We start from the raw sequence: 114,502 nt of genomic DNA on the forward strand, positions 1-114,502 counted from the left end.
CGAATAGGCCGCCAGAACCGCCCCCGCCAGATAACCGGCGAAGTTACCCGCCGCCACGATCCCCGCATCCCCCGCCGAGAGCGGAACATCCGCCATCATGCCGGGCAGAATGGGGGTGAAGGAAAAGCGGCCGAACCCCATGGCGGAGGCCATCATCAAGGCCCCGGAAAATCCGAGTGCAGTCAGATGTCTGGCGGAAAGTGGCTTGTCGATGCTCATTCAAGGCTTATCGCAACGGGGCGGATAAGGGACAAGCGAGTTATTTTGATCGGCGTCATAAGCCGCCTTTATCGGTCACGCGGTGAGCGTCGGTGCGCTCCGAGGGTGCCGTGTATTCTTCTCCCCGAGGGGGAGAAGGTGGCCCGAAGGGTCGGATGAGGGGGAAACATTGCCGGACTTCGGAGAGCTTGCCCCCTCATCCCGCTGCCGCGGACTTCTCCCGTCGGGGAGAAGAAACAAGCGGCACGAGCTCGCTCCGACCTTAAAAGCGAGGGTGACGGAGGCAGGTGTAGCTGTCACTCCGCAAGCGTCAGCACCAGCGGCCCGTTCTTCGTCGCAACCACGGTGTGCTCATACTGCACCGTCGGCGCACTCGGATCGCTATAGAGCGTCCAGGGATCGTCATCGCCGTCTTCGGCCCAATAGGCGCCCGTCGAGAGAAACGGCTCGACGGTGAACACCATGCCTTCCTGCATGATGCGCCGCTCGTCCTTGTCCGGCCAGGTCGCCAGTTCCTTCGGCTCCTCGTGCAGCGAGCGGCCGATACCGTGGCTGGCGAGATTGGTGATCAGCGTATAGCGGTTCTTCTTGGCGAAAGCGCCGATGGCATTGCCGATATCGGCGAAAGGCCTGCCGGTTTTTACCTGCTGCAGGCCCGTCCACATGGCGCGCTTGCCATCGCGGCAAAGCCGCTCGATGTCCTTCTTCACCGGCGGCACGGCGAAAGACGAGCCAGTATCGCCGAAAAAGCCGTTCTTCACCGCCGAGACATCGATATTGACGAGATCGCCCGCCTTGATGATGCGTGGCCCCGGAATGCCGTGGGCCACTTCCTCATTGACGCTGATGCAGGTCGCGCCAGGAAACTTGTAGCAGAACTCCGGCGCCGATTGAGCACCGTTATCCTCCAGCACCTTGCGGCCGATGGCATCCAGCTCGGCCGTGGTGATGCCGGGTTCCAGCGCGTCCGCCATGGTCTGCATCGCGACGGCGCACAAACGGCCGATGTCCTTCAGCAGAACCAGTTCTTCTTCGGTGGAAATGACCATGTCTCTGTCCGTCGTTCTGTATGGCGGGTCTCAAAACGCCCGCCTTGGCAATCATCAGGCCGTGGCTTTCACCGGATCGGCGCTCCCCGTCAATTCTTTTCTGACGATCGGGGCGACTTTCGTACCATAAAGCTCGATGCCGCGCATGATCTGATCGTGCGGCATCAGGCCGATGGCCATCTGAAGCAGGAAGCGGTCATTCCTGAACACGCCATGCGCCTTGATGATCTTTTCCGCCACCAGCTCCGGCTCGCCGAGGAAGAGATTGCCCTCCGGCCCGCGTGCGGCGTCGAAATGCGCGCGGTTCGTCGGCCCCCAGCCGCGCTCGCGGCCGATGCGGTTCATCACCTCCGCCTGCGGGCCATAAAACTGGTCCGCCGCCTTGTCGGTGGTGTCGGCAATGAAGCCGTGCACATTGATGCTGGTGCGCAGCTTGGTCTTTTCCTGCCCGGCACGGCGCGCGGCCTCATGATAGAGATCGAACAGCGGCGCAAAGCGGCGATATTCGCCGCCGATGATGGCAAGCGCCACCGGCAGACCCATGGCGCCAGCCCGCGCCACCGATTGCGGCGTGCCGCCAACGGCGATCCACACCGGCAGACGGTCCTGCAAGGGACGCGGATAAACGCCGCGTCCGTTAATGGCGGGATGCTTGGTGCCGGACCAGGTGACGATTTCCTGCTCCCGCAGCGCCAGAAGCAGATCGAGCTTTTCGGCAAAGAGCACATCGTAATCCTCGAGATCGTAACCGAACAGCGGATAGGATTCGATGAAGGACCCGCGCCCGGCCATGATTTCGGCGCGGCCGTTCGACAGGAGATCGACGGTCGAAAACTGCTGGAACACCCGCACCGGATCGTCCGAACTCAGCACCGAAACGGCGCTCGTCAGGCGGATGTTCTTCGTCTTCACCGCCGCCGCCGCCAGCACGGTGGAGGGCGAGGAGACGACATAATCCGGACGGTGATGCTCCCCGAGGCCAAAGACATCGAGCCCGACCTGATCGGCAAGCTCGATCTCTTCGATGAGCTCCCGCAGCCGGCGCGCGCCTTCCGGCCCACGGCCATCGGCGGGGTTGGGATTGACATCCGCGAATGTGTAAAGACCGAGTTCCATAGATGATACCTCTGTTTGCTTGCCTCAGAGATAGGGACGGAAGCACCGGCAGGCAAATGCAGAATCTGGCGCAAAATCTGGATGCTTAGCTTCGAAAAAATGGATGGGCGCGGCCTGTTTCACCGCACAACCGGGCTCCCCCGAAATGGCGCCCGAAATGGCGATTGCCAGCCCGCCCCCTTTGGGCATACCTTGCTTAAACATGTGCGAAGTAATGCAAAAAGGGGAAAGCATGCATCGGACAGTTATCGTGACGGGCTCTACAAGCGGTATCGGCCTTGCGATTGCGCAGCGATTTGCGCGGGAGGGCGCCAATATCGTGCTGAACGGTTTCGGCGATGAGGACGAGATCGAAAAACTTCGCCTTTTGCTGGAAGCGGAAAGCGGCGGGCGCGTGCTTTATCACCCCGCGGACATGACGAAACCGGACGAGATCGCCGATCTCATTCAATCCTCGCACGAAAAACTCGGCTCGGTGGATGTGCTCGTCAACAATGCCGGCATCCAGCATATCGCGCCTATCGAGGAATTTCCGCCGGAAAAATGGGACTGGATCATCGCCATCAATCTGACCAGTTCCTTCCATACCATGCGGGCTGCGATACCGCTGATGAAGAAGGCCGGCAAAGGCCGTATCATCAACATCGCATCCGCCCACGGTCTCGTCGCCTCGCCGTTCAAATCAGCCTATGTGGCGGCCAAGCACGGCATCATGGGCCTGACGAAGACGGCAGCGCTCGAGCTCGCGCAGACCGGGGTTACCGTCAACGCCATCTGTCCAGGTTATGTGCTCACCCCGCTCGTCGAAAAGCAGATACCGGAAATGGCGAAGGTGCGCGGCATCAGCGAAGAGGCGGTGAAGAACGACGTGATGCTGGAACTGCAGGCGACCAAGCAGTTCGTCACCGTCGATGACGTGGCCGCCGCCGCGCTGTTTCTGGCAAGCGATGCCGCAAGCAACATCACCGGCACCCATATTTCCGTGGATGGCGGCTGGACGGCGCAATAATTGCCGAACTTTCTTTCCGTTTTGGAAACAATGAATTGCCAAAACGGAAATCGATATGCGCGCGGCGGCGTGCATATGATGCGCAGGGATAATGACAAGAAACCGGCTCGACAGCCGGTCAAAAAAGCAGGGCATTGCATGAACGACGCGATCAGCTTCATCCTCAACAGCGAAACCATCTCGCTGAAGGATTTCGGACCGACAGACACGCTTCTCGATTATCTCCGCATCAGCAAGCGGTTGACCGGGACCAAGGAAGGTTGCGCCGAAGGCGACTGCGGCGCCTGCACGGTGCTGGTCGGGCGGCTGCTGGATGGTTCCTTGCGTTATGAGAGCGTCAATGCCTGCATCCGCTTTTTAGGCTCGCTGCACGGCACCCATATCGTCACGGTGGAGCATCTGGCCGCCCGCGACGGCACGCTGCACCCCGTGCAGCAGGCGATGGTGGATTTCCACGGGTCGCAATGCGGTTTCTGCACGCCGGGCTTCATCATGTCGCTTTACGGCCTGTGGCTTGCCAGTGAAAACCCCGGCCGCGCCGACATCGAAAAGGCGCTGCAAGGCAATCTCTGTCGATGCACGGGTTATGAGCCGATAGTCCGCGCCGCCGAAAAAATCGCCGCTGCGCGCCCGAGCGCCCTGTTCGACCCGCTGCAACGCGACCGCACCGATATCATGGCAAGGCTCTGGGCGATCCGCGCCAATGAAACGATCACCGTTACCCACGGCGAGGATCGCACCATCATTCCAGCGACACTGGCCGAGCTGACCGAGATTTACGCTGCTGAACCGAAGGCGACCATCGTTGCCGGCTCCACTGATGTCGGCCTGTGGGTAACGAAGCAGATGCGGGCGCTGAACCCGGTGATCTTCATCAACAATCTCGGAGATCTGCAAACCATCGCCGTGGATGAGGACGGCGTGACACTCGGCGCTGGCGTCACCTACAGCCAGGCCTTCAAGACCATTGCAGACCATTTTCCGCCGCTTGCCCGGCTGTTCGACCGCCTCGGCGGCGAGCAGGTGCGCAATATGGGCACCATCGGCGGCAATATTGCCAACGGCTCCCCCATCGGCGACACGCCGCCAGCGCTGATCGCACTGGGGGCGACGCTGACCTTGCGCTCCTCCTCCGGCAACCGCAGCCTGCCGCTGGAAAGCTATTTCATCGATTACGGCAAACAGGACCGGCTGAGCGGCGAATTCGTCGAAAAGCTTTTCATTCCGTTCCGGAAACCGGAAAGCAGCTATGCCGTCTACAAGATTTCCAAACGCCGCGACGAGGATATTTCCGCGCTCTGCGGCGCTTTCAACCTGACGCTCGATGCCGATGGCGCGGTAGAAGACATCCGCATCGCCTTCGGCGGCATGGCCGGCACGCCCAAACGCGCCGCGCATCTGGAGGCGGCGCTTCTCGGCAAGCCCTGGCGCCAGGAAACGATCGATGCGGCACGCGACGTGCTGGACGAGGATTTTACCCCGCTGACCGACTGGCGGGCGACTGCCGAATATCGGCAACTGACGGCCAAGAACCTGCTGACGCGGTTTTTCCTCGAGACTTCGGGGGAGAAGCAGGAACTCAGCCGTTTCTCGCTGGAGGAGGCGTGATGATGGCGATGGCGAAACCCACACCCTCCCTCATTCCTGTGCTTGTCACAGGAATCCAGCCGACGCGCGTCTGCGCGGCGAAAGACTCTTTTCAGCCCAAAGACTTGGGCTGGCTGGATTCCTGTGACAAGCACAGGAATGAGGTATTATTATCGCTGTCATATGCCGTAATTCACCAAGAAGGAGCTTGAACTATGGACACCACAAGCTTCGACAAGACCAAGACCGAAATCGACGGCCCGATGCACGCCTCGCTCCGGCACGATTCCGCCCATAAGCATGTGACGGGCAGCGCCGAATATATCGACGATATTCCCGAACCCGCCGGACTGATCCACGGCGCGCTCGGCCTTTCCGACCGGGCACATGCCGAGATCCTCTCGATGGACCTCTCGGAAGTGGAAAAAACACCCGGCGTGCTCTGGGTCATGGTTGCCAAGGACGTGCCCGGCGAAAACGACATCTCGTCCGGCGGTCGTCACGACGAACCTTTGCTGGCCGAGACAAAGGTCGAATTCCACGGCCAGCCGATCTTCGCGGTCTTTGCCGAAACCCGCGATATCGCCAGAAAGGCGGCCCGCAAGGCAAAGATCACCTATAAGGACCTGCCGCATTTCACCGATGTCGATACGGCGATTGAAAATGGCGGCGCGCTCGTCATCGATCCGATGACGCTGAAACGCGGCGATGCGAAGATCGAAATGGATGTCGCACCCCGCCGCCTCACCGGCACCATGCGGATCGGCGGGCAGGAGCATTTTTATCTCGAAAGCCACATCGCCATGGCCGTGCCGGGCGAGGATGACGAGGTGACGTTGTGGAGTTCCACCCAGCATCCAAGCGAAATCCAGCACATCGTCAGCCACATCCTGCAGGTGCCGTCCAACGCCGTCACGGTGCAGGTGCGCCGCATGGGCGGCGGCTTTGGTGGCAAGGAAACGCAGGGCAACCAATTCGCCGCCCTCTGCGCCATCGCTGCCAAGAAGCTGAACCGGGCCGTGAAAATCCGCCCGGACCGCGACGAGGACATGACAGCAACCGGCAAACGCCACGATTTCCGCGTCGATTACGAGCTTGGCTTCGATGAAGAAGGCCGCATCCACGCCGTCGACGCCACCTATGCCGCCCGCTGCGGTTTTTCCTCCGATCTGTCCGGCCCGGTCACGGATCGCGCGCTGTTTCATGCGGATTCCAGCTATTTCTACCCGCATGTGCATCTCACCTCTCGGCCGCTGAAAACCCACACCGTCTCCAACACCGCCTTTCGCGGCTTCGGCGGGCCGCAGGGCATGCTGGGGGCGGAACGGTTCATCGAGGAAATCGCCTATGCCGTCGGCAAGGACCCGCTCGATATCCGCAAGCTGAATTTCTACGGCGAGACCGGCTCCGGCCGTACCACGACGCCCTATCATCAGGAAGTCGAAGACAACATCATCGCCCGTGTCGTCGAGGAGCTGGAAACCTCCAGTGACTACCGCGCACGACGTGATGCAATCATCGAGTTCAACAAAACGAGCCCGATCATCCGCAAGGGCATCGCGCTCACCCCTGTCAAATTCGGCATCTCCTTCACCATGACCGCCTTCAATCAGGCGGGCGCGCTGGTGCATATCTATAATGACGGCTCCATTCACCTGAACCATGGCGGCACCGAAATGGGCCAGGGCCTTTATACCAAGGTGGCGCAGGTGGTGGCGGATGCCTTCCAGGTGGATATCGGCCGGGTGAAGATTACAGCCACGACGACGGGCAAGGTGCCGAATACGTCGGCCACCGCCGCCTCCTCCGGCACCGACCTTAACGGCATGGCGGCCTATGACGCCGCCCGCCAGATCCGCGAGCGGCTCGTCAAATTCGCCACTGACAACTGGAACGTGCCGGAAGAGGAAGTCGTCTTCCTGCCAAACCGGGTGCGCATCGGCCTTGAGGAAATCGCCTTCAACGACTTCATCAAAAAGGCCTATTTCGCCCGCGTGCAGCTTTCCGCCGCCGGTTTTTACAAGACGCCGAAAATCCACTGGGACCGCGCCGCCGGCCGTGGCACGCCGTTTTATTATTTCGCCTATGGCGCGGCCTGCTCGGAAGTGTCGATCGATACGCTGACCGGTGAATACCTGATGGAACGCACCGATATTCTCCATGATGTCGGCAAATCGCTGAACCCGGCCATCGATATCGGCCAGATCGAGGGCGCCTTCGTGCAGGGCATGGGCTGGCTGACCACCGAGGAATTGTGGTGGGACGGCAAGGGGCGGCTGCGCACCCATGCGCCTTCTACCTACAAGATCCCGCTCGCCTCCGACCGGCCGAAGAGCTTCAACGTCAAGCTGGCGGAATGGGCGGAAAATGCCGAACCCACCATTGGCCGCTCCAAGGCCGTGGGCGAACCGCCCTTCATGCTGGCGATCTCGGTTCTCGAAGCCCTCTCCATGGCCGTCGCCTCCGTCGCCGATTACAAGGTCTGCCCGCGGCTTGATGCACCGGCAACGCCGGAGCGGGTGCTGATGGCGGTGGAACGGTTGAAGAAGGTGTGAGGGAGGACGTACCCATGCGGCCGAGCCCCCTCATCCGGCGCTGCGCGCCACCTTCTCCCCGGCGGGGAGAAGAAATAGGCCGCGCCGTCGCAAATTTCCGCAAAGTTGGTGAGGTGAGCGAAAACATCGCTCCGGGTTTCTTCTCCCCGCCGGGGAGAAGGTGGCGTGCAGCGCCGGATGAAGGGGCCAGCCCCAATGCCTGACGCCTCCCTCTCCACCTTCCTCGCCCGCCCTGCCCCCGCAATCCTCGTGGAAATCGAGGCAGTGAAAGGCTCATCCCCGCGTGAGGCCGGCACCTTCATGCTGGTCTCAGAGGCTGACTTGTGGGAAACCATCGGCGGCGGGCAGTTCGAATATATGGCGATAGACCACGCCCGCGCCATGCTGCGAACAGGTGCTGCCGAAGACCGCATGGATATTCCGCTAGGGCCGGAAATAGGCCAATGCTGCGGCGGTCGCACCCTTATCCGCTTCCGGCGGATAACGGCAGAGATCGCTGCCGGGCTTGAGGCGCGGCTGAAGGGCGAAACCGAACAGCAGCCCGCCGTCTTCATTTTTGGCGCAGGTCATGTCGGCAAGGCACTGGCAGATGCCCTGTCACTGCTGCCCCTGACCCTGACGGTGGTGGAAACCCGTGAAAGCGAGCTGCGCGATCTTCCCTCAGTGGTGGCGTCCATATTGACCCCCATGCCGGAAGCATTCGTTCCGAAAATCCCGGCAAACGGCGCGGCCATCATCGTCACCCACGATCACGCGCTCGATTTCCTCATCGCGAAGGAAGCGCTTGCCCGCGACGATCTCGCCTATGTCGGCATGATTGGTTCGAAGACCAAACGCGCCACCTTCGCCCATTGGCTGGAACGGGAAGGAGAGCCCCCTTCCCGCCTTGCAAAGCTCACCCTGCCCATCGGTGGCACAAGCGTCAGGGACAAGCGCCCCGCCGTCATAGCGGCCCTTGTGGCAGCCGAGTTGCTGCAAGCATTTTCCGCTGCCGAAATCCGTCGCAACGAAAATCGACATGCCCATCCTCAAGACCAAGATCGCGCCTGAGCCCCTCCGGCAGGCTTTCATCCGCCAGATTGTCGGGTTGAAGGCTTTCAAGAGTAAACCGTTCCGCTGTCCGCAGACCCGCATGCAGGCGGGACCACGCGCGCAAGAGTGCTGTGCGCATGTTTGTCTCCATTCAAAAATGTCAGAAGCTCAGTTGATGAATTGAGCTAAAAATGCTCTGTTTTCCGGAGAAAAACCAATGAAACCTTCGGCAATTGGCATAAAGAGAACTTATCCATGAAAATGTCCCGCCAGTTTCCCCTGAACGCCCTGCGGGTGTTCGAAGCTGCCGCAAGGCATCTGAGCTTCACCAAGGCCGGCGAAGAGCTGGGCATGACCCAGACGGCGGTGAGCTATCAGGTGAAATTGCTGGAGGAGAATATCGGCGAGCCGCTCTTCATCAGAAAGGCGCGGCAGGTCTCGCTGACCGAGGCCGGGCAGAAACTTGCGCCGAAAGTCGCGGAAGCCTTCAATAATCTGCGGGAGGCCGTCGACAATGTGCGCGACACGTCCGACGCGACCCTGACAATCCATTCCACCGCCACCTTCGCCTCACGCTGGCTTTCGCGGCATCTGGGTGCTTTCCAGCTCGAACATCCCTCGATTGCCGTGCGGCTCGACACATCAAGCGCATTGATCGATTTTTCCCAGTCGGACTGCGATGTCGCCATTCGCTGGAGCAAAGATAACGGCAAAGGGCTGATCTACCATCAATTGCTGCGCGGCGTTTACACGCCGATGCTGCATCCGGGCCTTGCCGAAAGCATCGGCGGATTGCACAAACCGGAAGACCTGCTGCGCCTGCGCATCATCGATCCCGGCGACATCTGGTGGAGCCAATGGTTTCGGGAAGTGGGTGTTGAAAATCCCGGCCTCGACCGTTATCCCCGCAGCCGCCTCAACGTGCAGGCCTTCGAAGCCGCCGCCGCAATTGCCAGCCAGGGGGTGGCCATGCTCACCCCGGAACTCTATGCCGATGAGATTGCGCTCGGCCGCCTGTATCAACCCTTCGAGCACCTCAGCAGCGAAGGAAAGAACTATTGGCTGGTCTACCCCGAAAACCGCCGGAACATCCGCAAGATCAGGCTTTTCCGCGACTGGATATTGAAGCGGATCGAGGAAAGCCGGCCGCAGCAACTGCCTCAAAACCCCATGTCCGGCGCATAAAAACAGCGCGGCGTATCCTCATCCGGAAACAGGCAGAGATGATATTCGCCATCCTCGGATCGTCTTGCCTCGCGCTGCGACCAGTTGAAGACGTGGCGTCGCGTGACCATGCGGTGATCGCCGGGTGCGAGCGAGACCTCGTAACCATCGGGGGTCACGCGGACGCTGCGCGTGGGGATCATCTGGCAGTCGCCGGTTTCGGCGTCGCCATTGCAGCAATAGCTTTCATATTTGAACCCCTTATGGGATTCATGGGCAAGCGCGGTGGCGCTGAACGCCAGAAGTAGGAAGAGGACCGTCAGAACAAGGCGCATCGGCATGGTCTCCGTTGAAACAACGGCGGCTGCCGGAAGATCATTGCGTCCCTTTATTCAAATTTCACATCAACACCCACCCGGACACAACGGCACCGGGAACTGCGATACCTGCCCCCTGATCTGCCCCCACCCAGGGTTCGCAGCGCCCGCTTTCGGAAGAACCGCCAGCGAAACATGTCATGGAAGCCCTGCGCATCGGCGTAAAACCGGAATGGATTTCCGGCAAGGCGCCCCGCAGGACTCCGCAGCCTTATATTTTAGCACATCGGCAGACTGCACAAAGGATAATAGCTGAGTCGCGTTAGCCAGCTAAGCACAAACTATGCGACAGGAATAAGCGGCTGCAACTTTACCGGGCCAATCCTTACGCAGAATGAACTCAACAGCGATTGCGGACACAAAAGGCGTCAGATTGTGAACAATCACCTCCGGCTCTCTGCTTTTCCCTTTCCTAAAGGTCAAATTTCTCGCAAGGTGCGCTGCACAAGGATCAGGGGAACCGCATGTACGAATACGCCATTGCGTGGGAATGGATGGCCTTTGCCGTCCGCTGGCTCCACGTCATCACCGCCATCGCCTGGATCGGCTCGTCCTTCTATTTCATCGCGCTCGATCTCGGGCTGGTCAAACGGGCGCATCTGCCGCCGGGGGCTTATGGCGAGGAGTGGCAGGTGCATGGCGGCGGTTTTTACCACATCCAGAAATATCTGGTCGCGCCTGCCCAGATGCCCGAACACCTGACATGGTTCAAATGGGAAAGCTACGTCACCTGGCTTTCCGGTTTCGCCATGCTCTGCATCGTTTATTATGGCGGTGCCGATCTCTTCCTGATCGATCATTCCGTGCTGGCGCTCACCCAGTTCCAGGCCATCTGTCTGTCGCTGGCATCGCTTGCCATCGGCTGGCTGTTTTATGATTTCCTCTGCAAATCGCCGCTCGGCAATAATACCTGGGGCCTGATGATCGTGCTCTATGTCGCGCTGGTGGCGATGGCATGGGGTTATACGCAGGTCTTCACCGGCCGCGCCGCCTTCCTGCATCTCGGCGCGTTTACCGCCACCATCATGTCGGCGAATGTGTTTTTCATCATCATTCCGAACCAGAAGATCGTCGTCGCAGACCTGATTGCCGGACGGACGCCGGACCCGAAATATGGCCGCATCGCCAAGCAGCGCTCGCTGCACAACAACTACCTGACGCTGCCCGTCATCTTCTTCATGCTGTCGAACCATTATCCGCTGGCCTTTGCCACGCAGTTTAACTGGATCATCGCGGCACTCGTCTTCCTAATGGGCGTCACCATCCGCCACTGGTTCAACACCACCCATGCCCGCAAGGGCAAACCGACATGGACCTGGCTTCTCACCGCCCTCATCTTCATCGTCATCATGTGGCTTTCCACCGTGCCGAAAGTGCTGACCGACGAGGAGGAGCAGAAGGCCGCCACCCTCTCCCCCATGCAGCAGCAATTCGTCAGCGACGCTCATTTCGCCAAGGCGCGCGATGTGGTTCAGGGCCGCTGTTCCATGTGCCACGCGGCCGAGCCTGTCTGGGAAGGCGTGCCCTTCACACCAAAATCGGTGAAGCTCGAAACCGACGAACAGATCGCCGCCCATGCGCGCGAAATCTATTTGCAAGCCGGCCGCAGCCATGCCATGCCTCCCGGCAACATCACCGCCATCACCCCGGATGAGCGCAAGGTGCTGACCGCATGGTATGAAAGTGCGGTTTCCGGGGCTGGAAAAGCCGAAGGAAAGACTGAATGAGCTTGGTTCTGCTGCGTGGCCGCCTGCTGAGCTTCCGCCGCGCGCCGCTCGCAATCGACGATACGCAAAGCTATCTCTATATCGAAGATGGCGGCCTGCTGCTCGAAAACGGCAGGATCGCCGCCATTGGCGAATATGCCGATATCCGTAAGGCAGCCCCCGAAGACGTCGAGGAAAAGGATCACCGGCCGCATCTCATCGTGCCCGGCCTTATCGACATGCACCTGCATTTCCCGCAGATGCAGGTCATCGGCTCATACGCTGCCAATCTGCTGGAATGGCTGAATACCTATACCTTCCCGGAAGAATGCCGCTTCGTCGAAACCGCCCATGCCCAGCGCATCGCCACACATTTTTACGACGAGCTGCTGCGCCACGGCACAACAACGGCCGCTGCCTATTGCTCCGTGCACAAGACCTCCGCCGACGCCTTTTTCACTGAGGCCATGAAGCGCAACATGCTGATGGTGGGCGGCAAGGTGATGATGGACCGCAATGCCCCGCAGGGCCTGCTGGACACGCCGGAAACCTCCTATGACGAGACGCGCCAGGTGATCGCCGACTGGCACGGCAAGGGCCGCAACCACGTCGCCATCACACCGCGCTTCGCCATAACCTCCACCCCGAAGCAGATGGAAGCCGCCCAGGCGCTGGCGCAGGAGTTTCCCGATCTCTTCATCCAGACGCATCTTTCGGAAAATCTGGACGAGATCAAATACACCTGCGAGCTTTACCCGGAAGCGACCGACTATACCGATATCTATGTGCGTTACGGCCTGATGGGCGCCAAAACCCTGCTCGGCCACGCCATCCACCTCTCGGAGCGCGAAGCGGACGTACTGTCGGAAACCGGCGCGGTGGCCGTGCATTGCCCCACCTCGAACCTCTTCATCGGCTCCGGCCTCTTCCCGATGAAAAAGCTGCAGCGGCGCGAAAAGCCGGTGCGGATCGCGGTTGCCACCGATATTGGCGGCGGATCGAGTTATTCCATGCTGCGCACCATGGACGAGGCCTACAAGATCCAGCAATTGCTGGGCGAGCGCCTGAACCCGCTGGAAAGCTGGTATCTGATGACGCGCGGCAATGCAGAGGCCCTTTCCATGGTCGACCGCATCGGCACGCTGGAGGCCGGCACGGACGCGGACATCACCGTGCTCAACGCTTCCTCGACACCCGCCATGGCGCTGAAGATGGAAGTGGTGAACAGCCTGACGGAAGAGCTGTTCCTGATGCTGACCATGGGTGATGACCGCACCGTGGTGGAAACCTATGTGGCCGGCAAGGCGATGAAAAGCGTGCTGGCATAGTTCGGCTGGGGCCGAAACAATTGGCTGCCAACTCATTTACACAGTCACATATTGGATCGAGCGAGTGCCGCGTATTTCTTCTCCCCGCCGGGGAGAAGGTGGCCCGAAGGGTCGGATGAGGGGGCAACGTTGCCGGATTTCGGAGAGCTTGCCCCCTCATCCCGCTGCCGCGGACTTCTCCCCGCCGGGGAGAAGAAGCCCGTGGCACCCGCTCGCTTCTTATGACGGGCTGACGCCATCCTAGCCGAAACGCGAATGACCTCTGGAGTGCCCGGTGCCGACCTTAGACACAACCACCATGCTCATGGTTCTCGCGACCTTCATCATCGCAGGCATCGTCAAGGGCGTAACCGGCATGGGGTTGCCCACCGTTGCCATGGGCGTGCTCGGCCTCTTCATGCCGCCGGTCATCGCCGCGGGCCTGCTCATTTTGCCCTCCTTCATCACCAATATCTGGCAATTGCTGGCCGGGCCGGATTTCCGGGCCATTGTGAAGCGGCTGTGGCCGATGATGATCGCCATTGCGCTGGGCACCCTCATCGGCATCCGGCTGATGACGTCAGGCACCGGCGTCTGGACCACCTCGGCGCTCGGCCTGTGCCTTGCGGCTTACGCGGCCTATAGCCTGTTTGCCAGACCCGTCTCGATTCCGGCCGGGCTGGAACCAAAACTCTCCCCGGTCATGGGGCTCGCAACCGGCCTGTTGACCGGCGGCACCGGAATTTTCGTCGTACCCGCCGTGCCCTATATCCAGTCACTCGGTTTCAACCGGGACGATCTCGTGCAGGCGCTCGGCCTTTCCTTCACCGTTTCGACCATTGCGCTTGCCGCCGGCCTAGCCTCCCAGAATGCCTTTCACATCGAGCATCTGTCGCTATCCGCGCTGGCCGTTCTGCCGGCCCTTGCCGGAATGTGGCTTGGCCAGAAGATCCGTTATATCGTCAGCCCCGCCACATTCCGGCGCTGGTTCCTCATCTGCCTGCTCATACTGGGAGCCGAGCTGTTTTTACGGGCTTTCTGGTGATGAACCCCGTCGATTTTGATGTTGCAGCCGTCCCATTCATGTTATGTGAAGCCATCATTCAAATGTGAAGGCTTTATCCATGGGCAAAATCCTGACCATAGCGGACCTGAAAAATCAGGCCCAGCGCCGTGTGCCAAAAATGTTTTTCGACTACGCCGATAGCGGCGCATGGACGGAAGGCACCTACCGCGCCAATGAGGATGATTTTTCCAAGATAAAGCTGCGCCAGCGCGTGCTGGTGGATATGACCGACCGGTCGCTTGCCACAGAAATGGTCGGCGAGAAGGTTTCGATGCCGGTGGCGCTCTCCCCCACCGGGCTGACGGGCATGCAACATGCCGATGGCGAAATGCTGGCCGCAAAAGCGGCGGAGGAATTCGGCGTGCCCTTCACGCTCTCCACCATGAGCATCTGCTCCATCGAGGATGTCGCCTCCGTCACCTCGAAACCCTTCTGGTTCCAGCTATACGTGATGAAGGACCGGGATTTCGTCAATAATCTCATCGACCGGGCGAAGGCCGCTGGCTGCTCCGCACTGGTGCTGACGCTCGACCTGCAAATTCTCGGCCAGCGCCACAAGGATCTGCGCAACGGCCTCTCCGCACCGCCGAAATTCACCCCGAAACATATCTGGCAGATGGCGACCCGGCCGAAATGGTGCATGGACATGGCTCGCACCAAGCGCCGCAGCTTCGGCAACATCGTCGGTCATGCGAAAAATGTCTCCGACCTGTCATCGCTCTCCTCATGGACGGCGGAACAGTTCGATCCGCGCCTGTCCTGGAAGGATGTCGAATGGATCAAGGAACGCTGGGGCGGCAAGCTGATCCTCAAGGGCATTCTTGACGAGGAAGATGCACGCGCCTCGCTCGATACCGGCGCCGACGCCATCATCGTCTCCAACCATGGCGGCCGCCAGCTCGATGGCGCTCATTCCTCCATCGCCATGCTGCCGAAAATCGTCGACGCTGTTGGCGACAGGGTTGAGGTGCACATGGATGGCGGCATTCGCTCCGGTCAGGACGTGCTGAAGGCCGTGGCGCTCGGCGCCAAAGGCACCTATATCGGCCGCCCCTTCCTTTATGGCCTCGGTGCCGGTGGCAAGCAGGGTGTGACGACGGCGCTCGAAATCATCCGCAAGGAGATGGATGTCAGCATGGCGCTTTGCGGCAAAAGGCTGATTACGGATGTGGACCGCAGCGTTCTGGCGTGATGGTGACAAGGCAGAAGGCACTCCGGAAATGCAGGAGCCGCATTCTCTGCCGTCATGCCGGACTTGATCCGGCATCCAGCCACGGCGCGTCTGCGCCGTGAAAAAGACCCTTCTGCGATCAAGGACTTGATCGCGCTGGACCCCGGATCAGGTCCGGGGTGACGGCGTGCGGATGTTGCCCTCGCGAGCGCCCTCAGCAGCCAGTCTCAATGCCCCACCGTCTTCGAAAACACATTCACGATCACCACCCCCGTCACGATAAACCCGAGACCGACAACGGCGGCGATATCCAGCGTCTGACGGAACACGAAATAACCGATGCCGGAAATCAGCACGATGCCGAGCCCGCTCCAGATCGCATAGGCCACGCCGACTGGCAGCGCCCGCAGCGTGAACGACAGCAGATAAAAGGCCGCACCGTAAAACAACGCCATCAGCACCGTCGGCAACAGCCGGGTGAACTGCTGCGACTGCTGCAGGAACGAGGTGGCGATGACCTCGCAGACAATGGCCGCGACGAGCGCCCCGTAGGTGAAGATAGCCGCGTTCATTGTTCCATTTCCTTTTTCGTCTGCGCGATCATCCGGGCTCTGAGAGCCGCCCTGTCGCCACCTGCCCTGCCGTCATCGGCCAGAAGATCGGCAAACCAGATGCCGTCAGCCGCAAGCCTGACGAGTTCCAATACCACCCCCTCATCCGTTTCCTTATGACGGATGAGACGCCCTTCGAACCAGCTGGTCCACATGCGCCTGAGCGACGGTTCACCGACCATCGACACCGATAACGCCGCCCATTGCCTGCCCGATTCCCGGTCGCGATCGGAAAAAACCGCGTTCACATAGGCCCTCGTGAAGCATCCGTAAGCTTCACAATCCTGTGAGATGAGCGCATCGATTTCCGCGTCCAGCGCCGAAAGAAGGTCCGCCATCACCGCCTCCAGCAAAGCCTGCTTGGAGGCGAAATGATGAAACAACCCGCCCTTCGTCACCCCGGCGGCATCCGCCACCGCCTGCACGGAAAGTGCTGCAACACCCTGTTCGGCAGCGAGTTTCGCCGCGCAATCGAGAAGACTGCGGCGAACGATCTCAGGCTGCTTTTTCCGTTCATGTGCATTTTTCATGCTTCTTAACATACCGGACGGTTGGTTTCTTTGCAAGGAAATTGTGAGGGCTGCCACCAGCTTGAAATTCATACTTAATTAAGCATGAAAGCGATCTCTAAAGTTTTAGCGGTTTTGTTGCCGGAAAGTATCAGTAAAACTTCGCTCATCGCGGCGGCCGAACAAAAGGGGTGGATTATGTCGGGAACGATCAAACGGGGAATGGTGGGCGCATGGGTTTTCGCACTCGCCTTCTTTTGCGCGATCCTCTCATTGCAGGCATCGCCCGCCCAGGCCGGTTACGCCCATTTCATCATGGATGCCAATACCGGCAAGGTTCTGGCCGCCCGCAATGCCGACGTGCTGAACCACCCGGCCTCGCTCACCAAGATGATGACGCTTTACATGACCTTCGAGGCGCTGCACGCCGGCCGCATTCGCTGGGACCAGAAGATAAAGATGTCCAGGAACGGCGCAGCCGTCATCCCCTCCAAGCTTTATGTGCGTCAGGGCCAGACCTTCACCGTGCGCGAGGCGGTCTACGGCATGATCGTCAAATCCGCCAACGACATGGCGGAAGGCATGGGCGATCATCTCGGCGGCTCCGAGGCAAGGTTCGCCGAGATGATGACCCGCAAGGCCCGCCAGCTCGGCATGACGAAAACGGTGTTCCGCAACGCTTCCGGCCTGCCCAGCAAATCGCAGGTGACGACGGCGCGCGACATGGCGAAACTCGGCCTGGCGCTGCAGCGCGACTTTCCCAAGGAATACGATCTCTTCGCCATGGAATCCTTCAGTTTCCGGGGAAAACGCATTCGTGGCCACAACAATCTGATGTATCGTTATCGGGGCATGGACGGCATCAAGACCGGTTATACCAATGCTTCCGGTTTCAACCTCGTCAGCGCCGTCAATCACAATGGCCGCCGCGTCGTCGGCGTCGTGCTGGGCGGCAAGACCGCGCGCAGCCGCGATGCGCAGATGGCCGCCCTTCTCGACAAGGCCGTGCCGCAGGCATCGAGAAGCCGCAACACCGAACAGCTCGTTGCCAGCGCCAATGTCAGCCGCACCTTTGCTGTGACGCCCGCAGCCGCGCCCGCCGCTTCAGTACCGCCCGCCTCCGTACCATTGCCGATGTTCGCGGAGCGCCGCCAGGATCCAGTCGCCATGCAGATCGCCACGGCGAATAACCAGATGGCCGACATGATGCAGGTTTCGGCCATCCCGCGGCCCGCTCCCGCGGCAGCCTCCGCCAGCCAGAGAAGCCGCTGGGAAGTGCAGATCGCCGCCACCGACAGCGAAGCCGCCGCCCGCTCGCTGCTCGCCAATGCCCGCTCCAACATCGCCGGAAATTATGCCGGGATAGCGCCCTACACCGAAGCCGTGCAAAGCGGATCGGCAACCCTCTACCGCGCCCGTTTCACCGGCTTCGAAGACCAGTCTTCGGCGGTTTCCGCCTGCAAGGAACTGAAGGCGCAATCTTATTCCTGCGTGGTGATGACCAGCGAGGGGTGAGGATCAGCGCTTGAGCCAACCGCTCGCAAGCGCATCGGAGAGATACGGAATCCCATTGACCTTCGCCATTTCGGCCATGGCCATATTGTCGTAACGGATATTGCGGAAATAGACCTGCCAGCCGCGCCCCGTCTCTTCCAGCACGGCATAGGTGGCAAGCGGATGACCCGCCTCGACGTGATGGTCGAAAGGCGTGTCGTCCTTCCAGCCGGGGCAGCCGACGCTGCCGGGATTGACGATCAGCCGGCCGTCGGAAAGCTGCACGGTGCGGGGAATATGTGTGTGGCCACACAGCATCAGCGGTTGCGCGATGCCTTCCGCCATGGCTTCGATTTCGGCCAACGGCCGCAATTTCAGAACGCCTTCCGGCGACAGCGTTTCCAGCCAATATTCCAGATCGTCACGCGGCGAGCCATGGCAGCAATAGGCGACATCCTTGAACACCATGCTGAACGGCAGGGTTTGCAGCCAGTCCAGATGGGCGGCGCTCAGCTGCGCATGCGCGGGTCTTTCCCAGCTTCCCATCTCTTCCGGCGCACGGTCGATCAGTTCCCGGTCATGATTGCCGCGAATGCTGGGAATCCAGTTGCTAACAAGCACATCGCCGGTAAACCCCGCTTCCAGCGGGCCGCTGAAACAATCGCCGAGATTGACGATGTCCTTGATGCCAAGCCTCGCGATATCCTCCAGCACGGCTTCAAGCGCGGCGCAGTTTCCGTGAATATCGGCAATCGCGGCAAAGATCATGGCAATCAGCTTCCTCGATAGGTGGAATAGCTATAGGGCGAAAGCAGAAGCGGCACATGGTAGTGGCCGCTCTCATCGGCAATGCCGAAACGGATCGGAATAATATCGAGAAAGGCGGGCTCCGGCAGCGCCACACCCTTGCCGCGCAGATAATCGCCGGCATGGAAAACCAGCTCATATTCACCGGCCCTGAAACTGTCGCCGGCAAGCAGAGGCCCGCCGTCGACACGGCCGTCGCTATTGGTCTGCACCGTCTTCAGCTTCTCACGCCGATCGCCGGAGAGCCGGTAGAGCTCGATCGTCAGCCCTTCGGCAGGCGTGCCATGAGCGGCATCGAGGACATGGGTGGTCAAACCGGTCATGGCTTGGGCTCCGCGATCATATAGGGCTTATCGAAAAAATACTCTTCCAGATTGTTACCCGGCCCATCGCGGTCGGCAACCAGAAAATCCGAAACCGCCTGCAACGGCATCAGCGGATAATGCCAGACATTGCGGCGGTAATTCACACCCTGATCGCCCCGCGCCAGAAACACCTGCGGCCGCCCCGGCCGGCCGCCATCGTCATTGGCGACGACCACGAGGAAAGGCCGGCCGGAAAGCGGCGAAAAACTCTGGCTGCCGAGCGGATGCCGCTCCATCATCTCGATTTGATGCGGAAAGGCGCGCGGCTGCCCGCGGAAAATATTGAGGATGACACGCGCGCCCTCACCCGCCGCCTCCGGGGCTGCGAGCGCATGGTGCCGCTCGGTCTGGCCGCCATTGATATGCCGCATGGAAGAGGGTGTCGTTTCGATCACATCACCGAAGGATGCGAAAGCCTCTCTGGTGAGAGGTTTTATGTCGAGAAAATCAGTCAAATGTCATTCACCTTGGGCATGCCAGTTTCGGAGGAGGGAGAGTTTGTCCAGAAGGTCCGGTATAGCCGTCTGTGTCGTATCCCAGACCGTTTCAAGATTGATGCTCATATAACCATGCGCGATCCTGTTTCGCATGCCGCGCATCTTGACCCACGGAATATCGGGAAAATCCGCCACGAAAGCGGGGAACTCTTCCATGATGCGCGCGGTCGTTTCGTCAATAATCAGAAGGTTCATCGCGACCGCCCGTTGGCGGACGAGATCAGCCAAAAATTCATCCTTCGTTTTCAGTCGAACAAAGTCGATGGTTTCCGAAGCAACCTGCCTGATATCCTGAAGATAAACATGCAGCCGCTCGACGCTCATACAGGCTTCGCTTCCTGCAGAACCTTCACACGGACGCGCTCGGGAAAGTCCCCCGGCGTCAACAGATGAATTTCCGTGCCGCGCATGATGGCCGATAGCTCTTCCAACAGGCCGCCCAGATCGAACAGTGTTGTGCCAGGCAGCGCATCCACCAGAATGTCGAGATCGCTGTCTGGTCGGTCCTCGCCGCGGGCGACGGAGCCGAACACGCGCGGGCTCGCCGCGTTGAAGCGTTTCGTCGCTTCGCGGATCGCTTCCCTGTTCTTTTCCAGCACCTCGGACGGTCTCATGGTCTCAATCTCCAGACCCATCATTATAACGAAACGGCCTCATTCTCTCCGGCATCATATCAAAAAATCACTCACCCTCAGCATACCAGTTTCGGAGGAGGGACAGACGCGCCTGCAAATCCGGAATGCTCTGCGTTATCGTTTTCCAGACGACCGAGAGCTCCGCCCGGAAATAATCATGCACGATCAGATTGCGCATACCCTTCATCTTGATCCAGGGGATTTCCGCGTGCTGCTGTAAAAATGCGGGGTAGTGCTTGTCCAGCTTGGCGACCGCCTCGCCAATCAGGGCAAGCCCCATCATGACCGCCATCTGCGTCCGCGTGTCGGAGGAAAAAGCGGCCTCATCCATATCCTGAATGAAATCCTGTATTCTGGAGGCGGCAACATCCATCTCCTTCAGATAGAGCAGAAGCCGATCCGTACTCATACCGCTTTGGCTTCCTTCAGAACGCGCGCCCGTATATCCGAATGCAGGCCGCCTGAGGTGACGACGTCGACCTCCACACCAAGCAGCGCCTTCAATTCCTCCAGCAAACCGCCGAGATCAAACAGTGTTGTGCCCGGCAGCGCATCCACCAGAATGTCGAGATCGCTGTCTGGCCGGTCCTCGCCACGGGCGACGGAGCCGAATACGCGCGGGTTCGCCGCGTTGAAGCGTTTCGTCGCTTCGCGGATCGCTTCCCTGTTCTTTTCCAGCACCTCGGACGGTCTCATGATCTTCATCTCCAGACGGCGCGATTCTAGCAGAACGGCCACCACTCGCCAATTCAGCCTTCCGGCAGCATCGAGGAAAGGCGCAGCCAGGCGATCTTTTCCACCTGCGCCGTCGCCGTCTCAAATTCTTCGGCTGCACCGTTGCCGATGCGCGTCTCGAATGCCGAGAGAATATCGTGCCTGTTCAGCCCCTTGACCGCGATGATGAAGGGAAAGCCGAATTTTTCGGTATAGGCGCCGTTCAATTCGGTAAAACGGGCATGTTCTTCCGGGGTAAGCCGGTCAAGCCCCGCACCGGCCTGTTCGTTGCGGCTGTCGGCCGTCAACTCGCCCACAATCGCCAGCTTGCCGGCCAGATCGGGGTGCGCCCGCAACACGCCGAGCCTTTCCGCCTCGGAAGCGCCGCGAAACTGCGCGCCAAGCGCGGCGTGAACCGCCTTCGCCGTCAGTTCCAGGCCGGCTCCGCCGGCGTCATAGGCCCGTTCGGCGATGAAAGGCGAATGTTCGAACACGCCGCCGAAACGGGTGACAAAATCCTCACGCGTCACCATCAAAGCACCTCCGGCTTATGATGTTCATGCCAGTGACGGGCGATCTCTATGCGCTGCGGGATCCACACTTTCTCATGGCCAAGCACATATTCGATGAAACGGCGAAGTGCTGCCGCGCGGCCGGGACGGCCGACAAGGCGGCAATGCAGGCCGACGCTCATCATCTTCGGCGCGCCTTCGATACCTTCCTGGTAAAGCACGTCGAAAGCATCCTTCAGATAGGTGAAGAACTGATCGCCGGAATTGAAGCCCTGGGGCGTGGCGAAACGCATATCGTTGGTTTCGAGCGTATAGGGAATGATCAGGAAAGGCTCGTCCTTCGCATCCTTCACCCAATAGGGCAGATCGTCGGCATAGGAGTCCGACGAATAGAGGAAACCGCCCTCTTCCATGACAAGGCGCAGCGTATTGTCCGACGGCTTGCCCTGATACATGCCATAGGGACGCTCGCCGGTAACCTCCGTATGCAGACGCACGGCTTCGACTATATGCTTGCGCTCCTCCTCTTCGGAGAAATCCTTATATTCCAGCCAGCGATAACCGTGGCTGGCGATTTCCCAACCCGCTTCCTTCATCGCCGCAACGGCTTCCGGGTTACGGGCCATGGCGGCGGTCACGCCATAAACGGTGGTGGTGACGCCAAGACCGGTGAACATGCGCCACAGCCGCCAGAAGCCGGCGCGCGAGCCATATTCATAGATCGATTCCATGTTCAGGTTGCGCTGGCCGGGCCAGGGCTGGGCGCCGACGATTTCCGACAGCAGCGATTCCGACGCCTTGTCATTGTCGAGAATGCAGCTCTCGCCGCCCTCCTCGTAATTGATGACGAATTGCACGGCGATGCGCGCGCCGCCCGGCCATTTCGGATCGGGAACATTGCGGCCATAGCCCACCAGATTGCGGGAGTAATTTTCGGAAATCATGCAGCCACCCAGACCATCTCTCCCAAGGCGGAAACCGATTTCGGGAGACATAAAACAGACCTCCGAAGCGCGATGACCCGGAATGGGGAGAACACACGCTTCAGATATGCGATATCCGAACGGTAGCATCCGCATCCGGAATGTCGAGATCAATCTTGCCGACATTCCGATGCTTTTTTGTATACGATTACTCCGGCGCGCTCTTCAGGCGATCTTTCGGGCGGAAACACGGCCCATGGGGTGAAGCGAGTGTACCCGGAAAGGCGCACCCGGTTCATCCTCGATGAAAAGCGCAAGGCTGGAAAACTGCAGGGATCGGGTCAGCAGCGGCTCGAAAACCTTGCGCACGGCCCGCTCAATCCTCTGGCTGCTGGAAGCTTCCACACCGCCGGTCAGCGACATCTGGAACCGGAACTCATCCATCACATGCGGGCTGCCCCAGCGATGCAGATTGGTGAGCTGCGAGGCCGAAAGCCGGTCCGGATCCGCCCGCTCGATTTCCGCGTCGGAGAGCGGCGCCCGGTAACGGTCGAATTCCTGCACCACGCGGGCGGCAAAGAAATGCAGCACTTCGCAGGGGCGCTCGGGAACGAGGCTGAAGACATTCTCCTGCCTTGCCACCACCAGTTGCGGCAGCGTGAAGGGCTCCTGCCTGCCGGAAAAATACATCAGGTCACGCAGAAGTGCCGCCTCGGAATGGCCCTCCGCAAGACGGAAGGGAGCCTTGATCGTGCCGTGGAAACCGTAACGGCGCGGCAGGGCCGTATGGTAGGAAATCTCCTGCATGCCGAGATCGATCATGCCCGGCGGCTCCACCGCCTGACCGGAATAGGCATCGCGCCCCAACCACGCGGCAGCCGCCTGCGTCAGGGGGTCATTGGGGGAAGGCGTGAAATGAATGGCGTATCGCATGCACTGTCACCTCGCCGCAAATGCGGACAAACCGGCCTCGTTGCAGGCCAGCAAATAAGTGATTTGCGTGACAGATTAACGACGTGGGCGGCCTGATCAGAACTTTCTAAAGTCCGCGGCGGCAATACTCACGTGTTGTTGAAGGTGAAAGCCCGAGGGGATGACAGGCGTGTGACCGCACACGGTCTGCAACGCCGCATCGGCGAGAAAATGCGCAAGCCCGAAGCTGACCTTGAAGCCGCCGGTCAGCGCAACGAGCTTCGGATTGCCGGGGATCGTGCCCACCATCGGGTCCCTCCCCACCGCCTTCGGGCGCAGCCCGGCCCAGCGTTCCAGCACCGGCGCGCCGGCAAGCGAGGGAACAACGGCAGACGCGTCCGCCAGCAGTTTTTCGAGCTTTTCATCGGTACTGAAGGGATCGGAAAAACAATCTTCGCTGGTACTGCCGATCGCGACGGTGCCATCCTCATGCGGTACGATATAAAGACCGTTCAGGAACACGACCGGCATCGCCGGGTCGGCCGCCGCGTCGAGAAGCGCCGCCTGCCCCTTCACCGCCTGCCCCAGCGTCACGCCGGCCTCCAGGCCGAGGGCGTCGCGGATCAGGGGGAAGGAACCATGGCCGTTGGCGACGATGACATGGCCGAAAGAAACCTCGTCGCCCGACGACAGCACCGCCCGCCCGGCATCCACGTCGAGCGAAAGAACGCGGCAACCTTCCGCCAGCCGCACATGCCGCGCCTTGCCGAGAAAAGCCGAAAGAAGGGCGATCATCGCGCGCGGCGAGACCCGCGCCGCCAGCGTATCGAACACGAAACCCGCTTCACCCGCCGCATCATCCACCCAGCCCGCAACCGAAGGACTGTCACCGACATGCCAATGGAACCGGCGCTCGCCCGAAACCCAGTTCTCCAGCGCATCCCGTTCGTGCCGTTCGGCAATGGCGCGCAGATGCGGCTTCGGCAGCGGAATGATACGACCTGCGCGGCGGTAGCCGGCGGAAAGCCCGGTTTCCGCCTCCAGCCCGGCAATCTCTTTTTCCAGCGCAACCAGGGCATCGAACTGGAACTGCTTCTTGTCCGACCAGCGGTCCGGCATATGCGGCATCAACGCACCCAGCAGCCCGCCGCTGGCGCCGCCGCCGGGGCGATCCGCCTCCACCAGCAATGTATTGATGCCGAGCCGTTCCGCCTTGACGGCGGCCCACAGCCCCATGATGCCGCCGCCGACGATGAGAAGCGGCACGGAAGCCGGCAATCTTGGAGATTGACCCTGTTCGAAAGCGGGATTATCGGCTTTAGCCATGAAACATTCCAACGAAAATATCACAGAGACCGGCGCAGCGGCCGGTTCACCGGCCGGGGAAGCCCCCACCGCGCTCGACTGGCGTGACGGGGATATGCCCTATTCACTGGCCTTTGACGACCATTTTTATTGCCAGACGGATGGCCGGCTGGAATGCGGCCATGTCTTCCTCTCCGGAAACGGCCTGCCAGAGCGTTGGCTCGAACGGGAGGGCACCTTCCGCATCGGCGAACTGGGCTTCGGCACCGGGCTTAACCTCTGCGAGACATGGCGTCAGTGGAAAGAGATGCGCAACGGCCGCTCCACGCTGCATTTCATCTCCTTCGAACTCTATCCGATGAAGGCGGAGGAAATCGACCGGGCGCTTTCCCGCTGGCCGGAAGTGGATGCCGAACGCAAGGCGCTCACCGCCCTCTGGCCTGCCGAGCCGAAAGGACGGGTCGAAATCCAGCTCGATGACGAAACGCAGCTGACAGTGGTTTGCGGCGAGGCGCTCGCCGGCATTTCCGCAAGCGAGGAAAGTTTCGACGCCTGGTTTCTCGATGGCTTCGCACCCGCGCGCAATCCGGACATGTGGTCGCTGGAAATCATGCAGGCGCTTTTCGCAAAGACGGCGCCGGGCGGCACATTCGCCACCTATGCCGCCGCCGGCTTCGTTCGCCGCAACCTCATCGCCGCCGGTTTTGAGCTGGAGCGCCGGAAAGGTTTTGCCGGAAAGCGGGAAATGCTCTGCGGGACCAAAGCATTTTCAGCAAAAGCGTGAAGCGGTTTTGCGTCTGAAAAAGCGTCATGGAAGATAGCGCTCCGGCTGAAGCAATTCGGAGACCCGCAGTCGCGGCGGATAGTCACACGCCCGGCACGTCGCGGCGCGGCATGTTTTCGCCCAGCCATTGCGCGATCTTGTCTTCGAGCGTTTCCGGGCTGATGGGCTTCGACAGATAATCATCCATGCCCGCCTCAAGGCATAGTTCCCGATCCGCCTCCTGCGTATGGGCGGTAACGCCGATGATCGGCACACGCCGGCCGTCGGCGGCGGTCCGTTCCGCGGCGCGGATGGCCTGCGTCGCCTGATGTCCGTTCATGACCGGCATCGAGACATCCATCAGGATGATGGCGGGATTGTTCTCCTGCCATGCCTGCACGGCTTTCTTGCCATTGCCGACGATAAGAAAGCGCAGACCCGCCTGCTGCAATATCTGGGTGAAGACAATCTGATTGACGTCATTGTCCTCGGCCACCAGCACATCGACAAGGCTGGGCCGATGCCGCGCCGGCACCGCCGTCGATACGGCATCGCGCTGCTTTCTTTCGGCGGAGCCTTTTTCCGGCCGGACGGCGCCATCACCGCGACCTGTTTCACGCGGGACCGGCGCTTGCCGGGCGCGTTTCAACCGTACATCCCGCACCACATCGAACAGGGTGGAGCGCAGGAGCCGCGCCCGCGCCGGCTTCATCAGATGCGCCTGCACATTGAGATCGGTGAACAGCGTCTCGTCGCCGACGACATCCATGGAGGTCAGGAAAACAATGGCGATGTCGTCAAAGCGCGCATCCGCCCGGATCCGCTCCACCACATCCAGCCCGTTCATGACAGGCATATGATAATCGAGAACGATGGCGTCGATGGAAAAACCGAGCGACGCCGCCTCCTCAAGCACGGCGATGCCGGAAGGCCCGTCTTCGACCGCGTGGCCGTCTATGCCCCAACTGCGCAACTGCTCCGTCAGGATGCGGCGATTGACGTCGTTATCGTCGATGACGAGCACGCGGATATCGTCGATCGCCACGGAAAGAAGCGGGAGGTCGCGCTGTCTCTCGGTCACCTGAAACGGAATATTGACCTCGAAGGTCGATCCCCTGCCGACATCGCTGACGACCTTGATCGCGCCGTCGAACAGGCCGACGAGACCGACCGTGATCGCCAGCCCCAGCCCCGTTCCCTCGTGCCGGCGCGTGGCGGAACCGTCGACCTGGCTGAACTTGTCGAAGATGGTTTCGAGCTTGTCGGCCGGAATGCCGATGCCGCTGTCTTCGACGCGCAGCGACAGGATAGCCTCGGAAGCTTCCGCCGAACGCGCCGAAAGCTCGACCAGCACATGCCCCATTTCGGTGAACTTGACGGCGTTTCCAACGATATTGGTAACGATCTGGCGAAAGCGACCAGCATCGCCGATGACCTTGCCGAAGACGGAAGCATCGATCCGGACGATCAGCTCTATGTCCTTTTCAAGCGCCGCCGAAGACAGCAGAGACACCACATCCTCGACCGCCTCCGCCGGATCGAAGGGCACGCTGCGCAGCCTCATCTGCCCGGCCTCGATCTTCGAGAAATCGAGAATGTCGTTGATGATCGTCAGAAGCGCATTGCCGGATTTGACGATGATATCGGTGAAGGTCTTCTGGCGCGTATCCAGATTGGACTTGGCCAGAAGCTCCGCCATGCCGAGAACGCCGTTCATCGGCGTGCGGATTTCATGGCTCATATTGGCCAGGAATTCCGATTTAGCCCGATCCGCCGCTTCCGCGCGTGAAAGCAGCCGCTGCAATTCCTCTTCACGCAGCTTCATCTCGGTCACATCGGTGACGATGATGAGCCAGTAATTGCCGGAACTGTTGGTGGCCTCCAGATTGAGCCAGCTTTTGCCGGCGACATGGATGAGCCAGGAAAACGGCCGGTTGGCGGCGATATTCTCCCTCCAGGCGCGCAGCGTCTCCGCAGCCTCCCCGGCCGTGCCGAAATCGCCGCGCCCGGCGCAATGGGCGAAGAAACCCGACCAGTTGCAGCCCTTTTCCAGAAGATGCGGCGGCACGTCGAACATGCGCGCCATCGCCTCATTGGACATGATGATCGTGCCCTGCTCGACCAGCACCAGCCCCTGCGCCATGGCGCGCGTGGCACCCTGCATATATTCGCCGACCCGCTCCAGTTCGGCCGTCGCCTTGCCGATCTCGACGTCGCGCATGCGGACATCGGTGACGTCGGCATAGGTGCTGAGGATTTTTCCGCCTTCGAGCCGGGTTTTCGAAATGACCGTAACCTTGCCGCTTTTGCTGCGCACCTCGCGGGGCGCAAAGACCTCCTCCTTCAGAAGCCGCTGCACCCGCTCGCCATAGACCTCATCGAAAGGCCTGTCGCCATAGTCATAAAGGCCGCTGTCGAAATTCATCTCCATGAATTCGCGATAAGTTTTGCCGACAAGCGACTTCTCGCCGCCGATCTCGCCCCAGACCTCATAAAAGAACGGATTGACATATTCGATGACGAGATCGGCGCTGAGCAGCAGCACGCCCACCGGCAGGGCATGGAGAACCGCTTCGAGCTGGCGGTGCAGCGTCTCAGCCTCGGCCTGCGCAGCGATCAGCGCCTTTTCCCGGTCCTGCAGCAGGCTGGCATCGGTGACCGAGCCCACCAGATAGTATTCGTCGTCCGGCGTCGCGACCCGGCCGAGCCTTGTGATGACGGGAATGGCGCCGCCATCCGCAAGCGGAACGCTTCCGGTCTTTTCAATGGCTTCCCCGGTTCGCAGAATATGCTCGTTTTCCCGCTGGAACTGCGGGCCTTCCTCCGGAAACATCTCGCATTCGGTCTTGCCGATATGATCGGCGAGGCTGCCGCCCAGAAATTTCTCATAGGCCGCATTGGCAAAGGTCAGCCGCCTGTCCTGATCCCTCAGGAACACGCCGACCGGCAATTGCTCAAGCGCGGCGCGCAGAAGCCAGGTCTCGCGGATCTGCGTGCTCAGAAGCGTCTCATGCGCCTTGAACTCGGTGACATCCACCCGCAGCCCCACCAGCATGCCGTTTTCCAGCCGCTTGTTGACCATGCGCACCCAGCGGCCATCGGCAAACTGCTCCACCCTTTCGAGATAGGGCAGTGAAAAATCCCGTAGCTGCTCCTGCATCCACCCTTCGAACGCCGGATCGCCGTCCTTCGCATCGCGATAGCCGCTCGAAAAATAAATCGCCGTCATCAACGTCTCGAGCGGGACGCCGGCCTTCAGGTCGACGCCAAGCGCGCCGTAGAATTCCCTGAAGCGGGTATTGCAGTAGACCAGCCGGTTTTCGCGGTCATAAATCACGATACCCGCATCGACGAGATCGATCACGCCGCTGCCGAACAGCAGGTCCGAAGCGCTATCGGCTTGCGGAAAAACCTCCACGGTGGCGGACGGCATGTCCTCGAACGCTTCGAACAGGAACAGATTGCCGTCGTCACCGGTGAAACGTTCGCAGCGAAGCGTGTATGGCTTGGACGCGCCCCCACCATGGCAGGCAATCATCTCATCCGTGGCGAAAACCAGCGAGCGGCGCTCCCTGTCCTCGCGCTCGGCATCGCGTATATCGGCGGAAAGGGAAAGGCTGGTGTGTCCCTTGAATGCCCCGGGCGGACGCCCCATGACCCGGGCATAGGCGGAATTGACCGCGATATAGCGAAGTTCGCTGTCCTTGATGCACGCGGGCAGGTCCAGGGCGGCCACGGCCCTGCAAGCCTTTTCCAGCAACCCGCAGCTTTCGGTCAATCGATACTCCACACCTTGCAGTCCATTCCTGTCGAATCAAATATTTCCGGACGCCGTCGCAAAAAACGTTATGTGAGAAAATCGATCTTTGCTATGTATCCAAGGGGGCCGTTACCCTTTTTTAACCATAATTCTTCGCTGGTGCCCGCGCTGTCCCGGCAATCGCCGGCTACCGGTACGCATGGCTGCCATGCACCCTCCAGCGGCGGCGTTACAAAACTATCGCTTGACTTTGACGCGCAAAACGCCCACATGGCCCTCAAGCTTTCACCTTCGGCAGCCGCGTGAGCTGCAGCGTATGACCGGAAAGACGTCCTTAAAAAGGAATCTGGCCCGCATGAAGGAAAAGCGCAAAGAATACAGAAGACGGCATGTGCCGCACTGATGCGCAGAAAGTTATTCCAACCCACAAGTTCCCAATTCACGCGGGGTTCTTGACGCCTAAACCGCCGGACAGCAGCCCTGTTCCGGACGATTGGTTTTTGGCGCCCCGAAAGGCATTATATTGACCAGTTTTAGCGAACTCGGCCTCTCCGAAAAGATCGTGGCCAGCGTTACCCAGCTTGGCTATACGACCCCTACTCCCATTCAGGCAAAGGCCATTCCGCTGCTGCTCGAAGGCCGTGACCTGATCGGGCTCGCACAGACCGGCACCGGCAAGACCGCCGCTTTCGGCCTGCCGATCATCGAAATGCTGATGAAGCAGGCGGACCGCCCGGCAAACCGCACCTGCCGCACCCTCATCCTCGCCCCCACGCGCGAGCTGGTGAACCAGATCGGCGAAAACCTGCGCTCCTTCGTGAAGAAGACGCCGCTGCGCATCAACCAGGTGGTTGGCGGCGCGTCGATCAACAAGCAGCAGCTCCAGCTGGAAAAGGGCACGGACATTCTGGTGGCGACCCCCGGCCGCCTGCTGGACCTCATCGCCCGCAACGCCATCTCGCTCTCCAAGGTCACCTATCTGGTGCTCGATGAAGCGGACCAGATGCTCGATCTCGGCTTCATCCACGATCTGCGCAAGATTTCGAAGATGGTGCCGGCCAAGCGCCAGACGCTGCTTTTCTCGGCCACCATGCCGAAGGCGATCGCCGATCTCGCCCACAGCTACCTGACCGATCCGCTCAAGGTCGAAGTGACCCCGCCCGGCAAGGCAGCCGACAAGGTGGAGCAATATGTTCACTTCGTCGCCGGCAAGAACGACAAGACCGAGCTTCTGAAGAAGTCGCTCAACGAAAACCCGGATGGCCGCGCCATCGTGTTCCTGCGCACCAAGCATGGTGCGGAGAAGCTCTACAAGCATCTCGAACATATCGGCTTCAAGGTCGCCTCCATCCACGGCAACAAGAGCCAGGGCCAGCGCGAGCGGGCACTGAAGGGCTTCAAGGATGGCGAGATCAAGGTGCTGGTGGCAACCGACGTCGCAGCCCGCGGCATTGACATTCCGGCCGTCACCCACGTCTTCAACTACGACCTGCCGGAAGTGCCCGACGCCTATGTTCACCGCATCGGCCGTACCGCCCGCGCCGGCCGCGACGGCATCGCCATTGCGTTTTGCGCACCGGACGAAACCCGCCTGCTGCACGACATCGAAAAGCTGATGAAGATCGATATTCCGGTCGCCTCCGGCGAACGTCCGGCCGGTCTTGCCAGCCCGACACGCCCCAACAACAACCGCGGCGGCCGCAACAATAATGGCGGCCATCAGCGTGGTCCCCGCGAAGGCGGCCGTCACAATGGCGAATCCCGCCCCTCGCGCCACCATGCGCCGCGCGACGCGGACAACGATCTGGAAGTCACCTCCGACTTCAAGCGCGTCAAGCAGGCTGAAGGCGAAGCAGGCCGCCCGGCCGGCCCGCGCAAGCACCGCCGCCCGGCCCGCAAGCCCGGCGGCAGCGGCGCCAACCGCCACGCCCCTGCCGGCGGCAACGGCCAGGAAAAACGCGCTTCCGGCAACGGCCATCGCGGCCGCAACCGCTAAGTTGCTCTGAGTGGATTAAGGACGCCCGGCATTGCCGGGACGTTTCTTCTCCCCGCCGGGGAGAAGGTGGCCCGAAGGGTCGGATGAGGGGGTAAGGTCTCCATGATCCGGCGAGGGCGCCCCCTCATCCCGCTGCCGCGGACTTCTCCCCCTCGGGGAGAAGAAACAAGTGGCGAGCACTCGCCAATCAAGCCCTGCAGCCACATCCGGCCAGCGGGGCTTTTCTTTCCCTTCAACTACCCTGCGCGACCGGACGACGCCGTGACGGCAGGGTCATGGCCAGCACGCCGGCGATGACGCAGACGAGCCCCACCCACATGGCAGGTGTCGGCATTTCCCCCAGAAACGCCATGCCGATGGCGACGCCGACCGGCACCCTGAGATAGGCCTGCGAGGTGGTGCCGACGGAGCCCAGCGTCTGCATCAGCCGGAAATAGATCATGAAGGCGAGCGCGGTCGAAAAGACGCTGAGGCACAGGAGCGCCGTCAGTGACGCCGCCGAAGGCGACAATATCCAGGGCCGGTCGACGATCAGGCTCACGGGCAACAGGAAAACAGCGCCGCAGATAAGCGAGCCGGCGGCCGGCATGATAGGATCGAGCCCTTTGAAATTTTTACTGAAAATGGCCGCGCAGGCATAGGAAAAAGCCGCCGTCAGCACGGCGAGCTGGCTCCATATCGCCTCGCCCGCGCCGCTCAGCGCTTCGACACCGATGATGAGGCAAACACCCGTCATGCCGGCAATGGTGCCGAACAGCTTGCGCCCGCTGACCGGCTCGTGCCGGATAACGAGTGCGGTGAGAAGAAAGGTGAAGATCGGCGTCGTTGCATTGAGAATGACGGCAAGACCGGCATCGATGCTTTGTTCCGCCCAGGCGATCAATGTGAAAGGCAGAACGCTGTTGATGCAGGCCTGAATGAAAAACAGCCGCCACGTCGCCAGATCCGTGGGCAGGCGCAGCCCGCGCAGCCGGATCACCGCAAAGAGCAGCAGACCGGCGATCAGCGTTCTCGATGCGATGAAGGTGATCGGCGGTATCGTCTCCACCCCGATCTTGATGAAGGTATAGGATGCGGCCCACAGCGTGGACAACAGGGCGAGAAGCAGCAATTCGCGGGCGATGGGGTTCTGGGAGGTCACGGATCGATTTTCCAACTGCGTTCAGGATGACCCGTTCTTAACCCGAAAACAAGCATCTATGCTTCGGCCACGGCCGAAGTTTCAATCCTCTTTTGAAAAAAAAGCTCCGCACGGCGTCACCATGCGGAGCTTCGGTAAAAGAGATCGATGACGGGTCCGGCAATCAGGCCCGGCGCTCATCCACCGAGAAGGCGCCCGGACCGGCAACGAACAGATAGAGGAAGATGAAGCAGAACAGGATGGCGGCGTCGCCACCGTTCAGGGCCGGGAAGAAATTGCTCGGCGCATGCGCCATGAAATAAGCGACCGCCATCTGGCCGGACAGGATGAAGGCGACGGGTCGTGTGAACAGGCCGATCAGCACGAGAATGCCGCCGACGAATTCCAGCAGTGCGGCTACAAGCATCAGGGTCGGCAGCGAGCCTTCCATCTGCGATGCCGGAAAGCCGAACAGTTTCTGCGTTCCATGCGCCACGAAAAGCAGCGCCGTCATGATGCGCAGCGCCCCGAGTGCCTGCGGGCGATAGCGGGAGAGAGAGTCGAAAGTTGCCATGTTCATGTGTCCCCGTTGAAGTGGTGCCGCGCTCGATACCGTGCATTTAACCCTTTATGGATACACGTCTCGAACACCGGAAATCACGTTTCCGATATAGCAGAACTCCCTTAAATACAGAAAGGGAGGCATTCTACACATGGTTGATTTTCAAGCATAAAATTGACCGTCTGCCGAAAAAATCAACTCAAGGATACAGGCATTTTCTGGCGTGGCAAAGGCGGAAAAATCCGCCTCTTCCTCACGCCTGCAAGACGACGACCTTCGAACCGACCGGCACGCGGCTGTAAAGATCGATGATGTCGTGGTTCAGCATGCGGATGCAGCCGCTTGACATGGCATGGCCGATGGATTGCGGCTGGTTGGTGCCGTGCAGACGGAACATGGTGTCGTTGCCGCCGCGATAGAGATAGAGCGCGCGTGCGCCGAGCGGATTGTTCGGGCCGCCCGCCATGCCGCCGGCAAACTTCAGATTGCGCGGATCGCGGCGCATCATGTTCGCGGTCGGTGTCCAGGACGGCCATTCCGCCTTGCGGCCAATATAGGCATCGCCCTTCAGCGCAAGACCCTGCCGGCCGACACCGACGCCGTAACGCATGGCGCGCCCATCGCCCATAACGTAATAAAGCCGCCGCGCCGGCGTATCCACCACAACCGTTCCGGCCGGGTGCCTGGTATCGTAGGTGACTTCCTGCCGGCGAAGCTCCGGCTTGACCTTGTCGAGATGCATGGCGGGAAGCGGGAATTTCTCCTCCGGCTTTGCCGCATAATTCAGCCTCTGCTGGCCGATGCCGGTATTCGCGCAGCCGGCCAGAAACAGCGGCAATCCGAACAGAACACCACGACGTGAAATAGACATGTAACCCCCGCCAAATCATGTGATTAACGAGAGGTATAATTTTATGGTTAACAAACCCCTAATATGCGGTTGTGGTAATTAGAGCATTTCCAGGAAAAGTGGAGCCCGGTTTTCCGTCCGGAAATGCAGCAAAACAAAGAGTTAGAGCGCTTTCGCTACTCGAAGAAAAGCGAAAACGCTCTAACGTGCGGCAATCGCTGCGGCAGGTCTGCGATTGGCGAGATAAACCCCCGTCACCGCCAGAACGGTGCCGGCAATCATGGCGGGTGTCAGCGTTTCGCCGAAAAGCAGTGCTGCTTCCACGGCCGCAAGCGGCGGCACGAGATAGATGAGCGAGGCGGCCCGCGAGACCTGCCCGCGGCGTATCAGATAAAGAAGCAACGCCACGGCGCCGATGGAGATCGCACCCACCGACCAGGCGAGCGTGGCGGCAAGGCCGAGGCTCCAGTCCACATGCCCATCCTCCAGCAGAAGCGCGAAGGGCACGGTGATCAGCAGCGCACCGACATATTGCAGCGTGGCCACCGCCATGATGTTTCCGCCATGGACATATTTCTTCTGGTAGAGCGTGCCATAGGTAACCGAAGTCATGCCCAGCACATTCACCGCCACGGCGTAGAGCGGCACCGACAGGCCGACAGCACCGGTGGCCATGACCTTCGGCAGCACGGCAATGGCGATGCCGGCAAAGCCGATGAGCAGGCCGGCGCGCTGCAAGGGCGAGATCCTTTCGCCGATCATGTAGCGGGCGGCCACCGCCGTCATCAGCGGCTGCAGACCGGCGATGATGCCGCCGATCGCCGCCGGCACGCCCTGCCCTATCGCCCACCAGATCATGCCGAGATAAAGACCGTGCAGGAAGACGCCGGACAGGATCGCCCGGAAGAGATCGACACGCCGCTCAGGCCACTGGATGCAGGAAAAGCGGCAGATCGCCCACAGCAGCGCCCCCGCCAGCAGATAGCGCAGACAGAGAAAGGTCAGCGGTCCGGTATAATAGACCGCATATTTGGCGGTGACCCAGCCGGTCGACCAGAGAAAGACGAAGATGGCCGGAGCCAGACGGTCGAGCGACATGGGAACATCCCCTGTGCCGCACGATGCCCCGTAACCGGACACGGCGCGGGAAAGGCGGCGAATTGATATTTCTGCGGCTTCACGCAAACCGGCGAAGGATCGAACCGGGTATTCAGCAAGGCGGTATCCGCATCCCGGCGAAAGGTCAAAGGTGTTTTCGTGATCGCATCTTTCAGATTTTCTGATGCGACGCCCGATATTCATCAACCGAAAGCGACCGACCAAAATTTATGCATTCGCCCACGGCGCACACAGCACCGTCACCCCGATACGCGCCTCATCCCCGCGCAACCAATTTGCCAATGCCGCATTTATAGGCTGAAACCGAAAAAACGCTTCTTTTTTAAAACTCTAGAGCGGTGAAAAATCTTCGCAGGGAGCTCCGCATAGTTCTTGCATTGCATTTGGCGTTGTATTCATATGGCAAAAAAGGGGACATCGAAGTTGGCATTTGACGAAATGATAAATGCGGACGACACGCCGCGAAGCCCATATGAAAACTATAACGAGTGGTACAGCCGACAGGACAGGGCGCACCTGATCCAGAAATCAAAAGACGCGGAAAACATCTTTCGAAAAACCGGTATTACTTTCGCAGTCTACGGCCATGCCGACAGTTCAGAAAAACTGATCCCCTTCGATATCATCCCGCGCATCATCTCCGGACGGGAGTGGCGCAAACTGGCCCAGGGCATCGAACAGCGCGTCCTCGCCCTCAATGCTTTCCTCGACGATATCTACCACAAGCAGGAAATCATCCGCGCCGGCCGCATTCCCCGCGAAATCATCGAGAAAAACGAAGCCTTCCTGCCGGAAATGATCGGTTTCACCCCGCCCGGCGGCGTCTACACCCACATTGTCGGCACGGATATCGTCCGCACCGGCGAAGACCAGTTTTACGTTCTGGAAGACAATGCCCGCACGCCCTCCGGTGTCAGCTACATGCTGGAAAACCGTGAAACGATGATGCAGATGTTCCCGGAACTCTTCCACGAGAACCGCGTGCGGCGGGTGGAGGATTACCCCTATCTGCTGCGCCAGTCGCTCGCCTCGCTCGCCCCGCCCGGCTGTTCCGGCAAGCCGCGCGTCGCGGTGCTGACGCCCGGCATCTACAATTCCGCCTATTACGAACATTCCTTCCTCGCCGACATGATGGGCGTGGAGCTGGTGGAAGGCTCCGACCTGCGGGTCATGGACGGCAAGGTCAAGATGCGCACCACCCGCGGTTATGAGGCCATCGACGTGCTTTACCGCCGCGTCGATGACGACTTCCTCGACCCGTTGACCTTCCGGCCGGATTCGGCGCTTGGCGTGCCCGGCATCATGGATGTCTACCGCGCCGGCAACATCACCATCGCCAATGCCCCCGGCACCGGCATTTCCGACGACAAGGCGATCTATTCCTACATGCCCGAGATCGTCGAGTTCTATACCGGCCGCAAGCCGCTTCTGGAAAACGTGCCGACCTGGCGCTGTTCGGAGCCGGACAGTCTGAAATACGTGCTGGACAACCTCGCCGACCTCGTCGTCAAGGAAGTTCACGGTTCGGGCGGTTACGGCATGCTGGTCGGTCCCACCGCATCGAAAAAGGAACGGGCGCTCTTTGCCGAAAAGCTCAAAGCCCGCCCCTCCAACTATATCGCGCAGCCGACGCTGTCGCTTTCCACCGTGCCGATCATGGTCAAGAACGGCATTGCGCCGCGCCATGTCGATCTGCGCCCTTACGTGCTGGTGTCGGACAAGGTGAAGATCATCCCCGGCGGCCTGACCCGCGTTGCGCTCAAGCAGGGCTCGCTGGTGGTCAATTCCAGCCAGGGCGGCGGCACAAAGGACACCTGGGTACTGGAGGATTAAGCCATGCTGGGCAGAACGGCAAACGGGCTCTACTGGATGTTCCGGTACATCGAGCGCGCTGAAAACATCGCCCGGCTGATCGATGCGGGTCTGCGCGTTTCACTGACGCGCTCGGGCAGCGGCGATGAAGACTGGGACGGCGTGTTGCAGAGTGCGGGCGTCCACGAGGCGTTTCTCGAAACGCATGACAAGGTAACGACGGCGGATGCGATCGATTATCTCCTTCGCGACAAGGCCAACCCGTCGAGCGTCCTCTCCTGCATCGAGGCGGGCCGCAACAATGCCCGCATGGTGCGCACCGCGCTGACGCGCGAGACGTGGGAAGCGACCAACGAGTTCTGGATCGAGCTGAAGACCAGCCTCGAGCGCAGGGTGAAGCCGGCGGACATGCCGCAAATCATCGATGGCATCAAACACCGCGCCGGCCTGGTGCGCGGCGCTTTCCACGGCTCGATGCTGCGCAACGATCTTTATAACTTCTCCCGCATCGGCACCTTCATCGAGCGCGCCGACAACACGGCCCGTATTCTCGACGTCAAATATTACGTGCTGCTGCCGGCTGTGGCGCATGTCGGCTCCTCGCTAGACAATGCGCAATGGGAGTCCATCCTGCGCTCGGTCTCGGCGCACCGTTCCTATGGCTGGGTCTACGATGCGGAATACAAGCCGGCCAATATTGCCGACTTCCTCATCCTCAATGGCCGCATGCCGCGTTCGCTTGCCTATTGTTACGAGAAGATCGCCAGCAACCTCAATTACATCGCCGAGGATTACAGCGAGAGGCACAAGGCGCATGAAACGGCCGAGAGCATTCGCGACAGCCTGCGCGCGACGACCATCGCCCGGGTGATGGACGAAGGTCTGCACGAGTTTCTGGAAAGATTCGTCCATCGCAACGGGCAACTGGGACAGGAAATCACGGAAGGCTACCGCTTTTATCAATAAGCGCGTGGACGGGGACAGCTTATGCGTCTGAAAATCACCCATACGACGGAATATGTCTATGACGAGCCGATGCCCTATGCGTTGCAGCGGCTGCGCCTGACGCCGCAGACCGGCCCCGGCCAGACGGTGGAGAACTGGGATGTCTCGGTCGATGGCGCCACCGTCGAAGTGACCTATGACGACCATTTCGGCAACCGCGTTGCGCTGGTGGAAACGGAAGGCCCGCAGCAGCGGGTGAAGGTGGTGGCGAGCGGCACCGTGAACACCGAGGACAAGGCTGGCGTGTTCGGTTACCACATCGGCAATGCGCCGCTGTGGCTTTTCCTGCGCGAGACGCCGCGCACCAAACCGGGAAAGCTCGTGCGCGAACTGGTGAAGGTGAGCGCCGGCGACAGCGAGCTGGCCCGCCTGCATGACCTCATGGAAAATATTCACCGCAAGGTGGAGTATGTGCCGGGCGCGACCGATATCGAAACCACGGCGGAAACAGCGCTGGAAGCGGGCAAGGGTGTGTGCCAGGACCACGCCCATATCCTGATTTCCGCCGCCCGGCTGATGGGCCTGCCGGCCCGTTACGTTTCCGGTTATCTGATGATGGAAGAGGTGGAGGAACAGACGGCCACCCACGCCTGGGCCGAAGTGCATCTTCAGGGGCTGGGCTGGGTGGGCTTCGACGCCGCCAACAATATCTGCCCCGACGACCGCTATGTGCGCATCGCATCGGGCCTCTGCTACCGCGATTGCGCGCCGATATCGGGCATGCGGATCGGCCCGGCGGGCGAGACGCTGAATGTGTCGGTCACCGTGCAGCAATCGCAGGGCCAGAGCCAGTCGCAGAGTTGAGACGATGACCGGCAGGGACGACGACACAATCGGCTTTTATACGGGTAACGCCGCGGCCTACACCTCGCGTGGACAGGCGGCGGATCGCCCGCATCTGGAAACATTCCTGGCGCGGCTGCAAGAGGGTGCAAGCATTCTCGAACTGGGTTGCGGCGGCGGGCAGGACAGCGAATTCATGCTGGCCGCCGGTTACGATGTCCACCCCACCGACGGAACGCCTGAAATCGCCAAAGCGGCTCAAGCCCGGCTCGGCATTCCCGTCCGGACTTTGCTGTTCGAGAATATCGATGAGAGCGCGCGATATGACGGCGTCTGGGCCAATGCTTGCCTGCTGCATGTGCCCCGCCCTGCCCTGCCGGGCATTATCGGCCGCATACACATCGCGCTGAGGAAGGGCGGCATTTTTTATGCCAGCTTCAAGGCGGGAGAAGCGGAAGGCCGCGACATGTTCGGCCGCTATTACAATTACCCTTCGAAACCCTGGCTGGAAGACGTTTACGGACAGTTTGACTGGGCGGCGGTGGAGATCGAGGCAAGGCAGGGCAGCGGTTACGACCAGCTCCCGACCGCATGGCTGCATGTGACGGCAACGAAACCCTGATCCAGCGCGACAACTTGACGGTTGCGAAACCCCGTCCCACCCGGTTTAATCCCCGCATCGATTTGAAAGCATGATCCGGCTTCAGCCTGCGGGAGGAAAGCCGGCCGGGAGACGGCCTTGTACAGCATTTCCGACTATCGCGACTGCCAGTCGCATGGCCCGGTCATCGCCGAACGGGTCTGGACGGCATGGTGGCAGGATAGCGGCCTTCAGGTGGGCGACGTCGCCGAGCACCTGAAGGACATGACCAACCCCCATACGCTGCCCACCGGCTTCGTCGCCCATGACGGCGGCGATTATATCGGTTCCGCCTTCCTCATCCATTGCGATCTGGAAGAACGGCCGCAATATCTGCCCTGGGTCGCGGCCCTGTGGGTTGAAGAAGACTACCGGCGCTCGGGCGTGGCGCGAGCCTTGATGCAGGCCGCGACGCAAAGGGCGGCCGAACTTGGCCACGAGACCAGCTATCTCTGCTGCCAGCCGGGTCTCGAAGCCTATTATGTCAACTGCGGCTGGACCGTTCTGGAACGTGGCGTCGGCAAACACGACCTGACGGTGCTGACCTACACAACAGACAAATAGGTTTCCGCCGCGATCCGCCGCCGGAAACCCCTCAAACGCCGAGAGGAACCATGCGACCGCCAGCCGCCATTATGGAAACCGCGCTCTACGCCGACGATCTCGACGCCGCCGAAGCCTTTTACCGGGATGTCTTCGGGCTGGAAGTGGTGCGCAGGCTGCCGGGGCAATTCATCTTCTTCCGATGCGGGCAGCAGATGCTGCTGATCTTCGATCCCGAGCAATCCCGCCGGGCCGACCCCGACAATCCGATCCCCCGTCACGGCGCGGTGGGGCAAGGCCATTTCTGCTTTTACGCCAGGGACAAGTCGGAGGTGGACGGCTGGAAGGCTCACTTCGAAGCGCTCGGAATTCCAATCGAGCACTATCACCGCTGGCCGAATGACAGCTATTCCGTCTATATCCGTGATCCGGCGGGTAATTCGGTGGAAGTTGGGGAAGGCAAACTGTGGGGGATTGAGTAAGGCGAGCGCCTGAAAGTTGCCTGACGCACAGAGGGGCAATGGGATGAAAGAGCTATCATCTGGCGTCATCCTCGGGCTTGTCCCACGACTGTCCGGTTTAAATTTCCGGACAGGCTGCGTCCCCTTGCCGTGAATCGTGAAGGGTGCGCATTCTCTCAACGTCATCCTCGGCCCTGTGCCGAGGATCTAATCACGTCAAACAAAATCAATACGTTGGCAGATCCTCGGGACAAGCCCGAGGATGACGTCGGCGCGATTGGCTCAACTCTTCTTCCCATCTGACGCCGCCGCTCTTCTGTAGTGTCCGGTTAAGGCGGAAATCCTAAAAGCCTATTCGAATGAGAGTCTTACGCCTTGTCCAGAAATTTAAACCGGACAGCAGTGGGCTTGTCCCGAGGATCTATCCACGTCGCGTAAAATCAATCGGTCGCAGATCCTCGGGACAAGCCCGAGGATGACGTCGAGGGAGGGATGACCCACCCCCGACCATTTTTCACGCGCAGTACGCAGATCAGATCTGCCGAACGACGATCTCTTCTTCCGCATCAACGCCCAGAGGGTTCTTCAGCGGCAGGCCAAAACCGGCGGCTTCGATCTCGAAGACGTCGCCCGCTTCCGGCTTGATGCCTTCTGCGAAGGAGAGCGTCGCGGTGCCGAACATGTGCACATGCACGTCGCCGGGCGCGCGGAACAGGCCGTATTTGAAGTGGTGATATTCGAGGTTCGCAAAGGTGTGGGACATGTTGTCCTCACCCGAAACGAACGGCTTTTCGAAGATGACCTTGTCGCCGCGGCGGATGCGCGAGGTGCCGCGAATATCGGACGGCGGAGCGCCGACGCGGATTTCCGGGCCGAAGCTTGCCGGGCGGAGCTTGGAATGGGCGAGATAGAGATAGTTGATCCGCTCGGTGACGTGATCGGAAAACTCGTTCGAGACGGCAAAGCCGATACGAACCGCTTCGCCTTTGTCGGAGATCACGTAGATGCCGGCCATTTCCGGCTCTTCGCCGCCATCGAGCGCGAAGGAGGGAGAGGTGAGAGCGACACCCGGTGCCGCCGCCACATGGCCGTTGCCCTTGTAGAACCATTCGGGCTGAACGCCCTTTTCACCGGCCTTGGGCTTGCCGTTTTCGAGACCCATGCGGAACATCTTCATGGAGTCCGTCAGGCTTTCTTCCGCCGCTTCCGTGGTCTTCTTGTGCATGCTGTCGCGGGTTGCGGCCGAACCCAGATGGGTAAGGCCCGTGCCGGTCAGATGCAGATGCGCCGGATCGGGATGAGTGATCGGCGGCAGGAAACGGCCTTCGGCATAGGCCTTTTCGAGATCGACGGCATCGCCGAGACCATGCGCGGAAATGACATCGGCAAGGCTCTTGCCGCCATTGGCGGCTTCCATGGCGAGCGCATAAACCGACGCCGCACCCTTGACGGCCTGCGCCTGCCCGCCTTCTTCGCGAACGGCTACGGTGATCTTGCCACTGGCATCCTTGATCTGTGAAATAAGCACGGGATTTCCTTCCTCCGGCGCAACGCGCCTTGTCTATTCTAAGCGGCGCATAACGCCTGCACCTTATGAAAGTGGCCGGAAACCGGCCACTTTTTTGACTTGCTATGTGGGTTGGGCAATCAGCCCTTGTTCTTGTTGTAGACGTCGAAGAACACGGCGGCGAGCAGCACGAGGCCCTTGACCATCTGCTGGAAGTCGATGCCGAGGCCGACGATCGACATGCCGTTGTTCATGACGCCCATGATGAAGGCGCCGATGACCGCGCCGGTGATCTTGCCAACGCCGCCGGATGCCGAAGCGCCGCCGATGAAGCAGGCCGCGATGACGTCAAGCTCGAAGCCCACGCCCGCCTTCGGCGTCGCCGAGTTGAGGCGTGTCGCGATGATCATGCCGGCAAGGCCGGCCAGCACGCCCATGTTGACGAAGGTGAGGAAGCTCAGGCGTTCGGTGTTGATACCGGAAAGCTTGGTCGCCTTTTCATTGCCGCCCATCGCGTAGATGCGACGGCCGATGGTGGTGCGGCGGGTCACGAAGCTATAGAGCGCAACGAGAACAAGCATCACGATCAGCACGTTCGGCAGGCCGCGATAAGTCGAAAGCTGGTAGCCGAGGAAGAGGATCGCAGCCGAAATCAGCAGGTTCTGGGCGATGAAGAAACCGAAAGGCTCGACATCGATACCGTGCTTCACGTTCACGACGCGACGGCGCCATGCGAGATAGAACAGCACGACGGTAATCAGTACCGTCAGGATCATCGAGGTGGTGTTGAGACCTTCAATGCCGCCGATATCAGGCAGGAAGCCGGTGCTGATGATCTGGAAATCGGTCGGGAACGGACCGATGTTCTTGCCGCCGAGCACGAACAGCGTCAGGCCGCGGAACACCAGCATGCCCGCCAGCGTCACGATGAACGACGGGATGCGGTGGTAAGCGATCCAGTAACCCTGTGCAGCACCGATGATGCCGCCGATGACGAGACAAATCAGCGCCGCAAGGAACGGGTTCATGCCCCATTGCACGGTCAATATGGCCGCTATCGCGCCGACAAAGGCGACGATGGAGCCGACCGACAGGTCGATATGCCCGGCCACGATGACGAGCAGCATGCCCAGCGCCATAATGACGATGAACGAGTTCTGCAGGATGAGGTTGGTCAGGTTCACAGGACGGAACAGGATGCCGCCGGTGTAGAACTGGAAGAAAACCATGATGGCGACGAGCGCGATCAGCATGCCGTATTCGCGGATATTGGCGCGAATATACGACCCGACCGAGACGACGTTACTTTCTTCGTTTGTGGTGTTTGCCGAACTCATGAGTTCTTCTCCCCTGAGCGCATGATAGCGCGCATGATGCTTTCCTGGCTCGCCTCTCCCTTCGGCAATTCAGCGACGATGCGGCCTTCGTTCATGACGTAGATGCGGTCGCAATTGCCGAGCAGTTCGGGCATTTCCGATGAGATCATCAGAACGCCTTTGCCGTCGGCAGCGAGCTGGTTGATGATGGTGTAGATTTCGTATTTCGCGCCGACATCGATACCGCGGGTCGGTTCATCGAGGATCAGCACGTCAGGATTGGAGAACAGCCACTTGGAGAGCACGACCTTCTGCTGGTTGCCGCCCGAAAGATTGACCGTTTCCTGAAAAATCCCCGACGAGCGGATGCGCAGGCGCGTGCGAAAATCGCTCGCCACCTTCATTTCCTTGATGTCGTCGATGATGCTGGCACTCGACACGCCGGCCAGATTGGCAAGCGTGGTATTGTGCAGAATGTTGTCGTTGAGCACGAGACCGAGATGCTTGCGGTCTTCCGTGACATAGGCGAGACCCGCATCGATGGCCTTGCGCACGGTGCTGACATCGACCGGCTTGCCGTCGATCAGCACTTCGCCGCTGATCTTGTGGCCATAGGACTTGCCGAACACGCTCATGGCGAATTCGGTGCGCCCGGCACCCATCAGACCGGCAATGCCGACGACTTCGCCCTTGCGCACGGTAACGTTGATATCGTGCAGAACCTGGCGGTCGCGATGCTGCTGGTGATAGGCGTTCCAGTTCTTCACTTCGAGAATGGTCTCGCCGATCGGCACGTCGCGCGGCGGATAACGATCCTCGAGATCGCGCCCCACCATGTTGCGGATGATGACATCCTCGCTGATTTCTTCCTGATGACAGTCGAGCGTCTTCACCGTCATGCCGTCGCGCAAAACGGTGATCTGGTCGGCCACCTTGCGCACTTCGTTCAGCTTGTGGGTGATGATGATCGAGGTCATGCCCTGCTTGCGGAATTCCATCAACAGGTTCAAGAGCGCCTCGGAATCGCTTTCGTTGAGCGAAGCCGTCGGCTCATCGAGGATGAGCAGCTTCACGCTCTTCGACAGCGCCTTGGCGATTTCGACCAGCTGCTGCTTGCCCACACCGATATCGGTGATCAGCGTCTCCGGTGATTCCTTCAGGCCCACCTTCTTTAAAAGTTCGCGGGTACGGTTGAAGGTCTGCTGCCAGCTGATGACGCCGCTCGAAGCGACCTCGTTGCCAAGGAAGATGTTTTCCGCAATCGACAGGAGCGGCACGAGCGCCAGCTCCTGGTGAATGATGATGATACCAATATCTTCACTGTCATTGATGGCGCGAAAATTCCGCACTGCGCCTTCATAGTGGATTTCGCCCTCATAGGTGCCGGCGGGGTAAACACCGGAAAGGACCTTCATCAAGGTCGACTTCCCCGCGCCGTTCTCACCGACGAGTGCGTGGATCTCACCCTCTTTAACCTTGAGGTTGACGTTCTCAAGCGCTTTCACGCCCGGAAACGTCTTGGTGATGTTCCGCATTTCGAGAATGGTATTGGCCATATCGCAATCCAGCGCCCGATTAATTCCGGCGTTTTTATTTTTATGGAAAAACGGGGATGACGCCAAGCCATCCCCGCATGTGTGTCGAGCTTATTTCAGCTGGTCTTCCTTGTAGTAACCGCCATCGACGAGAACCTGCTTGTAGTTCTCCTTGGTCACTGCAACCGGCTTCAGCAGGTAGGACGGAACGACCTTGACGCCATTTTCATAGGTCTTGGTGTCGTTCACTTCCGGCTCCTTGCCCTGCAGAACGGCGTTGACCATGTTCACGGTCACCTTGGCGAGTTCGCGGGTGTCCTTGAAGATGGTGGAGTACTGTTCGCCGGCAATGATCGACTTGACGGAAGGAACTTCAGCGTCCTGACCGGAAACGACCGGCAGCGGCTGGTCCTTCGTGCCATAACCAACGCCCTTCAGCGAGGAGATGATGCCGATGGAGAGACCGTCGTAAGGCGACAGAACGGCGTCAACCTTGGCGTCGGTGTAATAAGCCGACAGCAGGTTGTCCATGCGGGCCTGGGCCGTTGCCGGGTCCCAACGCAGCGTACCGACCTTGTCCATGCCGGTCTGGCCGGACTTTACGACGAGCTTGCCGCTGTCGATGTAAGGCTGGAGAACCGACATCGCGCCGTCATAGAAGAAGAAGGCGTTGTTGTCGTCCGGGGAGCCGCCGAAGAGTTCGATGTTGAACGGGCCCTTGCCATCCTTCAGGCCGAGCTTGTCGACGATCGAAGTCGCCTGCAGAACGCCAACCTGGAAGTTGTCGAAGGTGGCGTAGTAGCTGACGTCGCCGCTGTTACGGATCAGGCGGTCATAAGCGATGACCTTGATGCCCTGCTCGCCGGCCTGCTTCAGAACGTCCGACAGCGTCGTGCCGTCGATCGATGCGATCACGAGGACCTTGACGCCCTTGGTGACCATGTTTTCGATCTGGGAAAGCTGGTTCGGAATATCGTCATCGGCATATTGCAGGTCGGTCGTGTAACCGGCTTCCTGAAGCTGCTTCACGATGTTGTTGCCGTCGTCGATCCAGCGTGCGGACGACTTGGTCGGCATGGCGATACCAACGGAACCCTTGTCCTGTGCGAAAGCCGGCACTGCGAAAGAAGCAGCACCGATGGCACAAGCTGCCATCAGCGAAATAATGGACTTCATTAACTCTCTCCCTTGAGCCCTTCTCTGGAGCCCGCATGCTGCGGTGCACCATGAAATTCATGCCGTCAGAGGAAGAAGCCGCATTGCGCTCACCCCGATTTCGCAATTGCGAAATGGAACAGCTGCCGCTCCTCCCCGGCATTCCGCAAATTGTTCTGAATCCATATAACTGTCAAATAGAATAAATCAGTTTCCATATATCAATTATGATATATTAAATCGATACAAAAACCGATGAGGGGTATAAAACCACGAATGAACAACCAAAAAGTGTATGAGCAGGCGCAAACAACGGATGCCCTTTTCGTCTTTGAGGACAACCCTTTGCTGCGGGCCGGATTGAAGATGAGCCACCTGCGCATGCTGGTCATGATCGAGGAGCACGGGCAGGTCAGCGCGGCGGCCGCCGCCATGAACATGACGCAGCCCGCAGCCTCGCGCATGCTCTCGGAAATGGAGGCGATCGTCAAATCACCCCTTTGTCAGCGGGCCTCGCGCGGCGTGGTGCTGACGAAGTTCGGCGAGGCGCTGGCGCGGCGGGCACGCACCATATTGCTGGAACTGCGCGAGGCGAGCCGCGAGCTGAACCAGATGAAATCAGGCAGCGGCGGCTCGGTCTATATCGGCGCCGTCACAGCACCTGCGATCAGCCTCGTGGTTCCCGCCATAAGGCGCGCCATGGACACCTATCCCGGCATCGAAATCAACGTGCAGGTGGAAAGCAGCAACGTTCTGGCCCGCGAACTGCTGGCGGCGCGGCACGATTTCATCATCGGCCGCATTCCCGATGATTTCGATCCCGGCCTCTTTTCCATCCATGAAATCGGCATAGAGCGCGCCTGTCTTGTGGTGCGCGAAGGCCACCCGCTGCTTCGCGGCGAGCCCGTGACCCTGCAGGATCTCTCCGGTTACGACTGGGTCTTCCAGCCGCCCGGCGCGCTTTTGCGCAGAACCATGGAGGATGTGTTCCTCACCCACGGCGTCACCATGCCGCGCAACGTCATCAACACGCCATCGGTGGTGCTCACCCTTGCGCTCGTCTGCAACACGGATGCCATCGCCCCGATCGCGCAGGACATGGCCGAATTCGTTGCCGGCCAGCAGGCCGATATCGGCCGAACCCGGATATTGCCGACGGATTTCGAGCTCGTCGTAAAGCCCTACAGCATCATCACCACCAAGGGCCGTGTTTTGCCGCCCAGCGCCCGCCTGCTCTACGATCTGGTTCTGGATGAAAGCCGCAAGCTGACCGGCCCTTGACGGTGGCAAGCCAGACACCACCTTCATGATCCATAAAGGCCGGATAGTCAGACCGGCGAGGGAAAAGCCGCATGCTCTTCGGACAATCCGTTTTCCAGTCGGTCGTCGACAGGCTGAAACACGAAAAAGAAACGGAAGAGGAAGGCGCCGAGCCGCCACCGCCCGCCGGTCACCGCATTGCCGGTTTCAGCTCGGGCTTCGTTATCGATACACATATTGAAATGCCGCCCCCCGCGAACGGCAATCTCAATGCCTATCTCGCCTTCCTGGCCGACCCCGCGCCACCGCCCGAACCGGAGCCGGAGGTGGAACCGGAACCGATGCCGGCCCATCTCGAAAAGACGTCGCTTGCCGATGTTTCGGCGGAACTGGCGATCCACGACACCGACACGGCCGCAACGCTTGCGGAAAAGCGCCGCGCCTTTGCCCGCCTCAATCATCCCGACCGGGTGAAACCGCAGTTCCGGCACAATGCGACGCTGCGCATGACGGCGGCCAATCTCCTGATCGACCAGGCGATACGGATGCTGCGGGCGCGGGAGCATTTCCGGTAAAAGTGCCGGACGGCCTTAATCTCGCAAAATACATGAAACGAAAGACAGGAGGCGCTTCAGCCCGCATCGTTCTTGTCGGTGGGCGCGCTTTCGGCGACAGGTTCATCCGCGCCATTTCCGCTTTTGGGAGCATCGCCTGCGGGTTTGAACTTCAGCAGCAATTCATAGGCCGCATAGGCCCCGATGCCGGCAACGATGGTTCCCCAGAAAAACTCGCGATTGACGAATTCGATGACGGCCCACGCGGCGCAAAAGCCGACGATGAGCAACCGGACCCACAGGGGACGATAAAGCGGATGACTCGTATCGATATTCAGCATGGCGTTCCCGTCCCGGGCCTTTCCAGTCGATCGCATGATTGCGGTTCCACACCCAAAGGCGTGAAGATGCTTATGCGTCTTGGCGGTTTCACAGGAAAATTGCAACGCAATTCAGCCCCGCTGCCGATCAGGCTGGCGTGAAAGACCAGCGCAGGAAGACCGTCGCCGATGCCACAGGCAATGGGAAGACGGAACATCTGCGTCACAGGCAGCACCCTGCGGCGGCCCGCGCCCGGATAGCCCCGCTCTCGTCGAAGCTCAGTCCCGCAGGCGTCCGAGCAGCGCCAGAAGCTGATCCCGGGCCTTCTTGCCGCCGATCCTGTCGATCAGCTTTTCCTCGCGATCCCGCCAGGTGTTGGAAAGCCGGTCGAGAAGGCTGCTGCCCTCCTCCGTCATGTCGAGGAAATGAACACGCCGGTCCTCTTCCGATTTGCGGCGGACGAGCAGTCCCTTCTCTTCCATGCTGTCGACGATGGCGACGAAATTGGCGCGCTGTATGCCGAGCGCTTCCGCCACATCGCTCTGCTTGAGACCTGGATTGCCGCCGACGATGACGAGAACGGAAAAATCGGCCGGCCGCAATCCCTGCTCCGCCAGCACATCGGCAAAGCCGTTTGCCACGGCAAGTTGCGAGTGCCGCAAATGATAGCTGATCGCAGTCGTCAGCAACCCGTAGTCGATAGCCGTGATATGCGCCGCTTCCGCGCTGCCGCTTTCGGCCTTTTCCGTCCGCGGCCCGTTGCTGTGTGCCAATCGCAAAGCCATCCGATCCCCCGCCTGATTCGTTCCTTTACCTTGTCGAAATCATAACCGACAACGTCACGAAACTGTATCCCAAATAAATGTAGATGATACTAATATTGTATAATAATTTGACAGTTAATCGCCGGCAAAGCAAACCCGGACTCCGGATCGCCACCCGACGAACAAAAAAAGTATGACTATTTACCCGCCAATTTTGAGGGGATAAAATCGCCTCCCGCGCCGTATTTGAAAGGCGTTGCCCTCATCCGAGGGCCTCTTCGTGACAGCGGCAAAACAGCGGTCCGGCCCGGCAATAACATACTACTTATAAGGGAAACCCTATTCCGGCAAAAAGACAATACGTCAAACGACGCATCGCCCTGCCGCCGCACAAGGGCCCATGACCACCCCAAAACAGGCAACACGCCGGGCTCCGCCCAAAAACCGGCAACCTTTCGCAAATCTCTGATTTTTAGACATTGATGCGAAAACAAAGCTGGGGTATGAACCAACCGCTGCACGCGATTCAAGCGTGACCGCTGCACCCGTAGCTCAGCTGGATAGAGTGTTGGATTCCGATTCCAAAGGTCACAGGTTCGAATCCTGTCGGGTGCGCCATATTTCTCAAAGCTTTCAGCGTTTCACGCTATCCCTGAAACAATCACGGGAAGCATGTCGAGAATGAGCTTCAAGAGCTCCGGATGAAGCGAATCGGCGCAGGCTGCGTCAAAAAGACCCTGCCTGAGAGCATCAAATGACGTTGTTGAAGCAGCAGTTTTGCGATAGCGCTACCCCGGCAGAATGCGTTAGATAACAGACTGGAAATACTCCAATGATGGATTGGGATTGGGTAGATTTCTTCCCTATAGTCTTTCTTCCGTTCAAGATTATCGTGCTGGGTACGGGCATGTACTTCGCCATCAAGTGGCATCACGATCAGGCGAAGAAGGAAAAGGGCCCCAGCGGACCCTAAGTGCCCGCCGGTCGGGCAGCGAAAAGTTCAGATTTCATCAGATGGATGTTTTCGCGCGTGAACCGGTGCCGGGAAACCCCCATGGCGATGGTTGCCGATGGGTATGATCTAACCGTCGCGAAGATGTTGCGTTTCGCACGGTGGACATCGATTTTGCCAGAACGGCTTTCGCTTGCGCCGCATCGTCGTTGAACGCCGGCGGGGATGTCTCCCCGCCGAAACGCATGTCGGCAACCAATCGCCGCTCAGAACTCCTGCCAGTCACCCTTTGTATCGACGGCGGCATTGCCCGAAAACGCCGAGGCGATCTTGCGGCCCAGCGCGCGGACGGGAGAGGCGACATATTTGTCGCTGCCACCGGCGCTGCGGACCGGCGCAGGCTGGCTTTTCGGCTGATGGGCGCCGTCGGCGAGCCGGAACTGGGAGAGCAGCTGGTTGAGCGACCCCACTTCCTTGGCGAGGCTATGGCTTGCGGCATTGGTTTCTTCCACCATGGCCGCATTTTTCTGCGTGTCCTGATCCATCTGGTTGACCGCCGTATTGATCTGCTGCAGGCCGGAAGACTGTTCCTGCGCGGCCTCCACGATGGAGACGACGTGCCGGTTAATCTCCTGCACTTCCGAAACGATGGTCGCAAGCGCCTTGCCGGTGTCGCCCACCAGCTGAACGCCCTGCTGCACCTGATCGTTCGAGGTGTTGATCAGCGCCTTGATCTCCTTGGCGGCATGGGCGGAGCGCTGGGCAAGCTCACGCACTTCCTGTGCGACGACGGCAAAACCCTTGCCGGCCTCACCCGCACGCGCCGCTTCCACACCGGCATTGAGCGCCAGAAGGTTGGTCTGGAAAGCGATCTCGTCGATGACGCCGATGATGTTGCTGATCTCATTGGCGGATTTCGCAATCTGCTCCATGGCGACCACGGCGCGGCGCACCACGTCGCCGGATTGTTCGGCGCCCGCCCTGGCACGGCTGACGATCAGGCCCGCCTCCTGCGCACGCTTGGTGGAATCCCTGACCGTCGTGGTGATTTCTTCCAGAGCGGCGGCGGTTTCTTCGACAGCCGCGGCCTGCTGCTCGGTGCGCTTGGCCAGATCGTCGGCGGCAGACTTGATCTCATCTGCACCCGCGCCGATGCCGCTGGCGTTCTGCGCCACCTTGGTCAGGGCCGCCTGCAGCTTTTCGGCGGACATGTTGAAATCGTTGCGAACGGCGTCGAGCGCGGCGGTGAACGGCTGGCCGATGCGATAGGAAACATCGCCTTCCGAAAGCTTCGAGAGACCGGCGGCGAGATTGTCGACGGCGAACTTGACGTCGGCCGCTTCCCTTGCCTTCTGCTGTTCGCGCTCGATCCGGTCTTTCTCCGATAGGCTGCGATTGGCTTCGGTTTCCTGTTCGAGACGAATGCGCTCGATGGCGTTTTCGCGGAAGACCTGCACGGCCTTCGCCATCTGACCCACTTCGTCGCGGCGCGCCATGCCGTCGATTTCCGTGGCCGTCTCGCCGCCGGCAAGCGACACCATGCGCTCGCGCAGGCGGGCGATAGGCGTGGTGATGCCACGGGAGGCCACGAACAGCGCCAGAATGATGCCGGCCGCAAAAGCGATGCCGACAACCACCAGCGAAGTGAGGATGGTCGAATTGGTCTGGTCCGTCAGTTCGTCGCTTCCCTCGACGACGCCCTTGGCGAGCTTGTCCAGCAGCGCCGTCAGGGCAACCGAAGTCGCCTGAATGGAGGCGTCCGCCTTAAGCAGCTGGGCAGCGGATTCCTCATTACGGTTTGCCATGCCAAGTTCGACAGCCTTGTCCGTCATGGCGGTTATAGCCTGCGACTGCGCGATGAAGGCGTCCATCGCAGCGGACTCTTCGGGAAAAACAGTCTTCGCATTATTGAGGCGCTGCAGGAGCGCGCCCTTACTGTCACTGTAGGCCTGCTTGGCGGCCTTTATCTCCGGCCCGTTCACGTCATAAGCCATGATCTGATAAGCGCCATAAGCCAGGGCAACCAGATTTCGGTTGGCGCGCGCGAGCTCGACCAGCGCGGCATTGTCGTTGGCGATAAAGAGCGAGTAGGCCGTGTCCGCTTCCTTGTAGCGGGTGGACATGTAGGCGGCGGCACCAAGGCCGACGATGCAGAGCGGAAGAATGAGCGACAGGATTTTTGTGCGGATACTGGCGTTTTGAAGAAAAGACACGGAAAGCCTCACGTCATTGAAAAAGCCGCTCCTTCCCCGTGCCGGAGGTGTTCGGCAAGACTGACATTGCACGTCGAACGCCCCGATCATCGAGACTTCGCTAGCCGCATCATAGGCTCTGGCCGCATCTGCATCATGCATGCGCCGCAGAAAGCCGCCCGTCCCTTCAAATACGGGGAGGCCGCTCACCACGGTTGGCGCGGCGGCCCGCCAGCAGGCGGGAACGCCAGGCCGAATTCCCTGAAAAAACGGAAGCGAGCGAATTTTCAGCCGTCGCTCCCGGTTTATTTCACAGTAAAATGATTATAGTCAAAAACTTTACAATTCCTTCACGCCACGGCGGGCAAAGCACGGATGTTTTTTGCCCCCGGAGACCGGTCGTCAACTGCCCGGCGCAAAGGGCCGCGCCCTTCGCGTGGCCGCCCATCGCTGCAAGATGGCGGCCATGACGGCAAGTCCGGCCATGGCGGCGAATATCATCGCGATGTCGCGATAGGCGGCGGCGAAACCGAAACGGGCAATCCATGGCTGGCTTGCCAGCGGCGAGATGAAATGCCCGAGAAACATCGAAGCGGTGACGATGCCGGCGATACGCCCGCGCAGTCTGAGCGGCGCCAGCATGATGGTGGTGGACATGATGCCCGGCATCACCACGCCAAGGCCAAACCCCACCACCGCAAGCGATGACAGCATGGCGACCAGCCCTTCGGCCATGGCAAGCAGCGCAAAACCCGTCGCCATCGACACCAGCCCGGCGGCAATGATGGCGGTCACGCTGGCCCTTGCCCGCAATCGCCCGAAATTGAGCGCCGCCAGCGCCCCGGCCAGATTGAAAATGCCGATGGCGTATCCCGCAATGCTGCCGGAAAACACTCCGAGCTCCCGCAGGAAGAACGGCAATTGCGAGGGAATGGTGTAAAACAGGGCATTGACGAGGAATACCGCCAGCGCCAGCACACCCACCAGTGGCCAGTTGACCGCAAAGTCCTGTTCGCCGCCGGCTTTTATACGGCTGTCGCTCCTCACCGGTTCCGTCAGAAAGAACAGAGCCGCCGGCAGAATGAACAAGGCGACGGCATAGACCGCGAAGGGCGCGCGCCAGTGCATATCCGCCAGCAAACCGCCCGCCACCACAAAAACCACGCCGCCGATCTGGGTAAAGGCCTGTTGCAGGCCGAGATAACGCTCCCGCGCCGGGCCTTCGAAATAATCGCCCACCAGCGCCGTGCCGATCGTCATGATGGCGCCGATCGCCAGCCCCAGAAAGGCGCGCCCGACGAGCAGGCCGACAAGGCTATCGGCAAAAAGGCCGGACATGCCGGAAAGGCTGTAAAGCAGGATCGCGCCGAGCAGCAGCCGCTTGCGGCCGAAGCGATCCGCCAGCACCCCGGCAATGGGCGCGCAGAAAGCCACGAAGACCGAGGGCAATGTCAGCACCATGCGGCTCATGATATCCACATGCGGCGTCGACAGGAAAGTCTGCTCGATGGCCGGCAGCGAGGGTGCGACCGTGGTTCCGGCCATGATGGTGAGCGTGGCGACGAACAGCAGCGTCACTTTCAGGGCGAAGGATTTTTCGGCCATCTCATGCCCCCTTGTAGGGCGTTGCGGACCGCGCCTGTTTCAGCGCACGCGCCCACCAGCCAAGCTTGTTCATCATCGTCTCCAGTGCGCCCGCCGCCGGCGCTCCGGCGTCGAACTGGCCGGCAGCATCGACACGATCCCAGGGATTGGCGAAGCTGACGACATCACGGATCGTCACCGCGTGCAGTTCCGCAAAGACGGGACGAAGCTGCTCGGCAGCGCGCAGGCCACCGGAAATCCCGCCATAGGATACGAAAGCCACCGGTTTGGCGCCCCATTCGTCATAGGCGGAATCGATCAGCACCTTCAGCGCGCCGGGGTAACTGCGGTTATATTCCGGTGTGACGACGATGAAGGCATCTGCGCCATCGAGGCTTTGCCGAAGCTCCCGCACCGCGGCGCGCTCGGGCGCGTGGTCCTGCGGCAGATCGAGTTCGCGCGGGTCGATGACCGCAAGCTCCAGTCCCGGCAGGGCCTCGAGCCGCTCCAGCAGCCATTTGCCGATGACATCGCAGAAGCGCGGATTGCGGGCGCTGCCGAAGATGATGCGGATGGAAAGTGTATTGTCGCTCATGGAACGTCCTTCAACAGTGTGTTCCATGTCCTGATAATTCCTCAACTATAGTTGAGGTCAATAGCTGCGCATAAAAAAAGCGGCAGGTTCAAAACCTGCCGCATCCGTCTCTTGCAGTGGCGTGGGGTGCTTCAGGCGGCCGCGCGTCGCAGCGCTGTCGCAACCCTGTGGATATGCGCCGCACCGATGCCGCAGCAGCCGCCGATCATGGTCGCGCCCGCATCCGCCCAGGAGCAGGCAAAACGGGAATAAACATCGCCGGTCAGATCGGCGCGCGTGCCATGCAGCCCTTCATTGGCGGCGGAATCGCCCTGCTCGCCTTCAAAGGCATTGGCGTAGACGCCGATTTCCAGCGAAACAGCCTTTTCCGCGAAGACGGCGGCGGCCGTCTCGACGGCGGCCTTCATGACTTCCGGCTTGCTGCAATTGAACAGAAGGGCGGCGGCACCCGATTGCGCCGCCCATTCGGCGGCCGCCCTGACCGTTTCACCGGAGCGAAGCGCGGGCTCGCCGCCGGCCGCAACCGCATCGTCATTGAGTGTGAAGGAAATCCAGAACGGTTTGCCGGTCGCGGCAACGGCCTCGCGCACCGCCTCGCCCTCGGCGATCAGGCTGAGCGTCTCGCCGAGCCAGACATCGACATGAGGCGCGAGATTGTCGACCAGCACCTTCAGATAGGCCTGCACCCGCGTGGCATCGAAATTCTGCGGCTCATAGGAACCGAAAATCGGCGGCAGCGAACCCGCCACCAGCACCCTGCGACCGGAAGCATCCGCCGCTTCGCGCGCCAGCCTGCCGGAAAGGGCGATCAGCGATGCGCCATCCTTCTGGAAACGCTCTTCGCCGATGTGGAAGGGCACCAGCGCATAAGAATTGGTGGTGACGACATCGGCGCCGGCTTCGATGAACTCCGCATGGACCTGCCGCACGATATCGGGCGCGTCGATAAGCGCCAGCGCCGACCATTCCGGCTGTTTCAACTCGGCCCCGAGCCGCTGCAATTCGCGGCTCATGCCGCCGTCGAGGATACGGATTGTGCTCATGGTCATACTCCCTGAATGTTTATCGCCTGACCGGCACCTGCTGTTCGACAAGGCCGAAACAGCGGGCGATGATGGCGGTGAGAATGAGATAGAAGACGGTGACGACGATCAGCGGCTCATAGACCAGAAGCGTATCCTGCCGCACCTTGTAGGCGACGGCGTAGAGGTCCATCACCGTCACGGTGAAAGCAAGCGGCGTGGCTTTAAGCTGCATCACCACCTCGCCGGCAATGGTCGGCAGCGCGATGCGGATGGCGCGCGGCAGCCAGATGCGGCGAATGAGGGTGAAACGGCCCATGCCGAACGCCCTGCCCGCCTCCAGCTCGCCTTTCGGCACCGCCAGCAGCGCGCCGCGCAGAACTTCCGCCTCATAGGCCGCATAATTCAGCGTGAAGCTGACGGCCGCAAAGAAGAACCCTTCGCGCAGCACCGGCCACATGAAGCTCTGGCGCAGGCCGGGGATCATCGGCAGAAGCGAGCCGACGCCGTAATAAAGCAGCCAGAGCTGGATGAGCAGCGGCGTGCCCCGAAAGAAGGTGCAATAGGACCGCGCCAGGATTTTCGTCACCCGCCCGCCGCTCACCTGCGCAAACGCAATCCCGATGGCCAGAAGAAACCCGATGCTGACGGAGATGACAAGCAGCGCCATCGTCTGCCATGCACCCGAAAGAAGCAGCGGCCAATATTTTGCGACCCATGAAAAATCCATGCCGTCCCCTCCTCAGGCCAGGGCCGGCTGGCCGCGCCGCACGCGGCGTTCGAGCAGCGAAAAGACGAGGTTGGAAACGAGCGTGATGGCGAGGTAAAGCAGGGCGGCGGCAAGGAAGAACAGGAAATATTGCTTGGTGCTGGCCCCGGCGAGACGCGTCGCGAGCGCCAGTTCCTGATAACCGACGACCGCCACCAGGGCGCTGTCCTTGGTCACCGCAAGCCAGAGATTGCCGAGCCCCGGCAGGGCGTTCGGCAAAAGCGCCGGCAAAACCACCCGGCGGAAACGTAAGGCCGGCGACATGCCGAAGGCGCGCGCCGCCTCGATCTGCCCGCTCGGAATGGCAAGGATCGCACCGCGCAGCACCTCGGTCATATAGGCCCCCTGCACGAAACCCAGAACCGCAACGGCGGCAACGAAACCGTTCACCTCCAGCGGCGGCATGCCGGCGAGCAGCAGCAGCCGGTTGAGACCGTCAGTCCCGGCATAATAAAGCCCGACGATGAGGATCAGCTCGGGAACGGCGCGGATCGCGGTGGTATAGAGGTTGAGCAGCAGGCCAAGAGGCCTGTTGCCCGAAAGCTTGCCGAGCGCCCCGGCCATGCCGATGGCAAGGCCGATCAGATAGGCGCCGGCGGAAATGGCAAGCGTCGACGCCGCACCCTTCAACAGGGTGCCGCCCCATCCCGGAGGATAGGGAGACAGAAGTTGCAACGTGGTTTCAAGGCTTGCCATATGCGTGACCGATCAGACCGAATTACTGCCCGTAAATATTGAAGCTGAAGTACTTCCTGGTGATCTCGTCATATTTGCCGCTGGCGCGCACAGCGGCGATTGCCGTATTCAGCTTGGCCTTGAGTTCGGTGTCTTCCTTGCGTAGACCGCCGGAAACGCCGAGACCGAGGATTTCCTTGTCGTCGGCGACATCGCCCATGTCGGCGCAGCAATCCTTGCCCGCATCGCTCTTCACGAAAGCGTCGAGAACGATGGAATCGCCGAAGACGTAGTCGATGCGGCCGGCCGCGAGATCCTGAAACGCCTCGTCCAGCGTCTGGTAGGTCTTCTCATCGGCGACACCGGCGAAATATTTCTTGTAATATTCGGACTGGATGGTGGCCACCTGAATGCCGATGGTCTTGCCCTTGACGTCCTCGGCCGTCGCACCTGCCTTTTCGCCCTTGGCGCCGATCAGCTTGCTCGGCGTGTTGTAATATTTGTCGGTGAAATCGATGATCTTCTGCCGCTCTTCCGTGTTTGACATGGAGGACCAGATGACGTCGAATTTCTTCGTCTGCAGCGCCGGGATGAGGCCATCCCAGGACAGTTCCACGATCGAGCATTTTTCCTTCATTTCCGCGCAGACGGCGTCCATGAGATCGATTTCCCAGCCCTGCCACTTGCCGCTGGCATCCTTGGCGAAGAAGGGCGGGTAGGCCTCGTTCATGATGCCGAAGCGCACGTCGGCGCTGGCGGTGAAGGCGGAAAACGCAAATGCCGTTCCGGCAAGCAGCGTGGCGAAAAATTTCATTCAAGTCTCTCCTGTTAAAACGGACTGTCAGGCAAAAGGGTCAATTGGCGAGCGCGCCGGTAAATTCCCGGCAGCGGGCGCTCAAGGGGTTTCCGAACACCTGCGCCGGCGGCCCCGCCTCCTCCACCCGGCCCTGATGCAGAAACACGACCTGCGAGGATACATCGCGCGCAAAGCGCATTTCATGGGTAACGAGCAGCATGGTGCGACCTTCCTCGGCCAGATCGCGGATAACCTTCAGAACCTCGCCCACCAGTTCCGGATCGAGCGCCGAAGTGGGCTCGTCGAACAGCATCACCGCCGGCTCCATGCAGAGCGCACGCGCAATGGCGGCGCGCTGCTGCTGCCCGCCGGACAGGAATGCCGGATAGGCGTTTTTCTTGTCATAAAGCCCGACCTTGTTCAGCAGGGCTTCGGCCTTTTCAACCGCCTCCTGCCGCCTGACGCCGAGAACATGAACGGGCGCCTCGATGACGTTTTCGAGAACGGTGCGATGGGCCCAGAGATTGAAATTCTGGAACACCATGCCAAGGCCGGTGCGCAGTTTTTCCACCTGCCGCCAGCTTTTCGGCACGGCCTTGCCGTCGCGGCCGGTTTTCGTGGCGATTTCCTCACCATTGACGATGACGCGGCCACGATCCGGCGTTTCGAGAAAATTCATGCAGCGCAGAAAGGTGCTTTTGCCGGAACCGGAAGACCCGATGATCGAGATGACATCGCCCTTGTGGGCTTGCAACGAAACGCCCTTCAAAACCTCATGCGTGCCGAAGCTCTTGTGGATGTCATCCGCCTCGAGCGCGCAGGCGCCTGTATCTGCCATCGATTGACCTAGCCGATCCGTTTTTTGAGTGCCGCCGCGCCAATAGCCGGGATTTCGCGGTGCGACGTGCACAATAACAAAGACTTGAGCCGCGCATGTTTAGCGAAAATAGCCACAGACGCGCGCAACAATCGGCTCTTTTACATATTTGCAACGAAAAATCATTTCAAAATATCATCTGGAGCGAACGACAGGGGAAGCCTGTCCCCGCAGCGGTGCCGGGGCAATGCCCGCTCCACCGCCGGCTCTCTCCGGTTCCCCCTCCGCCTCGTCCTCCACGAGGCTGGCATTGGCCTGAAGATGCAGGCCCATCACGGCCACGATGAGGAAGAACCAGACGAACCCGGTGCTGAGGAAAAACAGCGTTTCCAGAAAGCCGTAGAGCAGCACATAAAGCCATACGCCGACATAAAGCCGCGTCAGCGGACTGTTGCGCGTGGCCTCGTTCATTTTGCCGAGATAGTGCAGCGGCAGGAGATAGATCCACACCATCACCAGCACCAGCCCCGGCACGCCGCCGGCCAGCAGAAGGTCGAAATAACCATTGTGCGAATCCGGCGCGGTCGTCGCCCAGGTATTGTTCTCGGTGAAACTCGACATCAGGGCGTCGCTGCGCCAGAAGGCCTGATAGCCGTATCCGAGGAGCGGGCTTTGACGGATGTAATCGATGGCGACGGTCCAGATATCCCGTCTGCCGGTAAAGCTGGCGTCGAGCCCGAGCTTTGTCAGCATCTGCGAAAAGACGGGATCGACCGTGGTGCCGACGGTCACCAGCGCAAAAACCGCCAGAAACAGGGTCACGACCGGGTAGCGCCAGCGCGGCCAGCGCAGGATGAACCAGCCTGTCGCAATGATGATCGGCATCAGCCCGAGCGCAGTCTTTCCGCCCGACTTGACCAGAAAGACCAGCGACAGCAACAGCACCGACAGCCCGCCGATGAAGGACCAGCGCTTGCAGAGATAAATGCCGACGATGATCAACACCGCCATGACCGAGGCGGCCTCGTTCTTGTGGCGGAAAACCCCGCGCCAGTCCCCCGCCAGCAGCGGCTCCAGCGCATCGCTTGCCTGATGGATCGAGCGCGAGGGCAGCACGGTGATTCCGAAATAGCACAGGAACAATATGATCAGGGCGCATGTGGCAAGCAGCGTCGTGAAATGCCGCTCGGTGCGCGGCAGTTGCAGGAAGCCGCCGGCAAGCACGCAGATAATGGCGCACATAACCAGCCGCCTCAGCGAAAACAGCGGCGCTTCGCCCGCAAGCGAGGTCAGGACAAACCAGCCGAAAATCGCCGCCATCAGCAGGCGCGGCATGAAGAGGATGGAAAACGACCTTTCCTTCGCCATGAAGGCGAGGAAACTGAAAAACAGGATGATCGCGGTCAACTGGTTGAGCAGGTTGGACCCGGCCGCCATGGCGGAGCCCTGATAGGTCGATGAGAGCGAGATATAGGGCGAAAAGCCGACCGTGAAAAACAGGAACGTCACGTAAAACAACGCGTCCCGCCAATAGCCACGCCCCTGTTCGCCATGCGCTGCATCCATAAGGGGTTTTTCTCTCCCTCTTTCCTGAAGCCACCCGCATCGAGACTCGTGCTTCGCATATTCGATAATACGAATATCCCCCGCAAATCCTATTTTTTAGTTATCCTTCATGCACGGGAAAATAGCACCGTGATTGTGCGCTTTTCCTCCGTAAATCGGAGCCGGGAGACAGGGGACAAAGCCGCCGCTTCTAGAGGCTATACTTCGAAACCCCAAAAAAACATCCACAAAAAATGCTCCATATTTCATCCATCGGTTGCTTACTTAAGTATATTTTGTTAACCTCAAATAATGCAGCGACATTAAATTAATGCATTGATATAAAACAATTTTATATCTTATTGAACATTTCACATCCCACCGGATTTCGGGTTTTATATCTATATTAAGACATTCAAATATACGCTGCCTATGGTTGATTTCGTCAATGCGTAAAAAGGTGGGGGCCGACGGTGGACGTTCCGATACACACCCATATGGACGATGGCGACAGCGGTCACTTGACACAACGCCCGGTTCAAATCGGTGTGTCCGGCATCCGCCCCATGCGCAGGGAAGACGTTCCGGCTGTCGAAGCCGTGCTCAACAGCGCTTTCAGGAAAACCGGGCAGGAGCGGAACTTCGATTTCCGCTCCTATATCGACAAACTGTTTTTCGGCAGTCCCGCCTTCAGTCCGGAAAACGGCAGCGTTGTCTACGATGCCGGGGAGAACGGGGTCACCAGCGTCATCCTCGCCGTACCCATGCGCTTCGTTGCGAATGGAAAAACCATTACCGCAAGGCTGCTCTGCGCCTTCGCATCGGACGGCAAACGCGGCGCACTCGGCGCGGCGCGTCTGTCCCGCGGCATGCGGGCATCCAAACACGACATGTTGTTCTCGGATACGGCTTCACCCGTCAGCGCCGATCACTGGGTGGCGACCGGCGGCAACATGCTGCCGATTGAAAGCCTGCAATGGCACAAGGCGCTCAAGCCCTTCTGCACCATCGCGCTGCGCATGCCGCGCCGTTCGAAACTGGCAAAGACCACGCTGGCGCTCGCCGCGCTCGGATTTGTGGATGGAATCCTGCGCCGGTGGAAAAAGGGTCTGAGACCGCAGGAGGCTGCCGGCGCTACGGTGAGAACCGTGGATTACGAAACCTTCCGCCGCAGGGCGCTCGCGATGATCGAGCGTTTTTCCATTCGCCCGGAATGGTCTCACGAGGAATTCCACTGGCTGATAGAGATGAGCAGGGCCAATGAAAGCCTCGGTGAACTGAAGGGTGTGCTGATCGAGAACGCCGAAGGCCATGCCATGGGCGCTGCGCTGTTTTTCGGCCAGCGGGGGAGAACGGCCTATGTGCTCAATCTCGTCTGCGATGCCGGTTGCGAAAACGATGTCCTCAACACCCTGTTCCGCCATTTCGATGACGAGAACTATGCCCATGTCACCGGCATGGCGCAGCCCTTTCTCATCAACGCGCTTTACCGCCAGAACCACATGAGCTTCCGCCATGACGGTTATTTCTGCATGGCGACGCGCGATGACGCCCTGCGGGAAAAGGCGCTGGCCGGCGACATCTATATTGGCGGACTGTGCTCGGAGAGCTGGAGCAAGCTCATCACCGACTATTGAGTCCTCCGCCCCGCCTCACGACGGAAGACGGATCGAAACCCTCAAGCCTTGCTGAACCGCCCGACATTGGCCGAGATGAGATGCCGCAGCGCTTTCGCATAACGTTTGGAACGCGTCTTGGCCGCCAGCGCGCTGGTCCAGTCCACCATCGATCCGTTGATGTCGAAATCGCCGAGCTGGCCTTCGGGAATATCGCCCTTTTCGATGCGCTCGACGATGGAGGCGAGCGCCGCATAAAATTCCGGCGAGCGATAGGGCGGATGCAGTGAATACATGCCCTTGCCCGTGCCGAGAAAATCGAGGCGATAAACACCCGTGCGCATCATGTTCGTGCTCAGCACCTCCTCGGCGGGCATCGAGACAGGCTGCTGGTTATAGGCATAGGAGCGGATGCGCCGTTTGACATCGGGCCTGAGCAGTTCCAGCGAGCCGATGCGTTTCGCAAAACGTTCCATGTCGATCATGAAAAGCCGGGTGGACACGGTGGCGAAACGCCAGGTGGGAATGCGCGACGGCAGCTTGCGCGGCGCAGGAATGTTCTTCACGCCGGGCATGCCGACATGGCGGGAAATATCCAGATCGCCGCGCACCGTCGGCGGCCCGGAAAAGGGCGTGATGCACAGCGCATCCGGATTGGCCTTCTGGAGCGCGATGGCCTCGCCGAACCAGCTCTGGCTGCCGCCGCCAAACATCATGTCGCTGTCCATATGCAGCACATAACGGGCATTGGCGCGTTTCAGCCCGTAGAAATAGACATGGAATGGCCCGCCATCGAAAGCCTTGGCGGGATAGGGGATCGGCGAGCGGGGAAAGAAGGTTTCCGTCACGGCGCTGCGCGCCGCATCGCTGTAATCGACGATATCCACATGCAGATGCGGATAATTGGTCTGCATTTCCTCCAGCATGTCGAAGAGACGCTGGCGCGCCGCATCGAAACCATTGCCCTTGTAGCGGCCGGCCCCCACCTGGCCCGTATCGACCGTGAGCAGAATGCGGTCCACCTGTCCGCCCCAGACCCTGAGCTGATGCGGCAGGGTCAGGGCCGCATGCGGGGCATCGAAGGGGTGCAGGTTGATTTGCAGCGCCTTTTGCACGGGAGGAAGCGGCATTTCAGCATTCATAATCATGCACCACGGTTCCGGAATTCATTGATGATGGCCATCATGGGTTTTTCGTTGAAACTCCAGTCCAGCGGCAGCGGCCGGTTGGCGGTGCCGTCCCGGCGCGGATAGGCCCAGCGGATCCAGCTATATTGATCCGAGATGCCCCATGTGGTGATGGAGGAAAGCGCGCCGCCCGCGGAAGCCGCCTCCAGAAACTCGCGGACCTGGCCGTTGATCAGCATATCGCGCTCGGCTTCCGGCGCGGGCAGCGTCTGGTCCATCACATCCAGCTCCGTCACCAGAACGGCAAGACCGTAACTGCGCATTTCCGCCGTGAAGGCGGCAAGCTCGTCCTTGGCGATCGGCCAGCCGCCGCGCAAATGCCCCTGCAGGCCGACGGCATTGATCGGCGCGCCCTTCTCCAGCAGTTCGAGAATGAGATTGCGGAAGGCCGCGCGCTTGGCCGGCGATTTCTCGGCGGCGAATTCCACATCATATTCGTTGAGCACGAGCTGCGCCTTGGGATCGACCGCATGGGCGATCTCGAAAGCTTTCTTGATGGCATCCGGCCCGGCGCCGTAATACCAGGCATCGCGCCGCGCGCGCACATTGCCCGGCACGTCGGGTATCGGCTCGTTGACCACGTCCCAGCTGTGGATCACGTCCTTATAACGCTCCATCACCGTGACGATATGGGTCTCCATCAGCTTCTCGACCTTCACGCCGCCGCCGATGCTCGCAAGCCAGGGCGCGTTGGAGGCATACCAGATCAGCGGATGGCCGTGCATGGAAAGCTTGTGCTGGCGGGCGAAGTTGGCGATTGCATCGGCGGCGGCGAAATCGAACACCTCCGCCGAAGGCCGCAGGACCTCCCATTTCATTTCGGTAACGGGGGTGATGCGCGAACAATATTTCACCACCGCCTCGCCGATACGGCTATCGGCGGTGAGATCCGGCAGGTAAACGGCCGCGCCGTAAGGGGCGGTTTTGCTCGCCGCCTTCTTCTGCGCGGCGGCAAAGGCCGGGCCAGCCACGGCATGCAGCAGGCCAGCGCTTGCCGCACCACCCATGAAATTCCGCCGCCCGATCCGCATGCACCCGCCTCCGCAACCTTTATTCCCAAAACATAACATTCCGATCATAGGAAAAGGATATTAAAGATTTGCAAGGTTAACCGACGTTATACCACGTCATAATTGGCCAGACCCGCTTAATGCGGTAGTAACTTCGCTGTGCGAATTCTTGGCCCACGCCGCATGGAGTTTGAAGTCTTGGTTTCCGTTTCGATTGTCATTCCCGTTCGCAATGGCGAGCGTTACATCGTCGAAGCGATCGAAAGCGTGTTGCTGCAGGGCGAGACCATCGGCGAAGTGCTGGTGGTCGATGACGGCTCCACCGACACCACCGCACAAAAGGTGGAAGGTTTTTCCGATCCTCGCGTCAAATTACTTGCCCGGCCGCAGAGAAGGCAGGGCGTTTCGGCCGTGCGCAATTTCGGCCTGTCGCAGGCGCGCGGCGAATGGACGATGTTTCTCGATGCCGACGATCGCCTGAAACCGGGCGCCATCGCGGCCCTTTGCGCCGGCATTTCCGGGCCGGATGTCGTCGCAGTCTATGGCGATTACGAGCGTATCGATGAAAATGGCGTCAAGATCGGCCGGCGCAACCTCATTCGCCGCCGGGAAAAACCCGATGGTTTCATTCTCCAGCCGCTGCTTGGCGGCAACTTCATCGTCAATGGCGGCATCATGCTGGTCAGAACCCGCATCTTTCAGGAATTCGGCGGTTTCGACGAGACTTTGCGTTATGCCGAAGACTGGTATGGCTGGTGCAGGCTGGCCGCCGCCGGCCGTTTCGTCTATCTGCCTGGCTGCCACGTGCTGGATTACCGGGTGCATAGAACAAGCGTGATGATGAACCGGCTTTTGACCTTCCGGGATTGCGAACCGGCAATCGAGGCCGTGTTTTCCGACCCGGCCATCGTCGCTGCGGTTTCGCCGCCGGAGCTGCGACGGCTTCGCCGCCGGTCCGAAAACCATATGAATGCCTATACCGTGGCGCAGGCCTTCCGCGCCCGCCGCTACCGCGAGGCTTTTTCGGCGCTGGCCGATACTTTCCTCAATCGCCCGCGCCAGAGCCTCAGGGCCGTCGTTTTTTCCGCCGCAGCGCTTGCCGGAATTTAGGAGTTTCCATGTCCGAGATCATGCCGGAAGCGGTGGTGTGCATTCCGAGTTTCCGCCGGCCGGAAGGCCTGAAAAAGACGCTTCGGTCGCTCGCAGCCCAGAAGGTCGATTTTCCCTTCGCCATCGTCGTGGTCGATAATGACGGCGCGGGCCAGGCGGGTCTTGCGGTCGCGCGCGCCTTTTTCGCCGAAAGCGGCATGGCCGGAGAGGCATTGGTCGAACCCACGCAGGGCAATTGTTACGCCATCAACACGGCCTTCCGCACCGCCAGGCAAAGCTATGCTTCGGCTGAGTGGTTCCTGATGATCGATGACGACGAGGCCGCCTCCCCCGTCTGGCTTGCCGAAATGGTTTCGGCGGCGAAATCCTTCGGCGTCGATATCGTCGGCGGACCGGTCAACCGGGAATTCGACGCACCGGCTTCGAAGGCGGTTCTCTCGCATCCGCTGTTCGGCTCCATCGAAGCGCCGACCGGCCCTGTCGAGCAAATCCACGGATCGGGCAATTGCCTGATCTCACGGCGGGTTTTCGAGACGCTGGCGAAACCGGAATTCGACGTGCGCTTCAACTTCCTCGGCGGCGGCGACATGGATTTCTTCACCCGCTGCCGCAAGGCCGGTTTCAAATTCGCCTGGAATGCGCAAGCCCTCATCATCGAATATGTGCCGGAAAACCGCATGGCGCCGCGCTGGATCATGGAGCGCTCGCTCCGAACCGGCATCATCAATTACAGCATCGACCGTGCCCGACGCCCCGGCCTGAAAGGCGGGCTGCTGCTTGCCGCCAAAAACGCCGTCAGCCTGTGCCTGTCTCTTGTCCGCGCCGTTTCCGCCTTCGTGAAAACCGGAACCCTGCTGCCAGCCACGCATCCGCCGCTGATGTCCATCGGCCGCGTGATGGCGAGCCTCGGCATTACGCTCACGCCCTACAAGGCGCCGGCGAAGAAGACCTGAAGCAGGATAGATTCGGCTCAGCTGAGGGTTTTTTGCCTGCCGAGCGAGATCGTATTCGTGAACCGTTTCTGGAAACCGAACGACGACAAGGCCGTCGCAAGGACGAGGAGCGGCACGAGCACCGGCCAGAAGAAACAAAGGACAATGCCGGTGACGCGATAAAAATCCCAGTCCTTGTCGCGGCGGGCGCCTTCGATATAGGTCATGGCGAGAGAGGTAACGGTGCCAATTCCATATATAAAAAGAGAAATGGACGTAATCACCATCGGTGGCCTCAATAAATCTATGATTCGAATAAATTTGTAATATTGATGCAGTGTAGCGCAGATGTTCGCAGTTGCAACGGATTTCAGCGACGCAGCGCATCCATTCAATAAGTTAGGGGAATCTTATATTGTCGGGCGGGAGGCGCGCGGGAGTTTTATTCTTCGCGCGGCAGCTGCTTGTCGCGATGATCTAGCGACCTTGTCCCGAAGCCCCGAAGCGATACTTCAGCAGCGAATATATGGCGATAGGATTGGTCAGCAGGTAACGTTTTCCAAGCCGCTTCGGCTCGAGCATGGCCCGGTAAAGCCATTCCAGCCCCATATCCTGCATCCATTGCGGCGCCCGGCTGTTCTTGCCGGCGAGAAAATCGAAAAGGCCGCCGCAGGTCTTGATCACGGCGATGCCGGAAAGCCTGTCCAGATTGCGCGAGACGAAACGCTGCTCCAGCGGTATGCCGAAGCCAACCCAGAGAATGTCCGTCCCGGATGCTGCTATATCGGCGAGGATCGCCTCTTCCTCGGCCCGGCTGAAGTAACCGTTGCGTCGGCCTGCAAATATAAGGCGCGGATAAAGCCTCTGCATTTCTTCGACCGCCGCGCGGTTCACCTCTTCGGAGCCGCCGAGGAAATAGAACCGGCTGCCCGTCTCTTCGGCAGGCTTCGCAACCGCATGAACGAGATCCGTCGTCGCAACCCGTTCTCTCAACGCCTTCGGGCAGAATTTGCGGGAGAAAATCACCAGCGACATGCCATCGGCATGAATCTGGTCCGCCTGTCGCAGCATGGCGTCGAATTCCCGGTCGTGATGGCAGAGCGCGATGACCTGACCGTTTGCCGATGTCGAATAAAACGGTCTTGCACCGGCCGCACGCGCCGTCGTCGCGCGCAGGATGAAATCCCGCGCCGTTTCGTCGATGGTCGCGTCGGTAATGGGCAACGCCGCAAGCGGAACAACCGGCCAGACCTGACCAGTCTCCTCCGCATCCGGCATCTCTCTCCCTGTCATAATCTGTCCGGTGTCCAAGATAGGCATCGTTTCATTGTTATATTCACACTTATGCTTAGGGTATAAGGTTTCAAACACTACGAAGAACTATCATTAATATTTTTATAAATCCCCGTATGCGGCAGGCATTTTACACGCCTGAAGGTTGTGCGCCACATTTTCCGCCTATTCCGGTTTTCCAGCCGATGGGTTAAGGGACGCGGAAACCAAACCACGGAAGGGCTCCGGCCATGGAAACAATCTCGATCGACAATCGCGGCGATTTCGGCCTCTGGGCGATAGAACGGGCGAAAGAAATCGTCGCCAACGAGGCGTCCGATCTTGCCATTTCGGTTCGCGACGGCGACGAGGCGGGCATTCGCGATGCCGGTAATGCGCTGGGCGCTGCCATCGCCGCCGCCCTGCTCGAAGTTTATGACGGTCTGATTTCGGAAGAATAAGGCGGCACGCAGCCGCCTTGTCTTACCGCGCCGCGACATCCGCGTGATCGTCCCGGCGAAGATAACCCCAGAGGCCGAGCGCCACGGCAATTGCGAGACCAAGGAACAGGCCGCCCATGCCGCCGGCAATCAGGAAGGTCAGCTTGCCCGGCGGCCAGCTTCTGGAATTGGGCGCAACCGGCTGCGAAATCACCCGCACATTGGTGGAATCGATCGACTGCTGTTCGGCCAGCTGGCGCGAGCGGGTGAGATAAGTCTCATAGATCGCCGCCGCCGAGCGGGCGTCACGATCGAGATCGCGCAGCCGCACCTGCGCCTCATTGTCGGTAAAGACATTGGCGCGTTCCGCCACCGCTTTCAGCCGCAGGGCATCGAGTGACGAGCGCGCCTCCGCGACATTGATCTTTGCCGCCTGAAGGATACGCCGCGCCTCATCCGCCATTCCCTGTTCCAGCATCGCCCGCTCCGCACCCGCGGTCGCAAGACGCGGATGGCGCGCGCCATAGGTCAGCGTCATCGCACCGATCTGCTGTTGCAGCGTGCTATATTGCGCGCGGATCGTATTCATCGTCTGGCTGTCGAATATGGCGTCGCTCTGGGTGCGGTTCTGTGCAATCGCCGCCTCCATCTGCTTGAGGCGCGATTCTTCCTGAATGAGGCGCTGCTGGGTCGCAAGCACCTGAGCGTTCAGCTCACCGGAAGCCAAATTGCTGACGAGCTGGCCGTTATTTTCCTGCAGGCCGTTCTCGCGGCGGAAATCGGCCACGCGCTTTTCGGCGGCGGTCACATTCTCGCGCATTTCCTCGAGCCGCTTCCTGAGATCGTCAACGACGCGTTGACTACTGTCGGAGTTTGTCTGGAACAGCTCGCTTTCGAAAGCCTTCACGATGGCCTTCGATACCGTCACGGATTTTTCCGCGTCATTGGTCCAGACCGAAAGCGTCACGACAAAGGAGCGCGGGTCGCGTTCCGCCGCCACCCGATCGCCGAGCGAACGAAGCGCGCCGACACGGTTGTCGTCATCTTCCGGTTTCGATGAGAACATCGCCTTCAGCCGGGCGAGCGGCGGCGGGCTGATGAATTCAGGATCCTGATCGAGCTTCAGCTCGTCCACCACCCGTGCCAGCACGTTGCGCGAGGTGATGGTGCGCAGCTTGCTTTCCACCTCAAGGATTTGCGTGTCGCGCTGCTGGTTGGGCGAAAACACGCCGTCATTGACGACATTCAGGTTGGAGGGATTGACGACGATATCCGTATAGGCCTTGTAGCGCGGCGGCGTCATATAGGCATAGGTCAGCGCGCCGGCGACGCAGAGAACGATTGCCAGCACGATCCAGACGATGCCTTTGCGAAGCCAGAGGATGACGTCATCCACACCGATCCTGTCGAGATGTTTCAGGCCCGGCAGTGCCGCCGCCAGACTGCCACTCGGCGAAGCCGCCTTCACCGGCGTCTCGGCCGCAGCCGGCTCGGCGACGGTCTTCGCCGGTTTCGGCTCCAGATGCTCCTTCAGCACCGTGCGCTCGAAAACCTCGTCCTCATCCACCAGATCGTCCAGCAGGGAACCATGGGTTCTCGCGGCAGGCGCCGTTTTTTCATCGAGCGGACGTGCCTGCTTATGTCCCGCCTTTTGAAGCCTGTACATCAGCCAATCCAACTCGAACGAACCACAAAAAGGCCGGCAACAGAGGGTTCCCATCGTCGCCAGAGCCGCTATCGACGGACAAGTTTAAATATGACGGGTGAATTTTAGGTTACCCGCATCAGTCCCGCCATCATCGCCTATTCGCGTCCGCGTTGAAAGGGATGATTGACTTGAATGGATCGATACGGTTCTTTCAACCGTTATATTTTTGCATTATCCATTTGACCCTCAAAGATTTTATCGAAACGGAGTTTGGAATGAGCCTGAAATTTGGAACGAGCGGTCTTCGTGGCCTCTCCGTCGATCTGAAAGGAAAAGCCTCGGCCGTTTATGCCACGGCATTTGCGAGGCACCTTCTCACATCGGGCCAGGCAAAGGCGGGCGATCCCATTCTCGTCGGCCGCGATTTCCGCGATTCGAGCCCGGATGTTTCCGCCACCTGCATCGCCGCGCTCAAAAAAGCCGGCCTGACCCCGTTCGATTGCGGCACGGTGCCGACACCGGCGCTGGCGCTTTACGGCCTGTCGCTGAAGGCCGGCGCGCTGATGATCACTGGCTCGCATATCCCGGCCGACCGCAACGGCATCAAGTTCTACCGCCCGGACGGTGAAATCGACAAGCAGGACGAGACGGCGATTGCCGCTCTTGCCGCCGAAATCGAAGCGGAAGGCATCAGCGACGAGGCAGGCACGGCGGAGGACCATTCCGCCACCGCAGCCGAACTTTTCTATGAGCGCAACATCGCGCTGCTGCCGGAAAAGGCGCTCTCCGGCCTCAAGATCGGCGTTTACCAGCACAGCACGGTGGCGCGCGATCTCTTTGTCGACGTGCTCGCCCATTATGGTGCGGATGTCGTTCCGCTCGGCCGCTCCGAAACCTTCATCCCTGTCGATACCGAAGCGGTCTCGCCGGAAACGCTGGCCCTTCTCAAGAAATGGTCGCCGGAGCACGGTCTCGACGCCATCGTTTCCGCCGATGGCGACGGCGACCGTCCCCTGCTGACCGATGAAAACGGTGTGCCGCTGCGCGGCGACCTCATCGGCCTGATCACCGCCAATTTCCTCGGCGCCGGCGTGGTCGTCACCCCCGTCACCTCCAATTCCGGCATCGAGGCGAGCGGTTCGTTCGATGTCGTCCGCACCAAAGTCGGCTCCCCCTTCGTGATCGCGGGCATGGCTGAGGCGCTCGCCGCCGGCAAGAACGGCGTCATGGGCTTCGAGGCCAATGGCGGTCTGCTGACGGCCTCCGCCTTCACACTTAACGGCCGGGCGCTTTCGCCGCTGCCGACACGTGACAGCTTCCTGCCGGTTCTCGCCGTGCTGCTTCTCTCGGCAGAACAGAAAAAGCCGCTGTCGCAGATCGCCGCCGCCTATAACCTGCCGGTCGCCGCCGCCGGCCGCCTGGAAAATTTCGCGCAGGAAAAGAGCGCCGCCCTGATGACGCATCTGCGCGCCTCGCGCAGCAATCTCGAGGCCTTCCTCGCGCCGGTCGGCACCGTGAAGGCGCTGAGCGACATCGACGGCCTGCGCGTCGCGCTCACCGATGGCAGCACCATCCATTTCCGCCCATCCGGCAACGCTCCCGAAATGCGCTGCTACGTCGAAGCCGCCAATCAGGACGAGGCCGAAACGCTTTTGAACAAGGGGCTCGATCTCATCCGCAATTTTGGGTGAGAGTGGATGCCGCATACGCGATGGTGTAAGCTGCACGCATGAAGAGAACGGACGCAATCAGGAAACTCAAGCGCCACGCCCATGCAGTGAAAAGCATGGGCGCGACGTCGCTCTATCTTTTCGGATCGACGGCCCGCGATGAGGCCCTTGCCTCCAGCGATCTGGACATCTTCATCGACTATGATCCGGGCCGCCGTTTCTCGTTGATCGATCTCGTCGGTATCAAGCAGTTTCTGGAAGAAGAATTGGCCGTGGAGGTCGATGTGACGACACGCAACAGCCTCCACCCGCTGCTCCGGAATGACATCGAGCAATCCGCCGTACGGATATTTTGATGACCAGACGCAAAACTGAGGACTTATCAGCGCGGTGTCGCAAATGTCGCACCCCGCCCGTGCCCTGTTGCTCTTCCGGCTCCATGGAGCGATAAGGACCGGAGGGCCACGAGAGGCGGATTATGAGCGGCGAGACCATTACCCTTTATGAAGCGATAGGTGGCGATGCGACCGTCAGGGCACTGACCCGGCGCTTTTACGAATTGATGGATACCCTGCCGGAAGCCGCGCGCTGCCGCGCCATCCATCCCGCCGATCTTTCCGGCAGCGAGGCAAAGTTTTACGATTATCTGACGGGATATCTTGGCGGACCGCCCGTTTATGTCGAGAAACACGGCCATCCGATGTTGCGGCGGCGCCATTTCGTCGCCCCCATCGGCTCCGCCGAGCGGGATGAATGGCTGCTCTGCTTCCGCCGCGCCATGGACGAGACCATCGAAAATTCAAAGCTGCGCGAGATCATCTGGGCGCCGGTCGAACGGCTGGCCTTTCACATGCAGAACCAGGAGGCGGACAGCCAATGACCACGCAGAGCGCGACCATCGCAAGCCTGCCCCGCGACAGATTGCGGGCCTTCATTCTGTTGCTGGGCGGCCTTCTGGGCGTGGCCGGCGTGATGCTCGCAGCCGCCGCCACCCATACCGGCGAAACCTATATGCTCGGCAATGCCTCGGCCATGGCGCTGGCGCATGCGCCGGTGCTGGTGGCGCTTCATATCGGCGCGGATCGCATCAGAACCGCCATTCCGGCAGGCCTGATCCTCGGCCTCGGCACCGCGATCTTTGTCGGCGATCTCGTCACCCGGCATTTTTCCGGCCACAGCCTGTTTCCCTACGCCGCACCCACGGGCGGCCTCGGCATGATTGCCGGATGGCTGGTGCTGTGCGCAGGAGCGTTTCTGAAGCCGAAGGGTTAGGCTTTAGCCCTAACGCCGCGTCCAGCGAAACGACAGGATATTGCGGCCCTCTTCGGCCGCCGCTCCGATTTCGAAGGACGGCGTTTCACCGGGCTGGCGGGTGCGCAGATAGGGAAAGGTCACGACATTGCCGCCGCTTCCGGCAAGGCGGTTGCGCCTTTCGCGTTCACCGATGATTTCATAGATATCCGTCAGGGCCGGATCGGCAGCCTGCTCGGCCATCTTGTGCAGTTCCACACGGCAGGCTTCCGCCGCCGGCTCTTCACCCTTAAAATTATTGCGCTCGTCGCTCATCGCTGGAGGTCCGTTCATTCATGGTCTGCAGCGCCCGCTCCAGACTGGATTTGCTGCCGTTGCGCAGCGGAATGAACGTCTTGCCGAATTTCTTACAACCGGACTTCACCCGCAGACACGCATCGTGGCTGATACAGTCAATCGGGCAGAAAACGCAGTCGACGGAGGGAAGCACGGTATCGATGCGCGAGACGGCCTCACGCAGGCCGCCATCGTGATGAATGAGCTCCGCGCCGAAATTGCTGGCGATCTGGCGAAGATGCGCAACCTGACAGTCACGGCCGCCGACATAAAGAAAGCTTTTCGGACCGGAAAGCTGCTGTTCGGCCACGTCCCGCTCAGTCAGGGGAGCGCCCTTGCCCTGCTTGCCGCCGCGTTCGGCCTTCTTCTTTTCCTTGCGTGCCATTCCCTCACCTGCCGGTTGATTTTTCAATGCCCCGGACGTTCGGGATGCCGGCACCATAATAAAGATGAGTTTTGGAGTAAAGTATAAAGGTGATAATTTTCCTCATGTTTTTACATAAAGAATCGATCGCTTAGAGCATTTCCAGGAAAAGTGGACCCGGTTTTCCGTCCGGAAATGCGCCAAAACACTCTAGGCGCGAGAACGGCCCCGTTCAGCCGTTTATCCGCAATCCGCCCATGAAAAGCTGCTCCAGATGCCGGGCCGCATCCTCGAAACGGCCCTCGCCGCCATTCTTCTCACCCAGCACCGCCCGCACCTGCACATCGAAATCCGCATAATGCTGGGTGGTCGACCAGATGGAAAAAATAAGATGATAGGGATCGCATTTGGCCATCCGCCCCGCCTTCACCCAGGCGCGGATCACCTCGGCCTTTTCATCCACCAGTTGTTTCAGCGGCCCTTTCAGCTCATCTTCGATATGCGGCGCGCCCTGCAGGATCTCATTGGCGAACAGGCGGCTTTCACGCGGGAAATCGCGCGACATTTCCAGCTTGCGACGAATATAGGAGCGAATCTCGCTTTCAGGATTGCCCTCGGCATCGAAAGCGCGCAGCGGGTCGAGCCATGTGTCCAGCACGCGCTCGATCAGCGCGCGATGCATCGCCTCCTTGGTGCGGAAATAATAAAGCACGTTCGGTTTCGACATGCCGGCCGCCTCGGCAATCTGGTCTATGGTGGAGCCGCGAAACCCGTTTGTGGAAAAAACACTGAGCGCGGCTTCAAGAATCGCTTCCTGCTTTTCTTCCTGAATGCGGGTCCGCTTCTGTGTTTTCGCTGCGCGCGGTATGGCCATTCTCAGCTCTCTGTTTCTTTTCCATGCAATTGCCGTTACAGTATGCTTAAAAAATAATCTACGCGTACAGTTTAGGCAAAATTACTGCGATTCGTCACGAAAATCCCTTGCTGACGCCACCGCGAATTTGCAATGTTTACCAGCCGGTCAATTTATCCCCCATCGCCATCACAAGGCAATGGCTGTTATCTTAACCGGCAAAAAAGGGAACGGCACAAGCTTTGCTTCGATAAAAACAAAACGGGTGAGGACGACACTTCATGGCGGCGGGTAAGAACTTGACGGTCAATGGCGACCGTCTGTGGGACAGTCTGATGGATATGGCGAAGATTGGCCCCGGCATTGCCGGCGGCAATAATCGCCGCACGCTGACGGATGAGGATGCGGAAGGCCGCAGCCTGTTCCAGCGCTGGTGTGAAGCGGCCGGGCTGACGATGGGCGTCGACCGCATGGGCACCATGTTCGCCACCCGCCCCGGCGAGGACCCGAACGCGCTTCCCATTTATATAGGCAGCCACCTCGACACCCAGCCGACCGGCGGCAAGTTCGATGGCGTGCTCGGCGTATTGGCCGGGCTGGAGGTGGTGCGCAGCCTGAATGACTTGAACATCAAAACCAAACACCCGATCACCGTCACCAACTGGTCAAACGAGGAAGGCGCGCGCTTTGCCCCGGCCATGCTGGCCTCCGGCGTCTTCGCCGGCATTCACGATCTCGATTATGCCTATGGCCGCACCGATACCGACGGCAAGACCTATGGCGAAGAGCTGAAGCGCATCGGCTGGCTGGGCGAGGAAGAGGTGGGCGCGCGCAAGATGCACGCCTATTTCGAATATCACATCGAGCAGGGGCCGATCCTGGAAGCGGAAGGCAAACAGATCGGCGTCGTCACCCATTGCCAGGGCCTGTGGTGGCTGGAAGTGACGCTGACGGGGAAGGAAGCCCATACCGGCTCCACCCCGATGGCCATGCGCGTCAATGCCGGCCTTGCCGCCGCCCGCATTCTCGAAAAGGTGCAGGAGGTGGCCATGGCCCACCAGCCGGGCGCCGTTGCCGGCGTCGGCCAGATGATCTTCACGCCCAATTCCCGCAACGTGCTGCCCGGCAAGGTGGTCTTCACCATCGACCTCAGAACCCCCTCACAGGCGAAACTCGACAGCATGCGCGCCATCTTCGAACGCGAAGTGCCGCAGATCGCCGAAGAACTCGGCGTCGGCTGCTCGATCGAAGCCATCGGCCATTTCGATCCCGTTACCTTCGACCCCGTTCTGGTCGGCCGCGTGCGCTCTGCTGCCGAAAAACTCGGCTACAGCCACATGGACATCATTTCCGGCGCCGGCCACGATGCCTGCTGGACGGCAAGGGTCGCCCCCTCCACCATGATCTTCTGCCCCTGCGTGGACGGGCTTTCCCACAACGAAGCCGAGGAGATTTCGCCGGAATGGGCGGCGGCCGGCTGCGACGTGCTGCTGCATGCGGTGCTGGAGACTGCGGAGATCGTGGAATGACCGCCACCATCATCAAGAACGGCACCATCGTCACCGCCGACCTCACCTATAAGGCCGATGTGAAGATAGAAGGCGGCAGGATCACCGAGATCGGACCGGATCTGACCGGCGGCACGGTACTCGATGCGACGGGATGTTTCGTCATGCCCGGCGGCATCGATCCGCATGTGCATCTGGAAATGCCCTTCATGGGCACCTATTCCGCCGATGATTTCGAGAGCGGTACGCGGGCAGCACTTGCCGGCGGCACGACCATGGTGGTGGATTTCTGCCTGCCGGAACCCGGCCAGTCGCTTCTCGACGCCCTGCAAAGATGGGACAACAAGGCGACGCGGGCCAATTGCGATTATTCCTTCCACATGGCCGTCACCTGGTGGGGCGAGCAGGTCTTCGATGAGATGAAGACGGTGGTTCGGGAAAAGGGCATCAACTCCTTCAAGCACTTCATGGCCTATAAGGGCGCGCTGATGGTGAATGACGACGAGATGTTCGCCTCCTTCTCGCGCTGCGCCGAACTGGGCGCCATTCCCTTCGTGCATGCGGAAAACGGCGATATCGTCGCGCAGATGCAGGAAAAGCTGATGGCGGAAGGCAATACCGGGCCGGAGGCGCACGCCTATTCCCGCCCGCCCTCGGTGGAAGGCGAGGCCACCAACCGCGCCATCATCATCGCCGATATGGCCGGCGCTCCGCTTTACGTCGTCCACACCTCCTGCGAGCAGGCGCATGAAGCAATCCGCCGCGCCCGCCAAAACGGCATGCGGGTTTATGGCGAACCGCTGATCCAGCACCTCATCCTCGATGAAAGCGAATATGCCAATGCCGACTGGGATCACGCCGCCCGCCGGGTGATGTCGCCGCCCTTCCGCAACCGGCAGCATCAGGACAGCCTCTGGGCGGGGCTGGCCTCCGGCTCGCTGCAATGTGTGGCGACCGACCATTGCGCCTTCACCACCCAGCAGAAACGCTTCGGTATCGGCGACTTCCGCAAGATTCCGAACGGCACCGGCGGGCTCGAAGATCGCATGCCGCTGCTCTGGACTCATGGCGTGGCGACCGGCCGCCTGACGATGAACGAATTCGTCGCCGTCACCTCCACCAACATCGCCAAGATCCTCAATATCTATCCCAGAAAAGGCGCGATCCTCGTCGGCAGCGATGCCGATATCGTCGTCTGGGACCCAGCGCTTACAAAAACCATCAGCGCGGCAAGCCAGCAGTCGGCCATCGATTACAATGTATTCGAAGGGCAGAAGGTGAAGGGCCTGCCGCGCTTCACCCTCTCGCGCGGCCTCGTCAGCGTCGAGGAAGCCACCATCGAAACCCAGCCCGGCCACGGCCAGTTCGTGGCCCGCGATCCCTATCCCGCCGTCAGCCGCGCACTTTCCACCTGGAAAGAGCTCGTTTCGCCGCGCCGGGTGGAACGCAGCGGCATTCCGGCATCGGGTGTATGACCATGAGCACTGAAACGAAACGTGAAATTCTCATCGCCGCCGCCATTCTGCTCAACGAGAAGCGGCAGATGCTTGTCGTGCGCAAGCGCGGCACGACGCAGTTCATGCAGCCGGGCGGCAAGATCGATCCGGGCGAAACGCCGGAACAGGCGCTGCGCCGCGAACTCGCCGAGGAAATCGGCCTGACGTTGCCTGACCATGCGGTTCGTTACGAGGGTATTTTCCGGGAAGAGGCCGCCAATGAGCCGGGAGCCGATGTCGTCGCCCATGCCTTCACCGCCAGACTGCATACCGAGGTCATGCCGCAGGCGGAAATCGAGGAAGTGCGCTGGCTCGATCTCGACCATCACCCCGGCGTGATGATCGCCAGGCTCACGGAAACCCAAATGCTGCCGCTGGCGCGCGCGGCGCTGACGGAAAGCGACAATTAGCCAAGATGAACCAGGCCTCTCCCTATTCCGTCGTTTCCGCCAGAAAGCTGGGCCTCACCTTCGAAACGGGGGATGGCCCGGTCCACGCGCTGTCCGATGTCGATCTGGAAGTCGGCAAGGGTGACTTCGTCTCCTTCATCGGCCCATCGGGCTGTGGCAAGACCACCTTCCTGCGGGTCATCGCCGATCTCGAAAAACACACGTCCGGCGACATCACCGTCAACGGCACGACGCCGGAAAACGCCCGCAGGGACCGCTCCTACGGTTATGTCTTTCAGGCCGCCGCCCTTTATCCCTGGCGCAGCATCGAAAAGAACATCGCCCTGCCGCTCGAAATCATGGGCTATACCAAGGCCGAGCAGCGCGAGCGCATCGAGCGCACGCTCGATCTCGTCAACCTCAACGGTTTCGGCAAGAAATATCCCTGGCAGCTTTCCGGCGGCATGCAGCAGCGCGCCTCCATCGCCCGCGCTCTCGCCTTCGATGCCGACCTGCTTTTGATGGACGAGCCCTTCGGCGCACTGGATGAGATCGTGCGCGATCACCTCAACGAACAGCTGCTGAAACTCTGGGATACGACCGGCAAGACCATCTGCTTCGTCACCCATTCCATTCCCGAAGCGGTCTATCTCTCGACCAGGATCGTCGTCATGTCGCCGCGGCCGGGCCGGGTGACGGATGTGATCACATCCACCCTGCCGCGGGAAAGGCCGCTCGAGATTCGCGAGACGCCGGAATTTCTGGCGATTGCGCATCGCGTGCGTGAGGGGTTGAAGGCGGGGCATAGCTATGAGGGGTGAGGCTGGAAAAGACGCCGTTGCGGCAAGCGTTACCCCCCTCTGCCCTGCCGGGCATCTCCCCCACAAGGGGGGAGATCGACCTGCGGCGAGGTATCGCCCATCTCGAGGCTTGAGGGCAAAACGGCGAGCGAGCCTCCTGCTGATCTCCCCCCTTGTGGGGGAGATGTCCGGCAGGACAGAGGGGGGTAAGCCGCACCCTCGGAGCAAACGTAACCCCCACCCACCGAGGGCAGCGCAATGACCCTCCTCCGCCACCGCATCCTCCCCATCCTCACCGTCCTCCTCGCCATCCTCATCCTCTGGCACCTCGCGGTCGTCTACCTCAACATGCCCTTCGCCCGCGACCAGGCCACCCGCGCCGGTCAAACGCCGGGCTTCTTCGAACTCCTGCCTCAAACCTTCGCCCAGGAGCGCCCGGTTCTCCCCGCCCCGCACCAGATTGCCGCCGAACTGTGGGACACCACGGTCAACAAGGCCATCACCTCCAAGCGCAGCCTCATTTACCACGCCGGCGTTACGCTCTCGGCCACCCTGCTCGGTTTCGCCATCGGCGCGGTACTTGGCATCCTGCTTGCCGTCGCCATCGTGCATAACCGCGCCATGGACCGCTCTGTCATGCCGTGGATCATCGCCAGCCAGACGATCCCGATCCTCGCCGTCGCGCCGATGATCATCGTCGTCCTGAACTCCATCGGCATTTCCGGGCTGCTGCCGAAGGCGCTGATCTCCACCTATCTTTCCTTCTTCCCCATCGTCGTCGGCATGGTGAAGGGCCTCAGAAGCCCGGAGACGATCCAGCTCGACCTGATGCACACCTATAATGCCTCACCCGGCCAGATTTTCTGGAAGCTGCGCTGGCCCTCGGCGCTGCCCTATCTCTTCACCTCGTTGAAGATCGCCGTCGCCATCGCGCTGGTCGGCGCCATCGTCGGTGAATTGCCGACGGGCGCCGTCGCCGGGCTCGGCGCGCGCCTGCTTTCCGGTTCCTATTACGGCCAGACGGTGCAGATATGGGCGGCGCTGTTCATGGCCGCCGGTGTGGCTGCGCTGCTGGTATCCATCATCGGCATCGCCCATGCCGCCGTCCTCAAGAGAATGGGAGCCCGGCCATGACCCATCCCGGCTGGTTTTTCGGCGCGATCCTGTTCTGGCTTGCCGCCTGGGCCTTCAACGAATGGCTGGTGCGCCGCCACGTCTCCACGCCAGCGGCAAAACGCATCGGCCGCATCGCCGTGCCGCTCCTCTTCGGGCTGGCGATCCTCGCACTCTGGGAAGGCGTGGTGCGCGGTTTTTCCGTGCCGCCCATCCTGCTGCCGGCTCCAAGCGCCATCCTCGCGCGGCTCGCCGGCTCCCTGCCGATCCTCTGGGCGGATTTCCGCCAGACTTTCCTCAAATCGGTGCTGACGGGTTATGTGCTGGGCTGCGGCCTCGGTTTCCTCGTCGCCATCCTCATCGACCGCTCGCCCTTCCTCCAGCGCGGGCTGCTGCCCATCGGCAATTTCGTCTCGGCTCTGCCGGTCGTCGGCGTAGCACCCATCATGGTCATGTGGTTCGGCTTCGACTGGCAGTCGAAGGTCGCCGTCGTCGTCATCATGACCTTCTTTCCCATGCTGGTGAACACGGTGCAGGGGCTTGCCGCTTCCAGCCACATGGAACGCGACCTGATGCGCACCTATGCCGCCGGCTGGTGGCAGACATTGGTGAAACTGCGCCTGCCCGCCGCCTGGCCCTTCATCTTCAACGCGCTGAAGATCAATTCCACGCTTGCGCTGATCGGCGCCATCGTCGCGGAGTTTTTCGGCACGCCCATCGTCGGCATGGGTTTCCGCATCTCGGCGGAAATGGGCCGCAGCAATGTCGACATGGTCTGGGCCGAAATCGCGGTCGCCGCGCTCGCCGGCTCCGGTTTTTATGGTCTCGTGGCGCTCGCGGAGCGGGCCGTCACCTTCTGGCATCCGTCCGTCCGTGGGGGACGAACGTAATAACGAAAAAGGGAACAGCGATGAAAATGAAACTTGCATCCATGCTTCTTGCCGGCGCGTCACTCCTGACCGCATTCGGAGCGCAGGCCGCCGACAAGATCACCCTGCAGCTGAAATGGGTCACCCAGGCGCAGTTCGCCGGATATTACGTCGCCAAGGACAAGGGCTTTTATGAAGCCGAAGGCCTCGATGTCGACATCAAGCCCGGCGGCCCGGACATTGCACCCGCCCAGGTTCTGGCCGGCGGCGGTGCGGATGTCATCGTCGACTGGATGCCATCCGCACTCGCCACCCGCGAAAAGGGCGTGCCGCTGGTCAATATCGCCCAGCCGTTCAAATCGTCAGGCATGATGCTGACCTGCCTGAAAGAAACCGGCATCACCAAGCCTGAAGATTTCAAGGGCAAGACGCTGGGCGTCTGGTTCTTCGGCAATGAATATCCGTTCCTGTCGTGGATGGCGCACCTGAAAATCCCGACCGCCGGCGGGGCGGACGGCGTGACCGTTCTCAAACAGGGCTTCAATGTCGATCCGCTGCTGCAGAAACAGGCCGCCTGCATTTCCACCATGACCTATAATGAATATTGGCAGGTCATCGATGCCGGCATCAAGCCGGAGGAACTCGTCACCTTCAAATACGAGGCGGAAGGCGTGGCGACGCTGGAAGACGGGCTTTACGTTCTGGAAGACAAGCTGAAGGACGCCAGGTTCAAGGAAGACATGGTCAAATTCGTCCGCGCTTCCATGAAGGGCTGGAAATGGGCGGAAGAAAACCCTGACGACGCCGCCGATATCGTTCTCGAAAACGACGCTTCCGGCGCCCAGACCGAAAAACACCAGAAGCGCATGATGGGCGAAGTGGCAAAACTCACCGCCGGCTCGAAGGGCGCGCTCGACAAGGCAGACTATGACCGTACCGTCAAGACGCTGCTGGGCGGCGGTTCCGACCCGGTCATCACCAAGGAACCCTCCGGTGCCTTCACCACCGAAATCACCGATGCGGCGCTGAAATAGTTCGAAGTGACGCCTAGATAATGGAGCGCGCGGGAGGTCCGCGCGTTCTGATTTATGATTGGTACCAGGGCGACAACTCTCTCGACGTCATCCTTGGGCTTGTCCCAAGGATCTAACCACGTCAACAAAATCACAACGTTGCAGATCCTCGGCACAAGGCCGAGGATGACGTCGGTGAGAATCGCTTAACTCGATTTCCCATCTGGCGTCGATCTTCTTTTGGAGGCTTTGCCGGAATGCGCCTATTTCGGTGGTAACCCATTTGGCGAATTACAATATCCCGACCTATACAAAAATGTATATCAACCATCGCGGCTATGCGGATTGATTTGTACGACAACAAGAATTACAGTCCCGCCCACAAGACTGCCAAATTTGATCTTGTAAAATAAGCACTGGGCAAAGGTGCTTAAGATTCGCGTTGAGGGGCGTTTGAATCGGGAGGATCGAAAAGGAAGTATTGTGATCCCTTGTTTCACATTCGCTATCGCATGACCTTTTAAAACGAGCCTTGGGGCTGCAGGACATGCGATCGGATATTGCGCGAGCCAAGACACATGCAGCATAAAGTCACGTTTAACCGCTTTGTATTCCTTCTTCTTTCCGCAACGGCGCTTCCCCTCTCCGCAGCAGCCGAGGGAGAGGCGCAGGCGCCGGTCAAACAGCAGAACCTGCCTTCCATCATCGTCGCCCATGCGGCAAAACGCGACCTCGTGGACCGCATCATCGCCACCGGCACGATCCGTCCCGTGGACGAGATTTACGTCCAGCCGCTGGTCGACGGCCTGTCCATCGACACGCTGAACGCCGATATCGGCGACCGGGTGGAAGCGAATGCGGTTCTGGCCGTGCTGTCTTCCGACAGCCTCGTGCTGCAAAAAAGCCAGCTTGAGGCCAACAAGGCCAAGGCCGAAGCTTCCGTCACCCAGTCGAAGGCGCAGGTGCTGGAAGCGCAGGCCAATCTCAATGACGCCCTTCGCCAGCGCGACCGCGCCGCCAAGCTCGGCCAGAGCGGCTCCGGCTCCGTCTCCGAAACGGAAAAGACCGAAGCGGCCGCTCAGGTGGCGCAGGCCCGCCTCGATGCGGCCAAACAGGCCGTTTCCGCCGGCGAAGCCGACATCAAGGTCGTCGACGCGCAGATTGACGACATCGATCTGAAGCTGACGCGCACCGGCGTGAAAACCCCGGTCGCCGGCATCGTCTCCGCCAAGAACGCCAAGGTTGGCGCAATCGCCAGCGGTGCGGGCAATCCGCTGTTCACCGTCATCAAGGACGGCGCGATAGAACTCGTCGCCGATCTCTCCGAGACCGATATCCAGAAGGTCAAGGCAGGCCAGAAAGCCTATTTGACGGTTGCCGGCGGAGCTGAGAAAATAGAAGGCAAGGTGCGCCTCGTTTCACCCACCGTCGACCCGACGACGCGCCTCGGCTCCGTGCATGTGGTTCTGCCGACCGACAGCCCGGCGCGTTCCGGCATGTATGCCAGCGCGGCGATCATCGTCGAGGAGACGAATGCGCTCGCTTTGCCGCTGTCGGCCGTCACCTCCGGGCGTGAAGGCTCGACCACCCGCAAGGTGGAAGGCGATGTCGTCAAGCAGGTAAAGATCGAGACCGGCATCGAAGACGGCGGTTTTATCGAGATTGTCAGCGGTCTTGCCGCTGGAGACAAGGTTGTCGAGAAAGCTGGAGCATTCGTGCGCGATGGTGACCGGATAAGACCGGTGGAAGCCCAGACGGCTGCGTCCAACTGACTGAGGGAATGAGATGAACTTTTCCGCATGGTCAATCCGTAACCCGATTGCGCCGCTGCTTGGCTTCGCGCTTTTGATGATCCTCGGCATGCAGGCGTTCAACACCCTGCCCATCACCCGTTTTCCGAACATCGACGTTCCCGTCGTGGCCGTCACGGTCACCCAGAGCGGCGCTTCGCCCTCCGAGCTGGAAATGCAGGTGACGAAGGAGATCGAGGACGCCGTCGCCGCCATCAGCGGCGTCGACGAAATCCAGTCCACCGTGGTCGACGGACAGTCGACGACAACGGTTGTCTTCCGCATCGAAAAGCCGACGGAAGAGGCCGTTCAGGACACCAAGGACGCCATCGACAAGATCCGCAGCGATCTGCCCGCCGATATCGAAGTGCCCGTCGTCAGCAAGATCGACGTCGAGGGACAGGCGATCCAGACGTTTGCCGTCTCTTCGCCCAACATGACGCTGGAAGAACTGTCCTGGTTCGTGGATGACACGATCAAGCGTTCGCTCCAGGGCCAGTCCGGCATCGGCAAGGTCGACCGCTACGGCGGCGCCGACCGCGAAGTGCGCGTGTCTCTGAGCCCCGAAAAGCTCGACGCCTATGGCATCACCGCAACCGAGGTGAACAGCCAGCTGCGCGGCACCAATATCGATCTCGGCTCCGGCCGCGGCCAGGTGGGCGGCAACGAGCAGACCATCCGCACGCTCGGCGACACGCGCGATGTGAGCCAGCTCGCCAACACCACGATTGCGCTTTCCAACGGCCGTTTCGTCAAGCTTTCCGAGCTCGGCACGGTCACCGACACCTATCAGGAACAGAAGTCCTTCTCGCGCTTCAACGGCAATCCCGCCGTCACCTTCGCGGTGTTCCGCTCCAAGGGCGCGAGCGAGGTCTCGGTCGCCGAAACCGTGGCGGCAAGCCTCGATGAGGTGCGCAAGAATCATCCGGACGTGTCGATCGAAATGGTCGATGACGCCGTCTATTTCACCTATGGTAACTACAAGGCCGCACTCGATACGCTGATCGAAGGCGCGATCCTCGCCGTCATCGTCGTCCTGCTCTTCCTGCGCAACTGGCGCGCAACCCTGATTGCCGCCGTGGCCCTGCCGCTTTCCGCGATCCCGACCTTCTGGATCATGGATATCATGGGCTTCTCGCTCAACCTCGTCAGCTTCCTGGCGCTCACGCTCGCCACGGGTATTCTCGTGGACGACGCCATCGTGGAAATCGAGAACATCGCCCGCCATATCAAGATGGGCAAGACGCCCTATCGGGCGGCACTCGAAGCGGCGGATGAAATCGGTCTCGCCGTCATCGCCACCAGCTTCACCATCATCGCGGTCTTCGTGCCGGTGTCGTTCATGCCCGGCATTCCCGGCCAGTACTTCATCCAGTTCGGCCTCACCGTCGCCTTCTCGGTGTTCTTCTCGCTGGCCGTGGCCCGCCTCATCACACCGTTGATGGCGGCCTATCTGATGCGCGCCGAAGATGCGATGGACGATCACCACGACAATGACAGCCGGTTGATGAAGGCCTATACGCGCATGGTGACCGCCACCACCCGCAAATGGTGGGCGCGTTATCTGACGCTGCTCGGCGCCATCGGCTTCCTCGTCGCTTCCGTCATTCTGCTTGCCGGCGTTCCGGGCAGCTTCCTGCCGCCGGACGACGCCTCGCGCGTGACGCTTTCGGTGGAACTACCGCCCAATGCGACGCTCGACGAAACCGACCGCACGACGACGCAGATCTATCATGCCCTGCGTGACATCAACGGCGTCGAAAGCGTCTTCATCCTCGGCGGCGCTTCGCCCAAGGGCGATCTGGAGCTTCGCCGCGCCACCGTCAACGTCATCCTGCAGCACATCGACCATTCGCTGCTCAAGCTGGTGGTCAACAAGGGGCTGGGCTCCATTCCGCTCATCGGCCAATATCTGCCGAAGGTGGAGGAAAAGGGTCGCACACGTCCGCAATGGGATGTGGAACGGGATATTTTTGCGCAGGTGCGCGGTATTCCGGATGTCCGCATCATCAAGCTGAACGACCGTGCGGAACGCGAGCTCTCCTTCAACTTCCTTTCCACCAATGAGAAGGATTTGAACGACGCCGTCGGCATTCTCGAAAGCCGCCTGCGCGCCTCGCCCATCCTCGCCAATGTCAGCTCGGAAGGTGCATTGCCCCGCCCCGAACTGCAGATTCGCCCGCGCAAGGATGAAATCGCCCGCCTCGGCATCACGCCACAGCAGATTTCGCAGACCGTGCGTGTCGCCACCATCGGCGATATCGATGCGCAGCTGACGAAGATTTCGCTGGATGACCGGCAGATTCCGATCCGTGTGCAGGCGTCGCTCGATACCCGCCGCGATCTCGCCACCATCCGCGCGCTGAAGATCAAGACCGCCTCCGGATCGCTGGTGCCGCTCTATAGCGTTGCCGATATCGACTATTCGGAAGGTCCAAGCTCGATCAAGCGCAACGACCGCAACCGCGTCGTCTCCATTGGCTCCGACGTGCCCTTCGGCACGGCGCTCGATACATCGACGGCCGAGTTCAAGCGCATCGTGTCGGAAACCGATCTGCCGGCGAGCGTGCGCCTTGCCGAAAGCGGCGACGCCAAGGTGCAGGGCGAAATGCAGCAGGGCTTCGTCAACGCCATGCTGCTCGGCCTGATGCTGGTGCTGGTGGTGCTCATCCTGCTGTTCAAGGATGTCATCCAGCCCTTCACCATCCTGTTCTCGCTGCCGCTTGCCATCGGCGGCGTGGCGGTCGCGCTCATCATCACGCAGAACGCGCTATCCATGCCCGTTCTCATCGGCATTCTGATGCTGATGGGCATCGTGACGAAGAACGCCATCCTCTTGGTGGATTTCGCCATCGAAATGCGCCGCCACGGCATGGAACGGGTGCATGCCATGGTCGAGGCCGGCCGCAAGCGCGCCCGCCCGATCATCATGACCTCCATCGCCATGTCAGCGGGCATGTTGCCCTCCGCACTCGGCGTCGGCGAAGGCGGCTCGTTCCGCGCGCCGATGGCGATTGCGGTGATCGGCGGCATCATCGTCTCGACGGTGCTGTCCCTCATCGTGGTGCCGGCCTTCTTCCTGATCATGGACGACCTGTCGCGCCTGCTCGCCCACCTCTTCGGCCGCTTCGTCGGCAAGAAGGAAGAGGAGGAAGAGGCCCTCTCCAACGAGAAACTCTCGGAGATCGCCCGCGAAAACAGCCTGGCGCTCTCCTCGCTGGAGGCGCGCGTCGCCAGCATGGAAAAGGGCACCGGCGACAAGGCCGCAGACAAGGGCAGCAACATATTGCGGCTGCCGCCGCTTGCTGCGGAGTGAAAGTTGTAGCGCCGGGCCTCGTGCCCGGCGTTTCTCTTTATGGCGCTATCTCTTCCGTCATCCTCGGGCTTGTCCCGAGGATCTGCAACCGATTGATTTTATTCGACGTGATTAGATCCTCGGGACAAGCCCGAGGATGACGTCGAGGGGATACTCACCTTCCCCAACCCGCTTCAGGCCTCGACCAAGGTTTAAACCGGACAGCAGTGGGGCTTGACCCGAGAATTCCATCGAGCCCAAGTGAATGATTCCATAGATGCTTGGGCAACACTTCCAAACAGCCGCATCCCTCCGCCGTAAAAGCGGCTTATGCCTGTTTGATCGAAATCAATTCGCTTTCCAGGTGAACTGCTAATCTCCCTCGCATCGGGAATTGCCGGTCGAAGGATAATGCGATGAGCTCTTTTCAGATAGGCGTGCGGGAACACGAACATCCCCGGTTTCGTCTCGCTTCGGACAGCCCGGCAAAAGGTATGAGCGGGAGCCGGATGGACGTGAACAAGACCGTGAAGCTGAGCAACAGGGACAGGAACATTCTGCTGCGTGCACCCTTGATCGGGATAGCGGATGATGCGGCGGCGTTGAAGCTGATGGAGGCGGCGACCATCACCAATGTGAACGCCCGCCATGTGCTCTTCAAGGAAGGCGAAGCGGCGCAGCATTTCTACTGCGTGCTGTCGGGTTATATCAGGCTTTACCGGCTGGACCGGCACGGGCGCGAGGCGGATGTGCGCGTCAGCGGCCCCGGCGATACTTTCAACGAATGCCTGATTTTCGGCAGCGATACCTATCGCTATAGCGCGCAGGCGGCGGAAAGCTGCACCGTGGCGCGGTTCGAACTTGCGAGAATCCGCAGTCTGATCGATCAGGAGCCGGCCATCGCCAAGGCCGTCATGCGTTGCCTGTCCAACAGCCTGCTAGCCACCATGGATTGCATCGCCAACGACCGACTGCAGACAGCGCCGCAGCGTGTCGCCCATTACCTCATCAATCAGGGGCCGCGCGACGCGACATCCTTTTCGCTGCGGCTGCCGTTCCAGAAAAGCCTGCTCGCCGGCAAGCTCGGCCTCGCGCCGGAAGCGCTGTCGCGCGCCTTTTCGGCACTGAAAAAGGCTGGCGTTACCGTGCGCGGACGCATCGTGCAGGTCAATGACGTCGCCGCGCTGAAGCAGATCTGAAAATACCGGGAGAGGATGAAGGACGGGACGCCATCGGGCATTCCGCCCTTCTGCATGTCCGAAATCGGAAAATCAGCCCGGTTGCGGCACGAAACGGAAGCTGTCGCCCTGCCGCTCGACACGGAAAAATCCGCCCAGATGACCGCCGGAAACCAGCCAGCCATGGTCGGCGGCCTCGGCCAGCGCCTTGAGGCGTGTTTCGTAAGCAAGCGCGGAATCGATATCGTAGACGAAACCGACGCCGGGATCTTTCACCTGCAACTCGCTGACATGCAGCACGTCGCCCCACAATAACAGCCGCTCGTCGCCATTGCCGATCAGATAACCGGTATGCCCCGGCGTATGGCCGGGCATGGCGACTGCCTCGATACCCTCGGCGACCGCGCCCATGGGGATCGGCCGCAGCATCGGGCCACAAATGTCGAGCAGCCGCGCGGCAAGGTCGAAACCGCCCTGCCGGGCGGGCGGCAGGCTCTTGCGCGCCTCCGCGCTGCTGAAAAAGCCGAGATCGGCCTCGGGCACCCATATGTCGGCATTGGGGAAATAAGGCCGCTCGCCATCGATGAGGCCAAGCGCATGGTCGCCATGAATATGGGTGAGGATGACACGCGTCACATCGGCCGGCTGAATCCCGGCGGCGATCATCGCCGCGCGGGCATGGCCATAGGCTGCACCCCAGGCCGTGCCGCAACCGGCATCGATCAGCCAGATGCCGTCAGGGCCGGACAGCGCGAAGCAGTTGACGTCCATGTCCACCGTTTCGCCCCGATGGCTGGCAAGGGCCGCAGCCAGCGCTTCGGCGCCCTGACGGTGGATGAGATGGCCGACCGGCGCCTTGTAGACACCGTCGACAAAACGGGAAACCTCGTAAGCGCCGAAACGGCGGGAGATAGCCATATTTCAGAGACCGCCCTGCTCTTTCAGAAAACCGACGATGCGATCCACGCCGTCGCCGCGTTTCATATCGGTGAAGACGAAGGGCATGGCGTTGCGCATGCGGGTCGCATCGCTGTCCATGACGGTGAGGTCAGCGCCGACATAGGGCGCAAGGTCCTTCTTGTTGATGACCAGCAGGTCCGAGCGGGTGATGCCCGGCCCGCCCTTGCGCGGAATTTCCTCACCCTGACAGACGGAGATGACATAGATGGTGATATCGGCAAGATCAGGCGAAAAGGTCGCGGCGAGATTGTCGCCGCCGGATTCGATGAAGACCACATCGAGATCAGGAAACCGCGCATTGAGCCCGGCAATCGCCTGCAGATTGATCGTCGCATCCTCGCGAATGGCGGTATGCGGGCAACCGCCCGTCTCGACCCCGACGATACGCTCGGACGGCAGCGCCTGCATGCGCACCAGCGCCTCGGCGTCTTCCTTGGTGTAGATATCGTTGGTGACGACCGCGACCGAATAATCCGCGCTCATCGCCTTGCAGAGCTTTTCCGTCAGCGCCGTCTTGCCAGAACCGACCGGCCCGCCAATGCCGACGCGCAGCGGCCCATTACCCGATTTCATCACTCTGTTCCCTTCGATATGCTTTGGTCTTGTTTCACCATAGTCCCTCAACGGGACGCTTCAATATATGCAAGGATCGTGCCGCCCTTTCAGGACCGGAAAAGCCGGGTGCCCTGCGTTTCATGGCGCATGGCTGCCGTATCGGCGATGATCGTCGCGCTGCCGAGATCGTCGAGCGTGGATTGCATCGCCCACGCCGCCATCTCCGCGATGATCGCCTCGCTTGCGGCCAGAATGGCAACGCCATCCCTCTGTCCCGCGACCCCGAGGCGGATGCCCGCTGAAACGATCTGCGAGGCGCCGGCATGCAAAAAGGCGGCAATCGTTTCCCTGAGCGGCACCGCATGACCGGCGGCGACCGCCCCGACGGCGACGGGATAGGGAACGTCTTTCGGCAGCAGGTCCAGAACCGCATGCGGCCAGGCGCCGGCGGCGGCAACGAAGGCATCGCCCAGAAGCACCGTCTCGCGGTATCGCTCCGCCGAACCGGCCAGCGCCCGCGCCAGATCGGCCGTTTCGCTCAACACGGCCGCATCCCCGGCGCTGCGCCAGGCATGCGCCAGAAACACCGCATCGTTCCACAGGCTGCCGTGGCGCAGCAGCGTTTCGAGCCAGTCGCGCAGGGCCGTCGCATCGCCGACGCGCCGATCTTCCACCGCCTTTTCAAGCCCGCCGGAATAAGAAAAACCACCGACGGGAAAGGCCGGCGACATCCAGGCCATCAGCCGCAGCAGCGCGGCGACGCCGCGATCTTCACTCACGGCTCAGCCGTGATCGTGATGGTGATGCCCGTGGTCATGACCATGGGAATGGCCGCCATGGGCGTGGTAAGCGCCGCGCGCCGGCTGGAATGGCTCTTCCACCTCACGCACGGTGGCGCCCAGACCTTCCAGCATGGCGCGAATGACATGGTCGCGCAGGATGAGAATACGCTCTTCCTCGATCTGCGCGGAAAGATGCCGGTTGCCCAGATGCCAGGCAAGCTCGATCAGGTGAAGACGATCCTTCGCCTTGATTTCGAACAGCTTTTCATCCGCCGCACGAACCTCGATCAGGTCGCCGTTCTCCACCACCAGAAGGTCGCCATGGGCAAACAGCACGGCTTCCCTCAGGTCCAGCATCACCATCTCGTCATTTTGCAGATGCAGCAGCTTGCGGCGCAGATGCCGCTGGTCATGCGCCAGGGTGACATAACCGGAAGCTTCGTCGGCAGGGGTTCCGGCCGGATGATAGGAGGTGACGCGCAGCATGGGATGATCCGTTTCAGAAACAGTCTTGGAGGTCTGATTTTTGCCGGATAGGCGGGGTGATTTCAAGGTGGATACAATGCAAGGCGTGAAAAAGGCCGGCATTGCCGGCAGAAAGACTTGAGGCGTCCGGCAACTTCTCCTCCGTCATGCCGGTCCCCGGAACAGGCCCGAGGATGATCCGGCATCCAGCCACGGCGCGTCTGCGCCGTGAGAGGAGTCTTTCGCGATCAAGGACTTGATCGCGAAAGACTCCGGATCTGGTCCGGGGTGACGGTGTGCGGATGAGGCGGCACCGCGAAAAATAATCACGTCCCAGAAAACGAAAAAAGCCCGGCATTGCGGCCGGGCTTTCGCAAAATCGTAAAACCGAAATCAGGCCGCCGCGCGTGCCTTCAGGTTTTCCAGAATGTTCTGCGGCGCGGAAACGCCATAGGGGTCGGATTCGCAATTGTCCGAATAGCCCTCTTCCTCGAACCACTGCTCGACGACGCCATCGTTGACGACGGCGGCGTAACGCCAGGAGCGCATGCCGAAACCGAGATTGTCCTTGGCGACCAGCATGCCCATCTTGCGGGTGAACTCACCCGAACCATCCGGAATGACCTTGACGTTTTCGAGGTTCTGGCCCTTTGCCCAGGCATTCATGACAAAGGCGTCATTGACCGACAGGCAATAGATGTCATCGACGCCGAGCGCGCGGAACTCGCCCGCCAGCTTTTCGAAATCGGGAAGCTGGTAGGTCGAGCAGGTCGGCGTGAAGGCACCGGGCAGCGAAAACAGAACGACCTTCTTGCCCTTGAAATAATCGTCGGAGGTCATGTCCTGCCAACGGAACGGGTTGGGGCCACCGACGGCCTCATCGCGAACGCGCGTGCGGAAGGTTACGGCGGGCACTTTTTTGCCGAGCATGTCTTGTCTCCTGTTCTGGCGTTTTGCGGGGATCGCTTGGGATCGATCCGCGCGGAATTCTTTTGCCGTTTCCATAGCGCAAGACGCGCTGCGGTGCAGCATAAAAACGCACGAAACAGTCTTTTAAGTGCCCCGTTCCCGCAAACGAACTCAGGATCCAGTTTTTGATTTATCGATTAAAAAATTCGAAAATGCGCTACATGCTATAAGCATAAACCGAGCGTCAGCTAAATCTAGCTTTGACTGCTCTAGCATAGAGTGACGTATGCCCTCTGCGTCACTCGTCCAGCCGTAGAGCCTAAAAAATGCGTCACGAAGAGCAGGGTGAAGCTCTCCCTCCCGTCCCAAAGTTTTAAGTGCATCGCCCAATGTCGCACTCGAATTTCCGGTGACTATTTTAGCCGCAGATTCAACAGCAGAAATCGACTCTTTTATTGAGTTTCGGAAATCAGGCTCTACACGATCAGACATAAGTTTCACCGCAGCTGATATATGCATCGACACAGGTGAGAAAAAACCATCGGTTTTTATCGCTTTTTCAATTTCATCAACTTCATGCTCGTTTGAAACTTGGGCGAGATGCTGATCGACGAAACGATAGGCTGAATTTTCCTTTTCCAGTACCTTGTTAATAAATTGACGAAACCTCACTGCCGAGTCATAGCGGTCTTGACCGGGTTGCCAAGCGTTCCAAAATGCACCGTAATTGGCCAACCAATCGACGTAATCATATGTGGCCAACCAAGGCTGTCCAAAAAACCATTTCTTTAACCACGCAATGTAATCGTCACCATATTCATGAAGTTCATCAACCGGCAGCTTGAAAAAATTCAGATGCCCCAGATGCGCTATGATACCAAGCGTCTCACCTTTCCAGTGTCTACTGAGATCAGCATCCTTTAGAAAACATATATATATCCCATTCCATAGGCCGTTCCTCAATTCGGGAGATATGTCCTCTATTTGAATCGGAACATCTATTGCGACTTTTCCTATTCGCTGTGAAAAACGCATAACCCCATAACCCCGTCAGAACAGGAAATAACGCTGCGCCATCGGCAGCACCGTTGCCGGTTCGCAGGTCAAAAGCTCGCCATCCGCCCGCACTTCGTAGGTTTCCGGATCGACCTCGATATGTGGGGTGAGCGAATTGTGGATCATCGACGCCTTGGAGATGCCGCCGCGTACATTCTTCACCGGCAGCAGCTTCTTGGCGACCCCGAGGCGCTGGGCAAGGCCCGCATCCAGCGACGCCTGCGACACGAAAGTGACCGAGGAATTGGTGCGCAGCTTGCCATAGGCGGCGAACATCGGCCGGTAATGCATCGGCTGCGGTGTGGGGATGGAGGCATTCGGATCGCCCATCGGGGCAGCGGCAATCGAACCGCCGAGCAACACCATCTCCGGCTTCACGCCGAAAAAGGCAGGATTCCACAAAACCAGATCGGCGCGCTTGCCGACTTCGATGGAGCCGATCTCGTGGCTGACACCCTGGGCGATGGCCGGGTTGATCGTATATTTGGCGATATAGCGGCGGACACGGAAATTGTCGTTTTCGCCCGTCTCTTCCTTCAGGCGGCCGCGCTGGCGCTTCATCTTGTCGGCCGTCTGCCAGGTGCGGATCGCCACTTCGCCGACGCGGCCCATGGCCTGGCTGTCGGAAGAGATGATCGAAAACGCGCCGATATCATGGAGAATATCCTCCGCCGCGATGGTTTCCTTGCGGATACGGCTTTCGGCGAAGGCAATATCTTCAGGAATGGACGGCGACAGGTGGTGGCACACCATCAGCATGTCCAGATGTTCGGCGAGCGTGTTGACGGTGTAGGGCCGCGTCGGGTTGGTGGAAGACGGAATGACGTTGGGATTGCCGCAGACCTTGATGATATCGGGCGCATGCCCGCCGCCCGCCCCTTCGGTGTGGAAGGCATGGATGGTGCGGCCCTTGATGGCGGCGACCGTATCTTCCACGAAACCGCTTTCGTTCAGCGTATCGGTGTGGATCATCACCTGCACATCGTATTGATCGGCCACCGTCAGGCAATTGTCGATGGCGGCCGGCGTCGTGCCCCAGTCCTCATGCAGCTTCAGCGACGACGCGCCGGCAAGGATCATCTCTTCCAGCGGTGCGGGCAGCGATGCATTGCCCTTGCCCGCCAGCGCCAGATTCATCGGGAAGGCATCGAAGCTTTCGATCATCCGCTCAATGTGCCATGCGCCGGTGCATGTGGTGGCAAGCGTGCCATGCGCCGGCCCGGAGCCGCCGCCCAGCATGCAGGTGATGCCGCTCATCAGCGCTTCTTCGATCTGCTGCGGGCAGATGTAATGGATATGCGCATCCATGCCGCCGGCCGTCAGTATCCTGCCTTCGCCGGCAATAGCCTCCGTCGACGGGCCGACGATGATCGTCACGCCGGGCTGCGTATCCGGGTTACCAGCCTTGCCGATGGCGTGGATGCGGCCGTTCTTCAGGCCCACATCCGCCTTGTAGATGCCGCTATGGTCGACGATCACCACATTGGTGATGACGGTATCGACCGCGCCTTCGGCCCGCGTCGCCTGGCTTTGGCCCATGCCGTCACGAATGACCTTGCCGCCGCCGAATTTCACTTCCTCACCATAGATCGTGTGGTCCTTCTCGATTTCGATGAAGAGTTCGGTATCGGCAAGACGCACCTTGTCGCCAACGGTCGGGCCGAACATGCCGGCATAGGCGGCGCGGGAAATCTTGTAAGGCATGGGCTCAGGCTCCTTGGAAACACAACGACGGCGCGGACGTATCTTCTTAGGCAACTTCCGGCGTTTCAGCGAAATCGCCGGTCAGTGGCAAATCTATAACTCGTTCGGGCAGTGCCCTGATGAGAGCACGTGTCATGCTGGCAAAATCATTCGCGAGGAAAAGACGTTCGCTGGCATTGACCAAAAAATCGTCCGACAGGTCTTTAAACAATCTTAGCTGAACAGAGACGTTCCGATGGGCGCTGTCATGGACATCCTCATATTTGTAAGTATAGCCGGCCGCCTCTGCAGCCCGGACGACATATTCCAGCCTATGTCTCGTATCGGCTCCCTCCACCGGATCGGCATCGAGAAAATATGAGACCACCAGCCGCTTAACATTCACCTGAACATATATTTTCTGATCAACACCATAAGCGAGCACCCGGTACTGGCAATAGTGGTTGCCCTGATCGTAATTCACCAATATTCGGGTTTTCGTCACCAGCGGGTTTGGCCGGTAAGACGGGGTCAATTCTCCGAAATGACCTTCCTGATATTCGACGATACGCAGAGCATCCGGTATTTCCCGAATGAGAAAATCCTCGGTCCGTTTCTTCAGAAACGAGACATTCACGTTAAAGCGAGTATAAAAAACCACGGCAATAACGCCCAGCCCGGCGGCGCATGTCTGCGCGAGCGTCAGCCCCGTGGTTACCACGCCCGCATCGACCTTTTCATTCAGCAAGAACAGAACGACTGCTATGGAGAGCAGGAAGAAAAATATCGCAAGGACGGTAATCGCGATTTTTGCACGGCGCGGAATATATAATATATGTTCATTGCTCATTGTGTCAGGCCGCACTCAAAATTGGTCGATCATCGTTTTTAGTTCTTCCGCCCGCTTGCCGCTCATCTCAGCGCGGCAGGAAGCGATCAACATCGGTTCCATCGAGCCGCCGCGAGCCTGAAAGCCTGAAAGCGCGCAATTGGCGTCGCGAAACGCCACCCAGGCGCGCTGGGCAGTCACCAGCGCGTCGGTCGCACCCTTGCCGTCCGCATCCGCCGTCCTGTCGCGCTCGGTGAGCAGCTTGCGCAGCTTCTGATATTCGACGTTGAGTTTCTTGTCGGCCTTTTCGTAATCCTTGCCGGCGCAGATGGTCATGTCCGCCTGCGTCTGCGGGGCCTTGCAATCCGGCTCGCCCTGCGCGGCGGCCGGCATGGACAGGCCGGCGGTCGCACAAAGAAGCACGGCCGCCAGAAGGGCGTTTTTTCGGCTCATCTCCATCGCTCAGGCCGCCGCGCCATCGAAAGCCCGCGGCTTCAACGCCCGGGGATCGACACCATCGAGACAATTGGCATTGACCGCCACCATCGGCGTTCCATCCGGCCCGTCGGCATAAGCAAAGCTCTCGATGCCGCAGGTGGAGCAGAAAAGATGATGGATCTTGTGTTTGTTGAAGAGATATTCCGCCAGCTTGTCCTCGCCGGAAAGCAGCGTGAATTTCTCACGCGGCGCAAAGGCCAGCGTGGAACCGAGACGCTTGCAGCGCGAACAATTGCAGACGATGGTGTGATCGAGATCGGCATCGACCTCGAAGCTCACATAGCCACACTGGCAGCTTCCATGATAATGCGCCGTCGCCATTTCATAACCTCCCCATGACCTGTTGACGGAAACCGTAAACCTCTCGCTTGCCGGAAAGCGGCACCAGCGTCACTTCCCGCTTCTGGCCGGGTTCGAAACGAACCGCCGTGCCGGCGGGAATATCGAGGCGCATGCCGCGCGCCTTGTCGCGGTCGAAGAGAAGACCCGCATTGGTCTCATAGAAATGATAGTGGCTGCCCACCTGCACCGGCCGGTCGCCCGAATTGGCGACTTCGATGGTCACGGTCGGTTGGCCGGCATTGAGTTCGATGCTGCCCTCTGCGGCAATGATTTCGCCGGGTTTCATGGTATTTCCCCTTTTGTCTCAGGCAGCGTTGGCCGCCGTGCAGCCTTCGGCCTTCAGGACGCGCCGTGTCGACGCGGGATTATTGACGAGTTTCGCCGCGGGGCGAACGGGCCTGCGAACCAGCTCACCGCCGCAATTCGGGCAGGCGCCGTGCAGCACACCCGTCACGCAATCGACGCAGAAGGTGCATTCGAACGAGCAGATCATCGCATCCCGGCTGTCGGGAGCAAGATCGCGGTCGCAGCATTCGCAATTGGGCCGAAGCTCCAGCGCCATATTCGCCCCCTTTACCGGATCGGTTCGTGAACGGTCACCAGCTTGGTGCCATCGGGAAACGTCGCTTCCACCTGCACATCATGGATCATTTCGGCGATGCCTTCCATCACCTGGTCGCGGGAAATGACATGCGCGCCGGCTTCCATCAGCTCGGCCACGGCGCGGCCGTCGCGTGCGCCCTCGACCACGAAATCGGTAATCAGCACAATCGCTTCGGGATAGTTCAGCTTCACGCCGCGTTCCAGCCGGCGGCGCGCCACCATGGCGGCCATGGAAATCAGCAGCTTGTCTTTTTCTCTTGGGCTAAGGTTCATCGTGGTCCCGCAGCTTGGAACCTGTTCCGCAAGCATGGTTGCGGCAAGCAGATCCGACATGTTGACAGACCCCGAAGGCCGCCGGTTGCCGACGATCCGAAGGGTTTACAGATTCCAGACTTTCGGCACTGGCGCGCCGTTTCGCAAGAGCGAAATGATCGGAAAAAGTAATTTTCTCAAGGAGAAACCATCTTCGGCAGAGACGCGAACGACAAGCTTGCCCTGCCATTCGCTGGCGCCGCCGCTTTCCCCGGCAATAGCCCGGATTTTAGGCAGAAGTGCCTCGGCCAACGGCCCGATATAAAACAGCGTCGCAAAGGCGACCTGACCGGCCAGAACCGCCGGTTTCGCGGTCAGCGCCGCTACCTCGCCTTCCAGCAGAAGCTCTTCGGCATGCACCAGCTTACCCCCGTGGCGAATGCGCCAGCGGTCGCGAAAAAGACCACGCGTCATCGCCTCGCCCATGGCCTGGCGGCCGAGCAGCACGGCTTCGACAGCGATGAATTCGGAAGACTGGTCGAGATCGGCTTCCAGCCGGCGGGTTAGCGACGCCCGGTCGAAAAGGATTGTTTCCTGCGGCAGCCAGTGCAATCTGGCGCCCGGCCCGGCGGAAACGCGGGCGGTAACGGTGGCTGTGCCGGAGGATGCCTTGTAGACCTTCTCGCAGGCCTGCGTGGTTACCACCAGCGAGGTGCCGGCGCCGGCAACCGCCTGCCATTCGATCTCGTCTCCGCCGGTCAGGCCGCCGGAGGAATTGATGAGAATGGCTTCGGCTTCGTTCGAAAAGGTTTCCGGCAGGCGGATTTTGGCGCAGCCTTCCTGGAACAGTTCCTCCAGCCGGCTGCGCCCTTCAACCACTTTGGTTACAATGCGTCCTCTGCCACGGGCGCGCTGCTGCCGGACAGGTTGAGCGTCTTGGCGACCGGAAGGGCCGATGGCTTGCTGTTCTGGCTGCACGCGGTCTCCGAAGCGGTTGCGGAAGCGGATGAGGCCTTTGCGCCGCAATCCTTCTTGACGACGGCATCCACGACCAGCTGCCCTTCCGTATTGCGGAAGAAATCCCACATTCTTTCGGCCGCATCAACCGTGCGCGTCACTTCGCCTGTGGGCATCTTGCGCTCCACGGCCGGTTCCGCCTTGGGCGTCTGTTCGCCGCCCGGCTTGCGGGTGACGACGGCGCTTGCGGCCAGCACTTCCGCCTTCATGGTGGCGCGCGGCCAGGCGTGGTCCCAGTCGTTGATGACATAGGACTGAATGCGTGCGCCGGCCTTGCAGACATCATAGGAATTGACGGTGAAACTTTCGCCCACCTTGCTTTTGGCGGCGCCCTTGCAGCCGTCCATCTCGGCCCAGCGCTTCAGCGCCGTCTCGCCGCCATATTGCCAATAGGACTTGCCGCCGCCCTGATAGGGGTTGGCGGGATCCTTCAGCCCGGCAAAGGCGATGATCGACATCGGCCGCGCCGGCGTGCAGCTTGCCGCATCCGGGCCCCACTTGCCTTCGGTCTCCAGCGGATAACCCGCGCGCAGCGAGGCGACGAAACCGGCAGCGGTGAAATCCGCGCTGCCATTGCAGATGAATTGCGACAGCATGCGCCCGCCGCCGGAATAACCGGAACCGTAAAAACGCTCCTCATCCACGCAGAACTTGCCCTTCACCATGGTGATGGCATCGCGAATGAAGCCAACCTCGTCCAGCCCGCCCGGACGCTTGGTAACACCGGGAACATTCCAGGCGTGGGTGCCGGGCAATTCGCCATTGAGGCTGCCGGCCAGCGCCACCACCACCAGACCGTCACGCTCGGCCAGCTTGTCCCAGCCGCTGCGGTTCAGCTGGCCATGCGGATTGCTGTTGGAGCCATGGAAATCGAACACCACGGGCAGCGGCTTTTTTCCATCATAGGCCGAGGGAACAAAATAGACGCCGTCGCGTTTTTCACCGTTGGAGAGAATGGAAAAATCGTGCCTGCCCGGTTCCATGCCGGGTCCGGGCAACTGACCGCAGGTCGATGCCGACGCTGCGACACCGGCGCTCGCGCACATCGCAAGACCCAGAAAGAGGGTGCGGGCGGAGCGGAACAGCCGGGCGGCCCGGCCAATGGCAAAGTCTTGATGCATTGACACGCCTTTATTGGGCACGGTTTTCCCGACGATACGTCGGACGTGCGTGGAATGTAAGGGATCAACTGTCGCGGCGTGCGAATAGACTTTTCCTGTGTCTCGCATGCAGCATTTTCGCTGCCAATATCACAGGCAATTATTCAATGAAATGCTAAAATTACGCATGAAAGCCATGTCGAGACGCATAGGCTTTCAAAATATTAATCGGCCGTTTGCACGCCGTGATCGGCGCGCAGCATTTTTAGTCTCGATTTATACTGTCAGATGACGCCGCGCTTCCGGCGTATCCAGCGTTTCGGCCAGGCCCTGATGCACGATTTCACCCCGGTCCATGATGTAGACGTAATCGGCTAGCTCGCGGCAGAAATCCAGATATTGCTCGACCAGCAGGATGGCCATGCCGGTGGAATCGCGCAGATATTTGATCGCCCGGCCGATATCCTTGATGATCGACGGCTGAATGCCCTCGGTCGGCTCGTCGAGAACGAGAATTTTCGGCCGCGTCACCAGCGCCCGGCCAATGGCGAGCTGCTGCTGCTGGCCGCCGGAGAGATCGCCGCCGCGTCTTCCCAGCATGGATTGCAGCACCGGAAACAGGCTGAAAATATCATCCGGAATGAACCGTTCCTTACGCGGCAGCGGCGCATAGCCGCTTTCGAGATTCTCCTGCACGCTGAGCAACGGAAAAATCTCCCGCCCCTGCGGCACGTAGCCGACACCGCGCTTGGCCCGGTGGTAAGGCGCCAGCCCATCCAGCGCCGCCCCTTCAAAGCTGATCGTCCCGGCACTGATGGCGTGCTGGCCGGTAACGGCCCGCAGCAGCGAGCTTTTGCCCACCCCGTTGCGGCCGAGGACGCAGGTGATCTTGCCCATCTCCGCCGTCAGCGAAACGCCGCGCAGGGCCTGCGCCGCGCCGTAATGGAGGTTGATGTTGTCGACGTTCAGCATGGTGAAACTCCATCGGCGCATTGGTGGGAGGCGTTACCCCCCTCTGCCCTGCCGGGCATCTCCCCCTCAAGGGGGGAGATCGGCAAGCGGCGAAAACTCTGCCCCATGACCAGTAGGCGAGGGAACGGGCGGTTGTGGCATCTGATCTCCCCCCTTGAGGGGGAGATGCCCGGCAGGGCAGAGGGGGGTATGGCGAACGCAGACGCTTCCATCACCGCCCCAGATAATTCTCGATCACCTTCGGATCGTTCGACACAAAATCAATCGACCCCTCCGCCAGCACCGAACCTTCGGCAAGGCACGTCACCTTCACGCCCAGCTCGCGGATGAAACCCATGTCGTGCTCCACCACCACCACCGAACGGGTCTTGGCGATTTCCTTCAGCAACACGGCGGTTTCCGCCGTTTCCGCATCCGTCATGCCCGCCACCGGCTCGTCCACCAAAAGCAGTTTCGGTTCCTGTGCGAGCAGCATGCCGATTTCCAGCCATTGTTTCTGGCCGTGCGACAGGTTGGCGGCGAGATCGCCACGGCGGTGGCTAAGGCGCACGGTGGCGAGGATTTCCTCGATGCGGGCCTTGTCTTCCTCCGTCAGCCGGTAAAACAGCGTCGCGAAAACGCCGCGCTTGCGGTTCAGCGCCAGTTCCAGATTGTCCCAGACGGTATGGCTCTCAAACACCGTCGGTTTCTGGAACTTCCGGCCGATGCCGAGCTGGGCGATATCCGCCTCGTCCTTTTTGGTGAGGTCGATACTGTCTTCGAACAGCACCGTGCCCGTATCCGGCCTTGTCTTGCCGGTGATGATGTCCATCATCGTCGTTTTGCCCGCACCGTTCGGGCCGATGATGGCGCGCAGTTCCCCCGGTTCCACCACGAAGGAGAGGGAATTGAGCGCCTTAAAACCATCGAAGGACACCGAGACGCCGTCGAGATAAAGCAGGCTTTTCGTTCTGTTTTCGGAAATCGTGTTCATATCCGCCTCACTCCGCCGCCTGTTGCGCCACTGTCGAGCCGCTGTCATTACCCGGCTGGGCGTCGCCTGCCGCAAGCGCGACCCGCTTTTCGCGCCGCCGGGCCAGATAGTGTTGCAGGGTGCCGACGATGCCCTTGGGGAAGAACAGCGTCACCGCGATGAAGAGCCCGCCCAGCGCAAACAGCCAGAATTCCGGGAAAGCGCCAGTGAAATAGCTTTTCCCGCCATTGACGAGCAGCGCGCCGATGATCGGCCCGATCAGCGTGCCGCGCCCGCCCACCGCCGTCCACACCACCACTTCGATGGAGTTGGCGGGCGAAAATTCGCCGGGATTGATGATGCCCACCTGCGGCACGAACAGCGCACCGGCAATGCCCGCCATCATGGCCGACACGACGAAGGTGAAAAGCTTGATATTTTCCACCCGGAAACCGAGGAAGCGCACCCGGCTTTCGGCATCACGCACGCCCACCAGCACCTTGCCGAATTTGGAATTGACGATGCCGGATGCGATCAGCAGCGAGATCGCCAGCATCACCGCCGTCATGGCGAACAGCACGGCCCGCGTGCCATCGGCCTGCACGGAAAAGCCGAGAATATCCTTGAAATCGGTGAGGCCGTTATTGCCGCCGAAACCCATGTCGTTGCGGAAGAAGGCAAGCAGCAGGGCGTAGGTCATGGCCTGGGTGATGATCGAGAGATAAACGCCGTTGACGCGCGAGCGGAAGGCGAACCAGCCGAACACGAAGGCCAGCAGCCCCGGCACGACAAGCACCATCAGCGCCGCAAACCAGAACATGTCGAAGCCCTGCCAGAACCACGGCAGTTCCTTCCAGTTGAGGAACACCATGAAGTCAGGCAGCACCGGATGGCCATAAACCCCGCGCGTGCCGATCTGCCGCATCAGATACATGCCCATGGCATAACCGCCGAGCGCGAAGAAGGCGGCGTGGCCGAGGGAGAGAATGCCGCAATAACCCCAGACCAGATCAAGCGCCAGCGCCAAGAGCGCATAGGCCAGATATTTGCCGAGCATCGACATGATGTAGGTCGGGATGCGAAACGCGCTGTCGGCCGGCAAAAGCAGGTTGGAGGCCGGCACCAGCACGGCGATGGCCAGAATGATGCCGATGGCGATGGAAATGCGGCGATCGAGCGCGCGCAGGAGGAAGCCGGTAATCATGCTTCGATCGCCCTTCCCTTGAGTGCGAAGAGACCGCGCGGCCGCTTCTGGATGAACAGGATGATGAGAACGAGCACGAGGATCTTGCCGAGCACGGCGCCCACCGTCGGCTCGAGGAACTTGTTGAGCACGCCGAGCGACAGGGCGCCGACCAAAGTTCCCCAGAGATTGCCGACACCGCCGAACACCACCACCATGAAACTGTCGATGATGTAGCTCTGGCCGAGATTGGGCGAGACATTGTCGATCTGCGACAGCGCCACGCCGGCAAGACCGGCAACGCCCGAACCGAGCGCGAAGGTGAAGGCATCCACCCAAGGGGTGCGAATGCCCATGGAGGAGGCCATGCGGCGGTTCTGCGTCACGGCGCGCATCTGCAGGCCGAAGGCGGAGCGTTTCAGGAGAACCAACAGCGCGAAGAAGACTGAAAGCGAGAAGCAGACGATCCACACCCGGTTCCAGGTGAAATTGAGATAACCGACGCTGAAGGAGCCGGACATCCAGCTCGGGCTGCCGACCTCACGATTGGTGGGGCCGAAGATGGAGCGCACGCCCTGTTGCAGGATGAGCGAGATGCCCCAGGTGGCAAGCAGCGTTTCGAGCGGCCGCCCATAGAGGAAACGGATGACGCCGCGCTCCATCACGAGGCCGACAAAGGCCGTCACCAGAAAGGCGGCGGGCAGGGCGATGGCGAGCGACCAGTCGAACAGGCCGGGGAAATGCGTGCGGATCACCTCCTGCACCATGAAGGTGGAATAGGCCCCGATCATCACCATCTCGCCATGCGCCATATTGATGATGCCCATCACGCCGAAGGTGATGGCAAGGCCGATGGCGGCGAGCAGCAGCACGGAACCGAGCGACAGGCCGTACCAGACATTCTGCGCATAGTCCCAGAAGGCAAGGGAGCTTTCGATGCTCGATATGGCGCTGTCGATATCCGGCTTCAGGCTCTGATCCACCGACGATGAGGCCGCCATCAGAATGCCGATGGCATCGCGCCCGCCAAGGCTCTTGATGGTGGCGATTGCGTGCCTCTTCTCTTCCAGCGACCGTTCGGAGGAGAGCAGCGAGACAGCCCGCGCCTCCTCCATCCGGGTCCGCACCTCAGTATCGGTCTCCCTGGCGATGGCCGCTTCCAGCAATTCGAGATTTTCAGCGCTTGGCGCTTTCAGAACGGCGTCGGCGGCGGAAAGCCGCACGGATTTTTCCGGGCTGAGCAGGGTCAGCCCGCCGAGTGCGGCGCGGATGACGCGGCGCAGATTGTTGTTGACCTTGATCTTGCTGACAGCCGCCTTCGGCGCTTCACCCGCACTTTCGCCCGTCAGCGGATCGATCAGCGTAAGATTGGAACCTGCCGGTTTCGTCATGAAAACCAGATTGTCGGCCTTGCGCACGTAAAGGTCGCCTGCCGCAAAAGCTTCGAGCGCCGGCACGACACGCGCATCGCCCGTGGCGGCAACCTGCCCGATCAGCACTTCGGCCTGCTTGAAATCCGCCGTGCCGAGGGCGTCGATCAGCGCCTTCGGCTCGCTTTGCGCGAAGGATTGGGCCGCGATCCCCAGGGTGAGCCAGAGGAAGATGGCTCCGAGAAAAGATCGGATCGTCATGTCGGGTTCCTTGGGCGGTTTGCGACGGGGCGTTTGTGTTGCGCGACTTGAGTATGCGGCTTCACCCCCCTCTGCCCTGCCGGGCATCTCCCCCTCAAGGGGGGAGATCGACCTGTGGCGAGGTCTCGCCCATCTCGATGTTTGAGAATGAAGTGGCGAGAAAGCATCTTGCCGATCTCCCCCCTTGAGGGGGAGATGCCCGGCAGGGCAGAGGGGGGTAATTCTTGCTGAGTTTTCAAATAGGCCCGCCCCCCAGCAAGGGGGCGGCACCCACCCCGCTAATCAGCTACCCTTGCCGCCGCACTTCCCACTGGCCACATTGAAGTTGCCGCAAGACATCGGCTTCCTCCAGTCCGAGATCAGATCCTTCGAATCCGGCAGATAATCCGACCATTCATCCCCCACCACCTGCGGTGTCTGCTGCACGATCTCAAACTGCCCATCCGCCTGAATTTCGCCGATCAGCACCGGCTTGGTGATGTGGTGGTTCGGCATGACAGTGGAGTAACCGCCCGAAAGGTTCGGCACGGAAACGCCGATAATCGAGTCGAGAACCTTGTCCGTATCGGTCGTGCCGGCGGATTCGACGGCCTTTACCCAGGCGTTGAAGCCGATATAGGCGGCTTCCATCGGGTCGTTGGTCACGCGCTTGTCGTTCTTGGTAAAGGCATGCCAGGTCTTGATGAATTCGGCATTGACCGGCGCATCGACGGACTGGAAATAGTTCCAGGCGGCAAGGTGGCCGACCAGCGGTGCGGTATCGAGACCGGCAAGCTCTTCTTCACCGACCGAGAAGGCGACGACGGGAATGTCTTCAGCCTTGATGCCCTGGTTCGCCAGTTCCTTGTAGAAAGGCACGTTGGCGTCGCCGTTGATGGTGGAGACAACTGCGGTCTTCTTGCCGGCCGAGCCGAATTTCTTGATGTCGGACACGATCGTCTGCCAGTCGGAATGACCGAACGGCGTGTAGTTGATCATGATGTCCTCTTCCTTGACGCCCTTCGACATCAGGTAGGCCTTCAGGATCTTATTTGTGGTCTGCGGATAGACATAGTCCGTACCGGCCAGAACCCAGCGCTCGACGCCTTCGGTATTGGCGAGATAATCAACGGCCGGAATGGCCTGCTGGTTCGGCGCCGCACCCGTATAGAAGATGTTGCGCGAGGACTCTTCACCCTCGTACTGAACCGGGTAGAAGAGGATCGAATTCAGTTCCTCGAAGACCGGCAGAACGGATTTGCGGGAGGAAGACGTCCAGCAGCCGAAAACGGCGGCGACCTTGTCCTGCGAAATCAGCTGGCGGGCCTTTTCAGCAAAGAGCGGCCAGTCGGAAGCCGGATCGACCACCACGGCTTCGAGCTTCTTGCCGAGCACGCCGCCCTTCTTGTTCTGCTCGTCGATGAGCATCAGCATGGCGTCCTTCAGCGTCGTCTCTGAAATCGCCATGGTGCCGGACAGCGAATGCAGCACGCCGACCTTGATGGTGTCGTCAGCGGCAAAAGCGCCATGGAAGGCGGTGGTGGACAGGATCGCGCCAAGCAGCGCGGCACTAAGCGTCTTGCGGAATATCATCGGAAGAACCCCTCTCCTTGTTTGGCCTCTCGTGGAGGCTCAGCGGCATCTGCGGCCGCTGCTGGGAGGGACTATCGATCTCGCAGACGCGAAACCGTATACGTCAATTGACGTAGGCGGGGTGGCGAAAGATGCATGGGAGGTTGAATAGAGCTAAACCGCCAAGGCGCTCATATGTGAAGCAGTAGGCTCCAACTTGTTTCTTCTCCCCGAGGGGGAGAAGTCCGCGGCAGCGGGATGAGGGGGCGAGCGTCGAGATATACGGAGGAGTTGCCCCCTCATCCGACCCTTCGGGCCACCTTCTCCCCGGGGGGGAGAAGAAATGCGCGGCACGGTCTCACATCAGGAATGCGGCTTGTCGTTCCGCTCTTCGTCGCGGATCGCCTCGTCGTGGTACCACGAGCCGAAATCCACATGCGGCTCGCGCGCCTCGCGCTCGAGGTCACTCAGCCCGCTGTTGCGGAATTTGGACACGCCCGCGCGCCCGCCAATCGGGAATTGATAGATCGTTGCCGTCTCACGATGAAAGCCAGTCGCCATTTCGGTCATCTCACTCTGTTTGCATCGAAGCACTTTGGTATCAGGAGCAAACCCGTAAAGCCCGGATTCGCTCCGTTTGATTAAAAAAAAATCACCCTGCGAAAAATATAGGCATTAATCGTCTCATCTACAAGAAAAACCATTCCGAAAGCGCCGGTTTTTGGGGCAAATGCCAATCCCTCGCGCGCAACCGAAATCATTGCGCCGCAGCAGGGCATTCCGCCGGGAGATGCCGGCTATCTATCAGGATTCAATGGTGAAACATGAGGGGTAAATTTGCCTTCCGCAGTGCAGCAGAACCATGCCCGCGCGATATCCAGGCTCCTGCGCAACAGGGGGCCTGAAAGATTTTTCGAAAAAATTGCCTGATATCGCCAATCTGGCACGCGGCATGCATCTAAGGGGTCAGCCCTTGAACGCGAATGTGCTTCGGTGGCCAAAGCCACGGGAGGCCTCAAGGCTTCGCATTGTTACCTATGAGAGGTTCGTAATGACTAAGTTCAAACTCGAGTACATCTGGCTGGACGGATACAAGCCGGTCCCCAACCTGCGCGGCAAGACCCAGATCAAGGAATTCGACGAATTCCCCACACTCGAGCAGCTGCCGCTTTGGGGCTTTGATGGCTCGTCCACGCAGCAGGCCGAAGGCCACTCGTCGGATTGCGTGCTGAAGCCCGTCGCGATCTATCCCGACCCGGCCCGCTCCAACGGTGCGCTCGTCATGTGCGAAGTCATGATGCCCGATGGCGTCACCCCGCATGCTTCGAACAGCCGCGCAACCATCCTCGACGACGAAGACGCATGGTTTGGCTTCGAGCAGGAATATTTCTTCTACCAGGACGGCCGCCCGCTTGGCTTCCCGGAACAGGGTTACCCGGCTCCGCAGGGTCCTTATTACACCGGCGTCGGCTTCAAGAATGTCGGTTCGGTTGCCCGCGAAATCGTTGAAGAGCACCTCGACCTCTGCCTCGAAGCCGGCATCAACCACGAAGGCATCAACGCCGAAGTGGCCAAGGGCCAGTGGGAATTCCAGGTATTCGGCAAGGGCTCCAAGCGCGCCGCCGACCAGATCTGGATCGCCCGTTACCTGCTCCTTCGTCTTTGCGAACAATACGGCATCGACGTCGAATTCCATTGCAAGCCGCTCGGCGACACCGACTGGAACGGTTCGGGCATGCACTGCAACTTCTCCACCAAGTTCATGCGCGAAGTTGGCGGCAAGGAGTATTTCGAAGCCCTCATGGCCGCTTTCGCCAAGAACTGGAAAGAGCACATCGACGTTTACGGTCCGGACAACCACCTGCGCCTGACCGGCAAGCACGAAACCGCTCCGTGGAACAAGTTCTCCTACGGCGTGGCAGACCGTGGCGCGTCGATCCGCGTTCCGCATTCCTTCGTCAACAACGGTTACAAGGGTTACCTTGAAGACCGTCGTCCGAACTCGCAGGGCTGCCCTTACCAGATCGCTTCCGTCGTTCTGAAGACGATCGCAGAAGTGCCGCTCGCAAAGTCGGCTGCTGCCTGATATCGAACTGATGGCGTCGCCCGAACAGGGCGACGCCATTTTTCTGTCCACAGAACCGCCAGGCGGACAGGTGACCTTTCGCCCGTCGCCACATGCGGCATAGTCATCCCGGCGCAGGCATCTGCGTGGTTTTGAGCGATGGCATCGTCACTTCCTTGACCCGGACAGGGTTCGCCCCGGTGCCTCAAAGCAGGCCATGTGCTTTCGAGCAGAAAGGTGAACGATGGGCATTCTCGACAAATTCTCTCTCGAAAACCGCATCGCCATTATCACCGGCAGCGGCCGCGGTCTCGGTTTTGAAATCGCCAAGGCCTTTGCCGAAGCTGGCACCCATGTCTGGCTGACCGGCCGCAATGCCGAGACGTTGCAACAGGCGGTCGACACGTTGCGCGAAGCGGGTGGAAAGGCGGATTATGCCGCCTTTGATATTGCCGATACCAAAGCCGGGGCGGCGCTCGTCCACCGCATCATGAGCGAACTCGGCCACCTCGATATTCTCGTCAACAATGTCGGCGCGCGCGACCGCCGCCCGCTGTCCGAGTTCAGCGATGAGGACGTGCTGGAATTGATCCGCACCGACCTCACCTCCTCCATTTCCCTGTCGCGGGATGCGGCGGAAGCCATGGCGGCAAAGACCTATGGCCGCATCATCACCATCACCTCCATTCTTGGCCACATCGTGCGGCCGGGCGATGCGATCTATCCCGTCGCCAAACAGGGGCTGACGGGCCTGATGCGGGCCATCGCCGTGGAATATGGCGCACGCGGCATCACCAGCAACGCCATCGCGCCCGGCATGTTCGCGACAGAAACCAATGCCGCCCTTGCCGAAAATCCTGACATGGTGGCTTTCGCCAAGCTGCGCGTGCCGCTGGAGCGCTGGGGCCGGCCGGACGAGATTGCCGGTGCGGCGCTGTTTCTGGCCAGCGACGCGGCCTCCTTCGTCAACGGCCATGTGCTGACGGTGGATGGCGGCATGTCGGTGCGGCTGTGAGAGGGCATTTGCGGAAAGGCACGCGATAGGCATGGCCGCACGGCAACGCATCATCCCCGTCAGGCGCGAATATAACCGCTGGGTCGCCAACCAGACGCTGGAAGATTATGCGCTGCGTTTTACCGCCAAAAGCGCCCGGCAATTTTCCTCCAACCGCATTTCCCACACCGCCATCGGCGCAATATCGTTCCTCGCCCTTGAGGCCATCGGCGGGGCGATCACGCTCTCCTACGGCACCACCAATGCCTTTTACGCCATCCTCGTCGCCGCCATCGCCATGCTCGCCGTCGGCCTGCCGATCAGCCGTTATGCCATCCGCCACGGTGTCGATATCGATCTTCTGACGCGCGGCGCGAGCTTCGGTTATATCGGCTCCACCATCACCTCGCTGATCTATGCCGCCTTCACCTTCATGCTCTTCGCCATCGAGGCGTCGATCATGTCCGGCGCGCTGGAACTGGCGCTCGGCATACCCTTGTGGATCGGTTACATCATCTCGGCCGTCATGGTCATTCCGCTCGTCACCCATGGCGTGCGCCTCATCAGCCGTTTCCAGATCGTCACCCAGCCCTTTTGGATCGTCCTCAACATCCTGCCCTTCGTCTTCATCGCCCTGATGGACTGGGAGAAATACGATCTGTGGCGGGCCTTTGCCGGCATCCACCACGCCTCCGGCCCGCCGGGCACAGTGGCGGATTTCAATCTGGTGGAATTCGGCGCGGCCTCGGCCGTCATTCTGGCGCTGATGTCGCAGATTGGCGAACAGGTGGATTTCCTGCGCTTCCTGCCGGCCGAGGGGCAAAGCCGCCTGCGCCACCGCATCGCCGTCTTTCTGGCCGGCGCCGGCTGGGTGGTCGTCGGCGTGCCGAAGCTGCTGGCCGGCTCCTTCCTCGTGGTGCTGACCTTCAGCTCCGGCGTTTCGGTGGACCGCGCCGCCGATCCGGCGCAGATGTATCTCACCGCCTTCGGTTACATGATCCCGAACCAGACGGCGGCCATGCTTTTGATGGTCGCCTTCGTCGTCGTCTCGCAGCTGAAGATCAACGTCATGAATGCCTATGCGGGTTCGCTCGCATGGTCCAATTTCTTCTCTCGCCTCACCCACAGTCATCCCGGCCGCGTCGTCTGGCTGGTCTTCAATGTGGCGATCGCGCTGCTTCTGATGGAACTCGGCATCTACCGGCTGCTGGAAGAAACGCTCGGCATCTTCTCCATCATAGCCATGGCGTGGCTCTGCACCATTTCCGCCGATCTCTTCATCAACAAGCCGCTTGGCCTTGCCCCGCCAGGCATCGAATTCAAGCGCGCCCATCTTTACGATATCAATCCCGTCGGCGTCGGCTCCATGGCGCTTTCCGCCACCATTGCGCTGATGGCGCATTTCGGCGCCTTCGGCCCGCTCGCGGCGTCGCTCGCACCCTATCTGACACTCATCGTCGCTTTCATCGCCTCACCGCTCATCGCCTGGGGCACGAAGGGCAAATTCTACCTCGCCCGCAAACCGCGCCAGAAGTGGCGTGAAGAAAGCAGCATCACCTGCTCCATCTGCGAACACCCGTTCGAACCGGAGGATATGGCGTGGTGTCCCGCCTATGCCGCGCCGATCTGTTCGCTCTGCTGCTCGCTGGACAGCCGCTGCCACGACATGTGCAAGCCGAAGGCGAAGCTGAATTATCAGGTCGCCACCGTCGCAAAATCCTTCCTGCCGGATCAGCTGGTGGCCAAACTCGCCACCCGGCTCGGCCGTTACGGCATGGCGGCGGCGATTGCCGTCACCGCCATCGGCGGCATATTGGCGATGATCGCCCATCAGGTCGGCACCGCCTCGCCGGAAACGGCCGATGTGGTGAACCGCACAATCCTCATCGTGTTTTTCGTCTTCGCCGTCATTGCCGGCATTGTCTGCTGGTTCCTCGTGCTTGCCCATGACAGCCGTGTGGTGGCGGAAGAGGAATCCTCCCGCCAGAACACGCTGCTGCTCAAGGAAATCGCCGCCCACAAGAAGACCGATGCCGCCCTTCAGGACGCCAAGGAAACGGCCGAGGCCGCCAACCGCGCCAAAAGCCGTTATGTCGTCGGCCTCAGCCACGAATTGCGCACACCGCTCAATGCCGTTCTAGGCTATGCCCAGATTCTCGAACGCGACGATACCATTCCCCCTCCCCGGCAATCGGCGATCAAGGTCATCCGCCGCTCGGCCGATCACCTGTCAGGACTGATCGACGGGCTTCTGGATATTTCCAAGATCGAGGCCGGACGCCTGCAGGTCTATTCCAACGAGATCAATATCCAGGATTTCCTCGACCAGATCGTCGACATGTTCCGCCCGCAGGCGCAGGCCAAGGGGCTGGAATTCCGCCATGACCGGTCGCGGGCCCTGCCGCAATATGTCCGCACCGATGAAAAGCGGCTGCGCCAGATCCTCGTCAACCTCATCTCCAACGCCATCAAATTCACCGATGAGGGCGCAGTCACCTTCGATGTCGGTTATCGCAGCCAGGTGGCAAGCTTCACGGTGTCCGATACCGGCCGCGGCATCGCACAGAAGGACCTCGCCCGCATCTACGAACCCTTCCAGCGCGGCGAGGCAGAGAGCGTGCGGCCAATGCCGGGGCTCGGCCTTGGCCTCACCATCACACGGCTCCTGACCAACACACTCGGCGGCGAGATTTCCGTTTCGAGCGAAAAGGATGAAGGCTCCACCTTCCGCGTCCGCCTGATGCTGTCAGCCGTGCACCGGCCAAGCACGGCGCTGGCGGCGGAAAAGACCATCCGCTCCTATTCCGGGCCGCGCCGCACCATCGTCGTGGTCGATGACAATGAGGATCATCGCGAGCTGATGCGGCAGGTGCTTTCGCCACTCGATTTCGTGGTGCTGACGGCGCAAAGCGGACCGGAATGCCTGACGCTCATCGAAGGCGTGAAGCCCGATCTTTTCCTCATCGATATTTCCATGCCCAGCATGACCGGCTGGCAGCTTGTGACGAAACTGCGTGAAGCCGGCCAGACCGCCCCGCTCATCATGCTCTCGGCCAATATCGGCGACGGGACAGTGGCGGGTGCTGGAGAAGACAACCACAATGACGCCATCGCCAAGCCTGTCGATATCCGCCAGCTTTGCGACAGGCTTGCCGTGCATCTCGGCCTGAAATGGATTTACGAGGCGGATATGCCGCCCCCGCCATCGCCGCCGCCGGTGGCGCAGATCGTCCATCCCGGCGCAATTCACATTCAGGATTTGCAGCGGCTCGGCGAAATAGGCTACATACGCGGCATCGAGGCGAAACTTGCCGATCTTGCCCGCAACACGGAAAACCTGCCCTTCACGCAGGAGCTCGGCACCTATGTGCAGGCCTTCGATCTGGCCGGTTACGCGCATTTTCTCAAACGGTTTGCGGATAGAGACACGGGAGACGGCAAGGCATGAGCGGTCAGGCGGCGGCCCCGAGAGACATCGTATTGCTGGTGGATGACAGCCCGGAAGCGCTCGGGTTCCTCACCGATGCGCTGGAACAGTCAGGCTTTTCCGCCCTCATCGCCACCTCGGGACAGGCCGCGCTCAACATTGCCGAACGCATCACGCCCGATATCATCCTGCTCGACGCCGTCATGCCGGCCATGGACGGTTTCGAGACCTGCCGCCGCCTGAAGGCCAATGCTGCGGTGGCGCAGGTGCCCGTCATCTTCATGACCGGGCTGACCGAGACCGAACATGTGGTGCGGGCGCTCGAATCCGGCGGCGTCGATTATCTGACCAAGCCGATCAATATAGACGAGCTGCGCGCCCGCATCCGCGTGCATCTCTCCAATGCTCGCTCGGCGCAAAGCGCTCGGGTCGCGCTCGACGCCGCCGGCCGCCACCTGCTCGCCGTGCGCGCCAATGGCGCCATCCACTGGTCGACGCCGCAGGCGACGCGGCTCGTCAACGCCGCCACCGGTCGGGACGACGGCATGGAAATCGTCACCAGCCATATCGGCCGCTGGCTCGCAGAACGGGCGGCGGCGGAAACCGGCCGCGACGTGCCGCTGACGATCACCGAGGCCGGGCGGCCCGCCCTGCAACTGTCCTTCCTCGGCGCCATGGGGCCGGATGAATTCCTCTTCCGCCTCACCGCCGCCAATGAGAAATCCGGCGACCACCTGCTGCGCGAACATTTTTCCCTCACAGCGCGGGAATCGGAAGTGCTGCTGTGGATCGCCAGGGGCAAGTCCAACCGCGATATCGGCGACATTCTCGGCCTTTCCGCGAGAACCGTGAACAAGCATCTGGAGCAGATCTATGTGAAGCTCGGGGTGGAAAACCGGGCATCCGCGGCCGTGAAAGCAGCACATATATTGCATCAGGGGTGACGACAGCCATTATTATGGTAGGTTGTCCGACATATTCCGCTTGAGTTCACGACGTCCGCTTATTGGGCGAGCGTCCGGCGCTTGTTTCTTCTCCCCGCCGGGGAGAAGTCCGCGGCAGCGGGATGAGGGGGCAAGCTCTCCGAAATCCGGCAACGTTTCCCCCTCATCCGACCCTTCGGGCCACCTTCTCACTGGTGGGGAGAAGAAACAGGCGGCAACGCCGCAACCCATTCCCCCAAACATGTCTCGCATCCCAACAAGGAGGACGTTCCCATGGACCGTTTCATCATCCTTTCCGGCTGCTCCGGCGGCGGAAAATCCACGCTTCTTGCCGAACTTGCCCGGCGCGGTTTCGCCACCGTGGAAGAGCCCGGCCGCCGCATCGTCATTGAAGAAACCCGCAATGGCGGCACGGCCCTGCCGTGGATCGACATCGAAGCCTTCGCCCGCCGCGCCATCGCCATGGCGCTCGAAGACCGGCAAAAGGCCCCGCCGGAAGGCCCGGTCTTCTTCGATCGCGGTCTGATCGACGCCGCCTCGGCGCTTCGTCATATAAATGGCGATGCCTTCATCGAGACGCTGAGGGCTGCACACCGCTATAACCGTCTGGTCTTCCTCACCCCGCCATGGCCGGAAATCTACAGGGGCGACAGCGAGCGCAAGCATGGCTTCGATGCGGCGGTCGAGGAATATGAGCGCTTGCTCCGCGATTATGACGAGCTTGGCTACGATATTTCCGTGCTTCCGAAATCCGGCATAGGGGAACGTGCGGACTTTATTCTGACCCGGATCGACTGAACCGCTCTGGCAAGAGAATGGGCTTCAGCGATTTTCGAGCAATTGCGAGACGGTGACAAACTCAAACCCGCGTTGACGCAGACCGTCGATGATCAAGGGCAAAGCCTGCCTGGATATCTCGCGGCTTCGATACATGACGTGCATGATGATTACGGAGCCGTTTCCGGTCCGCTCGATGACGTGTCTGGCGAAGGCGCCTGCATCCTCGGCGACATCGGGAAAGGATTCCGGCTCGACATCCCACATGATGGTTTTCCGGTCATGCCGGGAAAGATACCAGGGCAAGGTGAGCAGCTTCTTGCCATAGGGCGGACGGAACATGATCTCGCCTTCATAACCAGCAGCCCGAATGGCCGCATCGGTGCGCTCGATCTCTTGCCCAATCCGCGCCGGCCCCATCAGCATCATGTTGGAATGCGTGTAACTATGGTTGCCGATCTGATGCCCGTCGCTGACAATCATGCGCGCCTGCGGCAGATTTTCTTCGGTCTCCTGACCGGTCAAAAAGAAAGTCGCTTTTACCCCGCGCTCCCTCAGGATCGCCAGGACATCAGGGGTGAAACGCACCGACGGCCCGTCGTCGAAAGTCAGCGCCACCATCGGCCTTGTTGTTTCGACCCTTGCGATGATGCCGCCGAATAATTGCGTCGTCCGGGATTTGCTGAAGAAATGCAGGCCGACGAGCGCCGTCGCCAGCACGACGAGAACAAGGAAGAGCGACACGGCTCGCTTTGTCGTCATTGCCATCCCTCATTGCAGTTCCCGAGAGGATTAGTTTCCTGCCTTGTTGTCCCTAGTGTGGCCGAGACCGCAAACAAAAAGCCCGGCATCGCTGCCGGGCTTCGATAGGGTGTCGCAGAAGGGCTTAGCTGCCCTGCTGGATGTAGGTGAACTTGCCGTCCGGACCCTTCTTCCATTCGTACATGACGTAGCCGGGAAGCTTCGGGTCGCCCTTCTCGTCGAAGGAGATGTCGCCGAGCGCGGTCGGGAAGGTGCCGGACTTCAGGGCCTCGGCAACCTTTTCCGGCTCCACGGAACCGGCGGCCTTCGCCGCACCGGCAATCGCCTGCATCGCGGCATAGGAGTAGAGCGTGTAGGCTTCCGGGTTGAAGCCGGCGGCCTTGAACTTCTCTACCAGTTCCTTGTTTTCCGGGCGCAGCGTCGGATCGGGGCCGAAGGTGTTGAGCGTGCCTTCGACGGCATCGCCGGCGATGGAAGCAAGTTCGTTCGAGACGATACCGTCGCCCGAAACGAGCTTGGCCTTCAGGCCCTGGTCAGCCGCCTGACGGATGATGAGGCCGGCTTCGGTGTGCAGGCCGCCCCAGTAGATGATGGAAACGCCGGCTTCCTTCATCTTGGAGATCAGCGCGGAGAAGTCCTTGTCGCCGACGTTGACGCCTTCATACATGACTTCCGTCACGCCAGCGGCATTGGCAGCCTTCTTGGTTTCATCGGCAAGGCCCTGACCGTAAGGCGTCTTGTCGTGAATGATGGCGACCTTGGCGTCCTTGAAATGATCGGCCAGGTACTTGCCGGCAATGCCGCCCTGCTGGTCGTCACGGCCGCAGGTACGGAACGTGTTCCACAGGCCGCGCTCGGTGAAGACCGGGTTGGTTGCGGCGGGTGTGATTTCGAGAATGCCGTTTTCGGCGTAAACTTCAGAAGCCGGAATGGAAACGCCGGAGTTGAAGTGACCGACAACGAATTTCACGCCGTCAGCGACGAATTTGTTGGCAACCGAAATACCCTGCTTGGGGTCGGATACGTCGTCGCCCAGCACGATCTTGATCTGCTCGCCATTGATACCGCCGGCGGCATTGATGTCTTTCGCGGCCTGTTCGGCACCCTTCTGGATCTGAGCGCCGAAAGCAGCGTTCGGGCCGGTCAGCGGTGCGCCGACAGCGATCACGACATCGGCCCAGGCCGAACCGCCAAACGCGACCATGGCGGTCAGCGCAACAGCGGAAAGAAGAGACTTCTTCATTACTTTACTCCCAGTTCCTTTGGATGGGTTGATTGCAAGGACCTGTTCAGTACCCACCTTCACTGAACAGGAAACTGTTCCACTCTGACGAGCATTGTGCAGCCGGAAAAATCCGCCTGTCAATCTTTCTTCTTGTAGGAAAATGCCGATGTCCGGTCGTAAAGCCAATAGTAGTTATTGACCATCTGGCTCGTCCGGCGCGTGCGGAAACCGACGCTGGAAAAAACCAGAAGAAGAACGACGTCAAACACGTAATAGAAGCCGTTGATGAACGGCCCGTTGAACAGCGCGTGATGCAGAAACCGCATCACCACACCCAGAGCGAGCGTATAGATAACCACCCGCGTATAACCGCCCCAGCCATCGGCCACGGACTTGCCCGTGCGCCATGCCGT

At 60.4% G+C, this 114,502-nt stretch carries 112 protein-coding genes and 1 tRNA gene (1 of these 113 cut by a window edge); 44 read left to right on the forward strand and 69 right to left on the reverse strand.

Annotated features, from left to right (window positions below; all coding sequences use genetic code 11):
• The 3 genes from EM858_RS21325 to EM858_RS21335 form a co-directional block, all read right to left on the reverse strand.
• A partial coding sequence (locus EM858_RS21325; RefSeq protein WP_127757898.1) for a YbfB/YjiJ family MFS transporter occupies nt 1-219 on the reverse strand: 219 nt, incomplete at its 3' end.
• Nucleotides 220-515: 296 nt separating this feature from the next.
• Complete coding sequence (gene map, locus EM858_RS21330; RefSeq protein WP_065655656.1) at nt 516-1,268, reverse strand: type I methionyl aminopeptidase; 753 nt, start codon at nt 1,266-1,268, stop codon at nt 516-518.
• 54 nt (nt 1,269-1,322) lie between these two features.
• Nucleotides 1,323-2,384, reverse strand: a complete 1,062-nt coding sequence (locus EM858_RS21335; RefSeq protein ID WP_080816120.1) for an LLM class flavin-dependent oxidoreductase — start codon at nt 2,382-2,384, stop codon at nt 1,323-1,325.
• Nucleotides 2,385-2,616: 232 nt separating this feature from the next.
• Between EM858_RS21335 and EM858_RS21345 the strand changes: the two genes are divergently transcribed.
• The 5 genes from EM858_RS21345 (at nt 2,617) to EM858_RS21370 (ending at nt 9,752) form a co-directional block, all read left to right on the forward strand.
• Nucleotides 2,617-3,393 (forward strand): 3-hydroxybutyrate dehydrogenase, encoded by a 777-nt coding sequence (locus EM858_RS21345; RefSeq protein ID WP_003524233.1) that lies wholly within the window; start codon nt 2,617-2,619, stop codon nt 3,391-3,393.
• Nucleotides 3,394-3,531: 138 nt separating this feature from the next.
• Complete coding sequence (xdhA, locus tag EM858_RS21350; protein WP_127757899.1) at nt 3,532-5,001, forward strand: xanthine dehydrogenase small subunit; 1,470 nt, start codon at nt 3,532-3,534, stop codon at nt 4,999-5,001.
• 194 nt (nt 5,002-5,195) lie between these two features.
• The gene (gene xdhB / locus EM858_RS21360) at nt 5,196-7,535 is read left to right on the forward strand and encodes a xanthine dehydrogenase molybdopterin binding subunit (RefSeq protein WP_164865509.1); all 2,340 of its coding nucleotides are present in this window, start codon (nt 5,196-5,198) and stop codon (nt 7,533-7,535) included.
• A 195-nt stretch (nt 7,536-7,730) separates the two neighbouring features.
• Nucleotides 7,731-8,585, forward strand: a complete 855-nt coding sequence (gene xdhC / locus EM858_RS21365; RefSeq protein ID WP_164865510.1) for a xanthine dehydrogenase accessory protein XdhC — start codon at nt 7,731-7,733, stop codon at nt 8,583-8,585.
• A gap of 237 nt (nt 8,586-8,822) precedes the next feature.
• Nucleotides 8,823-9,752: a LysR substrate-binding domain-containing protein gene (locus tag EM858_RS21370; protein WP_020810938.1), complete on the forward strand. Its 930-nt coding sequence runs from the start codon at nt 8,823-8,825 to the stop codon at nt 9,750-9,752.
• Here EM858_RS21370 and EM858_RS21375 read toward each other — a convergent pair.
• Nucleotides 9,728-10,066, reverse strand: a complete 339-nt coding sequence (locus EM858_RS21375; protein WP_162936601.1) for a hypothetical protein — start codon at nt 10,064-10,066, stop codon at nt 9,728-9,730. The genes EM858_RS21370 and EM858_RS21375 overlap by 25 nt on opposite strands.
• Before the next feature lie 506 nt (nt 10,067-10,572).
• On the opposite strand from EM858_RS21375, the gene puuD reads away from it, so the two are divergent.
• From puuD to EM858_RS21395, 4 genes are all read left to right on the forward strand, one after another.
• Nucleotides 10,573-11,835, forward strand: a complete 1,263-nt coding sequence (puuD, locus tag EM858_RS21380) for a urate hydroxylase PuuD (protein ID WP_127757900.1) — start codon at nt 10,573-10,575, stop codon at nt 11,833-11,835.
• Complete coding sequence (guaD, locus tag EM858_RS21385) at nt 11,832-13,142, forward strand: guanine deaminase (RefSeq protein WP_127757901.1); 1,311 nt, start codon at nt 11,832-11,834, stop codon at nt 13,140-13,142. Before puuD ends, guaD begins: the two co-directional genes overlap by 4 nt.
• A 304-nt stretch (nt 13,143-13,446) precedes the next feature.
• The gene (locus tag EM858_RS21390) at nt 13,447-14,166 is read left to right on the forward strand and encodes a sulfite exporter TauE/SafE family protein (RefSeq protein ID WP_127757959.1); all 720 of its coding nucleotides are present in this window, start codon (nt 13,447-13,449) and stop codon (nt 14,164-14,166) included.
• A 79-nt stretch (nt 14,167-14,245) separates the two neighbouring features.
• Nucleotides 14,246-15,379, forward strand: a complete 1,134-nt coding sequence (locus EM858_RS21395; RefSeq protein ID WP_164865512.1) for an alpha-hydroxy acid oxidase — start codon at nt 14,246-14,248, stop codon at nt 15,377-15,379.
• Nucleotides 15,380-15,585: 206 nt separating this feature from the next.
• Here EM858_RS21395 and EM858_RS21400 read toward each other — a convergent pair whose 3' ends face one another.
• Nucleotides 15,586-15,930 (reverse strand): multidrug efflux SMR transporter, encoded by a 345-nt coding sequence (locus tag EM858_RS21400; protein ID WP_059754268.1) that lies wholly within the window; start codon nt 15,928-15,930, stop codon nt 15,586-15,588.
• A complete protein-coding gene (locus tag EM858_RS21405) occupies nt 15,927-16,511 on the reverse strand; it encodes a TetR/AcrR family transcriptional regulator (protein ID WP_127757903.1) in 585 nt (194 codons plus the stop codon). Before EM858_RS21405 ends, EM858_RS21400 begins: the two co-directional genes overlap by 4 nt.
• Nucleotides 16,512-16,700: 189 nt before the next feature.
• On the opposite strand from EM858_RS21405, the gene EM858_RS21410 reads away from it, so the two are divergent.
• Nucleotides 16,701-17,993: a D-alanyl-D-alanine carboxypeptidase gene (locus EM858_RS21410; protein WP_164865523.1), complete on the forward strand. Its 1,293-nt coding sequence runs from the start codon at nt 16,701-16,703 to the stop codon at nt 17,991-17,993.
• Between the two features lie 3 nt (nt 17,994-17,996).
• Here the strand turns inward: EM858_RS21410 and EM858_RS21415 are convergent, their stop codons facing one another.
• The 11 genes from EM858_RS21415 to EM858_RS21465 form a co-directional block, all read right to left on the reverse strand.
• Nucleotides 17,997-18,740, reverse strand: a complete 744-nt coding sequence (locus EM858_RS21415; RefSeq protein ID WP_127757905.1) for a metallophosphoesterase family protein — start codon at nt 18,738-18,740, stop codon at nt 17,997-17,999.
• A 5-nt stretch (nt 18,741-18,745) separates the two neighbouring features.
• Entirely contained in the window at nt 18,746-19,102 is a 357-nt protein-coding gene (gene uraH, locus EM858_RS21420) for a hydroxyisourate hydrolase (RefSeq protein ID WP_127757906.1), read from the reverse strand.
• Complete coding sequence (locus EM858_RS21425; protein WP_127757907.1) at nt 19,099-19,599, reverse strand: ureidoglycolate lyase; 501 nt, start codon at nt 19,597-19,599, stop codon at nt 19,099-19,101. The genes uraH and EM858_RS21425 overlap by 4 nt, the downstream gene beginning before the upstream one ends.
• A gap of 3 nt (nt 19,600-19,602) precedes the next feature.
• The gene (locus tag EM858_RS21430; RefSeq protein WP_127757908.1) at nt 19,603-19,965 is read right to left on the reverse strand and encodes a DUF86 domain-containing protein; all 363 of its coding nucleotides are present in this window, start codon (nt 19,963-19,965) and stop codon (nt 19,603-19,605) included.
• Complete coding sequence (locus EM858_RS21435) at nt 19,962-20,255, reverse strand: nucleotidyltransferase family protein (RefSeq protein WP_127757909.1); 294 nt, start codon at nt 20,253-20,255, stop codon at nt 19,962-19,964. The genes EM858_RS21430 and EM858_RS21435 overlap by 4 nt, the downstream gene beginning before the upstream one ends.
• Nucleotides 20,256-20,322: 67 nt before the next feature.
• Complete coding sequence (locus EM858_RS21440) at nt 20,323-20,685, reverse strand: HepT-like ribonuclease domain-containing protein (protein WP_127757910.1); 363 nt, start codon at nt 20,683-20,685, stop codon at nt 20,323-20,325.
• The gene (locus tag EM858_RS21445) at nt 20,682-20,972 is read right to left on the reverse strand and encodes a nucleotidyltransferase family protein (RefSeq protein WP_035220685.1); all 291 of its coding nucleotides are present in this window, start codon (nt 20,970-20,972) and stop codon (nt 20,682-20,684) included. Before EM858_RS21445 ends, EM858_RS21440 begins: the two co-directional genes overlap by 4 nt.
• A 53-nt stretch (nt 20,973-21,025) precedes the next feature.
• Nucleotides 21,026-21,523: a 2-oxo-4-hydroxy-4-carboxy-5-ureidoimidazoline decarboxylase gene (uraD, locus tag EM858_RS21450; RefSeq protein ID WP_127757911.1), complete on the reverse strand. Its 498-nt coding sequence runs from the start codon at nt 21,521-21,523 to the stop codon at nt 21,026-21,028.
• Complete coding sequence (gene puuE, locus EM858_RS21455; protein ID WP_127757960.1) at nt 21,523-22,446, reverse strand: allantoinase PuuE; 924 nt, start codon at nt 22,444-22,446, stop codon at nt 21,523-21,525. Before puuE ends, uraD begins: the two co-directional genes overlap by 1 nt.
• 204 nt (nt 22,447-22,650) lie before the next feature.
• On the reverse strand, nt 22,651-23,358 hold the full coding sequence (locus EM858_RS21460; protein ID WP_003524263.1) for a DUF1045 domain-containing protein: 708 nt from the start codon (nt 23,356-23,358) through the stop codon (nt 22,651-22,653).
• Between the two features lie 96 nt (nt 23,359-23,454).
• Complete coding sequence (locus EM858_RS21465) at nt 23,455-24,663, reverse strand: FAD-binding oxidoreductase (RefSeq protein WP_127757912.1); 1,209 nt, start codon at nt 24,661-24,663, stop codon at nt 23,455-23,457.
• On the opposite strand from EM858_RS21465, the gene mnmD reads away from it, so the two are divergent.
• Entirely contained in the window at nt 24,662-25,426 is a 765-nt protein-coding gene (mnmD, locus tag EM858_RS21470; RefSeq protein ID WP_127757913.1) for a tRNA (5-methylaminomethyl-2-thiouridine)(34)-methyltransferase MnmD, read from the forward strand. The two genes, EM858_RS21465 and mnmD, sit on opposite strands and share 2 nt — an antisense overlap.
• Before the next feature lie 82 nt (nt 25,427-25,508).
• Here mnmD and EM858_RS21475 read toward each other — a convergent pair whose 3' ends face one another.
• The gene (locus tag EM858_RS21475) at nt 25,509-29,183 is read right to left on the reverse strand and encodes a response regulator (protein WP_164865513.1); all 3,675 of its coding nucleotides are present in this window, start codon (nt 29,181-29,183) and stop codon (nt 25,509-25,511) included.
• 505 nt (nt 29,184-29,688) lie between these two features.
• Between EM858_RS21475 and EM858_RS21480 the strand changes: the two genes are divergently transcribed.
• Nucleotides 29,689-31,161: a DEAD/DEAH box helicase gene (locus EM858_RS21480; RefSeq protein ID WP_080816057.1), complete on the forward strand. Its 1,473-nt coding sequence runs from the start codon at nt 29,689-29,691 to the stop codon at nt 31,159-31,161.
• Nucleotides 31,162-31,393: 232 nt separating this feature from the next.
• Here the strand turns inward: EM858_RS21480 and EM858_RS21485 are convergent, their stop codons facing one another.
• The 4 genes from EM858_RS21485 to EM858_RS21500 form a co-directional block, all read right to left on the reverse strand.
• Complete coding sequence (locus EM858_RS21485; protein ID WP_127757915.1) at nt 31,394-32,302, reverse strand: EamA family transporter; 909 nt, start codon at nt 32,300-32,302, stop codon at nt 31,394-31,396.
• A 163-nt stretch (nt 32,303-32,465) separates the two neighbouring features.
• The gene (locus tag EM858_RS21490) at nt 32,466-32,855 is read right to left on the reverse strand and encodes a DoxX family protein (RefSeq protein WP_162936597.1); all 390 of its coding nucleotides are present in this window, start codon (nt 32,853-32,855) and stop codon (nt 32,466-32,468) included.
• 241 nt (nt 32,856-33,096) lie between these two features.
• A complete protein-coding gene (locus EM858_RS21495; RefSeq protein WP_003520529.1) occupies nt 33,097-33,714 on the reverse strand; it encodes a L,D-transpeptidase in 618 nt (205 codons plus the stop codon).
• Between the two features lie 180 nt (nt 33,715-33,894).
• A complete protein-coding gene (locus EM858_RS21500) occupies nt 33,895-34,791 on the reverse strand; it encodes a DMT family transporter (RefSeq protein ID WP_127757916.1) in 897 nt (298 codons plus the stop codon).
• Between the two features lie 444 nt (nt 34,792-35,235).
• Here EM858_RS21500 and EM858_RS21505 point away from each other — a divergent pair, with 444 nt between their 5' ends.
• The 6 genes from EM858_RS21505 to EM858_RS21530 all read left to right on the forward strand — a co-directional run bounded on the left by EM858_RS21505 (nt 35,236) and on the right by EM858_RS21530 (nt 40,077).
• Nucleotides 35,236-36,645 carry a circularly permuted type 2 ATP-grasp protein gene (locus EM858_RS21505; protein WP_162936596.1) on the forward strand — a complete coding sequence of 470 codons (1,410 nt, stop codon included), beginning with the start codon at nt 35,236-35,238 and terminating at the stop codon, nt 36,643-36,645.
• A gap of 3 nt (nt 36,646-36,648) precedes the next feature.
• Nucleotides 36,649-37,590: an alpha-E domain-containing protein gene (locus EM858_RS21510; protein ID WP_127757917.1), complete on the forward strand. Its 942-nt coding sequence runs from the start codon at nt 36,649-36,651 to the stop codon at nt 37,588-37,590.
• A gap of 21 nt (nt 37,591-37,611) precedes the next feature.
• Nucleotides 37,612-38,433 carry a transglutaminase family protein gene (locus tag EM858_RS21515; protein ID WP_003520534.1) on the forward strand — a complete coding sequence of 274 codons (822 nt, stop codon included), beginning with the start codon at nt 37,612-37,614 and terminating at the stop codon, nt 38,431-38,433.
• 4 nt (nt 38,434-38,437) lie between these two features.
• Nucleotides 38,438-39,034, forward strand: a complete 597-nt coding sequence (locus EM858_RS21520) for a class I SAM-dependent methyltransferase (protein WP_127757918.1) — start codon at nt 38,438-38,440, stop codon at nt 39,032-39,034.
• A gap of 117 nt (nt 39,035-39,151) precedes the next feature.
• Complete coding sequence (locus EM858_RS21525; protein WP_127757919.1) at nt 39,152-39,616, forward strand: GNAT family N-acetyltransferase; 465 nt, start codon at nt 39,152-39,154, stop codon at nt 39,614-39,616.
• A 50-nt stretch (nt 39,617-39,666) separates the two neighbouring features.
• Nucleotides 39,667-40,077: a VOC family protein gene (locus tag EM858_RS21530; RefSeq protein WP_080816042.1), complete on the forward strand. Its 411-nt coding sequence runs from the start codon at nt 39,667-39,669 to the stop codon at nt 40,075-40,077.
• A gap of 511 nt (nt 40,078-40,588) precedes the next feature.
• Here the strand turns inward: EM858_RS21530 and araD1 are convergent.
• The 4 genes from araD1 to chvE all read right to left on the reverse strand — a co-directional run bounded on the left by araD1 (nt 40,589) and on the right by chvE (nt 45,590).
• Complete coding sequence (gene araD1 / locus EM858_RS21540) at nt 40,589-41,584, reverse strand: 2-keto-3-deoxy-L-arabinonate dehydratase AraD1 (RefSeq protein ID WP_127757920.1); 996 nt, start codon at nt 41,582-41,584, stop codon at nt 40,589-40,591.
• 119 nt (nt 41,585-41,703) lie between these two features.
• Nucleotides 41,704-42,900 (reverse strand): sugar ABC transporter permease GguB, encoded by a 1,197-nt coding sequence (gene gguB, locus EM858_RS21545; RefSeq protein ID WP_020810904.1) that lies wholly within the window; start codon nt 42,898-42,900, stop codon nt 41,704-41,706.
• A complete protein-coding gene (gguA, locus tag EM858_RS21550) occupies nt 42,897-44,435 on the reverse strand; it encodes a sugar ABC transporter ATP-binding protein GguA (protein WP_003520541.1) in 1,539 nt (512 codons plus the stop codon). The genes gguB and gguA overlap by 4 nt, the downstream gene beginning before the upstream one ends.
• 90 nt (nt 44,436-44,525) lie before the next feature.
• Nucleotides 44,526-45,590, reverse strand: coding sequence for a sugar ABC transporter substrate-binding protein ChvE (chvE, locus tag EM858_RS21555; RefSeq protein ID WP_003520542.1), 1,065 nt, complete (start codon nt 45,588-45,590; stop codon nt 44,526-44,528).
• Between the two features lie 255 nt (nt 45,591-45,845).
• Between chvE and EM858_RS21565 the strand changes: the two genes are divergently transcribed.
• A complete protein-coding gene (locus EM858_RS21565) occupies nt 45,846-46,850 on the forward strand; it encodes a LysR family transcriptional regulator (protein ID WP_107341332.1) in 1,005 nt (334 codons plus the stop codon).
• A gap of 71 nt (nt 46,851-46,921) precedes the next feature.
• Complete coding sequence (locus EM858_RS21570) at nt 46,922-47,404, forward strand: hypothetical protein (protein ID WP_107341333.1); 483 nt, start codon at nt 46,922-46,924, stop codon at nt 47,402-47,404.
• A 56-nt stretch (nt 47,405-47,460) separates the two neighbouring features.
• Here the strand turns inward: EM858_RS21570 and EM858_RS21575 are convergent, their stop codons facing one another.
• Nucleotides 47,461-47,724 (reverse strand): hypothetical protein, encoded by a 264-nt coding sequence (locus tag EM858_RS21575; protein ID WP_107341334.1) that lies wholly within the window; start codon nt 47,722-47,724, stop codon nt 47,461-47,463.
• A gap of 258 nt (nt 47,725-47,982) precedes the next feature.
• Nucleotides 47,983-48,489 carry a MarR family winged helix-turn-helix transcriptional regulator gene (locus EM858_RS21580; RefSeq protein ID WP_003520548.1) on the reverse strand — a complete coding sequence of 169 codons (507 nt, stop codon included), beginning with the start codon at nt 48,487-48,489 and terminating at the stop codon, nt 47,983-47,985.
• Between the two features lie 520 nt (nt 48,490-49,009).
• Between EM858_RS21580 and EM858_RS21585 the strand changes: the two genes are divergently transcribed.
• Nucleotides 49,010-49,086: transfer RNA gene (locus tag EM858_RS21585), tRNA-Arg, on the forward strand.
• 600 nt (nt 49,087-49,686) lie between these two features.
• Here the strand turns inward: EM858_RS21585 and EM858_RS21595 are convergent.
• From EM858_RS21595 to uppW, 9 genes are all read right to left on the reverse strand, one after another.
• Entirely contained in the window at nt 49,687-51,633 is a 1,947-nt protein-coding gene (locus EM858_RS21595) for a methyl-accepting chemotaxis protein (RefSeq protein ID WP_127757922.1), read from the reverse strand.
• Between the two features lie 381 nt (nt 51,634-52,014).
• Nucleotides 52,015-53,217, reverse strand: coding sequence for an MFS transporter (locus EM858_RS21600; RefSeq protein ID WP_127757923.1), 1,203 nt, complete (start codon nt 53,215-53,217; stop codon nt 52,015-52,017).
• A gap of 1 nt (nt 53,218) precedes the next feature.
• On the reverse strand, nt 53,219-53,791 hold the full coding sequence (locus tag EM858_RS21605; RefSeq protein WP_059754417.1) for an NAD(P)H-dependent oxidoreductase: 573 nt from the start codon (nt 53,789-53,791) through the stop codon (nt 53,219-53,221).
• A 131-nt stretch (nt 53,792-53,922) separates the two neighbouring features.
• Entirely contained in the window at nt 53,923-54,834 is a 912-nt protein-coding gene (locus tag EM858_RS21610; protein ID WP_127757924.1) for a homocysteine S-methyltransferase family protein, read from the reverse strand.
• Between the two features lie 19 nt (nt 54,835-54,853).
• Nucleotides 54,854-55,543: an ABC transporter permease gene (locus tag EM858_RS21615; protein ID WP_127757925.1), complete on the reverse strand. Its 690-nt coding sequence runs from the start codon at nt 55,541-55,543 to the stop codon at nt 54,854-54,856.
• A gap of 12 nt (nt 55,544-55,555) precedes the next feature.
• A complete protein-coding gene (locus EM858_RS21620) occupies nt 55,556-56,278 on the reverse strand; it encodes an ABC transporter permease subunit (RefSeq protein ID WP_035262440.1) in 723 nt (240 codons plus the stop codon).
• Nucleotides 56,279-56,300: 22 nt separating this feature from the next.
• The gene (locus EM858_RS21625) at nt 56,301-57,071 is read right to left on the reverse strand and encodes a transporter substrate-binding domain-containing protein (RefSeq protein ID WP_127757926.1); all 771 of its coding nucleotides are present in this window, start codon (nt 57,069-57,071) and stop codon (nt 56,301-56,303) included.
• A gap of 40 nt (nt 57,072-57,111) precedes the next feature.
• Nucleotides 57,112-57,891: an ABC transporter ATP-binding protein gene (locus EM858_RS21630; RefSeq protein ID WP_020808861.1), complete on the reverse strand. Its 780-nt coding sequence runs from the start codon at nt 57,889-57,891 to the stop codon at nt 57,112-57,114.
• 174 nt (nt 57,892-58,065) lie between these two features.
• The gene (gene uppW / locus EM858_RS21635; RefSeq protein WP_127757927.1) at nt 58,066-59,436 is read right to left on the reverse strand and encodes a Wzy-type polysaccharide biosynthesis protein UppW; all 1,371 of its coding nucleotides are present in this window, start codon (nt 59,434-59,436) and stop codon (nt 58,066-58,068) included.
• Between the two features lie 545 nt (nt 59,437-59,981).
• Between uppW and EM858_RS21640 the strand changes: the two genes are divergently transcribed.
• Nucleotides 59,982-61,052 (forward strand): GNAT family N-acetyltransferase, encoded by a 1,071-nt coding sequence (locus EM858_RS21640; RefSeq protein WP_164865524.1) that lies wholly within the window; start codon nt 59,982-59,984, stop codon nt 61,050-61,052.
• A gap of 41 nt (nt 61,053-61,093) precedes the next feature.
• On the opposite strand, the gene uppG is transcribed toward EM858_RS21640, so the two are convergent.
• Entirely contained in the window at nt 61,094-62,173 is a 1,080-nt protein-coding gene (gene uppG / locus EM858_RS21645) for a polysaccharide biosynthesis glycosyltransferase UppG (RefSeq protein WP_164865525.1), read from the reverse strand.
• A 2-nt stretch (nt 62,174-62,175) separates the two neighbouring features.
• Nucleotides 62,176-63,249, reverse strand: a complete 1,074-nt coding sequence (gene uppI, locus EM858_RS21650) for a polysaccharide biosynthesis UDP-hexose transferase UppI (RefSeq protein ID WP_080815985.1) — start codon at nt 63,247-63,249, stop codon at nt 62,176-62,178.
• Nucleotides 63,250-63,426: 177 nt separating this feature from the next.
• Between uppI and uppH the strand changes: the two genes are divergently transcribed.
• Both uppH and uppJ read left to right on the forward strand, forming a co-directional pair.
• On the forward strand, nt 63,427-64,338 hold the full coding sequence (gene uppH, locus EM858_RS21655; protein WP_245483035.1) for a polysaccharide biosynthesis endo-1,4-beta-xylanase UppH: 912 nt from the start codon (nt 63,427-63,429) through the stop codon (nt 64,336-64,338).
• Between the two features lie 8 nt (nt 64,339-64,346).
• Complete coding sequence (uppJ, locus tag EM858_RS21660) at nt 64,347-65,291, forward strand: polysaccharide biosynthesis UDP-hexose transferase UppJ (RefSeq protein WP_127757929.1); 945 nt, start codon at nt 64,347-64,349, stop codon at nt 65,289-65,291.
• A 17-nt stretch (nt 65,292-65,308) separates the two neighbouring features.
• Here the strand turns inward: uppJ and EM858_RS21665 are convergent, their stop codons facing one another.
• Nucleotides 65,309-65,557, reverse strand: a complete 249-nt coding sequence (locus EM858_RS21665; protein WP_003520570.1) for a hypothetical protein — start codon at nt 65,555-65,557, stop codon at nt 65,309-65,311.
• A gap of 190 nt (nt 65,558-65,747) precedes the next feature.
• The gene (uppL, locus tag EM858_RS21670) at nt 65,748-66,548 is read right to left on the reverse strand and encodes a polysaccharide biosynthesis UDP-hexose transferase UppL (RefSeq protein ID WP_127757963.1); all 801 of its coding nucleotides are present in this window, start codon (nt 66,546-66,548) and stop codon (nt 65,748-65,750) included.
• A gap of 245 nt (nt 66,549-66,793) precedes the next feature.
• Between uppL and EM858_RS27220 the strand changes: the two genes are divergently transcribed.
• Nucleotides 66,794-67,003 (forward strand): hypothetical protein, encoded by a 210-nt coding sequence (locus EM858_RS27220; RefSeq protein WP_003509414.1) that lies wholly within the window; start codon nt 66,794-66,796, stop codon nt 67,001-67,003.
• Between the two features lie 22 nt (nt 67,004-67,025).
• Here the strand turns inward: EM858_RS27220 and uppM are convergent, their stop codons facing one another.
• Complete coding sequence (uppM, locus tag EM858_RS21680) at nt 67,026-68,648, reverse strand: polysaccharide biosynthesis protein UppM (RefSeq protein WP_164865515.1); 1,623 nt, start codon at nt 68,646-68,648, stop codon at nt 67,026-67,028.
• Between the two features lie 257 nt (nt 68,649-68,905).
• Here uppM and uppO point away from each other — a divergent pair, with 257 nt between their 5' ends.
• The 4 genes from uppO to EM858_RS21705 all read left to right on the forward strand — a co-directional run bounded on the left by uppO (nt 68,906) and on the right by EM858_RS21705 (nt 71,572).
• Nucleotides 68,906-70,321 carry a polysaccharide biosynthesis phosphomannomutase UppO gene (uppO, locus tag EM858_RS21690; protein ID WP_127757930.1) on the forward strand — a complete coding sequence of 472 codons (1,416 nt, stop codon included), beginning with the start codon at nt 68,906-68,908 and terminating at the stop codon, nt 70,319-70,321.
• A gap of 38 nt (nt 70,322-70,359) precedes the next feature.
• Nucleotides 70,360-70,656 (forward strand): nucleotidyltransferase family protein, encoded by a 297-nt coding sequence (locus EM858_RS21695; protein WP_003520575.1) that lies wholly within the window; start codon nt 70,360-70,362, stop codon nt 70,654-70,656.
• A gap of 122 nt (nt 70,657-70,778) precedes the next feature.
• Complete coding sequence (locus EM858_RS21700) at nt 70,779-71,180, forward strand: globin (RefSeq protein WP_127757931.1); 402 nt, start codon at nt 70,779-70,781, stop codon at nt 71,178-71,180.
• On the forward strand, nt 71,177-71,572 hold the full coding sequence (locus EM858_RS21705; protein ID WP_164865516.1) for a DUF423 domain-containing protein: 396 nt from the start codon (nt 71,177-71,179) through the stop codon (nt 71,570-71,572). The genes EM858_RS21700 and EM858_RS21705 overlap by 4 nt, the downstream gene beginning before the upstream one ends.
• Before the next feature lie 9 nt (nt 71,573-71,581).
• Here EM858_RS21705 and EM858_RS21710 read toward each other — a convergent pair whose 3' ends face one another.
• From EM858_RS21710 to rutR, 3 genes are all read right to left on the reverse strand, one after another.
• Nucleotides 71,582-71,866 carry a hypothetical protein gene (locus EM858_RS21710; RefSeq protein ID WP_127757965.1) on the reverse strand — a complete coding sequence of 95 codons (285 nt, stop codon included), beginning with the start codon at nt 71,864-71,866 and terminating at the stop codon, nt 71,582-71,584.
• Nucleotides 71,847-72,272 (reverse strand): DUF2325 domain-containing protein, encoded by a 426-nt coding sequence (locus tag EM858_RS21715; RefSeq protein ID WP_127757932.1) that lies wholly within the window; start codon nt 72,270-72,272, stop codon nt 71,847-71,849. The genes EM858_RS21710 and EM858_RS21715 overlap by 20 nt, the downstream gene beginning before the upstream one ends.
• A gap of 211 nt (nt 72,273-72,483) precedes the next feature.
• Nucleotides 72,484-73,125 (reverse strand): HTH-type transcriptional regulator RutR, encoded by a 642-nt coding sequence (gene rutR, locus EM858_RS21720; RefSeq protein WP_003520582.1) that lies wholly within the window; start codon nt 73,123-73,125, stop codon nt 72,484-72,486.
• Between the two features lie 260 nt (nt 73,126-73,385).
• Between rutR and EM858_RS21725 the strand changes: the two genes are divergently transcribed.
• From EM858_RS21725 to EM858_RS21770, 10 genes are all read left to right on the forward strand, one after another.
• Entirely contained in the window at nt 73,386-74,633 is a 1,248-nt protein-coding gene (locus EM858_RS21725; protein WP_164865517.1) for a Zn-dependent hydrolase, read from the forward strand.
• Nucleotides 74,630-76,087, forward strand: a complete 1,458-nt coding sequence (gene hydA, locus EM858_RS21730) for a dihydropyrimidinase (protein ID WP_127757933.1) — start codon at nt 74,630-74,632, stop codon at nt 76,085-76,087. The genes EM858_RS21725 and hydA overlap by 4 nt, the downstream gene beginning before the upstream one ends.
• Nucleotides 76,084-76,518, forward strand: a complete 435-nt coding sequence (locus tag EM858_RS21735; protein WP_065114023.1) for an NUDIX domain-containing protein — start codon at nt 76,084-76,086, stop codon at nt 76,516-76,518. The genes hydA and EM858_RS21735 overlap by 4 nt, the downstream gene beginning before the upstream one ends.
• A gap of 5 nt (nt 76,519-76,523) precedes the next feature.
• Nucleotides 76,524-77,318, forward strand: coding sequence for an ABC transporter ATP-binding protein (locus EM858_RS21740; protein WP_127757934.1), 795 nt, complete (start codon nt 76,524-76,526; stop codon nt 77,316-77,318).
• Between the two features lie 237 nt (nt 77,319-77,555).
• Nucleotides 77,556-78,431: an ABC transporter permease gene (locus tag EM858_RS21745; protein WP_003520587.1), complete on the forward strand. Its 876-nt coding sequence runs from the start codon at nt 77,556-77,558 to the stop codon at nt 78,429-78,431.
• Nucleotides 78,428-79,300 carry an ABC transporter permease gene (locus tag EM858_RS21750; RefSeq protein WP_127757935.1) on the forward strand — a complete coding sequence of 291 codons (873 nt, stop codon included), beginning with the start codon at nt 78,428-78,430 and terminating at the stop codon, nt 79,298-79,300. The genes EM858_RS21745 and EM858_RS21750 overlap by 4 nt, the downstream gene beginning before the upstream one ends.
• Before the next feature lie 20 nt (nt 79,301-79,320).
• A complete protein-coding gene (locus tag EM858_RS21755) occupies nt 79,321-80,313 on the forward strand; it encodes an ABC transporter substrate-binding protein (RefSeq protein WP_127757936.1) in 993 nt (330 codons plus the stop codon).
• Between the two features lie 557 nt (nt 80,314-80,870).
• Entirely contained in the window at nt 80,871-82,064 is a 1,194-nt protein-coding gene (locus EM858_RS21760) for an efflux RND transporter periplasmic adaptor subunit (RefSeq protein WP_003520590.1), read from the forward strand.
• Between the two features lie 13 nt (nt 82,065-82,077).
• Complete coding sequence (locus tag EM858_RS21765) at nt 82,078-85,398, forward strand: efflux RND transporter permease subunit (RefSeq protein ID WP_080815973.1); 3,321 nt, start codon at nt 82,078-82,080, stop codon at nt 85,396-85,398.
• Nucleotides 85,399-85,886: 488 nt separating this feature from the next.
• Complete coding sequence (locus EM858_RS21770) at nt 85,887-86,576, forward strand: Crp/Fnr family transcriptional regulator (protein ID WP_003520592.1); 690 nt, start codon at nt 85,887-85,889, stop codon at nt 86,574-86,576.
• A 72-nt stretch (nt 86,577-86,648) separates the two neighbouring features.
• On the opposite strand, the gene EM858_RS21775 is transcribed toward EM858_RS21770, so the two are convergent.
• The 21 genes from EM858_RS21775 to EM858_RS21880 all read right to left on the reverse strand — a co-directional run bounded on the left by EM858_RS21775 (nt 86,649) and on the right by EM858_RS21880 (nt 104,465).
• On the reverse strand, nt 86,649-87,473 hold the full coding sequence (locus EM858_RS21775; RefSeq protein WP_127757937.1) for an MBL fold metallo-hydrolase: 825 nt from the start codon (nt 87,471-87,473) through the stop codon (nt 86,649-86,651).
• A gap of 3 nt (nt 87,474-87,476) precedes the next feature.
• Complete coding sequence (ureG, locus tag EM858_RS21780; protein WP_003520595.1) at nt 87,477-88,088, reverse strand: urease accessory protein UreG; 612 nt, start codon at nt 88,086-88,088, stop codon at nt 87,477-87,479.
• Nucleotides 88,089-88,177: 89 nt separating this feature from the next.
• Nucleotides 88,178-88,849, reverse strand: a complete 672-nt coding sequence (locus EM858_RS21785; RefSeq protein ID WP_164865518.1) for an urease accessory protein UreF — start codon at nt 88,847-88,849, stop codon at nt 88,178-88,180.
• 3 nt (nt 88,850-88,852) lie between these two features.
• A complete protein-coding gene (ureE, locus tag EM858_RS21790) occupies nt 88,853-89,338 on the reverse strand; it encodes an urease accessory protein UreE (protein WP_164865519.1) in 486 nt (161 codons plus the stop codon).
• Nucleotides 89,339-89,710: 372 nt separating this feature from the next.
• A complete protein-coding gene (locus EM858_RS21795; protein WP_003520599.1) occupies nt 89,711-90,247 on the reverse strand; it encodes a peroxiredoxin in 537 nt (178 codons plus the stop codon).
• Between the two features lie 150 nt (nt 90,248-90,397).
• Complete coding sequence (locus EM858_RS21800) at nt 90,398-91,261, reverse strand: hypothetical protein (RefSeq protein ID WP_127757939.1); 864 nt, start codon at nt 91,259-91,261, stop codon at nt 90,398-90,400.
• A gap of 15 nt (nt 91,262-91,276) precedes the next feature.
• A complete protein-coding gene (ureC, locus tag EM858_RS21805; RefSeq protein WP_127757940.1) occupies nt 91,277-92,986 on the reverse strand; it encodes an urease subunit alpha in 1,710 nt (569 codons plus the stop codon).
• Nucleotides 92,987-93,032: 46 nt separating this feature from the next.
• Nucleotides 93,033-93,815, reverse strand: a complete 783-nt coding sequence (locus tag EM858_RS21810) for a hypothetical protein (RefSeq protein WP_127757941.1) — start codon at nt 93,813-93,815, stop codon at nt 93,033-93,035.
• 15 nt (nt 93,816-93,830) lie between these two features.
• Entirely contained in the window at nt 93,831-94,253 is a 423-nt protein-coding gene (locus EM858_RS21815; protein ID WP_127757942.1) for a lysozyme inhibitor LprI family protein, read from the reverse strand.
• Nucleotides 94,254-94,256: 3 nt separating this feature from the next.
• Nucleotides 94,257-94,613, reverse strand: coding sequence for a GFA family protein (locus EM858_RS21820; protein WP_127757943.1), 357 nt, complete (start codon nt 94,611-94,613; stop codon nt 94,257-94,259).
• A 1-nt stretch (nt 94,614) separates the two neighbouring features.
• Entirely contained in the window at nt 94,615-94,920 is a 306-nt protein-coding gene (locus EM858_RS21825) for an urease subunit beta (RefSeq protein ID WP_003520607.1), read from the reverse strand.
• A gap of 18 nt (nt 94,921-94,938) precedes the next feature.
• Nucleotides 94,939-95,196, reverse strand: coding sequence for a DUF1272 domain-containing protein (locus EM858_RS21830; RefSeq protein ID WP_127757944.1), 258 nt, complete (start codon nt 95,194-95,196; stop codon nt 94,939-94,941).
• A gap of 11 nt (nt 95,197-95,207) precedes the next feature.
• Nucleotides 95,208-95,510, reverse strand: a complete 303-nt coding sequence (locus EM858_RS21835) for an urease subunit gamma (RefSeq protein WP_127757968.1) — start codon at nt 95,508-95,510, stop codon at nt 95,208-95,210.
• A gap of 105 nt (nt 95,511-95,615) precedes the next feature.
• Nucleotides 95,616-96,467 carry an urease accessory protein UreD gene (locus tag EM858_RS21840; protein WP_164865520.1) on the reverse strand — a complete coding sequence of 284 codons (852 nt, stop codon included), beginning with the start codon at nt 96,465-96,467 and terminating at the stop codon, nt 95,616-95,618.
• On the reverse strand, nt 96,374-97,627 hold the full coding sequence (locus EM858_RS21845; RefSeq protein ID WP_127757945.1) for a PHB depolymerase family esterase: 1,254 nt from the start codon (nt 97,625-97,627) through the stop codon (nt 96,374-96,376). The genes EM858_RS21840 and EM858_RS21845 overlap by 94 nt, the downstream gene beginning before the upstream one ends.
• Before the next feature lie 255 nt (nt 97,628-97,882).
• Complete coding sequence (gene urtE / locus EM858_RS21850; protein WP_031233384.1) at nt 97,883-98,578, reverse strand: urea ABC transporter ATP-binding subunit UrtE; 696 nt, start codon at nt 98,576-98,578, stop codon at nt 97,883-97,885.
• 211 nt (nt 98,579-98,789) lie between these two features.
• Complete coding sequence (gene urtD, locus EM858_RS21860) at nt 98,790-99,551, reverse strand: urea ABC transporter ATP-binding protein UrtD (RefSeq protein WP_164865521.1); 762 nt, start codon at nt 99,549-99,551, stop codon at nt 98,790-98,792.
• A gap of 7 nt (nt 99,552-99,558) precedes the next feature.
• Nucleotides 99,559-100,734: an urea ABC transporter permease subunit UrtC gene (gene urtC / locus EM858_RS21865; RefSeq protein WP_080815954.1), complete on the reverse strand. Its 1,176-nt coding sequence runs from the start codon at nt 100,732-100,734 to the stop codon at nt 99,559-99,561.
• Nucleotides 100,731-102,344, reverse strand: a complete 1,614-nt coding sequence (gene urtB, locus EM858_RS21870) for an urea ABC transporter permease subunit UrtB (protein WP_127757947.1) — start codon at nt 102,342-102,344, stop codon at nt 100,731-100,733. The genes urtC and urtB overlap by 4 nt, the downstream gene beginning before the upstream one ends.
• A gap of 282 nt (nt 102,345-102,626) precedes the next feature.
• Entirely contained in the window at nt 102,627-103,916 is a 1,290-nt protein-coding gene (gene urtA, locus EM858_RS21875; protein ID WP_035219970.1) for an urea ABC transporter substrate-binding protein, read from the reverse strand.
• A gap of 342 nt (nt 103,917-104,258) precedes the next feature.
• Nucleotides 104,259-104,465 (reverse strand): DUF2735 domain-containing protein, encoded by a 207-nt coding sequence (locus EM858_RS21880; RefSeq protein WP_065656767.1) that lies wholly within the window; start codon nt 104,463-104,465, stop codon nt 104,259-104,261.
• A 481-nt stretch (nt 104,466-104,946) separates the two neighbouring features.
• Between EM858_RS21880 and EM858_RS21885 the strand changes: the two genes are divergently transcribed.
• The 5 genes from EM858_RS21885 (at nt 104,947) to EM858_RS21905 (ending at nt 112,123) form a co-directional block, all read left to right on the forward strand.
• On the forward strand, nt 104,947-105,981 hold the full coding sequence (locus EM858_RS21885; RefSeq protein WP_035260390.1) for a glutamine synthetase beta-grasp domain-containing protein: 1,035 nt from the start codon (nt 104,947-104,949) through the stop codon (nt 105,979-105,981).
• A gap of 223 nt (nt 105,982-106,204) precedes the next feature.
• The gene (locus tag EM858_RS21890; RefSeq protein ID WP_127757948.1) at nt 106,205-106,975 is read left to right on the forward strand and encodes an SDR family oxidoreductase; all 771 of its coding nucleotides are present in this window, start codon (nt 106,205-106,207) and stop codon (nt 106,973-106,975) included.
• 31 nt (nt 106,976-107,006) lie between these two features.
• A complete protein-coding gene (locus EM858_RS21895) occupies nt 107,007-110,402 on the forward strand; it encodes an ATP-binding protein (protein ID WP_127757949.1) in 3,396 nt (1,131 codons plus the stop codon).
• On the forward strand, nt 110,399-111,325 hold the full coding sequence (locus EM858_RS21900; protein WP_127757950.1) for a response regulator: 927 nt from the start codon (nt 110,399-110,401) through the stop codon (nt 111,323-111,325). The genes EM858_RS21895 and EM858_RS21900 overlap by 4 nt, the downstream gene beginning before the upstream one ends.
• Nucleotides 111,326-111,598: 273 nt before the next feature.
• Nucleotides 111,599-112,123, forward strand: coding sequence for an AAA family ATPase (locus EM858_RS21905; RefSeq protein ID WP_127757951.1), 525 nt, complete (start codon nt 111,599-111,601; stop codon nt 112,121-112,123).
• A 24-nt stretch (nt 112,124-112,147) separates the two neighbouring features.
• Here EM858_RS21905 and EM858_RS21910 read toward each other — a convergent pair whose 3' ends face one another.
• The 3 genes from EM858_RS21910 to EM858_RS21920 all read right to left on the reverse strand — a co-directional run.
• Nucleotides 112,148-112,864 carry a polysaccharide deacetylase family protein gene (locus EM858_RS21910; RefSeq protein WP_127757952.1) on the reverse strand — a complete coding sequence of 239 codons (717 nt, stop codon included), beginning with the start codon at nt 112,862-112,864 and terminating at the stop codon, nt 112,148-112,150.
• 124 nt (nt 112,865-112,988) lie between these two features.
• Nucleotides 112,989-114,107, reverse strand: a complete 1,119-nt coding sequence (locus tag EM858_RS21915) for a branched-chain amino acid ABC transporter substrate-binding protein (RefSeq protein WP_004430064.1) — start codon at nt 114,105-114,107, stop codon at nt 112,989-112,991.
• 119 nt (nt 114,108-114,226) lie between these two features.
• A protein-coding gene (locus EM858_RS21920) for a DUF6867 family protein (protein ID WP_003522917.1) crosses the window boundary here: on the reverse strand, nt 114,227-114,502 show its 3' portion. 78 nt of this gene lie beyond the right edge of the window; the window shows 276 of its 354 coding nt (coding positions 79-354); the start codon falls outside the window, past its right edge — the gene reads right to left on this strand; the stop codon is at nt 114,227-114,229.

Source organism: Agrobacterium sp. CNPSo 2736, assembly GCF_004005385.1.
Taxonomy (GTDB): domain Bacteria; phylum Pseudomonadota; class Alphaproteobacteria; order Rhizobiales; family Rhizobiaceae; genus Agrobacterium; species Agrobacterium leguminum.

Bases quoted from the DNA above. Each gene is read 5' to 3' on its own strand.
- EM858_RS21835 (WP_127757968.1), bottom strand. From the start codon at position 95,510: ATGAACCTTAGCCCAAGAGAAAAAGACAAGCTGCTGATTTCCATGGCC.
- EM858_RS21715 (WP_127757932.1), bottom strand. From the start codon at position 72,272: ATGGCACGCAAGGAAAAGAAGAAGGCCGAACGCGGCGGCAAGCAGGGC.
- xdhA (WP_127757899.1), top strand. From the start codon at position 3,532: ATGAACGACGCGATCAGCTTCATCCTCAACAGCGAAACCATCTCGCTG.
- uraH (WP_127757906.1), bottom strand. From the start codon at position 19,102: ATGACCGGTTTGACCACCCATGTCCTCGATGCCGCTCATGGCACGCCT.
- hydA (WP_127757933.1), top strand. From the start codon at position 74,630: ATGACCGCCACCATCATCAAGAACGGCACCATCGTCACCGCCGACCTC.
- uppW (WP_127757927.1), bottom strand. From the start codon at position 59,436: ATGGATGCAGCGCATGGCGAACAGGGGCGTGGCTATTGGCGGGACGCG.
- EM858_RS21395 (WP_164865512.1), top strand. From the start codon at position 14,246: ATGGGCAAAATCCTGACCATAGCGGACCTGAAAAATCAGGCCCAGCGC.
- puuD (WP_127757900.1), top strand. From the start codon at position 10,573: ATGTACGAATACGCCATTGCGTGGGAATGGATGGCCTTTGCCGTCCGC.
- EM858_RS27220 (WP_003509414.1), top strand. From the start codon at position 66,794: ATGGAAACAATCTCGATCGACAATCGCGGCGATTTCGGCCTCTGGGCG.
- EM858_RS21435 (WP_127757909.1), bottom strand. From the start codon at position 20,255: ATGAGACCGTCCGAGGTGCTGGAAAAGAACAGGGAAGCGATCCGCGAA.
- EM858_RS21740 (WP_127757934.1), top strand. From the start codon at position 76,524: ATGAACCAGGCCTCTCCCTATTCCGTCGTTTCCGCCAGAAAGCTGGGC.
- EM858_RS21825 (WP_003520607.1), bottom strand. From the start codon at position 94,920: ATGAAACCCGGCGAAATCATTGCCGCAGAGGGCAGCATCGAACTCAAT.
- EM858_RS21710 (WP_127757965.1), bottom strand. From the start codon at position 71,866: ATGAGCGACGAGCGCAATAATTTTAAGGGTGAAGAGCCGGCGGCGGAA.
- EM858_RS21515 (WP_003520534.1), top strand. From the start codon at position 37,612: ATGCGTCTGAAAATCACCCATACGACGGAATATGTCTATGACGAGCCG.
- EM858_RS21605 (WP_059754417.1), bottom strand. From the start codon at position 53,791: ATGAGCGACAATACACTTTCCATCCGCATCATCTTCGGCAGCGCCCGC.
- urtC (WP_080815954.1), bottom strand. From the start codon at position 100,734: ATGATTACCGGCTTCCTCCTGCGCGCGCTCGATCGCCGCATTTCCATC.
- EM858_RS21465 (WP_127757912.1), bottom strand. From the start codon at position 24,663: ATGGCTAAAGCCGATAATCCCGCTTTCGAACAGGGTCAATCTCCAAGA.
- puuE (WP_127757960.1), bottom strand. From the start codon at position 22,446: ATGATTTCCGAAAATTACTCCCGCAATCTGGTGGGCTATGGCCGCAAT.
- EM858_RS21665 (WP_003520570.1), bottom strand. From the start codon at position 65,557: ATGGTGATTACGTCCATTTCTCTTTTTATATATGGAATTGGCACCGTT.
- EM858_RS21890 (WP_127757948.1), top strand. From the start codon at position 106,205: ATGGGCATTCTCGACAAATTCTCTCTCGAAAACCGCATCGCCATTATC.
- EM858_RS21520 (WP_127757918.1), top strand. From the start codon at position 38,438: ATGACCGGCAGGGACGACGACACAATCGGCTTTTATACGGGTAACGCC.
- EM858_RS21885 (WP_035260390.1), top strand. From the start codon at position 104,947: ATGACTAAGTTCAAACTCGAGTACATCTGGCTGGACGGATACAAGCCG.
- EM858_RS21490 (WP_162936597.1), bottom strand. From the start codon at position 32,855: ATGGCAACTTTCGACTCTCTCTCCCGCTATCGCCCGCAGGCACTCGGG.
- EM858_RS21725 (WP_164865517.1), top strand. From the start codon at position 73,386: ATGGCGGCGGGTAAGAACTTGACGGTCAATGGCGACCGTCTGTGGGAC.
- EM858_RS21410 (WP_164865523.1), top strand. From the start codon at position 16,701: ATGGTGGGCGCATGGGTTTTCGCACTCGCCTTCTTTTGCGCGATCCTC.
- EM858_RS21345 (WP_003524233.1), top strand. From the start codon at position 2,617: ATGCATCGGACAGTTATCGTGACGGGCTCTACAAGCGGTATCGGCCTT.
- xdhB (WP_164865509.1), top strand. From the start codon at position 5,196: ATGGACACCACAAGCTTCGACAAGACCAAGACCGAAATCGACGGCCCG.
- EM858_RS21700 (WP_127757931.1), top strand. From the start codon at position 70,779: ATGAGCGGCGAGACCATTACCCTTTATGAAGCGATAGGTGGCGATGCG.
- EM858_RS21630 (WP_020808861.1), bottom strand. From the start codon at position 57,891: ATGGCAGATACAGGCGCCTGCGCGCTCGAGGCGGATGACATCCACAAG.
- EM858_RS21760 (WP_003520590.1), top strand. From the start codon at position 80,871: ATGCAGCATAAAGTCACGTTTAACCGCTTTGTATTCCTTCTTCTTTCC.
- EM858_RS21820 (WP_127757943.1), bottom strand. From the start codon at position 94,613: ATGGCGACGGCGCATTATCATGGAAGCTGCCAGTGTGGCTATGTGAGC.
- uraD (WP_127757911.1), bottom strand. From the start codon at position 21,523: ATGGTGACGCGTGAGGATTTTGTCACCCGTTTCGGCGGCGTGTTCGAA.
- EM858_RS21695 (WP_003520575.1), top strand. From the start codon at position 70,360: ATGAAGAGAACGGACGCAATCAGGAAACTCAAGCGCCACGCCCATGCA.
- xdhC (WP_164865510.1), top strand. From the start codon at position 7,731: ATGCCTGACGCCTCCCTCTCCACCTTCCTCGCCCGCCCTGCCCCCGCA.
- EM858_RS21570 (WP_107341333.1), top strand. From the start codon at position 46,922: ATGCTCTTCGGACAATCCGTTTTCCAGTCGGTCGTCGACAGGCTGAAA.
- EM858_RS21810 (WP_127757941.1), bottom strand. From the start codon at position 93,815: ATGAGCAATGAACATATATTATATATTCCGCGCCGTGCAAAAATCGCG.
- EM858_RS21335 (WP_080816120.1), bottom strand. From the start codon at position 2,384: ATGGAACTCGGTCTTTACACATTCGCGGATGTCAATCCCAACCCCGCC.
- uppJ (WP_127757929.1), top strand. From the start codon at position 64,347: ATGTCCGAGATCATGCCGGAAGCGGTGGTGTGCATTCCGAGTTTCCGC.
- EM858_RS21830 (WP_127757944.1), bottom strand. From the start codon at position 95,196: ATGGCGCTGGAGCTTCGGCCCAATTGCGAATGCTGCGACCGCGATCTT.
- EM858_RS21895 (WP_127757949.1), top strand. From the start codon at position 107,007: ATGGCCGCACGGCAACGCATCATCCCCGTCAGGCGCGAATATAACCGC.
- chvE (WP_003520542.1), bottom strand. From the start codon at position 45,590: ATGAAGTCCATTATTTCGCTGATGGCAGCTTGTGCCATCGGTGCTGCT.
- EM858_RS21565 (WP_107341332.1), top strand. From the start codon at position 45,846: ATGAACAACCAAAAAGTGTATGAGCAGGCGCAAACAACGGATGCCCTT.
- EM858_RS21765 (WP_080815973.1), top strand. From the start codon at position 82,078: ATGAACTTTTCCGCATGGTCAATCCGTAACCCGATTGCGCCGCTGCTT.
- uppL (WP_127757963.1), bottom strand. From the start codon at position 66,548: ATGCCGGATGCGGAGGAGACTGGTCAGGTCTGGCCGGTTGTTCCGCTT.
- EM858_RS21530 (WP_080816042.1), top strand. From the start codon at position 39,667: ATGCGACCGCCAGCCGCCATTATGGAAACCGCGCTCTACGCCGACGAT.
- EM858_RS21440 (WP_127757910.1), bottom strand. From the start codon at position 20,685: ATGAGTACGGATCGGCTTCTGCTCTATCTGAAGGAGATGGATGTTGCC.
- EM858_RS21880 (WP_065656767.1), bottom strand. From the start codon at position 104,465: ATGACCGAAATGGCGACTGGCTTTCATCGTGAGACGGCAACGATCTAT.
- EM858_RS21510 (WP_127757917.1), top strand. From the start codon at position 36,649: ATGCTGGGCAGAACGGCAAACGGGCTCTACTGGATGTTCCGGTACATC.
- map (WP_065655656.1), bottom strand. From the start codon at position 1,268: ATGGTCATTTCCACCGAAGAAGAACTGGTTCTGCTGAAGGACATCGGC.
- uppI (WP_080815985.1), bottom strand. From the start codon at position 63,249: ATGCGGATCGGGCGGCGGAATTTCATGGGTGGTGCGGCAAGCGCTGGC.
- EM858_RS21400 (WP_059754268.1), bottom strand. From the start codon at position 15,930: ATGAACGCGGCTATCTTCACCTACGGGGCGCTCGTCGCGGCCATTGTC.
- EM858_RS21500 (WP_127757916.1), bottom strand. From the start codon at position 34,791: ATGTCGCTCGACCGTCTGGCTCCGGCCATCTTCGTCTTTCTCTGGTCG.
- EM858_RS21910 (WP_127757952.1), bottom strand. From the start codon at position 112,864: ATGACGACAAAGCGAGCCGTGTCGCTCTTCCTTGTTCTCGTCGTGCTG.
- gguB (WP_020810904.1), bottom strand. From the start codon at position 42,900: ATGAGTTCGGCAAACACCACAAACGAAGAAAGTAACGTCGTCTCGGTC.
- EM858_RS21640 (WP_164865524.1), top strand. From the start codon at position 59,982: ATGCGCAGGGAAGACGTTCCGGCTGTCGAAGCCGTGCTCAACAGCGCT.
- rutR (WP_003520582.1), bottom strand. From the start codon at position 73,125: ATGGCCATACCGCGCGCAGCGAAAACACAGAAGCGGACCCGCATTCAG.
- uppG (WP_164865525.1), bottom strand. From the start codon at position 62,173: ATGAATGCTGAAATGCCGCTTCCTCCCGTGCAAAAGGCGCTGCAAATC.
- EM858_RS21495 (WP_003520529.1), bottom strand. From the start codon at position 33,714: ATGTCTATTTCACGTCGTGGTGTTCTGTTCGGATTGCCGCTGTTTCTG.
- EM858_RS21750 (WP_127757935.1), top strand. From the start codon at position 78,428: ATGACCCATCCCGGCTGGTTTTTCGGCGCGATCCTGTTCTGGCTTGCC.
- EM858_RS21625 (WP_127757926.1), bottom strand. From the start codon at position 57,071: ATGAAATTTTTCGCCACGCTGCTTGCCGGAACGGCATTTGCGTTTTCC.
- ureG (WP_003520595.1), bottom strand. From the start codon at position 88,088: ATGAAATCGGGTAATGGGCCGCTGCGCGTCGGCATTGGCGGGCCGGTC.
- uppM (WP_164865515.1), bottom strand. From the start codon at position 68,648: ATGTACAGGCTTCAAAAGGCGGGACATAAGCAGGCACGTCCGCTCGAT.
- EM858_RS21375 (WP_162936601.1), bottom strand. From the start codon at position 10,066: ATGCGCCTTGTTCTGACGGTCCTCTTCCTACTTCTGGCGTTCAGCGCC.
- EM858_RS21755 (WP_127757936.1), top strand. From the start codon at position 79,321: ATGAAAATGAAACTTGCATCCATGCTTCTTGCCGGCGCGTCACTCCTG.
- EM858_RS21900 (WP_127757950.1), top strand. From the start codon at position 110,399: ATGAGCGGTCAGGCGGCGGCCCCGAGAGACATCGTATTGCTGGTGGAT.
- EM858_RS21815 (WP_127757942.1), bottom strand. From the start codon at position 94,253: ATGGAGATGAGCCGAAAAAACGCCCTTCTGGCGGCCGTGCTTCTTTGT.
- EM858_RS21370 (WP_020810938.1), top strand. From the start codon at position 8,823: ATGAAAATGTCCCGCCAGTTTCCCCTGAACGCCCTGCGGGTGTTCGAA.
- EM858_RS21915 (WP_004430064.1), bottom strand. From the start codon at position 114,107: ATGAAGAAGTCTCTTCTTTCCGCTGTTGCGCTGACCGCCATGGTCGCG.
- EM858_RS21390 (WP_127757959.1), top strand. From the start codon at position 13,447: ATGGTTCTCGCGACCTTCATCATCGCAGGCATCGTCAAGGGCGTAACC.
- gguA (WP_003520541.1), bottom strand. From the start codon at position 44,435: ATGGCCAATACCATTCTCGAAATGCGGAACATCACCAAGACGTTTCCG.
- EM858_RS21460 (WP_003524263.1), bottom strand. From the start codon at position 23,358: ATGCGATACGCCATTCATTTCACGCCTTCCCCCAATGACCCCCTGACG.
- EM858_RS21415 (WP_127757905.1), bottom strand. From the start codon at position 18,740: ATGATCTTTGCCGCGATTGCCGATATTCACGGAAACTGCGCCGCGCTT.
- EM858_RS21795 (WP_003520599.1), bottom strand. From the start codon at position 90,247: ATGCTCGGCAAAAAAGTGCCCGCCGTAACCTTCCGCACGCGCGTTCGC.
- EM858_RS21800 (WP_127757939.1), bottom strand. From the start codon at position 91,261: ATGCGTTTTTCACAGCGAATAGGAAAAGTCGCAATAGATGTTCCGATT.
- EM858_RS21430 (WP_127757908.1), bottom strand. From the start codon at position 19,965: ATGAGCGTCGAGCGGCTGCATGTTTATCTTCAGGATATCAGGCAGGTT.
- ureC (WP_127757940.1), bottom strand. From the start codon at position 92,986: ATGCCTTACAAGATTTCCCGCGCCGCCTATGCCGGCATGTTCGGCCCG.
- urtE (WP_031233384.1), bottom strand. From the start codon at position 98,578: ATGCTGAACGTCGACAACATCAACCTCCATTACGGCGCGGCGCAGGCC.
- EM858_RS21735 (WP_065114023.1), top strand. From the start codon at position 76,084: ATGACCATGAGCACTGAAACGAAACGTGAAATTCTCATCGCCGCCGCC.
- EM858_RS21745 (WP_003520587.1), top strand. From the start codon at position 77,556: ATGACCCTCCTCCGCCACCGCATCCTCCCCATCCTCACCGTCCTCCTC.
- EM858_RS21600 (WP_127757923.1), bottom strand. From the start codon at position 53,217: ATGGCCGAAAAATCCTTCGCCCTGAAAGTGACGCTGCTGTTCGTCGCC.
- urtB (WP_127757947.1), bottom strand. From the start codon at position 102,344: ATGACGATCCGATCTTTTCTCGGAGCCATCTTCCTCTGGCTCACCCTG.
- mnmD (WP_127757913.1), top strand. From the start codon at position 24,662: ATGAAACATTCCAACGAAAATATCACAGAGACCGGCGCAGCGGCCGGT.
- urtA (WP_035219970.1), bottom strand. From the start codon at position 103,916: ATGATATTCCGCAAGACGCTTAGTGCCGCGCTGCTTGGCGCGATCCTG.
- uppO (WP_127757930.1), top strand. From the start codon at position 68,906: ATGAGCCTGAAATTTGGAACGAGCGGTCTTCGTGGCCTCTCCGTCGAT.
- EM858_RS21775 (WP_127757937.1), bottom strand. From the start codon at position 87,473: ATGGCTATCTCCCGCCGTTTCGGCGCTTACGAGGTTTCCCGTTTTGTC.
- EM858_RS21610 (WP_127757924.1), bottom strand. From the start codon at position 54,834: ATGAGCACAATCCGTATCCTCGACGGCGGCATGAGCCGCGAATTGCAG.
- guaD (WP_127757901.1), top strand. From the start codon at position 11,832: ATGAGCTTGGTTCTGCTGCGTGGCCGCCTGCTGAGCTTCCGCCGCGCG.
- EM858_RS21575 (WP_107341334.1), bottom strand. From the start codon at position 47,724: ATGCTGAATATCGATACGAGTCATCCGCTTTATCGTCCCCTGTGGGTC.
- EM858_RS21845 (WP_127757945.1), bottom strand. From the start codon at position 97,627: ATGCATCAAGACTTTGCCATTGGCCGGGCCGCCCGGCTGTTCCGCTCC.
- EM858_RS21615 (WP_127757925.1), bottom strand. From the start codon at position 55,543: ATGGATTTTTCATGGGTCGCAAAATATTGGCCGCTGCTTCTTTCGGGT.
- EM858_RS21905 (WP_127757951.1), top strand. From the start codon at position 111,599: ATGGACCGTTTCATCATCCTTTCCGGCTGCTCCGGCGGCGGAAAATCC.
- EM858_RS21705 (WP_164865516.1), top strand. From the start codon at position 71,177: ATGACCACGCAGAGCGCGACCATCGCAAGCCTGCCCCGCGACAGATTG.
- EM858_RS21580 (WP_003520548.1), bottom strand. From the start codon at position 48,489: ATGGCTTTGCGATTGGCACACAGCAACGGGCCGCGGACGGAAAAGGCC.
- ureE (WP_164865519.1), bottom strand. From the start codon at position 89,338: ATGCTGCGCGTCACCTCCTATCATCCGGCCGGAACCCCTGCCGACGAA.
- EM858_RS21405 (WP_127757903.1), bottom strand. From the start codon at position 16,511: ATGTTAAGAAGCATGAAAAATGCACATGAACGGAAAAAGCAGCCTGAG.
- EM858_RS21445 (WP_035220685.1), bottom strand. From the start codon at position 20,972: ATGAGACCGTCCGAGGTGCTGGAAAAGAACAGGGAAGCGATCCGCGAA.
- urtD (WP_164865521.1), bottom strand. From the start codon at position 99,551: ATGAACACGATTTCCGAAAACAGAACGAAAAGCCTGCTTTATCTCGAC.
- EM858_RS21770 (WP_003520592.1), top strand. From the start codon at position 85,887: ATGGACGTGAACAAGACCGTGAAGCTGAGCAACAGGGACAGGAACATT.
- EM858_RS21620 (WP_035262440.1), bottom strand. From the start codon at position 56,278: ATGGCAAGCCTTGAAACCACGTTGCAACTTCTGTCTCCCTATCCTCCG.